The organism is Paenibacillus sp. GCM10027626, from assembly GCF_042676285.1.
In the GTDB taxonomy this organism is placed as follows: Bacteria; Bacillota; Bacilli; order Paenibacillales; family Paenibacillaceae; genus Paenibacillus_Z.
In genome coordinates, this window is record NZ_JBHTHC010000003.1 from 461,371 (window position 1) to 576,713 (window position 115,343).

68 protein-coding genes and 3 riboswitches (1 of these 71 running past the window's edge) are annotated in these 115,343 nt (G+C 50.1%); of the genes, 26 read left to right on the forward strand and 42 right to left on the reverse strand.

Annotation, left to right across the window (positions count from 1 at the left end; all coding sequences use genetic code 11):
• The 3 genes from ACFQ0N_RS38295 to ACFQ0N_RS09160 all read right to left on the reverse strand — a co-directional run.
• Positions 1-4,258 carry the 5' portion of an isopeptide-forming domain-containing fimbrial protein gene (locus ACFQ0N_RS38295; protein ID WP_483874985.1) on the reverse strand. 4,061 nt of this gene lie to the left of the window's left edge, so only the first 4,258 of its 8,319 coding nucleotides appear in the window; the start codon lies at positions 4,256-4,258; the stop codon falls past the left edge of the window.
• A 198-nt stretch (positions 4,259-4,456) separates the two neighbouring features.
• Positions 4,457-4,540: riboswitch (cyclic di-GMP riboswitch) on the reverse strand.
• Positions 4,541-5,484: 944 nt separating this feature from the next.
• The gene (locus ACFQ0N_RS09155) at positions 5,485-13,164 is read right to left on the reverse strand and encodes an isopeptide-forming domain-containing fimbrial protein (RefSeq protein WP_379325088.1); all 7,680 of its coding nucleotides are present in this window, start codon (positions 13,162-13,164) and stop codon (positions 5,485-5,487) included.
• A gap of 230 nt (positions 13,165-13,394) precedes the next feature.
• Positions 13,395-13,492, reverse strand: a riboswitch (cyclic di-GMP riboswitch).
• A gap of 382 nt (positions 13,493-13,874) precedes the next feature.
• A complete protein-coding gene (locus ACFQ0N_RS09160; protein WP_379325090.1) occupies positions 13,875-17,399 on the reverse strand; it encodes an Ig-like domain-containing protein in 3,525 nt (1,174 codons plus the stop codon).
• Positions 17,400-17,587: 188 nt separating this feature from the next.
• Positions 17,588-17,686: riboswitch (cyclic di-GMP riboswitch) on the reverse strand.
• A 342-nt stretch (positions 17,687-18,028) separates the two neighbouring features.
• Here ACFQ0N_RS09160 and ACFQ0N_RS09165 point away from each other — a divergent pair.
• The 6 genes from ACFQ0N_RS09165 to ACFQ0N_RS09190 all read left to right on the forward strand — a co-directional run bounded on the left by ACFQ0N_RS09165 (position 18,029) and on the right by ACFQ0N_RS09190 (position 27,036).
• Positions 18,029-19,666, forward strand: coding sequence for a response regulator transcription factor (locus ACFQ0N_RS09165; RefSeq protein WP_379325092.1), 1,638 nt, complete (start codon positions 18,029-18,031; stop codon positions 19,664-19,666).
• The gene (locus ACFQ0N_RS09170; RefSeq protein WP_379325094.1) at positions 19,650-21,440 is read left to right on the forward strand and encodes a cache domain-containing sensor histidine kinase; all 1,791 of its coding nucleotides are present in this window, start codon (positions 19,650-19,652) and stop codon (positions 21,438-21,440) included. Before ACFQ0N_RS09165 ends, ACFQ0N_RS09170 begins: the two co-directional genes overlap by 17 nt.
• A 180-nt stretch (positions 21,441-21,620) precedes the next feature.
• Complete coding sequence (locus ACFQ0N_RS09175) at positions 21,621-22,529, forward strand: ABC transporter permease (RefSeq protein ID WP_379325096.1); 909 nt, start codon at positions 21,621-21,623, stop codon at positions 22,527-22,529.
• 34 nt (positions 22,530-22,563) lie between these two features.
• Positions 22,564-23,451, forward strand: a complete 888-nt coding sequence (locus ACFQ0N_RS09180) for a carbohydrate ABC transporter permease (RefSeq protein WP_379325098.1) — start codon at positions 22,564-22,566, stop codon at positions 23,449-23,451.
• A 110-nt stretch (positions 23,452-23,561) separates the two neighbouring features.
• Positions 23,562-25,340: an extracellular solute-binding protein gene (locus ACFQ0N_RS09185; RefSeq protein ID WP_379325100.1), complete on the forward strand. Its 1,779-nt coding sequence runs from the start codon at positions 23,562-23,564 to the stop codon at positions 25,338-25,340.
• Between the two features lie 79 nt (positions 25,341-25,419).
• Positions 25,420-27,036: an alpha-L-fucosidase gene (locus ACFQ0N_RS09190; RefSeq protein ID WP_379325102.1), complete on the forward strand. Its 1,617-nt coding sequence runs from the start codon at positions 25,420-25,422 to the stop codon at positions 27,034-27,036.
• A gap of 350 nt (positions 27,037-27,386) precedes the next feature.
• Here ACFQ0N_RS09190 and ACFQ0N_RS09195 read toward each other — a convergent pair whose 3' ends face one another.
• Positions 27,387-31,238 (reverse strand): cadherin-like beta sandwich domain-containing protein, encoded by a 3,852-nt coding sequence (locus tag ACFQ0N_RS09195; protein WP_379325104.1) that lies wholly within the window; start codon positions 31,236-31,238, stop codon positions 27,387-27,389.
• Between the two features lie 337 nt (positions 31,239-31,575).
• Between ACFQ0N_RS09195 and ACFQ0N_RS09200 the strand changes: the two genes are divergently transcribed.
• Positions 31,576-33,927, forward strand: a complete 2,352-nt coding sequence (locus ACFQ0N_RS09200) for a TPM domain-containing protein (RefSeq protein WP_379325106.1) — start codon at positions 31,576-31,578, stop codon at positions 33,925-33,927.
• Positions 33,928-34,370: 443 nt separating this feature from the next.
• On the opposite strand, the gene ACFQ0N_RS09205 is transcribed toward ACFQ0N_RS09200, so the two are convergent.
• Complete coding sequence (locus tag ACFQ0N_RS09205) at positions 34,371-36,242, reverse strand: SLC13 family permease (protein ID WP_379325108.1); 1,872 nt, start codon at positions 36,240-36,242, stop codon at positions 34,371-34,373.
• Positions 36,243-36,399: 157 nt separating this feature from the next.
• Between ACFQ0N_RS09205 and ACFQ0N_RS09210 the strand changes: the two genes are divergently transcribed.
• Positions 36,400-36,921, forward strand: coding sequence for a DUF4386 domain-containing protein (locus tag ACFQ0N_RS09210; protein ID WP_379325110.1), 522 nt, complete (start codon positions 36,400-36,402; stop codon positions 36,919-36,921).
• On the opposite strand, the gene ACFQ0N_RS38300 is transcribed toward ACFQ0N_RS09210, so the two are convergent.
• Both ACFQ0N_RS38300 and ACFQ0N_RS09220 read right to left on the reverse strand, forming a co-directional pair.
• Positions 36,918-37,211: a cyclic nucleotide-binding domain-containing protein gene (locus ACFQ0N_RS38300; RefSeq protein ID WP_483874986.1), complete on the reverse strand. Its 294-nt coding sequence runs from the start codon at positions 37,209-37,211 to the stop codon at positions 36,918-36,920. The two genes, ACFQ0N_RS09210 and ACFQ0N_RS38300, sit on opposite strands and share 4 nt — an antisense overlap.
• 268 nt (positions 37,212-37,479) lie before the next feature.
• Positions 37,480-38,469, reverse strand: coding sequence for a zinc-binding dehydrogenase (locus tag ACFQ0N_RS09220; protein ID WP_379325112.1), 990 nt, complete (start codon positions 38,467-38,469; stop codon positions 37,480-37,482).
• Between the two features lie 129 nt (positions 38,470-38,598).
• On the opposite strand from ACFQ0N_RS09220, the gene ACFQ0N_RS09225 reads away from it, so the two are divergent.
• Positions 38,599-39,468, forward strand: coding sequence for a LysR family transcriptional regulator (locus ACFQ0N_RS09225; RefSeq protein ID WP_379325114.1), 870 nt, complete (start codon positions 38,599-38,601; stop codon positions 39,466-39,468).
• Between the two features lie 360 nt (positions 39,469-39,828).
• Here ACFQ0N_RS09225 and ACFQ0N_RS09230 read toward each other — a convergent pair whose 3' ends face one another.
• The 5 genes from ACFQ0N_RS09230 to ACFQ0N_RS09250 all read right to left on the reverse strand — a co-directional run bounded on the left by ACFQ0N_RS09230 (position 39,829) and on the right by ACFQ0N_RS09250 (position 47,945).
• A complete protein-coding gene (locus tag ACFQ0N_RS09230; RefSeq protein WP_379325116.1) occupies positions 39,829-40,305 on the reverse strand; it encodes an S-layer homology domain-containing protein in 477 nt (158 codons plus the stop codon).
• A 37-nt stretch (positions 40,306-40,342) separates the two neighbouring features.
• Positions 40,343-41,140 (reverse strand): hypothetical protein, encoded by a 798-nt coding sequence (locus tag ACFQ0N_RS09235; RefSeq protein ID WP_379325118.1) that lies wholly within the window; start codon positions 41,138-41,140, stop codon positions 40,343-40,345.
• A gap of 691 nt (positions 41,141-41,831) precedes the next feature.
• A complete protein-coding gene (cydD, locus tag ACFQ0N_RS09240; RefSeq protein ID WP_379325120.1) occupies positions 41,832-45,485 on the reverse strand; it encodes a thiol reductant ABC exporter subunit CydD in 3,654 nt (1,217 codons plus the stop codon).
• A gap of 19 nt (positions 45,486-45,504) precedes the next feature.
• Positions 45,505-46,515 carry a cytochrome d ubiquinol oxidase subunit II gene (gene cydB, locus ACFQ0N_RS09245; RefSeq protein ID WP_379325123.1) on the reverse strand — a complete coding sequence of 337 codons (1,011 nt, stop codon included), beginning with the start codon at positions 46,513-46,515 and terminating at the stop codon, positions 45,505-45,507.
• A gap of 38 nt (positions 46,516-46,553) precedes the next feature.
• Positions 46,554-47,945, reverse strand: coding sequence for a cytochrome ubiquinol oxidase subunit I (locus ACFQ0N_RS09250; protein WP_379325125.1), 1,392 nt, complete (start codon positions 47,943-47,945; stop codon positions 46,554-46,556).
• Between the two features lie 158 nt (positions 47,946-48,103).
• Between ACFQ0N_RS09250 and ACFQ0N_RS09255 the strand changes: the two genes are divergently transcribed.
• Both ACFQ0N_RS09255 and ACFQ0N_RS09260 read left to right on the forward strand, forming a co-directional pair.
• Entirely contained in the window at positions 48,104-49,429 is a 1,326-nt protein-coding gene (locus ACFQ0N_RS09255; RefSeq protein WP_379325127.1) for a WD40 repeat domain-containing protein, read from the forward strand.
• 629 nt (positions 49,430-50,058) lie between these two features.
• Positions 50,059-50,754 carry a bZIP transcription factor gene (locus ACFQ0N_RS09260; protein WP_379325129.1) on the forward strand — a complete coding sequence of 232 codons (696 nt, stop codon included), beginning with the start codon at positions 50,059-50,061 and terminating at the stop codon, positions 50,752-50,754.
• A gap of 175 nt (positions 50,755-50,929) precedes the next feature.
• Here the strand turns inward: ACFQ0N_RS09260 and ACFQ0N_RS09265 are convergent, their stop codons facing one another.
• The 4 genes from ACFQ0N_RS09265 to ACFQ0N_RS09280 all read right to left on the reverse strand — a co-directional run bounded on the left by ACFQ0N_RS09265 (position 50,930) and on the right by ACFQ0N_RS09280 (position 56,565).
• A complete protein-coding gene (locus ACFQ0N_RS09265) occupies positions 50,930-53,704 on the reverse strand; it encodes an ABC transporter permease (RefSeq protein WP_379325131.1) in 2,775 nt (924 codons plus the stop codon).
• A complete protein-coding gene (locus ACFQ0N_RS09270) occupies positions 53,701-54,384 on the reverse strand; it encodes an ABC transporter ATP-binding protein (protein ID WP_379325133.1) in 684 nt (227 codons plus the stop codon). The genes ACFQ0N_RS09265 and ACFQ0N_RS09270 overlap by 4 nt, the downstream gene beginning before the upstream one ends.
• Before the next feature lie 127 nt (positions 54,385-54,511).
• Positions 54,512-55,846 carry a sensor histidine kinase gene (locus ACFQ0N_RS09275; protein ID WP_379325135.1) on the reverse strand — a complete coding sequence of 445 codons (1,335 nt, stop codon included), beginning with the start codon at positions 55,844-55,846 and terminating at the stop codon, positions 54,512-54,514.
• A 14-nt stretch (positions 55,847-55,860) separates the two neighbouring features.
• Positions 55,861-56,565, reverse strand: a complete 705-nt coding sequence (locus ACFQ0N_RS09280; RefSeq protein ID WP_379325137.1) for a response regulator — start codon at positions 56,563-56,565, stop codon at positions 55,861-55,863.
• Positions 56,566-56,752: 187 nt separating this feature from the next.
• Between ACFQ0N_RS09280 and ACFQ0N_RS09285 the strand changes: the two genes are divergently transcribed.
• On the forward strand, positions 56,753-61,969 hold the full coding sequence (locus tag ACFQ0N_RS09285; RefSeq protein WP_379325139.1) for an S-layer homology domain-containing protein: 5,217 nt from the start codon (positions 56,753-56,755) through the stop codon (positions 61,967-61,969).
• Between the two features lie 177 nt (positions 61,970-62,146).
• Here the strand turns inward: ACFQ0N_RS09285 and ACFQ0N_RS09290 are convergent, their stop codons facing one another.
• From ACFQ0N_RS09290 to ACFQ0N_RS09370, 17 genes are all read right to left on the reverse strand, one after another.
• Positions 62,147-62,761: an SGNH/GDSL hydrolase family protein gene (locus tag ACFQ0N_RS09290; RefSeq protein WP_379325141.1), complete on the reverse strand. Its 615-nt coding sequence runs from the start codon at positions 62,759-62,761 to the stop codon at positions 62,147-62,149.
• A 503-nt stretch (positions 62,762-63,264) separates the two neighbouring features.
• Entirely contained in the window at positions 63,265-64,866 is a 1,602-nt protein-coding gene (locus ACFQ0N_RS09295; RefSeq protein ID WP_379325143.1) for an extracellular solute-binding protein, read from the reverse strand.
• A 56-nt stretch (positions 64,867-64,922) separates the two neighbouring features.
• A complete protein-coding gene (locus ACFQ0N_RS09300) occupies positions 64,923-65,798 on the reverse strand; it encodes a carbohydrate ABC transporter permease (RefSeq protein WP_379325145.1) in 876 nt (291 codons plus the stop codon).
• Between the two features lie 60 nt (positions 65,799-65,858).
• Positions 65,859-66,800 (reverse strand): ABC transporter permease, encoded by a 942-nt coding sequence (locus ACFQ0N_RS09305; RefSeq protein ID WP_379325147.1) that lies wholly within the window; start codon positions 66,798-66,800, stop codon positions 65,859-65,861.
• A gap of 23 nt (positions 66,801-66,823) precedes the next feature.
• A complete protein-coding gene (locus ACFQ0N_RS09310) occupies positions 66,824-68,599 on the reverse strand; it encodes a right-handed parallel beta-helix repeat-containing protein (protein ID WP_379325149.1) in 1,776 nt (591 codons plus the stop codon).
• A 160-nt stretch (positions 68,600-68,759) separates the two neighbouring features.
• Positions 68,760-70,265 (reverse strand): response regulator transcription factor, encoded by a 1,506-nt coding sequence (locus tag ACFQ0N_RS09315; protein WP_379325151.1) that lies wholly within the window; start codon positions 70,263-70,265, stop codon positions 68,760-68,762.
• Complete coding sequence (locus ACFQ0N_RS09320; protein ID WP_379325153.1) at positions 70,258-72,048, reverse strand: cache domain-containing sensor histidine kinase; 1,791 nt, start codon at positions 72,046-72,048, stop codon at positions 70,258-70,260. The genes ACFQ0N_RS09315 and ACFQ0N_RS09320 overlap by 8 nt, the downstream gene beginning before the upstream one ends.
• Positions 72,049-72,768: 720 nt before the next feature.
• Complete coding sequence (locus ACFQ0N_RS09325; protein WP_379325156.1) at positions 72,769-74,979, reverse strand: alpha-L-rhamnosidase C-terminal domain-containing protein; 2,211 nt, start codon at positions 74,977-74,979, stop codon at positions 72,769-72,771.
• 23 nt (positions 74,980-75,002) lie between these two features.
• Entirely contained in the window at positions 75,003-75,833 is an 831-nt protein-coding gene (locus ACFQ0N_RS09330; protein ID WP_379325158.1) for a carbohydrate ABC transporter permease, read from the reverse strand.
• 13 nt (positions 75,834-75,846) lie between these two features.
• Positions 75,847-77,757, reverse strand: coding sequence for an ABC transporter permease subunit (locus ACFQ0N_RS09335; RefSeq protein ID WP_379325160.1), 1,911 nt, complete (start codon positions 77,755-77,757; stop codon positions 75,847-75,849).
• Between the two features lie 98 nt (positions 77,758-77,855).
• Complete coding sequence (locus ACFQ0N_RS09340) at positions 77,856-79,523, reverse strand: ABC transporter substrate-binding protein (protein ID WP_379325163.1); 1,668 nt, start codon at positions 79,521-79,523, stop codon at positions 77,856-77,858.
• Between the two features lie 241 nt (positions 79,524-79,764).
• Positions 79,765-80,784, reverse strand: a complete 1,020-nt coding sequence (locus ACFQ0N_RS09345; protein ID WP_379325165.1) for a LacI family DNA-binding transcriptional regulator — start codon at positions 80,782-80,784, stop codon at positions 79,765-79,767.
• 677 nt (positions 80,785-81,461) lie between these two features.
• Positions 81,462-82,859 (reverse strand): N,N-dimethylformamidase beta subunit family domain-containing protein, encoded by a 1,398-nt coding sequence (locus tag ACFQ0N_RS09350; protein WP_379325167.1) that lies wholly within the window; start codon positions 82,857-82,859, stop codon positions 81,462-81,464.
• A gap of 252 nt (positions 82,860-83,111) precedes the next feature.
• Positions 83,112-84,251 (reverse strand): toxic anion resistance protein, encoded by a 1,140-nt coding sequence (locus tag ACFQ0N_RS09355; protein ID WP_379325169.1) that lies wholly within the window; start codon positions 84,249-84,251, stop codon positions 83,112-83,114.
• Between the two features lie 35 nt (positions 84,252-84,286).
• Complete coding sequence (locus ACFQ0N_RS09360) at positions 84,287-85,981, reverse strand: vWA domain-containing protein (protein ID WP_379325171.1); 1,695 nt, start codon at positions 85,979-85,981, stop codon at positions 84,287-84,289.
• Between the two features lie 12 nt (positions 85,982-85,993).
• Positions 85,994-86,737, reverse strand: coding sequence for a hypothetical protein (locus ACFQ0N_RS09365; protein WP_379325173.1), 744 nt, complete (start codon positions 86,735-86,737; stop codon positions 85,994-85,996).
• A gap of 897 nt (positions 86,738-87,634) precedes the next feature.
• Positions 87,635-88,354: a YebC/PmpR family DNA-binding transcriptional regulator gene (locus tag ACFQ0N_RS09370; protein ID WP_379325175.1), complete on the reverse strand. Its 720-nt coding sequence runs from the start codon at positions 88,352-88,354 to the stop codon at positions 87,635-87,637.
• Positions 88,355-88,544: 190 nt separating this feature from the next.
• On the opposite strand from ACFQ0N_RS09370, the gene ACFQ0N_RS09375 reads away from it, so the two are divergent.
• From ACFQ0N_RS09375 to ACFQ0N_RS09390, 4 genes are all read left to right on the forward strand, one after another.
• Positions 88,545-89,321 (forward strand): DeoR/GlpR family DNA-binding transcription regulator, encoded by a 777-nt coding sequence (locus ACFQ0N_RS09375; protein ID WP_379325177.1) that lies wholly within the window; start codon positions 88,545-88,547, stop codon positions 89,319-89,321.
• A 213-nt stretch (positions 89,322-89,534) separates the two neighbouring features.
• Positions 89,535-90,335 carry an EamA family transporter gene (locus tag ACFQ0N_RS09380; RefSeq protein ID WP_379325179.1) on the forward strand — a complete coding sequence of 267 codons (801 nt, stop codon included), beginning with the start codon at positions 89,535-89,537 and terminating at the stop codon, positions 90,333-90,335.
• Positions 90,336-90,355: 20 nt separating this feature from the next.
• Positions 90,356-91,198, forward strand: a complete 843-nt coding sequence (locus ACFQ0N_RS09385; RefSeq protein WP_379325181.1) for an alkaline phosphatase family protein — start codon at positions 90,356-90,358, stop codon at positions 91,196-91,198.
• Positions 91,195-92,124 carry a metallophosphoesterase family protein gene (locus ACFQ0N_RS09390; protein WP_379325183.1) on the forward strand — a complete coding sequence of 310 codons (930 nt, stop codon included), beginning with the start codon at positions 91,195-91,197 and terminating at the stop codon, positions 92,122-92,124. The genes ACFQ0N_RS09385 and ACFQ0N_RS09390 overlap by 4 nt, the downstream gene beginning before the upstream one ends.
• Positions 92,125-92,217: 93 nt before the next feature.
• On the opposite strand, the gene ACFQ0N_RS09395 is transcribed toward ACFQ0N_RS09390, so the two are convergent.
• From ACFQ0N_RS09395 to ACFQ0N_RS09410, 4 genes are all read right to left on the reverse strand, one after another.
• On the reverse strand, positions 92,218-92,943 hold the full coding sequence (locus ACFQ0N_RS09395; protein ID WP_379325185.1) for a Fic family protein: 726 nt from the start codon (positions 92,941-92,943) through the stop codon (positions 92,218-92,220).
• 125 nt (positions 92,944-93,068) lie between these two features.
• Positions 93,069-93,551 carry a hypothetical protein gene (locus ACFQ0N_RS09400; RefSeq protein ID WP_379325187.1) on the reverse strand — a complete coding sequence of 161 codons (483 nt, stop codon included), beginning with the start codon at positions 93,549-93,551 and terminating at the stop codon, positions 93,069-93,071.
• A gap of 147 nt (positions 93,552-93,698) precedes the next feature.
• Positions 93,699-94,766 (reverse strand): SWIM zinc finger family protein, encoded by a 1,068-nt coding sequence (locus ACFQ0N_RS09405; RefSeq protein WP_379325189.1) that lies wholly within the window; start codon positions 94,764-94,766, stop codon positions 93,699-93,701.
• 144 nt (positions 94,767-94,910) lie between these two features.
• Complete coding sequence (locus ACFQ0N_RS09410; RefSeq protein WP_379325191.1) at positions 94,911-96,170, reverse strand: right-handed parallel beta-helix repeat-containing protein; 1,260 nt, start codon at positions 96,168-96,170, stop codon at positions 94,911-94,913.
• Between the two features lie 257 nt (positions 96,171-96,427).
• On the opposite strand from ACFQ0N_RS09410, the gene ACFQ0N_RS09415 reads away from it, so the two are divergent.
• From ACFQ0N_RS09415 to ACFQ0N_RS09445, 7 genes are all read left to right on the forward strand, one after another.
• On the forward strand, positions 96,428-98,107 hold the full coding sequence (locus ACFQ0N_RS09415; RefSeq protein ID WP_379325193.1) for an extracellular solute-binding protein: 1,680 nt from the start codon (positions 96,428-96,430) through the stop codon (positions 98,105-98,107).
• Positions 98,108-98,177: 70 nt separating this feature from the next.
• The gene (locus tag ACFQ0N_RS09420; protein ID WP_379325195.1) at positions 98,178-99,074 is read left to right on the forward strand and encodes an ABC transporter permease; all 897 of its coding nucleotides are present in this window, start codon (positions 98,178-98,180) and stop codon (positions 99,072-99,074) included.
• A gap of 9 nt (positions 99,075-99,083) precedes the next feature.
• Positions 99,084-99,962, forward strand: coding sequence for a carbohydrate ABC transporter permease (locus tag ACFQ0N_RS09425; RefSeq protein ID WP_379325197.1), 879 nt, complete (start codon positions 99,084-99,086; stop codon positions 99,960-99,962).
• A gap of 24 nt (positions 99,963-99,986) precedes the next feature.
• Entirely contained in the window at positions 99,987-100,952 is a 966-nt protein-coding gene (locus tag ACFQ0N_RS09430; RefSeq protein WP_379325199.1) for a DUF4434 domain-containing protein, read from the forward strand.
• A gap of 56 nt (positions 100,953-101,008) precedes the next feature.
• The gene (locus tag ACFQ0N_RS09435; RefSeq protein ID WP_379325201.1) at positions 101,009-102,787 is read left to right on the forward strand and encodes a sensor histidine kinase; all 1,779 of its coding nucleotides are present in this window, start codon (positions 101,009-101,011) and stop codon (positions 102,785-102,787) included.
• An 11-nt stretch (positions 102,788-102,798) separates the two neighbouring features.
• Complete coding sequence (locus ACFQ0N_RS09440; RefSeq protein ID WP_379325203.1) at positions 102,799-104,430, forward strand: response regulator; 1,632 nt, start codon at positions 102,799-102,801, stop codon at positions 104,428-104,430.
• A 21-nt stretch (positions 104,431-104,451) separates the two neighbouring features.
• Complete coding sequence (locus ACFQ0N_RS09445; protein WP_379325205.1) at positions 104,452-107,469, forward strand: alpha-L-rhamnosidase-related protein; 3,018 nt, start codon at positions 104,452-104,454, stop codon at positions 107,467-107,469.
• 232 nt (positions 107,470-107,701) lie between these two features.
• On the opposite strand, the gene ACFQ0N_RS09450 is transcribed toward ACFQ0N_RS09445, so the two are convergent.
• The 3 genes from ACFQ0N_RS09450 to ACFQ0N_RS09460 form a co-directional block, all read right to left on the reverse strand.
• Positions 107,702-108,655 carry an alpha/beta fold hydrolase gene (locus ACFQ0N_RS09450; protein WP_379325207.1) on the reverse strand — a complete coding sequence of 318 codons (954 nt, stop codon included), beginning with the start codon at positions 108,653-108,655 and terminating at the stop codon, positions 107,702-107,704.
• A 117-nt stretch (positions 108,656-108,772) separates the two neighbouring features.
• Positions 108,773-109,621 carry a hypothetical protein gene (locus ACFQ0N_RS09455; RefSeq protein ID WP_379325209.1) on the reverse strand — a complete coding sequence of 283 codons (849 nt, stop codon included), beginning with the start codon at positions 109,619-109,621 and terminating at the stop codon, positions 108,773-108,775.
• Between the two features lie 129 nt (positions 109,622-109,750).
• A complete protein-coding gene (locus ACFQ0N_RS09460; RefSeq protein WP_379325211.1) occupies positions 109,751-110,503 on the reverse strand; it encodes an RQC-minor-1 family DNA-binding protein in 753 nt (250 codons plus the stop codon).
• 127 nt (positions 110,504-110,630) lie between these two features.
• Here ACFQ0N_RS09460 and ACFQ0N_RS09465 point away from each other — a divergent pair, with 127 nt between their 5' ends.
• Positions 110,631-111,755, forward strand: coding sequence for a DUF4261 domain-containing protein (locus ACFQ0N_RS09465; RefSeq protein WP_379325213.1), 1,125 nt, complete (start codon positions 110,631-110,633; stop codon positions 111,753-111,755).
• A gap of 133 nt (positions 111,756-111,888) precedes the next feature.
• Here ACFQ0N_RS09465 and ACFQ0N_RS09470 read toward each other — a convergent pair whose 3' ends face one another.
• Entirely contained in the window at positions 111,889-112,932 is a 1,044-nt protein-coding gene (locus tag ACFQ0N_RS09470) for a Gfo/Idh/MocA family protein (protein WP_379325215.1), read from the reverse strand.
• Positions 112,933-113,067: 135 nt separating this feature from the next.
• Between ACFQ0N_RS09470 and ACFQ0N_RS09475 the strand changes: the two genes are divergently transcribed.
• Positions 113,068-113,949, forward strand: a complete 882-nt coding sequence (locus ACFQ0N_RS09475; RefSeq protein WP_379325217.1) for a helix-turn-helix domain-containing protein — start codon at positions 113,068-113,070, stop codon at positions 113,947-113,949.
• 157 nt (positions 113,950-114,106) lie between these two features.
• A complete protein-coding gene (locus ACFQ0N_RS09480) occupies positions 114,107-114,736 on the forward strand; it encodes a YfbR-like 5'-deoxynucleotidase (RefSeq protein WP_379325219.1) in 630 nt (209 codons plus the stop codon).
• Between the two features lie 150 nt (positions 114,737-114,886).
• Here ACFQ0N_RS09480 and ACFQ0N_RS09485 read toward each other — a convergent pair whose 3' ends face one another.
• Positions 114,887-115,213 (reverse strand): hypothetical protein, encoded by a 327-nt coding sequence (locus ACFQ0N_RS09485; RefSeq protein ID WP_379325221.1) that lies wholly within the window; start codon positions 115,211-115,213, stop codon positions 114,887-114,889.
• Positions 115,214-115,343 lie beyond the last annotated feature (130 nt).

Below are 115,343 nucleotides of genomic sequence, written 5' to 3' on the forward strand. Positions count from 1 at the left end.
TTGTGATCAGGCTTTCCGACACTTTGTTGCGAGTCTTGATGGTGTAGACAATCGTATCGCCCACTTCGTATTTTTCTTTCCCTGTCACAGCGTTGATGGCTGTTTTCTCGGATTCGAGCTTAGGTACCCTTGGATAAACTTTTACTTCTTCTTCCGGCTTCTCCGGCTCGTCAATATTGTCTCCTTCAACGGCGGCTATATTTTTAATATCCGCACCAGCCTGGCCTGCTTTTACCTTCACTTCGAAAGTAACCGTATGCCAGTCCGTGTCTGTAATATCGCCAAATAGTCCAGCTACCTTGCCATCGACATAATGACCTTTGTCATCATTTTCGGCATCTGTGACAGATTCGCCATCCACTTGCAGGCTGCCTGCGACATACTCAAGGCCTTCCGGTAGTTCATCGGAAATCGCCAAGTTTTTCACAAGACTGTCTGCGATCGTGTTCTGGGTCTTAATGGTGTAGAGAAGTGTGTCACCCACTTCCGGATGATCCTTGTCCTTGTTACTCACAGCTTTTTCTTTAATCGCCGAGGATTTCTCCGATATCAGGACAGGATCTTTCGGATCAACCTTGACAATTTCCTCTGGTTTATCCGGGACATCGATGTTACCGCCATCAATAGTGGCAATATTTTTGAGTTCTTTGCCAGATTGACCGGACATAATTTTTGCTTCGAATGTAACTGTCCGCCATTGCGTATCCGTTACATCACCGAAATTCGCCGTGACCTTGCCATCTTTGAACTCGCCTGTGCCATTATTGCTTACTTTCAAGCTGTCTGCCACATATTCGAGTCCTGCTGGAAGTTCATCCGTAATCGTCAGGTTTTTCACTTCACTATCCGATACTTTGTTGCGCGTTTTGATTGTGTAGACAATCGTATCGCCAACTTCGTATTTTTCTTTCCCTGTCACAGCGTTGATGGCTGTTTTCTCGGATTCGAGCTTAGGTACCCTTGGATAAACTTTTACTTCTTCTTCCGGCTTCTCCGGCTCGTCAATATTGTCTCCTTCAACGGCGGCTATATTTTTAATATCCGCACCGGCCTGGCCTGCTTTTACCTTCACTTCGAAAGTAACCGTATGCCAGTTCGTGTCTGCGATATCGCCAAATAGTCCAACAACCTTGCCATCGACATAATGACCTTTGTCACCATCTTTATCATCTGTTACAGCTTGACCATCCACTTTCAGGCTGCCTGCGACATACTCGAGACCTGCCGGTATTTCATCGGAAATCACCAAGTTTTTCACAAGACTGTCTGCCATCGTGTTCTGAGTCTTAATTGTGTAGAGAAGGGTGTCGCCGACTTCCGGATTGTCCGTATCTGTATTGCCATCAGCCTTTTGTTGAATCGCTGCTGATTTTTCCGATTTCAGGACAGGATCTTTATATTTGATCGGTGTTTTTACTTCATTCGTTTCAGTTTGTTTTTCTTCATCTATTAGCAAGTCTTTAAATTTCACTAATGCCTTGTTCATTACATCTTTTCCTGCATAATTAGACAAAGCTTTTACTTTAAATTGAACAGTAATTCCATCAGGCAGGTCAGTGATATTCGGTAAAGTTCCGACATTAAAAGTTACTTTGCCGTCAGCATAATGACCTGCATCCTCATCTTTCTCATCTGTTACCGTTCCTTTTTTAGGACCGTTCAAAATTTTCATTGATCCAGGAACATACTCTGTACCTTGAGGTATCGCATCTTCGATGACTGTATTTTCGGCAATGTCGCCACCACCATTTTTCACGGTGACTTCATAGATTAATTCATCCCCAGCAAATACGTCACTTTTTGGACTAACCGTTTTTTCTGCTACGACACAAGGCCCTGTACCTAGAAAGATGTCGTCTAGATGATTACCATGTCCGATCGATCCAGTGGACGTAGATACAGCCTCAAATCCAAACCTTGTCACGGTTTGTCCTTCCGGAACGGTATAGGATCCCGTATAAGTTCCCCAGGCCGTATTGTCATCGGACATTTGTTGTATGATTGAGGTATCATAAGGATCGGCTGTTGCCGGTCCGATTCGGAGTTGCATCGTATCAACTCCGCTTAGCCCTATATGTGAAAGTCTCCAATAGATCGTCTGTCCGGGTGTAGTCTGGACATCTTGATATAACATGCCGTTTATAGCAGCATTTATTTCTGCAAATCGATTACCATCAACAGGAGGAACATGTTCTTGTACATAAGGAGCAGGGTAACCTGCAGCATAGTCCCATATTTCAATCCATGTATCAGTAGTCTCCCATCCTGGAACTTCATCTACAAAGTACCCAAATGAACCATTCATTGAACCTGTTCCAGGTGGTTCCTCAAAACTGCCATTTATCAGGGCTACCGGGATGCCACATCCGTCTGGTGGATCTGGCGGATTAAGTGGATAGACCACAACAGTATTCTTCGGCTCGTCAGGCTTGTCTAGATTGTCGCCAGTGACAGCCGCGGTATTTTCAATCGTCTTCCCAGCTTGTCCTGCTTTTACCTGTACTTCGAATGTAATCGTATACCATTCCGTGTCGGTTACATCCCCAAACTTTCCGGTTACTGTAAGATCGGCATAATGGCCTTGATCATCATCCTGATCATCACTGACTGCTTTACCGTCTACGGTCAGTGTACCCGGAACATATTCCAACCCTGCCGGAATTTTGTCGGAGATCACGAGATTGCTCACGAGAGTATCTGTTACCGTATTGCGCGTCTGTATTGTATACAGCAACGTGTCTCCCACTTCCGGATGAGCTGCATCTTTATTCCCATCCGCTTTTTGTTTGATTACTGCTGTTTTATTAGATTCGAGAGATGGAGAAGGATTTAGATTGATGTGAATCGTGATTGTTGCTTCTGCCGTTCCGCCATGCCCATCATCAACAATGACAGTAAACGAATCATCACCAACATAGTCTTTATCCGGCGTGTAAGTCCACGTTCCATCCTCATTCACTATAATCGTACCATGAATCGGCTGTTGACCCGCTTTATAGGTTAGACTGTCGCCATCTGGATCCGTCCCGTTTACTTGCCCCGAGACCGGCGTATTTACCGGCGTAGTCTTTGTATCATCCGGGGCGACTGGCGGCTGGTTAGTAGCCGGAATTGTGTCAGAATCACTGGCGCAACCGGCAGTAGCCGAAAGTGTAATGTCTTTTGAATGATCGGCATTGTTCAACACCGCATGAATCTTTCCGTCTGCATCTGCTACTAAAGCGGTTACAGGCTCTCCGTTTGGTCCGTTTAGGTCTCCTACTGTAGAAGTAAAAGTATCCAGCTGTGCATCGGGAACTGGATTACCTAGCGGATCTAGCAGAATTGCCGTAACATTGTATACCCCCGGTTCGCCAGCCGGCTCAGACGCTAATTTCACACTGCTAGGTGCTTGCCTGTACTCATTTGGCTGAGCAAGGGTATCAATAGGTGCGTAGTTATTGACAAAATACCAGCTATTGATATCATGAGTCTCGTTATTCGGGTATCCTGTCGAAGCGGTAAAACCGGCGTGAATAGGTTTTCCATCAAATATCGAACCAAGATCTATGTTATTTACTTCTAAAATTTTGTTAGCACTCGCTCTATCTGGTGAAGTTCCTAGACGTACCTGAACATTTTGGGCTAAACCATCATAGTCGATCCATGTGTAATACAGTGTTCCGTTTGATAAAACATAATTGGTGCCATTAGCCCCATTATACTGATCCAAATCGGTATACCAACCATCCTGATTTTCCACCGATCCATTTTGCGCAAGTCCAATGTAGTTTGAAGAAGGATCACGATAAACTGTGTTTAAAAAAGTATCATATTTAACAGCGAAGCTGGGTTTAATACCGTAATACCCTATACCGCCTCCCTCACTTAACTGACTGGATGTACCGGTCTGGATCGTAAAAGTCAAACCGTCACTAGCCTCTTCCGTATTTGGACTCATTTTAAACGAAAAGGCTGTACTGAATGAATAATTGTTTTTTGGGCAAATTGCATTTTTGTTAAAAACGCTGCCGCTTTTCATTGGCTCTGCCGGTGTCAGCCGTATAAAGTTTGTCCCACCGGGAACATTGGCAGTACCATCCGATTCAAACAATTGATTAAACGTATCATTAGAGAATCCATCCAATTTATAAGTCAGCCACTTATTATCTGCAGCCGCCTTTGCATTTTGAAATGGAAGAATCGGATTGTACGCAATAATGATGAGAAAAGCCATCAAAACTTTAAAAATCCGATTGATTAGTAATTTTGTTTTCAATGTATTCCCTCCTTATTTATTTTTTACTTTGAATGTGGGAGGATATGTTGGCGGATACGTTTTCATCTTCCTCTCCTTCTTAAATTAGTAGAAGCAACTCATTGCTGCAGTCATCAATGAACACCTCCTCCTCATGCCCAAAATAAAAAAACTCCATCGTAACCGAACATGCGCCAACAGATGGAGGTTTCCATCATATTCGGCAGCTGGCTGGCATTGGTTGACCCGTTAGCCCCTATAGCTTTGCGTCCCCGTCTTTCAACGAGTTTGCTATTATCGTACGATGTATTTAATTTTCTAAACAGAAATCACCATTAGTATATATTGAAATAAGTCTAAAGATCAGGTACGATAGCCCCAAGTTTGCTGTAATCTATAGTTATTTGTCTAATTTTAGGAAGAACGGACGCAACCAGCATAGTTCCTATACAAAGATCCGTTTCACGTTTTCTTGAGTAATTCCACGGCAGCGCTTTCTATGGAGCGTGCACAGCGCTTACTCTCGTCAGTTAATAGAAGCATTCATTCCTTACCAAGCCACTTCCATTATTTGCCATAATTTCACTATTGAGTAAGAACAAAATCAAACACACGAACAGTCAACGGGGTTGCCATTATCGTACGAGCTTGCATTTAGTATTTTCCGCATTAAACACTTGCTTAATTTGGATTATACTTGAATTAAAATTGATGGGTTAGGCCCGATAGTCCCAATTTGGTTAAAATTTCTTTTTATCTATAGCTTCCTGGGAATACAACATCACTATTTTATTAATGTTCGGGAGTGGTTTCCTTTCATATTTATAGTATCAACTACTCCTATACATTTTCTATACAACTTATGGCCGGTGACAGTTGATTCATTTAATGTTAGGAATCAATAAGACCTATTGTTTTCAGCAAGCGCTCCATCATTGCCGTTGCTCCCGGGCGTCATGCTTGCTTGCCTTCAATGACAGCACGCCCGTCCTGTAGCACTAGTTTTTATATAAATTTTTCCCAGACAATGTAGTTTAATAAAAACGCAGTTCCCTTTATGGTTATGGGCGAGATAGTAGCCAGTAACAATCGGTTTTCATCCAGAAAATGAAAAAGCAGCTCGTCCTGAGGGTCATCATTATAAACCCGATCCCATGCTTTCTAACGCTTAACCTTCAATGAAAACCGATACAAACACAAAAAGCAGCCCATCTCCCAAAAGAGAGGGGCCGCTTTTTTAGTTTTTTCTATGAGGCATTCTTTTTATCGCTCTTTTTTCTTCTTGCCAGCCACATGCCGGCAATCAGGAGCAGACCTCCTGCCAGCAAATACGTATACATATTGGTCGCTGTTTTTGGCAAGTAGTGCTGACCATTGTTCTTGCTGCCGCTTTCCGTGCCGTTCCCTCCACCTGTGGATACCCAAGGTTGCTCAGGTGTCGGAGTCGGTTTGGTTGGTTCTTTCTCTCCCGGCTTGACCGGTTTATCCGGTTGCCCTGGTTTGCCTGGTTTGCCTGGTTTGCCCGGTTGATGATTCCCGTTGTCGTTTCCGCCAACAATGATCTCCTCATAAGGCTCCTCCGGTGCACGTACATTGTCCCCAGCTACTTCGCCGACGTTTTTGATCTTTTTGCCGGCTTGGTCCACTTCGACCTGGACTTGGAACACAATCGTATGCCACTTCGTATCCGTGACATCGCCAATTTCTCCGACGACTCTGCCAGCCGCATAGTAGCCATTGTCACCATCTGCTTTATCCGTTACCTTATGACCATCCACTTTTAATGTGCCTGGCACATAAGCCAACCCTGCTGGCAATTCGTCGGCAATCACCAAATTATTGACCATGGTTCCCGGCACTGTATTCCGCGCTTTCACCGTGTACACTAGCTTGTCACCGGCTTTGATGCTGCCGCTGCCCAGCTTCTTCGATGCTTTTTGCGACTCTAGTATAGGAGCCTCTGGGTCAGGGACATTCTCTTTTGGAACAACCGTGATGGCTTCACGCGGTCTATCCGGCACTAATAGATTATCCCCGCTCACTTTAGCGATGTTTTCGATCTTCTGGCCGGCTTGCCCTGCTTTTACTTTCGCTTGGAACTCCAGCTTATGCCAGTTCAAATCGGTAATAAAGCTGAATTTCCCGGTTACTTTGCCATCCGCATATTCGCCGTTGTCATCATCTTTGGCATCGGTCACAGGCTTTCCGTCCACTTTCAAGCTGCCAGGGACGTACTCCAGTCCTTCCGGCAATTCGTCGGAAATGACCAGATTGCTTACGGTGCTGCCTGATACCGTATTGCGCGTCTGGATCGCATACTCTATCGTGTCGCCCTCTTCGACGTTACCGCCGTTCAGATCCTTTGAAGTTTTATGCGACTCCATGACAGGAGATTGATAAGGCGGATACGGCGGATAGATAATCGGCTCGTTGTCCACGAAGATCTCTTTCGTCGGTTTACCCGGTTCGCCAATGTTGCCGCCTGTGACTTCCGCGACGTTTTTGATCGTTTGACCGGCTTGTCCTGCTTTCACTTTGGTCCGGAACTCCAGCGTGTGCCAGTTGGTATCGGCGACGTCACCGACGATGGCGGTCATAACGCCGTCCTTATAGCTTCCGCTGTCGTCTCCTTCTGCATCTGTGACGGCTACGCCGTCTACCTTCATGCTTCCGGCGACGTACTCCAAGCCTGCCGGCAGAATATCCGAAATCTTCAGATCGGTCAGAACACTATCGCTTACTGTGTTTCTACCCCGGATCGTATAGATAACCATATCCCCGACTTCATACGTTTGCTTGTTTTCAGTCAAATTCGCTGCCGACTTCTCGGATTCGAGGGCCGGATAGCGCGGATAAATCTCGACTGTCGTTGTCGGTTCATCTGGTTCGCCGACATTGTCTCCCTTAACAACCGCTTTGTTCTGAATATCCTTACTTGCTTGGCCTGGCAGGACCTTCGCCTGGAAGGTTACCGTATGCCAGGAGGTATCGGTCACATTGCCGAATTGACCAGTAACTTGACCGTCCACATAATGGCCAGCATCGTCTCCTTCGGCATCGGTGACAGCTTTGCCGTCTACGCTTAGGGTTCCTGGAACGTATGCCAAGCCTGCCGGGATCACATCAGAGATCACCAGATTGGTGGCCAAACTATCGGCATTGGTGTTATGAGTCTGGATCGTGTATAGCAGCGTGTCACCTACTTCTGGATGATCCGCATCTTTATTGCCGTCCGCTTTGGTTTCCAGCTTCGCTGACTTTTCAGATTCCAAAACTGGACCCCGTGGATAAATTTCCACTGTCGTTGTCGGCTTGTCCGGCTCGCCAATATTGCCGCCCTCTACCAATGCTTCGTTGCGGATATCTTTGCCCGCTTGACCTGGCAGCACCTTCACCTGGAAGGTTACTGTATGCCACGACGTATCGGTCACATTGCCGATTTTGCCCGTCACTTCACCATCGGCATAATGGCCAGCATCGTCTCCTTCGGCATCGGTAACAACTTTGCCGTCTACGCTCAGCGTACCTGGAACGTATTCCAAGCCTGCCGGGATTTTATCCGTAATGACAAGATTGGTGACTACACTATCAGTTACAGTATTACGAGTCTCGATCGTATACAGCAGCGTGTCGCCCACTTCCGGATGATCCGCATCTGTATTGCCGTCTGCTTTGGTTTCCAGTTTCGCCGATTTCTGCGAGTCAAGCGCTGGATAACGCGGATAGATCTCGACTGTCGTCGTCGGTTCATCTGGCTCGCCGACATTGTCTGCTTTAACAAGCGCTTTATTTTGAATATCTTTGCTTGCTTGACCTGGCAGAACCTTTGCCTGGAAGGTTACCGTATGCCAAGATGTATCAGTTACATCGCCAAATTGGCCCGTCACTTGACCATCGGCATAATGGCCGCGGTCTCCATCCTCAGCATCACTCACCGCTGTTCCGTCGACGCTCAGCGTACCTGGAACGTATGCCAAACCTGCCGGAATTTTATCCGTAATGACAAGATTGGTGACCAGACTGTCCGCAATTGTGTTGCGGGTCTGGATCGTATACAGCAGTGTGTCGCCTACTTCTGGATGGTCGACATCTGTATTGCCATCCGCTTTAGCTTGCAAGCTGGATGTTTTTGTAGACTCCAAAACAGATCCGCGAGGATAGATCTCAACCGTCGTCGTCGGCTCATCTGGCTCGCCCACATTGTCTCCCTTGACAAGCGCTTTGTTTTCAATATCTTTATTTGCTTGACCTGGCAGAACCTTCGCTTGGAAAGTTACCGTGTGCCACGACGTATCGGTTACACTGCCAAACTGACCTGTCACTTGACCATTAACATAATGGCCGGCATCCCCGTCCTCAGTGTCACTTACCGCAATTCCATCTACACGCAACGTACCGGAGACATATTCCAGGCCTGCCGGAATTTTATCCGTAATGACAAGATTGGTGACTACACTATCGGTTACGGTGTTACGAGTCTGGATCGTATACAGCAGCGTATCACCTACTTCCGGATGATCAGCATCGGTATTGCCGTTTGCCTTTGTTTCCAGCTTCGCCGATTTCTGCGATTCAAGCGCTGGATTACGTGGATAAATCTCTACTGTCGTTGTCGGTTCATCTGGCTCGCCTATATTGTCACCTTTAACAACCGCTTTGTTCTGAATATCCTTGCTCGCTTGGCCTGGCAGTACCTTCGCTTGGAAAGTTACCGTGTGCCATTCGATATCCGTGACTTCACCAAACTGTCCAACCACTTGACCATCGGCATAATGACCGGCGTCGTCTCCCACATCATCGGTAACCGATTTGCCATCTACACTCAGCGTTCCCGGTACGTAGACCAAGCCTGCCGGGAGCATATCAAAGATGACAAGATTCGTTACCAGACTATCGGAAATCGTGTTGCGGGTCTGAATCGTATACAGCAGTGTATCGCCCACTTCCGGGTGACCCGCATCCGTATTGCCTGCCGCCTTTGTTTCCAGCTTCGCCGTCTTTGTCGATTCAAGAAGCGGATTCCGTGGCTCTACCTTCACCGTCGTTTCTGGCTCGTCAGGCGTGCCGGTATTATCGCCCTTCACAAAAGCTACGTTTCGAATCTCTTTGCTCGCTTGGCCGGCTTTAATGGTCGCCTTGAATGTCAGCGTGTGCCATTCATTATCTGCAATATTACCGAACTGTCCGACGACCTTGCCACTAACATAATGACCTTTGTCCTGGTCCTCTACATCGGTGACAGCTTCTCCGTCTACTTTCAAACTGTCAGACACATATTCTAGACCTTCCGGTATTACATCAGAGATGACAAGATTGGTGACCAGACTTTCTGTAACTGTGTTACGGGTCTGGATCGTGTACAACAACGTGTCGCCCACTTCAAACTCATCCGTCTTCGTGTTGCCTGTTGCCTTCGTATCCAACTTCGCCGACTTCGTTGATTCAAGCGCTGGATAACGCGGATAAATCTCTACTGTCGTTGTCGGTTCATCTGGCTCACCAACATTGTCACCTTTGACAAGCGCTTTGTTTTGAATATCTTTACTTGCTTGGCCTGGCAGTACCTTCGCTTGGAAAGTTACCGTGCGCCATTCATTATCCGTAACTTCACCGAACTGTCCAACCACTTGACCATCGGCATAATGGCCGACGTCGTCTCCCATATCATCGGTAACCGCTTTACCATCTACACTCAGCGTTCCCGGTACGTAGGCCAAGCCTGCTGGGATCATATCTGAGATGACAAGATTCGTTACCAGACTATCGGAAATCGTGTTGCGGGTCTGAATCGTATACAGCAGTGTATCGCCCACTTCCGGGTGACCCGCATCCGTATTGCCTCCCGCCTTTGTTTCCAGCTTCGCCGTCTTTGTCGATTCAAGAACCGGATTCCGTGGCTCTACCTTCACCGTCGTTTCCGGCTCGTCCGGTGTGCCAGTATTGTCGCCGCTTACTACAGCCACGTTTCGGATCTCTTTGCTCGCTTGGCCGGCTTTTATGGTCGCCTTGAATGTCAGCGTATGCCATTCATTATCCGAAATATTTCCGAACTCTCCGATCACTTCGCCATTCACATAATGACCTGCATCGTCTCCTTCGGCGTCAGTGACAGCTTTGCCATCTATGCTCAACGTACCCGGTTCGTATGCCAAGCCTGCCCGGATCAGGTCAGAAATGACCAGATTGGTGACCAGACTATCTCTAACTGTGTTGCGGGTCTCAATCGTATATAGCAGTGTGTCGCCCACTTCAAACTGATTCGCATTTGTGTTCCCAGTTGCCTTCGTATCTAGCTCCGCTATCTTTTTGGATTCAAGTGCTGGATTGCGCGGATAAATCTCGACGGTCGTCGTTGGTTCATCTGGATCGCCGACATTATCTCCTGTAACAACCGCTGTATTTTGAATATCTTTGCTCGCTTGGCCTGGCAGCACCTTCGCCTGGAACGTTACCGTGTGCCATGACGTATCCGTGACATCTCCGAATTTGCCCGTCACTTGATCACCGGCATAATGGCCTGAATCCCCATCCTCAACATCGCTCACTGGGGTTCCGTCTACGCACAATGTGCCCGGTTCGTATTCCAAGCCTGCCGGAATCTTGTCAGAGATCACAAGATTGGTGACCATACTGTCTGCTACTGTGTTCCGGGTCTGGATCGTATACAGCAGTGTGTCGCCCACTTCCGGATGTTCTGTATCTGTATTGCCGTCGGCTTTGGTTTGCAGACTGGCCACTTTCGTTGATTCTAAGACAGCTCCGCGCGGATACACTTCAACAGTCGTTGTTGGCTCTTCCGGCTCGCCGACATTGTCTGCCGTAACAAGCGCTGTATTTTGGATATTCTTGCCCGCTTGGCCAGGCAGAACCTTCACTTGGAAAGTTACCGTGTGCCATGACGTATCGGTCACATCGCCAAATTGACCCGTCACTTGACCATTAGCATAATGGCCGCGGTCGCCATCCTCAGCATCGCTCACCGCTGTTCCATCTACGTTTAACGTCTCCGAAACGTATTCCAAACCTGTCGGGATCATGTCGGAGATCACAAGATTGGTAACCAGACTGTCAGCAACTGTGTTACGAGTCTGAATGGTGTACAGCAGCGTATCTCCCACTTCCGGATGCTTAGCATCTGTGTTGCCGTCAGCTTTTGCGAGCAGGCTGGAGGTTTTTGCTGACTCCAAAGCGGATCCGCGCGGATACACTTCAACAGTCGTTGTTGGCTCTTCCGGCTCGCCGACATTGTCTCCCGTAACAAGTGCAGTATTTTGGATATTCTTGCCCGCTTGGCCAGGCAGAACCTTCACTTGGAAAGTTACCGTGTGCCATGATGTATCGGTTACATCGCCAAATTGGCCCGTCACTTGACCATTAGCATAATGGCCGCGGTCGCCATCCTCAGCATCGCTCACCGCTGTTCCATCTACGTTTAACGTCTCCGAAACGTATTCCAAACCTACCGGGATCATGTCGGAGATCACGAGATTGGTTACCAGACTGTCGGCAATCGTGTTGCGAGTCTGGATCGCATACAACAGTGTGTCGCCCACTTCCGGATGATCTGCATCTGTATTGCCGTCAGCTTTGGTGAGCAGGCTGGAGGTTTTTGTTGACTCCAAAACAGATCCTCGCGGATACACTTCAACAGTTGTTGTTGGCTTATTTGGAACGTCGATGTTGTCTCCTTTGACAAGCGCTGTATTCTGGATATCCTTGCCCGCTTGTCCAGGCAGAACCCTCACTTGGAAGGTTATCTTGTGCCATGATGTATCAGTCACATCGCCAAATTGACCCGTCACTTGACCATTAGCATAATGGCCGCGGTCGCCATCCTGAGCATCACTTACCGCTATTTCGTCTACTTTCAACGTACTCGGGATGTATTCAAGGCCTTCCGGAATTGCGTCAGAGATCACGAGATTGCTAACCAAACTGCCAGCAACTGTGTTACGAGTCTGAACGGTGTACAGCAGCGTATCTCCCACTTCCGGATGATCAGCATCTGTGTTGCCGTCAGCTTTTGCTTGCAGGCTGGCTGTTTTGTTGGATTCAATTACAGCGGGATTAGGTGCGAATCGTGGTGTGGCTCCTGATGCTAAGTCAAAAAATACAGGTCCCGTCATTGCCCCCAGATAAGTAGTGCTTAGCGTATCCGGGTCAAGTATATAGAATTTGGGACTAGTGTCTCCAGCAAGCAGGAACATCTTACCGTTAGGCAAGAAGCTGATTCCCCTAACACCAGCCTCTATAGCTATACCATCTGAGTTTGTTATAGGGAGAGTTCTTATAATGGTAGCATTTCTTGGGTCCAGTTGAAGCACAGCGTTACCTCTAAAAAACCATAAGTAGCCTTCACCATCGACGACCAGGTCACCGCCCAAATCAGCGCCGGCGGCACTAAGACCCTTAATTTCACTTAAACCCTTTTCCTTTGTGCCGGTATCATAGAAAGCTAAGTATGTTTTGCCATTACTGCCGTACGAATAGTAATACTTTCCTTCGGCGGAAATTGCGGCGTTACCGGCTGTTCCAGATAATGTTGTCTCTAGTGTGGCAGTTCCATCTGCACTAATTTTATAAAGTTTATAAGAACCAGATCCGTGAAAGGCTCCGTAAATAGCATCGCCGGTAACGGGCATAGCTAAACCGTTCATATAATCAGATGGACCCATGGTAAGACCTTTAACCGCAATGGTTGCCTTTGGTTGCGCTGCTGGGTTATTCCCATCAAACTGATAGAGCGTCTTGCCGTCGGCAGAGATACCATACGAATCAATCGCATTAAGCGTAAAGGGCTCTGCAGCATGGACTTGCACTGTTGAAACAGGGGGCAGCACCCCTGTAATGACGAGCAATAATACAGAAAATTTAATTAAATAATGCCTTAGTATGTTTCTTCTTGTTCCCGCTCGGGTGTTATTCAATTGTCTCCCTCCAAACTGTGGTTATTGAAGACCACCAGTACTGCTAATCGACAATGACCGCCTCCTTGATCCGGTGCCATTACTGTCGCTTCCTATACCGCCCTGTTCCTTGTGCCATTACTTCTTCCCTGTTCCTTGATTAATAGCAAACACCTCTCTTTCAGCTCGAAGAAAAAGAAAACCTCCGTCCAAAAGCGAAAATACGCTAACAGACGGAGGTTTCCGTCGTATTCGGCAGCTGGCTGGCATTGGAATTCGCATCTTAAGCGAATCTTCAGCCCCTTTAGCTTTGCGTCCCCGCTTTTCAACGGGTTTGCCATTATCGTACGAGCTTGTATGTAGAGTTTTAAAATAAAACACTTGCTTAATTAGGATTATACTTAGAAAAAAATTGGTCGGTTAGGCCCGATGGTCCCAATTTTGTTAAAATTTATTTCTATTTGTAGGTTTTGGGGCTTATTTTTTTGAGAGTATAAACATCACTATTATTAATATTTGGGAATGGCCTTATGAAGAATTATAATCATGCCGCTTTCTAACAAATATCTACATATTTCTTCCTTTGTTCATAGTATATCAGCTGCTCCTATACATTTCCTATACAACCATCTGGCATGCATCAATATGGCAAATCTACATTCCCCTATCCGCAACAAAAAGCAACTGCCACTAGCTTTAATGGCCGGTGACAGCTGCTTCATTTCATGCTATTAGTCAATCAGATTAGTTGTTTTGAGCAAACGCTCCATCATTGCTGTCGCTTCCGAGCGTGTCATGCTTGCTTGCGGATTCAGCAGGTTCGCGCCTTTGCCTTCAATGACACCGGCTGCTACCATTTGAGCGACAGATTCTTTCGCCCAGTTGGACACTTTGTCCGCATCACCAAAGCTTGCAAGCGTTGCGGCAATTTCTGCCTGACTCATCGCTTTCGGTATCGCTGCAAATCGGTAGGCACGAGCGATCATCGCTATGCCTTGCTCGCGAGTGATTTCCTGCTCGCCACGGAACAAGCCGTCGGAGTAGCCCAGTACAATGCCAAACTCATTGGCAATCGTCACCGCATTATGGTACCAATGCGCTTGCGACACATCGCTAAACATGTTTTGCGGCACTTCCTGACGCATGAAGCCCATCCCCAACGTCACGATCGAAGCAAACTCCGAGCGGTTGACATTGCGGTTCGGGGAGTACGTATTGTTGCCTGTTCCTTTCAATTGCAGTCTTGCTGCAATATTGTTCACATTGCTTTGCGCCCAATGCTTCTTCACATCATTGAAGTCCTGCGGATTCCAGATCACCGAGTAGGTGCCCGCGCTGCGCAGATCGTTGATTTGGGCAAAGTAACGATCATTGATTTTTGTTACGACTGTTGGCAGATGGAACGTTGTGCCATCCGGATTCACCACGACACCCGTCGTAATCCGGTTCGGATCAATATCCTTCGGCAGTGCGATATATTTCACCGCATACTTGTCCAGTTGGCCTGCGCGGACGGTTTTGCCATCCTTCGAGAACGTCAGATCCAGATCGACCGGATGCACGAGTAGTTCATAGCCTTTCGCTGCTGCTTCATTGCGGGCGCTGTCGGCCAGCTCTTGCGAAGCGTTTTTAATGGTGATGTCCAGCGCAATATCTTTCAGTTCCGCGCCATTCCATTGCTTCGCGATAGCGTCCAGATCCAGCTGCTGCGCCGGAACCGGATAGATCGCCAGCAGTTCATCCTCAATCGTCAGCGTCGAGCCTGTGTCAACCAGCTTCTTCACATCCGCTGCGGTCAAGCCTTTTACTTCGACTTCTCCTTGGCCTGGTACGCGGATTGACAACTGATGTGACTTGCCGTCTGCCAAAATCTCATTCAGCTTGCCGGTATCCACTTGAACGGTTGTGACTTCATTGTCGCCATCTTTTTTTGTTGTTCCAGTTGCGAAATTGTTGTTTGCTCCATCCACGCTAGTGATAATATTGGCTGTTGTTGATGGGCCTGGACCCGGTGCTGGTATCCACCAGTTTCCTCCATCTGTGTTTGCATTTTCGCGTGTTACTGTGACGACATATTCTTTCACTTTGCCATAACGATCGGTTACTTTGACGATTACTTTGTTGTCACCGACATTCAGCGGAAGCGCTCCGCTCTCAGAGCCGCTTGCTACCATGGCAAATGAACCGTCGTTGACTTTAATTTCAATTTTCGAGCCTGGATCAACTGCTACTGGCGTAAACTTCAGTTCATATACACTGTTGGTTACAGTCATCGTATATGAACCCTTAGCTGGATCAAAAGCAGGGCTTAAGCTTCCACTTGAAGGTGTTAAAGAAACCAGTGATGGCAGCTTTGTATCCACCGTTACATTCTTTTTCTCTTTGGTGGATTTCCCATCTTTCGTAGCGGTTACTTCAATGCTGTACTCGCCATCCGGCAAATCAATATCTGGCGAGAAGCTCCACGTTCCGTCCGAGTTGACTGTTACTTCCGGCTTGCCAACTACTTTGCCGTCTTTGTCTTTAATTTCAACGGTTACCGTCGCTCCTGGGGTTGTTTTTCCTTTGAACTCTGGTTTTGCTACCGTTACGGTATTACCACTTGGTTCGTTGATTTCCAATGCCGGCACTGTTGTGTCGACGGTTACGTCCTTCGTTTCCGTTCTCGACTTGCCACCTTTCTCGGCAGTCACTTCAACTGTGTACGCGCCGTCTTTCAAGTCATTCTCCGGCGTGAAGTTCCATGTTCCATCTTCCTTAACCGGAACTTCCTTGGTTTCAATCACCTTGCCGTCTTGATCTTTGAGCGTTACTGTCACCTTCGCTTCTGGATCCGCTTTTCCCCCAAACTCAGGATTAGGCACATACACTTTGTTGCCGCTTGGTTTATCAATTTCCAGTTTAGGTAACGTGGCGTCTACCGTTATATCCTTCGTTTGTGTTACCGAATTTCCATTTTTGTCTGCGGTTACTTCAATCGTGTAGTCACCATCCGGCAGCTCACTTCCTGGGAGGAAACTCCAGGTTCCGTCATCGTTTACATTCACCTGTGGTTCATCGATTATTTCACCGTTTTTGTTTTTTATTTTAGCAGTTACCTGCACGCCTGCTTCCGTCTTACCTGTAAATTCAGGTTTGTTCTCGAAAACTTTAGTATCGGCTGGCTTTTCGATCTCCAGTGTTGGCATTTTTATATCATCGTTTGTTAAAGTAATTTGTTTAAAACTGATGATATTACCATTCTCATCAACTTCATATATACCTACATACTTATTGGTATTTGCATCTACATCTGGAATGTCATCACCTAAGTTGTAATCAGAAGCTCCTGCCGGAACCTGCTCGCCTTGAAGCGGAAATGGGAGCAACTTATCCGAAACAAGCACCTTATAGGAGTTACTGCCGCTAGCAGGTGTTACCGATACTGTCGTTGTTCCAACTTCAGTGCCTTTGGCCGCTGTAGCTTTCAGAACCTCAGCTGGCGTGATTGCCCCATCCCAGAACTTGATGGAATACACTTTTCCGCCTGTTGTCTTCTCATCTCCACCAGATATATAATCATCATGGAAGAAACCGAAACGAATCTTGTTATTGACTACAATAGGCGTTGCGCCGTTACTTGAGTCATCAACTTCTATTTCCTTAAGAAATTCACCATCTACGATCATATAAGCAGTAAACATTTTCGTAGTTGCATCTCTTGTAGCTATAATATCGATAATTTGCTTTGGTTGCACTGATGTTTTCCCACTAGTACCAACATCAAAAAACTTCAACTTTTTGTCACTGTCAAAGTAAAACCCTTGATCCTTGGTCTTATCTTTATAATCAATAATTTTAGTCCAGCTGCTGTTGAGAGTGTCATAAGAAAAACGAACTCCAACCGAATAACTTTTATCAATACTTTTTCCTTTCGGGTCAATGTCTAGGGTAAAACCGCCGCCTCTTTGCTTATCGGAGGTCCACCTCCAGTAGTCCCCGGCACTGTCTGTACCATATTCAGTTGTCGTATTGCCATAAGTTTTACCGCCATAAACACCTTCAACCACTGTTAATGTAGAACCTTTTTTATTATCTGCCGGCAGTCCCCCATTTCCCGGATCAGAAAACTCATAGTCTACTATGAGTTCAGGAGCTGTGTCAGCAGCCATTGCTGTTTTTGGAGCAAATACTGAAGGTACTCCTCCAATTGCAACTACGAACGCAAGCAACATCGCCAATTGTTTTTTCCAAGTTTTTACTTTCGATAAATGCACGATCTATCCTTCCTCCTTCTCACTACAAATTCTAAATCATCTTTTTTCCTCTCTTTAACCGGTCAATGCGAGTGTGATACTGAGATTTCTGAAACTCCTAATCATCACCTCCATAAAAGATGCCAAGGCCTCCTTGGAAATAAAAACCTCCATCACAGCGCATACGCTAGACGGAGGTTTCCGTCGTATTCGACAGCTGGCTGGCATTGGCATTCGCGTCTTCAGCAAATCCATTAGCCCCTTAAGCTTTGCGTCCCCGCTTTTCAACGGGTTTGCTATTATCGCACGAGATTTTATGTAACATTTGGAATAAACTCTCTGTTGAAATTCCTTTTAAGGGATAATTAAAAATTAATTATATTCGACAAATCTATACATTTTCTAAACAAATTACTGACCTCTCTGCCCCCTCCTTCTATAGCAATCCGGCATCTTTTAGTATGTATCACTCACGACACAGTTCGCATTTTCCGAATATACTTCCAGTCTACCATCCCAACCTATACAAACCCTTGACATCCCTTTACATCCTTGTTCAGTCCATTTTGTTATGCTATTGACACACGCTGCTGGCATAACGAGAATAGAGTTAAATATTACCCATTACGAACGGAGGTGGACACACCCATATGTATAAAGTGCTGATTGCCGAGGATGAAATGCTTGTAAGAGTTGGTTTGAAGACAGCCATCGACTGGGCCAAATATGAGATGGCGGTAATTGCCGATGTCTCCAACGGTCAGGAAGCATGGGAGACGTATCAGCGGGAGGCACCTGATATTGTCATTACCGATATTAAAATGCCGGTGATGGACGGCATGGAGCTGATCGCACGTATACGCGAGCTTGAGCGGCCTGCCAAAATCATTATTCTTACCTGTCTGGAAGATTTCGACCTCGTACGCAAAGCGTTAGTGCACCAAGTCAGCGATTATATTCTCAAGCTGGAGATGACTACGGAGCAAATTGAAACTTTGCTGCACAGGCTTCAATCCGAGCTGAACGCTTCTGTAGGTCCGGCTGCAAAGCCCCAAGGAATCGAGCATGGCGTTGCCAAAGAAAATCTGTTCAAAGACTACTTGTTTCGCAATCGCTATACGGATCAAGAGTTTTTCTCCATTGCGGAGCGAATGGAGTTGCGCCTCAAACCGTCCCGCCTCATCGTCTGCGCCATGGAAATCGATCAATACACGCTCCTGCGAAACCGTTTTCAGGATTATAAAGGCGAATTGACTCGCATGTCGTTGCTCAACGTCCTGGATGAGGTGCTGAGCGGATATGCGCGCAGCGAAGTGTTTCACGACGAGGAAAGCCGCTATATGATTATGGCCAGCTTCCATGATCTGCCGAGTGAGCAGCAAACTTGGGAGACGCTTCACAAAATGCTGCAGCATATTCGCAAAGTGATGGATCTTTACTTTAACGCTACCGTTTCCTTCGGGATTAGTGGCATCGGCAGTAGCGAGAATGCGCTAAAGCAGCAATACCGGCTCAGCGTCCAGGCGCTGGCGCGGAAATATTTTCACGGCAATGGCGCCGATATTAGAGCGGACGGGAACATGCCGCTGCAGCTGGCTCCAGCGCTGCGGGAGCAGTTGCTCTACCTGCCGGAGAAATGGCAAGTAAGTGAACATTACAAAAGCAAGCTCACCGAAAAGATTAACCTATTCCTGCAAGCCGGCCTACTCACTTCCAAAGAAGAAGTGCAGAAGCAGTTTATGCAGTGGCTGCTGTGGCCGATTACCTCCATGCATCTGACCGATGTCAATGTTCCGGAAATTTTCACCGCTTATGCCGAGCAAATATCGAAAGCGGATACCTTGCAACAATCAATCGCCATTTATGAGCAATACTTGGCAGATCTTGCGAAGCATCACGCCAAACGAAGAGCTGTCAGCAGAGAAATAAACGAAGTACTCCAATATATCGAGATGCACTATGACCGCGATTTATCGCTGCCGGAGCTGGCAGAGCACGTCCAGATGAGCCCGAATTATATAAGCAGCCTGTTCAAAAAAGAAATGCGGCAAAACTATGCTGATTATTTAGTGCAATACCGTATCGAGAAGGCCAAGGAACTGCTGCTCAGTACGTATATGAAAACCTATGAAGTGGCCGACAGGATCGGCTTCGCCAACCAGAGTTATTTTAGCTGGGCGTTCAAGCGCTTTACCGGGATGAGCCCGCGGGAATTCCGCAGGCAGTGGGTCGCCGATTGGCCGAAAGACGGTGAACAGGATGATGCGAAAAATGATGAGCAGGCGTAACGGCAGCCTGCGGACAAGTTTAAGCTTGTCTTTTATGATCATGAGCATGGCCGTGCTTGTTGTCAGCGCAGTTATGATCTACTTTGGCGTGTTGGACATTTTGCAAAAGCGGTCGGAGCAATCGACCTTGCGGCTGTTTCAGCAGCTGGAGAATAGTGTTGAAGCGTCGCGTCAGGAAGTGGACAAAGTGTCCAAATTGTTTCTGCTCGATCCCGGCATTCAGGAGTATCTGGATGTCAGCACCTCTTCCCCTGCGGACAGCGTCAATTTGACCAATAAAGTGATGGAACGAACCTCGATTATTTTGAAAAACTATGAGCATATTTCATCCATTTATTTGTTCACGAATTTCGGCACCGTTGTCGGCGTCGATGCCCATGCCACCGTTTACTTGACAGACGCCGCCAAACAGCATTGGTTCTATGTTACATCCCTTTACAATCAGGCCCAGGAAGCCTTTCCCCGCTTGATCTGGCTGGGCGCAACCAAGGCGAAGGATTTTCAAAATTATGTTTATCGGCCCGAGGATGAGCTGCCTGTCCTCTTATCTTCCATGCGCGGGGTCAAATCGATCATGAAGAACGATCAGGCCGGTACGCTTGTCGTCAATATGAATCAGCAGGTGCTGGCCGCCACTTATAACAAGCTGAGCGGAGAGCCGGGAAGCGAAATGTATATTTACGATCAGAAGGGAATTATTATTTCCCACACCGATACGTCCCGTCTCGGCCAAAAGGTGCCGGACTCGCTGCTGGACCGGGTCGCCGGCTCCTTCGGCAGCTTTTCGGCTGAAGACATGCAAGCGGTCTACTACCGGCTGGGCGATACCGGCTGGACCGTCATCAAGCTTGTGCCTATAAGTGAATTTGTCAAAGATATTTGGACATTGCGTTATACGATGATCGGCATTATTACCGTTGCTCTCGCCGCGGCGCTGCTGATCTCGTATTATTGGATTCGCAAGCTGACCAAACCGCTCAAACAGCTGTCGCAAGGCATGCTGGAGATGGAGAAAGGCAATCTGGGGATCAAGCTGAACAGCACCGCTAACAATGAACTCGGCATGCTGGCAAGAGGCTTCAACCGCATGTCCGAAAGCATCAGCAATCTGATCGACGAGAATCGGCGGGCGGAAGAGCAAAAAGCAAAGCTGGAAATCCGGATGCTTCAGTCCCAAATCCAGCCGCATTTTTTGTACAACACCTTGAACACGATCAAATGGATGGCGGTTGTCATTAAAGCGGACAACATTGCGGGGAGCTTGACGACGCTGGCCAGCTTGCTGAAACCGATTTTTAACCGTTCGGATCTGATGTGGACCTTTCGCGAGGAAACCGGCTATATCGACAACTACGTCAAGCTGATGAATATGCGCTACGGCGGGGGCATCCAGATCGAGTGGCAGTTGAATGAAACGATTTTGCATTGTCAGGTGCTTCGCTTTATTTTGCAGCCTATCGTTGAAAATGCCATCATTCACGGCATAGAAGCAAAAAATTATACAGGCAGCATTCACATCGCGGCGGCGGAAAAAGAAGGCACAATCACGCTTGCCGTCTCCGATACGGGGGGCGGCATGACAGCGGAACGGCTGCATTTGCTGCGAAATGTTTTAGACGGTGCGGACAGTCCAACTTTTGGCATTGGTCTGCAAAATGTGAACAAGCGCATCCAACTGCACTTCGGCCCCCACTACCGCTTGGAGGCGGACAGCAGCCCGGGAGAAGGAACGACCATTACACTGAAATTCCCCAAAATCGAGCACGCGGAATAAAATCGTAAAAAAAGTACAGAAAAGATAGCCGGGAGTAGACACGAATCTATTCCCGCTTTCTATTTCTTCTTTCAATCATAAGAAAGTGCATCATTTTGTAGCTTATTTTATTTCTCCCGGCGGGTCTGCCCTCTATACTGATCCTAACGAACAGGAAAATAAACAATTTGGAGTTGGCCTATGCAAAAGAAACCGGTGATTACAAAGAGCAAGCTGTCCCTGCTTCTCATGGCGCTGCCGTTTATCGTGCTCGTTTTTTTGTTCAACTATTTACCGTTGTTTGGCTGGGTATATGTTTTTTTCGATTACAAGCCGGGAATCCCCCTCTCCCAGACACCATTTGTCGGCTTGAAATTTTTTGAGCTGACTTTGAACGACGGGGGCGAACTGCTTAATGTGCTTAAAAACACCTTGGCCATGAGCTTTCTCGGCCTTCTCACTTCGCCGCTGCCGCTCATCTTTGCCATCCTGCTGTCGGAAGTGAAAAATAAGACCTTCCAAAAAATTGTGCAGACAACAACGACACTGCCGAATTTTATTAGCTGGTTTATCGTCTTCTCGTTGTTTTTCTCTGTATTTTCAGTCGAGGGATTGTTCAACACATTGCTGATCAAGCTGCACATCATTAGCGAACCGACGAATATTCTCGGCAATGGCGAGGCTGTCTGGTACGTTCAGACTGCCGTTGCGGTCTGGAAAGGGCTCGGCTGGGGCGCGATTATTTATTTGGCCTCGATCGCCGGGATCGATCAGGAGCTTTTTGATGCCGCCAAGGTTGACGGCGCGGGGCGCTTTCAGACGATTATGAATGTAACCGTTCCCGGTCTGATGCCGACCTATATCGTCTTGCTGCTGCTCAGCATCAGCAACATGCTCTCCAACGGGTTCGACCAGTATTTTGTGTTCCATAATCCGCTCGTTGCCGAAAAAATCGAGGTGCTCGACTACTACGTTTACCGGATCGGCATTGCCACCAACGATTACGCCTATGCAACCGCAATCGGCATGTCCAAGACTGTGATCAGTGTCATCCTGCTTTTCACCGTCAACTTCATTTCCAAACGGGTCAGAGGCCAGTCGATTGTTTAAAGAATCATTTCGGAAAGGGGATCGGAATCAACTTATGACCAAACCAACCGGACTTTGGAATATCAGCTTCAACATCGCCAACTATCTGCTGCTTTCTCTTATCACCTTTGCTTGTGTCTATCCTTTCTATTATATATTTATCTACTCGATCAGCGATCCGCTCGAGGCGTCGCGCGGGCTCGTTTTCCTGCCCCGGGGCATCAACTTCGACAACTATAAAGCGATGCTAAAATTGCCCGATATATACAGCTCGTTCGTCATATCGGTGCTAAGAGCCGTCATCGGTACGATTGTTACCGTGTTCAGCTCCAGTCTGTTTGCTTATATCGTGACGAAGAACGAGCTCGTCTGGCGCAAATTCTTTTACCGTTTTGTCATTATCTCGCTCTACTTGAATGCCGGGCTTATTCCATGGTATTTAACGATGAAAAATTTGGGCCTGAAAAACAACTTTTTGCTTTACGTCCTGCCTGGGGCGATCGTTGGCTTCTATGTCATTTTGATCAAAACATTTATTGAACAGCTTCCGGCAGCGTTAGAGGAATCGGCAATGATTGACGGGGCGGGCTACTTCACCATTTACCGCAAAATCATTTTCCCTTTATCGCTTCCCATTATTGCGACCATAGCTGTCTTCGCTGCCGTCGGACAGTGGAATTCCTGGCAGGATAATTTCTTTCTCGTATCCGATCCAAAGCTGCAGACGATTCAGCTCATCCTTTACAACTATTTGAATCAGGTGCAGTCGCTGGCCAATATGTCAGTGCAAGAGCTGAACCGCGGAGCGGCAGCGCGCATACTTACCCCGCAATCCGTCCAGATGACGATTACGATGGTAGTCACGATTCCGATTTTATTCGTCTATCCTTTCATGCAAAAATATTTCGTTAAAGGCATTATGCTTGGCGCAGTTAAAGGTTAACCCGCGCCAGCCTGCTTGCCCGCTTGCCTGTCTGCCGATAGTTGATGTCATCCCACCTTGATGGCATTTCAATTATAAATAAGCACCAGACAGTAAAGGGAGGAAAAAAGATGAGGTTGGTCAAATCCAGTTTCACCCTGTTCAAACCGCTGATTGTTTTGCTTATTCTGGCTCTTGTCGCCATGCTGAGCGCATGTTCCGGCAATAGCAACGAGCCGAAGCCGGCTGCCGATCCGGAAACGAACCAAAAGACGGGCGATACGGGATCGGGAGATTCCGGGACTCCGGCGAAAGAACCTGTCAAGCTGACCATTTACGGGGCGGGCGCTGCCGACGTTCCAGGTGTCCAGACCGATCCCGTAGCCAAAGAAATCGAAAGAATTACCGGCATTACGATCGAAACCGCGGCAGCGGATGAAAACAAGCTGAAGCTGATGCTGGCCGACGGCGATTTGCCTGACATTCTGATGGTTGACCACAAATACGTCAAACAATTAATTGAGGGCAATCATGTCCTCGCGCTTGACGATCTGTTGAAAACGAACGGGCAAGAGATTGAGAAAGCGATGCCCCAGGCGCTCGAATATTTCAGACAAAATATGAGCGCAGGCCAAAACAAGCTCTATTTTCTCCCGATTCATACGGGAACAGACGCCGTCGTAGCTGCGCAAGCTCCACAATACGATTATTCGATCGGCTTCTTTGCCAGATGGGACTATTACAAAGATCTCGGTTATCCGGAAATTAAATCGACCGATGAATTTCTGGAAATGCTCGCAGAGATGCAGAAACGCCACCCAACGACGGAAGACGGCAAAAAAGTGTACGGCATCTCGGCATTCAATGACTTGGGCTTATGGCCGTTCATCATTCAAAATGCCTTTGGCGAAGGCTACTTCAACGGCCCGGGCATGTATGTGCAGGATGCCAGCGGCAATGCCTTCGAACTGTTGACGGATATGAACAGCGCGTTCTGGCACAGCATGCAGTATTACTTCAAAGCGAATCAGCTGGGCCTGCTCGATCCCGAAGCGTTCACGCAAAAGATGGATCAATACAGCGCAAAGCTGGATAATTTGCAATTGCTGTCCAGCATGGCTTCCTGGTGGATTGGCGGGGGCAACAAAAAGCTGGCCGAGCAAGGAAACCCTGATGCCGGTTATGCATTAATTCCGATTCAGGGAGCATATGTATACAAAGGCGCCTCGTCTCCTTCAGGCTGGGCAGGCAAATATTTGGCCATCTCCAAAAATTCCAAGCATCCGGACCGGGCGCTCGATCTGTTGAATTTCCTTTCCTCGCCTGACGGCTCAAGGCTGGCGGCAAGCGGCATCAAGGACAAAGACTGGACCCTTGTCAACGGTCAGCCTGAGTTGACGGATGAAACGATTCAAGCTTCAAAAACGATGGAAAAATTCGGAGACCAAACCGGTATTGGCAAATACGGCAATCTCCAGGGCATTGACGATTTTGTCGTCCATCCGGATGATAAAGGGCTGATTAATCTGTTCTATTCCCCAAAAGTGTTCCAAACGAAATTGACGCCATTCGAAAAGACTTACAGCGAATATTACGGGGCCACTTATCCAGGGGAGGCGCTTGAAAAGCTCGAAGCGGCCGGAAAAATCAAATGGGGCGCAATCGACTCCACCGTTCAGACCGGACTGGATACAGCACCTGATGATATTAAGCGGATCGACGCCAAAGTAGAGGAACTCGTGAAAACAACGATACCAAAGCTAATATTGGCTAAAAACGAGGGAGAATTTAATTCTGTTAAGGATCAATTCCTGGACAATTTGCAAAAGCTCAATTACGACCAATCCAAGCAATTCTGGGATCAAGCTTGGAAGACTGCTCTGGATAAAGGTGCTGTATTCAAGAAATAACGATGTGTTGGCGGATAGACGCGCGTTGCCTGTCCGATCCGCCTCACCCCAGTAATAACGACAGAAAAGAGGGATAAATTTGAGCAGGACTCTGGCGGTGCCTACACCGCAGCAAATTGAATGGCACAACATGGAAATTGGCATGTTTATTCATTGGGCGCCGAACGTTTATCAGGATCAGGAGTATGACGACCTCTCTACGCCGCCCGAGCAGATCAATCCTTCAGCGCTGGACACCGACCAATGGGTCTCCGTGGCCAAATCTCTTGGCGCGAAGTATATTGTCATGGTTGCCAAGCATGTCGGCGGCTACTGTTTATGGCAAACCGATACGACCGAATACAGCATTAAAAACTCGCCATGGCGGGACGGGAAAGGCGACGTGCTGCGCGATCTCTCAGAATCGTGCCGCAAACAAGGCTTGAAGATGGGCGTTTACTTAAGCCCGCAGGATGTATATAACGGCGCCCATATCGCCGGCCGCTGCGCTTCCCCGGAGGAGCAGGAAAAATATAATCAGATTTACCGGCAGCAGCTGGTTGAAGTGCTCTCCCGCTATGGCGAAATATTTGAGGTCTGGTTTGACGGCGGCCAGGAAATCGAGGTCGGAGACATTTTGGAGCAATACGCGCCTAATTCCGTCTTCTTCCAGAGCAAGCATGCTTCGATCCGCTGGGTCGGCAATGAGGAAGGCATCGCGACTTACCCGGCATGGAACGCAGTCGGCGCCGATTCGGATGCCGCCAAAGGGCTCGGCACGATTCAGCATGGAGACCCCGATGGAGAGCTATGGATTCCGCTGGAATGCGATACGACGATTCGCAAAAACTGGTTCTGGAATACGGCCAATGCCAGCAGCCTGAAAAGTCTCGAGCATCTGATGGAGCTGTATTACCGTTCGGTCGGCAATGGCGCTGTGCTGCTGCTTAATGCCAATCCGGACCGCAGCGGATTAATTCCCGCAGAAGATGCGCAGCGGGCCAAAGAGTTCGGCGACGAAATCAAGAAGCGCTTCTCCAACCTTGTCGGCACCGCCAGCGGAACAGGCAATGTATGCGAACTAAATTTCGCCGCTCCCGAACAAATCGACCATATTGTCATCTGCGAAGACATTCAATACGGCGAGCGAATCCGCGCTTATGAAGTAAGCGGCTTTGACGGCACAAATTGGATCAAGCTATGCAGCGGCACAGCTGTAGGCCATAAGCGCATTGAACGAGTCGAACCTGTCACTTTGCATAAATTGCGACTCCATGTCCTAAAAGCGGCTGCTGAACCGCAATTCGCCAGCTTCTCAGCCTATTATGCCGGTATAGCGACCGTGTATAATCAGTCCAAAATAGGAAGCGAGCTGCAAAAGATCGGCGAATGGGGTCCTGAGCTGTTCCAATACAAACCGAACCGTATCACGGTCGAAAAATACGAATTGACCGACCTCATCGGCGCTCCCGGACAATATAAGCTCTATCTTACTGACAGCAATACCGGCCCTTGCGAAATCCGCATCGCGAAGGCCAAGCTAATGCTGAATCATGCAGAATACCCGCAATTCGTATCCGGCAGCAGCGAAGCAAATGAATATATCATCAACATCACTGCGCTCGGCCAGTGCATCAGCATTGAGCTTGAGCTGCATGCAGAGAAGGATATTAAGAAGTTTGGAAATATATGGATAGAACGAGCGACACTCTCTTAAACAGGGCTTGCCACTAGGGCAGCGGGGCGAAGTGGCGGACCTACGCGAACGGCTCGGCTGTTTCGTGGACATCAGTTCCATTATCTGTGAACAAACGAGCCAAAACGGCGGGGGGGACGGACCGTAGATCCGCTATGGCCTCAAATCGCCGCGAATACCCGGCAAACTTCGCAAATAACGGATCCTACGTCCGCGTGACCTCCGAATCTTCCGGTTTTCGTACAAATAACGGATCGTGTGTCCGCATGAATTCGACAGCCCCCGTAAGTCCGCAACTTGACCAATACACGAGTACAAAAGCAAATGCCACCGGCCTTTGACGGCCGGTGGCATTTCTGCATTTAATGATATTAATCAATCAGATTCGTTGTTTTCAACAAACGCTCCATCATTGCTGTCGCTTCCGCGCGCGTCATGCTTGCTTGCGGATTCAACAGTTTCGCGCCTTTGCCTTCAATGATGCCGGCTGCTACCATTTGCGCGACAGACTCTTTTGCCCACTTGGATACTTTGTCTGCATCACCAAAGCCTGCGAGCGTTGCGGCAATTTCAGCCTCGCTCATCGCTTTTGGCGCTGCTGCCAATTGGTACGCGCGGGCGATCATGGCAATGCCTTGCTCTCTCGTAATTTCCCGCTCGCCGCGGAACAAGCCGTCAGAGTAGCCCAGTACAATGCCAAACTCATTGGCAATCGTCACCGCATTATGGTACCACTGCGCTTGCGAGACATCGCTAAACATGTTTTGCGGCACTTCCTGACGCATTAAGCCCATACCCAACATCACGATCGAAGCAAACTCCGAGCGGTTCACATTGCGGTTCGGGGAATACGTATTGTTGCCAGTTCCTTTCAATTGCAGTCTTGCTGCAATATTGTTCACATTGCTTTGCGCCCAATGCTTCTTCACATCATCGAAGTCCTGCGGATTCCAGATCACCGAGTAGGTGCCCGAGCTGCGCAGATCGTTGATTTGTGCAAAGTAACGGTTGTTGATCTTCGTTACGACTGTCGGCAGGTGAAACGTTGTGCCATCCGGATTTACTACTACACCCGTTGTAATACGGTTCGGGTCAATGCCTTCCGGCAGTGCAATATATTTCGTTGCATATCCTTCCAGTTGTCCTGCACGAACCGTTTTGCCGTCGTAAGTAAACGTCAAATCCAAATTAACTGGGTCTACGAGCAACTCATAGCCTTTGGCTTTTGCTTGGCTTCGTGCCAAATCGATCAGCTCTTGCGAAGAGCGCTCAATGTTAATTTTTAACGCGATGTCCTCGAGCTTTGCACCATTCCATTGTTTCGCAATGGCATCCAGGTCGAGTTGTTTGCCCGGCACCGGATAGATCGCCAGCAGATTTTCAATATTCAGTGTCGATCCTGTGTCAGCCAACTTCTTCGCCACTGCTGCCGTCAAGCCGTTTACTTCGACTTTTCCTTCACCTGGTACGCGGATTGCCAACTGATGCGCCTTGCCGTCTGCCAAAATATCATTCAGCTTGCCAGCATCCACCTGAACGGTTGTAACTTCGTTGTCGCCGTCTTTTTTCGTTGTTCCTGTGGCGAAGTTATTATTCGTTCCATCCACGCTAGTGGTAATATTGCCTGTTGTTGATGGTCCTGGACCCGGTGCCGGTATCCACCAGCCGCTATCGCTAGCACTTGCGCGGTTCACTTTAACTTTATACTCTTTCACTTTACCGTCACGATCTGTCACCTTGACGATTACTTCATTATCGCCGACATTCAGTGGCAGTGCCGTGCTTTCTTTACCGCTTCCGACTGTAACAAATTTGCCGCCGCCCACACTGATCTCGATTTTAGCTTCTGGATCCAGCGCAGTTGGCGTGAATTTCAATTCGTCAACACTGTTCGGCACGCTCATCGTATAAGCATCCTTCTCCGAATCAAATGCCGGATTCAGGCTGCTGGTCGACGGTTTCAGATCAATCAGCTTGTTTGTTGTGCGCATAATTTCCAGTGTATATGTCTTCGGCTCGCCGGTCGTTGGATCCGTTACTTCAACCTTGATAATATTCAAGCCTTCTTGAAGCGGCAGGTTATTCCAATCTTTCGGATCAACTTCCTTGCCGTTCAATGTTACTTTAACTTCGCCATCTGGATGAAGCGCTTTTGGATCAAGGCTAATCGCCGATACTTCATTTGGTACTACGGCTTTGTAGTCAAGCTCATTGCTGTTGAATTTTGGAGACATTTCGATATCTTTGCCAGTCTTTGGATCTTTTAATTTCACCCCCGAAAGAGCGCCGCCAGTTTTTTGCAATTTATCATAGGCTTGGTTTAAATTCGCCAAGGCCTTGGCAATTTGCTCAGGAGTAGCTGCTTGATCGTCCAGCACTTTTTGCGCCTCAGTCAGAGCATCCTGCAACTGTTTCCAGCTTTCAGGCGTATAATCTGCCTCTATTAGTTTCTTGCTGTCATCTACTCTTGCTTGCAGCTTGGATTTATCTACAACAAGCGCATCTTTGGCAGCTTTAAGATCGGCAAGCGCCTTATCAATTTCTTCTTGCGATTGCATCAAGCTTTGATTACTTAGCACCTCATTAGCTTTCTTCAGTGCTTCTTGCAATTTGTTCCAACTTTCCGGTGTATAGACGTCCTTATTCAGTTTGTCGATTTCGGCAACTTGCTCCCGCAGCGCCGTTTTATCTACTTTAGTGATGACAAAGGTGTATATGTTTTCTTCCCCATTGTCAAGTGTCACAGTCACTTCGATTACGTTCTCCCCGACTTCAAGCGGGATATTGTTCCGTTCATCCCCTACATACTCCTCGCCGCGGAGCTTCACTGTGATTGTTGCGCCGTCAACTGCGATCGGAATAATAGCTACGCTGTACACGTCATCCGTTACTGTTGCATTGTAATTCAGACGGTTCTTTCCATTGAATTGCTCTGGCGATAGTTGAATCTCTTTCCCAGCCAGTTCGCTTGGATTTTTATACGTTGCGTCGGCAACGGTTAAATTGAGATCTGTAAGTCTTGGTTCCCGCTTAACCAGATTTAGACGGGCTTCATTCAGTTTAGCTGTGGCCTCATCAACTTCTGCTTGAGTGGCATTTTTGTTATTAAACACCTTTTGTGCCTCGGCCAGTTCTCTCTCAAATGCTCCGAAGCTCTCAACTGTATATTTTTCCTTATTCGATTCTGCCTTATTACTTTCGTTTATTTCCTTTAAAAGTGCACTTTTGTCAACCTTAATGACAGCAACTGTTTTTTCAGCACTGATTTTAATATTTTTGTCACCTGGCATACCGCCATATTCTACTACGTAGCCGAAAACGCTGGCATTCGTTGGAGAGAAGTCATTCCATAGGCCAGCAGTGGTCCCCGGTCCAAAAATATGCGCTACATATTCTACTCCATCGTAGTTGTTTGGCTCGCCAGATTGCCAGTTATTATACCTTTTATTAAACGGTCCGGCCCCTGCTCCCTGGTAACCTTGGTAAAATTTCAATCCTTTACCGTTGTCCTCCAGACCTTCCGGTCCTGTCACCCAACGCCAGTCTCCCGTATTTTGAGGCTCTCCATTTTTGCGTTCAATATCTTGTGCGCCGATCCAGCCAAGACCTTGAGTTTTCTCTTTGACAAACGTGTTTTCCTCTTCACTCGTAATCGTCACAAGATATCCTTGCCGTCCGAAATAATTCAGATTCTCAGCTGCTACTTTTGCATTATCCCATGAAATCTTGGTACTAGTTTTAATATATTCATAGAAATGTCCGTTGCTGAAAGGCAAAGCGGTGCCAAGTGTAAACTGAATCACTCTGTCAGACAGATCGGCACCTGTTGTCGTTAATGTTACACTCCGCAATGCCGCCTCATATTCTTTAACCGTTGCCTCGCCTGTAAGTGTTAGGACACCATTAGTTTTATTGTAGTTTCCTGTTATTTTTGCAGTATTAATAAAGCCCAACAGATCATCGGATTTAAAATTTGCAATAACGACCGATGCACCTTTTAAATTTTCGTTATAATTAAGGGACAGATCGTTATCAATTGTTACCGCATCTCCGTTAACAACATATGTCGTCTTGCCTTCAGAAGCGGATATTGCTACACCATCATCGGCAGCCTGCACTTTATTTGCTGCAAAGCCGCCTAGAAAGCCGCCCGCGGCCATGACGAAGACAAGCAACAGCGAAAGTTGCTTCTTCCAATCATACTTGCTTCTTTGTACATGCATGTACTTGCTTCCTCCTCTTCTTCAATAATTACAGTCATTCTTTTCTGCTACCTCCCCCACACAGCCTCCTCTCACAGAACCTGGCATCACAGGAGCAATAGAACATGGCAACTCGCCAAATTCCAACATTTTTCTTCTACAATCGCCATTCTATCAATCGTCACTATACAAAAACTATACAAAGTGCAAGAATTCCGATTTCTTTACTTTTATACCCTGTACTTATTATGCATTCTCGCCTTTTGGACCAGATTGGTGGTGCCATAGGGAATGATTTCCGATATACTGGAATAAATGGACATAACCAGACAAAAAGCAATACGGGGAGGTATCATCATTGAAAAAAACGGTTGCTGCCCTTATGATCGTTCTGGCCTTTATGCTCACCGCAGGACAAATATTTGCGGCAGCTCTTCCTAAAAAAATGGGGCCTGTGCAGGATCGCGCCGCTTTATTGACGGCTGAGGAAAAAAAGCTGCTCAAGGAGCAGGCCTCCGGCAAGACGTTCCAATTCTATATCCTGACCGTTGCCAATCTGAACGGATTGGACGGAGAGAATTATGCGGCTGATGTTTTTGCCAGCTGGGAATTGACCGCGAAGGATGCGCTCATCGTCGTTTCCGACAAAGGAAGCAAAGCAAGCCTGCACCTTACTAATCGGCAATTGCAATCCGCATTAGGTACAAAAGAGAAACGGGAAGAACTTATAAATAAAAGCTATGTGCCGGCAGCCAAAGAGGGCAAATATGCGGACGCCCTTACCACTTTAATGGTCGCGATGAATGCAGCGGCCGATACGGGCAGCGCGGCAGCTGCAGCGAACGCCGCAGAAGAAAAACTCGAAGACAGCGGGGAACAATCATCTACTTACTTCGAGGTGCTGGGCATGCTCCTGAGCATGATTGCAATCGTACAGTTCCTGTTCTCTATAACGGCGCTGACCGTGCTTGGGCTGCGGCTGAAGAGCAAGCTGAGACGTGTCCAAAGCGATATCAGCGGACAAATGCTGCTCGTTCAACGGACATTGGAGAAGCTCGATCCGCTGACCGTCATGAGCCAGGGGAAAACGAACCGGCTCGCCGCGGAAGTAAGCCGCATGCTGCAGGAACTGCTCGTCGAAACCCAGAACCTATACAAAGAAAGCGGCCGTTCCAGATTTTTGCTTTACACGCCCGGACTGCAAAAGGCGCTCAAACATGCAATAGAAGCATCAGAGGAACTATTTGGGCGAGTGGCAACGCGAATTAGCCAAGCGGAAGCTCTAATGAAGGAAGAGTTTTCCGTCACCCAAATGGTCGAACAAATCCGGCTCGACCTGCCGAAAGTGGAAAGCAAGCTCAAGCAGCTCGCATCCAAGCTGAACAGCACGCTCGACCTGCAGCGGCGGCAACTTGAAGAGATTGAGCGCATCTTTAAAAACGCCGAGAAAGATAATACTTTCGATCCGCTTGTTGCATTAGAATCGGCGGAAAAAGCCCGCGAAGCGCTTGATCTGCTCTCCGGCGATCTGGATGAGCTGGCAGACTATGATCAGAAGATCGCCTCTTTCCCGGAGAAGGAGCATGCCAGCCGGCAAGCGGTGTGGAAGGTCGTCTCCGAGCATCATTTGACGGCGATACCCTATAATCCGTATTTACCGATTGAAGAGAGCAAAGAGGTTGTCGAGCGTATGCAGCATAACTTGAAGTCGGGCAACGTCTTTTCCTTGCGCTCCCAATGGGACCAGGCGGAGCGTCTGTTGCGGGAAGCGGTATCCACCGTCCAGCGTACAGCCGACATCAAGCTGAACAATCGCAGTAAAATTTCCAAAATGGATCAGCGGATCAACCGGCTGCATAATAGCTTCGATGCACTCAAACCTCAATTCGAACGCGTCGCTCTTCAGTATGACCGCTCGCTATGGCACACGCTGCACCAGGAGTACGAACAGACCGCGCGGCAGCTTTCCGGCTTGGGGGCGCAACTGGATGAAGCGGTACGCATGAATGACGATGCCGTCCAGCAATTTGATGATGCCAACGATCGGCTTGACCAGGCCGCGGAGCAAATGTCTGCTATAGAAGGCCGATTGCAGCACTATGAAAGCACAATCGAGCAGTGGGAGCAATCTTACCGCGCAACAACTGAACGCTTCGACAGCGATCAGCGGCAGTATAAGCAGTCCGTCGCTTTTCTCCAATCCGGGCAGCTTGTTATCCCGCATCAGAGGTTTCTGGAGGTCGATGAAATTGTCGCCGCCTTCGTCCAATACTACCGGGATGCCGCGAACAAGAAACCAACCGATCTGCTGCAATTAAGGAAGCATGAGCAGGATCATCATGAAGCGGTCATTGCTTTTGTCGATTTGATCCACAATCTGGACAATTATAGAGGCGAGGCCGAGCAGGTGTTTGCGCAGCTTCGGCAAGCATTCGAATATGAGTTTCGCCATACAAGCGGCATGAAATATAGAAGGGATCTGCAGCAGAACTACCGCTATCTCACGGACCAGGTGCAGGAGTGCCTCGCCAACGGCCAATATGATCAAGCGTTTGAGCTACTCGCCCAGATGCAGCAGCTGATCGGATCGCTGCAATCCGTTAATCTGGAGCGCAGAGTAACTGGCGGCGTTCATTATAATCTCACATACAGACAACAGGAGCTGTACAATCAGTTCAATTCTGCCATGAATCACCGCAACCGCCGCTGACGGGCGAGGGGGCAAGCTGTGAAGCGGTTTCGTTTTACGGAAGTCACAGACGTTATTTCACCAATAACCCCCCTTTTTGAAATCTAACAGATCTGGGCGACCTTAATTGGACGTTTTCTTGCGAAATCGTGCCAATTATCATCAAATAGCGGCGCACAGTTCCGTTACAATTTCAGATCGGGCGAATTTTCGAAAATAGCGGCCGTGATATCCGTTAGCGTTTGTTCATGCGTCAAGAGGCTGTCAGACCTCGGGGTAGTCATGAAGCTACAAGTTTAGGGCAGCCGAAGATAACGATATCCATTATTGAAGCCTCGCCCTTGCGCTCGCCACGACTCCAAAGCAAATGCAATGGCTGGGGTTGCTACAACAGATCGCCGTAAGGTAAAATTAATATTTCTCAAAAAAAGCATGCCGACCGCAAGGTGGCATGCCTCTTTATATTAGAAGGAAAAAAATAATGGCAGAACCGTAATCATCGCTACCCCTAGGATAAACTGGAGCGGTAATCCAACTTTTACATAGTGGCTGAACCGGTAACGTCCTGCCGACATGACGAGCGCATTCGGCGGCGTGGAGAACGGGGAGGCAAAGCACATGCTTGCCCCGATCGAGACCGCAAACAGAAACGGATAAGGGCTGACACCCAGCTGCGTCGCCGCCGTCAGGGCTATTGGCGCCAGCAGCACCGCACAGGCGGTATTACTAATAAATAAGGTCAGCAATGAGGTCGTAAAGTAAATGCCTGCCAACAGCACAAGCGGCCCATAGCTGCCGAGCGAGCTGACAAGCCCTTCGGAAAGCAGGGCAGCCGCTCCGGTCTTCTCAATCGCAGTCGACATCGGGATCATTCCGCCGATCAGCACTATGCTCTCCCAGTTGACCGTCTTGTAGGCCTCCTCCATATTGCGCACACAGCCGGTAATGACCATCAGCAGCGCCGCTATCATCACCGATACAACCGCCGGAATCCAGTTGGTGATCAGCAGCGCGACCATGAGCAGCATAATGCCTGCTGCAACCGGCGCCTTCATATCTGTCGTCACCTTCCTGGCCTCCTCGGCCGGCTGCCCCACGACGACGACGTCAGACTGCTCCGCGGCAAGCAGCGCAATATCCGCCCAAGTGCCCTGAACGAGCAGCGCGTCGCCAAAACGCATCTTTTCCTCCTTCAAATGATGCAGCAAATATTGCTCCTTGCGCTGGATGCCCAATATGTTAACCCGATATTTTTCCCGGAAGCCGGATTGCTTGACAAGACGTCCAATTAACCGCGAATTCGGCGTCAGCATCACTTCGGCAATGCCGACCTCGCTGGTTGCATATTGCTCCACATGCATAGGCGCCTGCGGCTGCCGCTCCGGCTTCTGACGGTCGAGCAGCGTCAGCCCATAATGCGCCGCGAATTGCTCCGTCTGCTCAAAAGCACCATTAATATACAAAATATCATTCTCTTGAATGACGGTTTCCGGCCCGGCGATCTCTTGGTTAATCGTTTTAAAAAACTGATTTTTCGCTGAGCTTTTGCGCCGGATTTCAATGACATTCAGTCCAAACTGGGACGGAATATCCAGTTCTTTCAGCGTTTTGCCGCGAATAGCCGAAGCTTCGCCGACCTGGACGCGAAACAGATTTTGCGTCAGCTGATATTGGCGCACGAGCTCCTTGAGCGTACGGCCGCCCTTCTTTTTCCCGCCATCTTCATCATTTTTGGGCAAAAAACGGCGTAAAAAAAGCAGTGCAAGTACACCGACAGCGAGACAGACAATGCCAACTGGCGTAAATGAAAAGAAGGTCAACCCTTCATAGCCCGCATTTACTAACGTCTCTTGAATGACAAGGTTGGGCGGGGTCCCGATTAAAGTCAGCATGCCGCCCATACTGCTGGCAAACGCCAGCGGCATAAGCACTCTGCCCGGATTCATATGAGCACTCATCGCCATACTAACGACAACCGGCAGCATGACCGCTACCGTTCCCGTATTGCTCACAAAAGCGCCGATCAATGCAGTTACCAGCATCACCATAATGAGCATGCGGGTCTCACTGCCTCCGGCCAGCAGCAGCAGCTTGCGGCTCGCTATCTTGGCCAGCCCGGTCTGAATAATGCCTCCCCCGACAACGAACAAACCAATCATCATGACGACGACCGAATTCGAAAATCCGGACAACGCCTCGCCTGGCGTCAATACCTCCGTTAACATCAGCACAATCAGCGCAGCAAGCGCCACCAGGTCCGAGCGGATTTTACCCGATATAAATAGAATGGATGCTATCGCAAGTGTGATTAGTGTAATCCACATCGGATCATTCATGATGTATGTATACCTCCTACCGTATCGCATTACTCTATTAAATTCGACATTTTGCGACGATAGTCCTGCCCAAATTAGTTCAGCTCTTGACTTAAGTTAATGCCGCGCCATAACCCTCCTAATATAATGAACATTAATATAACAAGGGGGTTAACTCATGACTGTCTCCACGCATGGCCGCATGCTTCAGCAGCGTACATCCGCTTTAATTGCCGGCATATCGCTTATCGTCATGGCAATTGCCGCATTTTTCTCCTATGGCTTTATCCACGAAAGCCTTGTCGTGCAGGGCGATGCTGCCGCCACATTTCACAATATCTCGTCATCCAGCCACCTTTTCACGGCCGAAATTTTCAGTTGGCTCATCATTGTCATTGCTGACATTTTGGTCTCCTGGGCGCTGTACCTGTTTCTGCAGCCGATCCATAAAAGTCTTTCCTTGCTCGGCGCATGGCTCCGGCTTGTTTATACGGCTATATTAGCGATTGCGATCCTGAATCTGCTCTTTGTGCTGCTGCTGGTGAAGCCTTCATTCGATCTATCCTCATTTACAATCGAACAAATTCAAGCGCTGATGATGCTATTTTTGCGGGCATTTGAATCGATTTGGTCGATCGGATTGGTCATTTTCGGCGGGCATTTAATGGCTAGTCCAGGTCTTTTTCGCAGGAGTGTCTAGTGGCGTTCTTCAGGTGAAGAAGCGATAAATGAAGCCCATTCATCCTGTACGTCACCCAGGCTTTCTTCGACCATCCGGCGGATCATCGTTTCCAACTGGGCGTATTTTTGCAACATGCTTTGTTCTGCCTGCAAGTCGCCAACAACCAGTATACAGTCTTCCACGCAGGTTAGAGTGTAGGGGGATACGCGGTTTTCTTTATGCTGATTGAAAATGGCGACTGCCTGCTCTTCCGTATAAAAGTTGGATGTGACTTCTTTGCCCGTTTCATCAATCGCATACTGTCTCACACATCCCTTCAAGACGAAATAACATTAGGCGGGGACATCCCCCTGTCTAAGGAGCGTTGTCCCTTTTATAAATTTTTGTACAGGTATGTCTGCAATGATTGCCTGCTGTTCTGCTTCGTTGAGCGTTGTATATTTGGCCAAATACTGTAGCAATATACTTTTCATTTGAAACCCTTTCCGTTTAATAATGAAATGAGAACCTGCCTCCGTAAGCTTATCATAAAGCCAATCAGGACATCCTGCCATAAGGATGCCCTGATTTAATGTATTAATCTATTTTTATCGCAATATTACCCAATTGTTCCCCTTGCTTCATGCCGTGAAAGGCTGTAAATGCATCCTGCAACGGATAAACTTGATCGATAATCGGGCGAAGCGAGTGGCTTTCCATGAATTGAAGCATCGCGGCAAACTCTTCACTGCTTCCCATCGAGGTGCCAATGATGCTGATTTGCGGGAAGAAAATATCCCGGATCGGCATCTCTATTCGATCTCCCGAGCTTGCTCCAAACGTGACAATCCGGCCATTCGGCTTTATAACATCAAAATAAAAAGGGAACGTCGCCGGCCCGATGCTGTCAAGAATAAGATCCACAGCGTCTCCATTCATGCTTTCCTTCCAATTGCTATGTGTGTCAAATGCATGGTTTGCTCCATAAGTGAGAGCAGCTTGTCTTTTCGCCTCATTTCGTGACGTAACGCTGACCCGCGCTCCCGCGGCTAAAGCCATAAGCATGGCATAGGTAGCCACCCCGCCGCCAATGCCGGGAATAAGCACATGTTCTCCGCGCTGTAAATGTCCTTTCGTGAAGAGAGCGCGGTAAGCCGTCAAGGCCGCCAAAGGCAGCACACCGGCCTCTTCCCATGACAAGTAAGCCGGCTTTTTGACAGCATTTAGGGCAGGAACGATGATGTATTCGGCGAACGTACCATCTGATGGTCCCCCTACAATGGCTGGAACTGCAGGCACATCGTTAGGGGATTCCCACCCGATACAAGGATTAATAATAACATCGGAACCCACGGCAAGGCCAGTGACCCCTTCCCCTGCTGCTTCAATCCTGCCTGCTCCGTCCGACCCGATGATCAGAGGACTATCTCCTTCCGTTCGACTTGCCATGATGAACAAGTCTCGGTGATTTAACCCTGCAGCTTTCAGCTTTATTTTAACTTCGCCATATCCCGGCTGTTTATCACTCATGTCTTTGTAAGACAAGCCATTCAAACCACTTTGCCCGGCATGCACGACTGCTTTCATCGCTCATTCCTCCCTCGAAATGTATTTTGTGTCTTTTGAAGAAATTGTACTCAGCGGCTAAAATTCTGTAAAATAATTAAAATCGAACGTCACTATCAGAAACGATCATGCCCGGCAGGTGAAATAGAGATGAACATCAGTGATTTGAAAATTTTTCAAGCTGTCGCGCGTGAGGGCAGCATAACAAAGGCCGCGCAAGTCTTGAACTATGTGCAGTCTAATGTGACCTCCCGGATACAAGAGCTTGAGGAGCAATTGAACGTACCGCTGTTTCGCCGCTCCAATCGGGGGATGACGTTAACGCCCGCAGGCGAAAATTTGCTGAAATATGCGGATCAAATACTGACCTTGTTGGATGAAGCCATCAAAACGACACAATTCTCGGAACATCCTTCCGGCCCCTTTCGCTTAGGCTCCATCGAGACGGCAGCGGCCACTCATTTGACTCCATTATTGACTGAGTATCACCTGCGTTATCCCGATGTGAACCTCTCGCTTGTAACCGGTGAGACGCACAGCCTTTTGCAAAAAGTGCTGAAATATGAACTTGACGGCGCTTTTGTCTATGGACCCGTTGACGCACCTGAAATTGAGCATATTGCCGCCTTCGAGGATGAACTGATGCTTGTTTCAGAGCCGGATGAACATGATATGTACGATTTGCTCACTAAGCCAATGTTATTTTTCGACGTTGGATGCTCCCACCGCGCAAGGGCCGAACAATTCCTGAATGAAAACGGATTAACTTCCGGGAAAATCATGGAGTTTGGAACTTTGGAAGTGATTTTAAACGGCGTATCATCCGGCCTCGGGGTCTCTTTGCTGCCACAATCGTCAATTGCCAAAGCGGAAAAGGCGGAGATGATCGCTTCCCATCGCCTGCCTGAAGGGTACCGCGATTTACAAATATGGTTTGTGTATAAAAAGGAAGCGGCATACTCAAGCGCATTAGTGAAATTCGTGCAATTGGTTGGAGAAGGCAAGGCTGACGAAGCGTAGGCGTTGGTGGATACCGTGGCTAGAGCATCATTTAAGCACTTGGGAACGATTATTTCAGGGACAGGAATTCAACTCGTGAGCAAGTCGACCTCTCGTTTTAAGAAAAACTTCTATCGAAGTCCTTCGAGGGTGTGCGACCGCGTTTAGCAGTTTCATCTAACCCTTCTCCACAATCGTTATTTTGAAAAACCGGTCAAAAAGAAGAAAAAAGAGGTAAAGCCAAGAAAAAACAAAGAAGACCTGTTAAAAAAAATGAATAACAGGCCCTTATTTAAGTGCGTAAAAAAACGGGGTGCAAACAGCGAGCTTGACCGTTTCGTTCATATCAACGGATCGTCTGTCCGCACAGCCCCTTAGTTCCTATTGAATAACTCGCATTATAATCGTCACCACTTCCACCCGAGCCGAAGTTTCGCCCGGAGCAAAGCGGTTGCCGCTCCGACCTTTGACAATGCCTCGAGCCGCCGCTTCAGCAACTAAAGATTTCGCCCAAACCGGAATGTCCGCATCGTACATGCAGCTTGTAACCGCCTTCTGGCTCATTGGGAGGTTAAGTGCCCGCGTAGCCATCGCAATCATTTCCGTGCGAGTAATTTGAGCATATGGCCGGAAGCTTCCATCCCCATAACCTTGAACAATGTTCGCTTTGAGCGCTTGCGCCACTGCCTGCGAAGCCCAAGCCGGAATTTGCTTGCTTAAATTGAATGCGGGACTTAACCTGCTCCACTCCGAATGCGGAGGAACATCAGACTCCTTAGCCTTGGAGATGGAAATACGCAGCACTTCGTCCATAGCTCCCGGCAGAACTTTTTGAGCAATGGCGGATAGTCGCATCATCGTTTTCATTCTCCTTTACTGGCGCCACGCGGAAACGTTACTTGGTTTTCGCTCCGGCCAGCTGCTGGACCGCGCTTTCCGCAAACTTGATCAGTTCTTCTTTCGTCAATGGATTTTCTGGATTCGTCGAAATGTTAAATTGATATTGTTTGTCTGTCCAGCTCAGTGTATTTTTAACGTATTGAGGGAATTTTTTCTTCGTCTCTTCATCCAATTCGTCGGCCGCCACAAAGTGGTAACCTTTCTTCTTGCTGTACTTCTTCGCGATCTCTGCGCTCATCAGGCTAAATTGGAGTTGCACGACATCTTTTCCGTTCTTGAATACGAGATCGACCTGGCCCGCTTCCGTCCATTTGATGAGCTTCAAGTAAGCGGCTTTGTCTTTGGCCTCCGCTTTCACTTCTTTCTGATACTTGTCGCCATAGGCCAGAATCGGCGGCTGGATGTTGGCTTTGGTGAACTTATACCCTTCCGGCAAGCCGTCCGGACGCTTCAATACGGGAGTCTTCAGCTTGGATGCTACTTTGATGTAATCTTCATAGCTTTTGAAATTGTACACATTCAGATAGTTGGAAAAATGCTCGCCGCCATTAAGCGACTTATCGCTTACATACAATATGTAATAGTCACCCGGATTTTTTTTCATTTTGGCATACTTCGCTTTTTCCGCTTCCACCGCCTTTTTCTTCTCCGCGGCGGAAGGCGCCTTCGCTGCGGCCAGCACCGTCACTTCCTTGGCCCTGTTGGCCGGCGCCGCCTCCGCGGCGATATGCATCGAATTGAACAGCAGCAGGCAGCTCGTCGCGGCAATCGCCGCTTTGGTCATGTTTTTCATGTTCTATTTCCCCTCTCCAGCATTTTGTTTTTGACAGATCTTCGGTTCAAGGCCAGACCGCAATGCATTGCTTTGGGATCCCTTAGGCGCAAGCCTCTTTGTTATAAACACAGCTAGGCGAGAATGGGTTCACTTTTTTGGTGCTTGTTCAAATCGGGTAGGACGCTACTCATTATTTGAGTAGCCGACCTCCCACACCACCGTACATACCGTTCGGTATACGGCGGTTCCTAGTTTACACAGTTCACCCGTGATCACCTCCTAAGGTTCGGCCCTTCCCTTCTGCTGTCAACGGCCGTTTCCCCGCCTTTTTTCCAGCAATAGCGTGTCTCAGGAGGCTCATTCGCCCACAAATCCAAGAAGAGGTGTCTCGCCATGCGAAGCCGATCCTTGGATGAGTGGAATAGGCGCTCAAATGTTGCAGTTTGTGCAATAAGTCGCTTGGAGGAAGGAGGTATGCTCCAAATTGTTGTATGAAATGCAACAAATCTCTCCTCCAGGGCGCTTAACTAGTGATGATTGTTGCACAACGTACAACATTTGCGGCTAAAACGGTAGAATGAGGGCTCGAATGTTGTATTTTCTACAACAAATTGTACCCCCACAGCGGACTTTCACCGCCTAGTTAGTCGCCATGCGTGGCGCACAAAGAAAAAGGACAACCGCGTTAGTTGTCCTTTTCCTGCCTTACTTATAATTGCCTTGTCTCCATCCGCTGCAGCTCCCAAAGCTGCCAATACATTCCTTTACGCTGCAGCAGCTCCGCATGTGTGCCGCGCTCATGCACCCTTCCCTGGCTCAGGACGATAATTTCGTCCATAGCTTCCAGACCGGCCAGCTTATGCGTAATCCACAATACGGCTTTATCGGCAAGCGCCTGCTCCAGATTGACCGTAAACGCCTGCTCTGTAATCGGATCAAGCCCAGTGCCCGGCTCATCGAACAGCATAGCCGGCGCATTGCGGATCAATGCCCTGGCCAGCGCCAGACGCTGACGCTCCCCGCCTGACAGCCTCGCTCCCCATTCGCCGATTACAGTATCATAGCCTTGCGGCAGCCGCTCGATCGTTTCCTCGATCATGGCTATACGCGCAGCGGCACGCACTTCCTCCATCGTCGCTTCCGGACGGCCAAGCCGCAAGTTTTCGGCGACTGTCGTATTAAAGAGCTGTACATTTTGCGATACGACAGCGAAATTGGCGCGCGCTTCCTCATCCGACAAATGCCGCAGCTCAACACCGTTCATCAAAGCCGAACCTTCTTCGTAAGGCCGCAGCTTCAGCAACAGGTGCAGCAGTGTACTTTTTCCCGAGCCGCTCTCTCCTACAAGAGCAACCCGTTTCCCTTTGGCCAGCGATAACGACAGGTCATGCAAAGCATATGGCTCCTGAGGCGCATAGCGGAACGACAAATGCTCGACAGCCATGTGCCAGCCGTCCGGTGAGACGGCGGCAGATGCAGCTGGAGCAGAGCTGCCCGGCCGTTCATTACTCTTCGGCGCGTACATAGCTGCTTCGAACTCATCCGCTAAGGCAAACAGTCTGTCCCCCGCTGCCATCGTTTGTCCGTAATGCTGAAAAGCAAGCGGCAGCGGCATCATCGCCTCGAAGCAGGCAAATGCTATCAGGATGATCGCCGGAATGAACACGCCGTCGATTTTCCCGCTCGTCACCATCGGAATAGCCGCTGCAAGCATCAGCCACATCGTCAAATGGGCCAGCCCGACCATCGAACCGCTTGTGACGGCGGCAAGGCGATTTTGCCGCTTCAGCTCGCTGTCCATGCGCTGTTGAATCTGACTGATTCGCGTTTCCATCTTAACTGCCTGGCCATATAACAGTAATGTCGGCAAGCCGGCAACGAGATCGGCCGTTTCCGTGTACATGCCCGCCCGCTCCTTCACAAGCTTGCTGCCGCTCTCCCGGCCCAGCCGATGGCATATCCACGGGATGACTAGACCCGCCAACAGCAGCATTGCTGCCAGCAGTGAAGCAAGGCCGCCATCGAAATTGGCCATAATGGCAAACCCTAGTATGAGCGTAAGTAAAGCAACAAGCGGCGGAGCGACGACGCGCAGAAAGAAGTTTTGCAGCTGCTCTACATCGCTTATAATTGAGCCGAGCAGGTCGCCGCTGCGCTTTTGCTCCAGCAGTGTTGCCCCTCTTGGCTCCAGCCGTTCATACAGCCATACCCTGAGGCGCTGCAAAATCCGAAAGGTAACATCGTGCGAGACAAGCCGCTCCACATAGCGGAATACTCCCCGGACAATGCCGAAGAAGCGTACGCCCACGATTGGCACATATAGCAGCAGCACCGTCTCCGGCCGCAAAGCGGCTTTGGCGATCAAATATCCGGATGTCCCCATCAAGCCGACGTTGGCGCCGACAGTCGCAAATCCGAGCAGCACAGCCAATATTGCCCTCCATTTGTAGAGCTTTAAAAACTGCAGCAAACGGACAAAAGTGCCGCTCCCGGCTTTCCGGGCTGCAGCAGCCGGCCGCTGCAACGGCAGCCCGGCTGGCCCGCAAGCCGCAGCGCGCTCACCAGCTTCACGCGTTTCACTCGTCTCGGCCTCCGCTGGTGCAGGAGATTCCCGCTCCTCCGCATACACAGCGGCCGCAGCCAACATATCCGCGTACAATCCGCCGCGTTCCAACAGCTCTGCCGGCGTTCCCAGCTCGGCAACGCGCCCTTCGTGAAGCACGACGATCCGGTCAGCCGCGCTTACCGTGTCCAGCCTATGCGCGACCGTCACCGACATCCGCTGCTGCATCAGCGGCTCCATCCCTTTCGCGACCGCCGCTTCGCTTGCCAAATCAAGCGCAGCTGTCGGTTCATCGAACAGCAGCAGCCGGGCATCGCGCCGCAATACGGCGCGGGCCAGCGCTATCCGCTGCGCCTGCCCGCCTGAAAGCCGCACCGCCTCGCCCAATTCCGTATCGTACCCGTGCGGCAGCGCTTCAATAAACGCCGCAGCATGAGCGATGCCGGCTGCCGCTGCAATGTCCGCCCCTGTCGCTTCTGGGCGGCTAATGCCGATATTGTCCGCTACTGTCCCGTGAAACAAATGCACCTTCTGTGTCATGACGGTCAACTGCTCGCGCCACCAGCCGATCGATAGCTCCGCCATATCAACCCCATCAATTACAATCCGACCCGATGTTGGCCTAATAAAGCCTTGCAGCAGATCGAGCAAGGTGCTTTTGCCCGCTCCGGTCGGCCCGACAACGGCGATCCGCTCGCCAGGCTCGAACGTTAGCGACACATCTGTTAATGCCGGCTGCTTCTCCCCTTCATAATGAACCGTCACATTTTCGAAGGCAATCCGGTACCCTGCGGGATGCGCAGAAGCCGGCAGCTTCTGCTTTGTCCCCCCCTTATCCTCTACCTGACCGGCAGGCTCCGTATTCAAAATATCGAAAATGCGGCCGGCAGCCGTCACTCCATTCATGCCTGCATGAAATTGAGTGCCGAGCGTTCTTACCGGCGTATAAAACTCCGGCGCCAGCAGCAGCACCAGAAAAGCATGCTCAAAGCCGATTTCGCCGTCAATAAGCCGCAAGCCGAGAAAGACGGCTACAATGGCTGTACTGAGCGCAGCAAACAATTCCATGACAAAAGCCGAAAGAAAAGCAAGACGCAGCGTCCCCATCGTCGAGCGGCGATGTTCCTCGCTAATGCGCGCGATCATCTCCAGCTGCGCCTTGCTGCGATTGAACATTTTCAGCGTCGGCAGCCCGCGCAGCATCTCGTGAAAATGTCCGCCCAATCGTCCAAGCAGTTCAAATTGACGATCCGTCTTGGCCTTCGCCGCCTTGCCGATCAGGATCATGAAGATGACCAACAGCGGCATCGTAATGCTGAACACCACCGCCGAGATCCAATCCGTGCCAGCGACGACGCAGAATACCGCGATCGGAATGAACGTGGAGAGCGCAACCTGCGGCAAATATTTGGCCAAATAATTTTCAAGCTGCTCGACACCCTCGTACAACGTTCCAACCAACTCGCCGCTTCGTTCCCCCTTGGCATAGTCCGGCCCGAGCTCAGCCAACTTGCGCACAAGGCGCATCCGCAGATCGCTCTTAATATGCTGGGCCATCTGCGCCGAAGCATACTCGCTTGCCGCATGCAGCGCCGCCCGCAGCAGCATAATGCCCAGCAGGACGCCAAGCGCGGGCAGCAGCAGCGACAAACTCATTTTGCCAAGAAATGCGTCGTCTGCAATTTTTGCCAAATAGATCGCCTGGCCGATGAGCAGCAAGCCGCCCGCCGACCCTGTCACGACGCTCACTGCAAACAGCTTGCGCGTGCCTTGAACTTGCTTGAACAATTTTTTTATCATCGTCTCTACCTTCTAGCAGCTAGTAGTCAAGATGGTCTGTCGCACGAATCCGCTTGCGGAACACCCAGTACGTCCAAGCCTGATAGGCGAGCACGAACGGCAGCACGGTCAAGGCAACAATCGTCATCACTTCCAGTGTGTACGTGTTCGAAGCCGCATTGTAAATCGTCAGCGACCATTCCGGATTGAGCGAAGAAATCATCACATTCGGGAACAGCAGCATGAAAACCGTAACCGTCGACAGCACAATCGTCGCTCCTGTCATAATAAACGCCCAGCCGTCGCGGCCAGCTTTAATGAAGAAGTGAACGGACAGCAGCGCCATCCCCGCCAAAATCGGCACCATGCCTGGGCTTAGTCCGTTGGCAGTAAACATATCAGTCTCAAAATAGCTCAGCACGACGAACAACAGCAGCACCGCACTCGTCCATTTGCCGATTTTTAGCGCTACTGCGCGCGCACGGTCACGCAGTACGCCTTCTGTCTTGAGCGACAGGAATAAGGCGCCATGCAATACAAAGAGCAAAACAATACTGACCCCTGCCGTGACCGAGTAAAGCGAAATCAAATCCCAGAATGAACCGACATAGTTCATATTTTCGTCAATCGGCACGCCCTTCATCAGATTGGCCAGCGCCACGCCCCACAGCAGCGCAGGCAGCAAGCTGCCGAAGAAAATAACCCAATCCCACGTGGAACGCCATTTCGTATTCGCAAGCTTACTGCGGAATTCGAAGGCGACTCCGCGGCCGATCAATGCCAGCAGCATTAAAAATAAAGCCATATAAAACCCGCTAAACAACGTTGCATACCAGTTCGGGAAAGCGGCAAACATCGCCCCGCCTGCCGTAATGAGCCACACTTCATTGCCATCCCAGACCGGGCCGATCGTGTTGATCAACACTCTGCGTTCCGTATCGGTCTTGCCGATCAGCGGCGTGAGCATCCCGACTCCGAAGTCAAAGCCCTCCAGAAAGAAAAATCCGACGAACAGCACTGTTATTAAAATAAACCATAGCGTCTCCAGCATCCGCTTTTTTCCGCCTCACTTTCGCTTTCGTATTCGTTCTATAAAGTCGCAACAGGGGAACCATCCGCCGGTTGTTCATGACCGCTCTGCTCGCCGGTATCTGCACCTTTGCGTACAGTCAGCACGACCAAATAAACGAACACCGCAGCCAAAATACCGTACACGAGCGTAAATCCGATTAACGATGTAGCAACCATACCGGAAGATACGAGCGGCGACACGCCCTGCTCAGTCTTTTGCAGCCCGAATACGATCCATGGCTGGCGGCCGACCTCAGTCATAATCCATCCCGCGGAATTCCCGATAAACGGAAGGGCAATAGCCGGAAGCATTAGTCTCAAGTATTTGCGCGATTTTTCCAGCTTGTTGCGGATAACCGCCCATGTGCCGAACATGCCAAGGAAAATCATCGCCATGCCCGCCGCGACCATAATCCGGAAGCTCCAGAACGTTGTCTTCACCGGCGGGATATAGTTGCCCGGGCCATATTTCTGTTCATACTCGGCTTGCAGCTCCTGAATGCCAGGCACGCTGCCAGTCAGCTTATTGTACGAAAGAATACTGAGCGCATAAGGGATATCGATCTTGAAGCCATTTTCCTGCTTCTCTGTATTGATCGTGGCAAACAGCGTCCACGGCGCGCTCTCGCCGCTCGTTTCCCACAACGCTTCGGAAGCAGCCATTTTCATCGGCTGCGATTGCATCAGATGCTGCGCCTGGCTATGTCCGGCGAATGCAGTCAGCAGGCTGGCAACAAGCGCCACGACAATACCGATTGTAAACGATGGCTTAAACACATCCAGCTGCTGCTTGCGCAGCATTTTGTACGCACTGATCCCGGTAATAAACAAAGCGCTGGTAGCAAGTGCTCCGTAAATAACGTGCGGAAACTCTACCCATAGCTGTTTGTTGCCCAGCAAAGCGAAGAAATTCGTCATCTCTGCGCGGCCATTGGCAATCTCAAAGCCGACCGGCTCCTGCATGAACGAGTTGGCGCTCAAAATCCACAGCGCCGACAAAGTCGCGGCAATGGCAACCAGCCAGATGCAAGCCAAGTGAACTTTCTTGGAAAGCCGGTCCCAGCCGAAAATCCAGATGCCGAGGAACGTCGACTCCATAAAAAATGACACCAGCGCTTCAACTGCCAGCGGCCCGCCAAATACGGCCCCGACAAAACGCGAGTAGTCCGACCAGTTCATCCCGAACTGGAACTCCTGAATAATGCCTGTCACGACGCCGACGGCAAAGTTCAGTAAAAAGATTTTCCCCCAAAATTTTGTCATTTGCTTGTATTTGTCGTCTTTTCTGACGACGTACAGCGTCTGCATAAAAGCGATCAAATACGCCAGTCCAATGGACAACGGCACGAACAAAAAGTGATACACCGTCGTAATGCCGAATTGCCATCTGGCCAGATCCAATGCTTCCACATTAACAGCCCCTTTCAACTAATCCTCATTATAGAACCGCGCCCAGTGCTGTTATGTGATTTTAATCACAATCTATGGATACAATTTTGAATTTTTTGTTCACAACGTCAAATCGTGTACAATTAGAGCATTACCCGACAGAGGAGGACATAATAACGATGGAACGTGAAGAACTGTCTGCGCTCTGGCGCCAGGAAGGCCGCAAATATGCCGCGGATATAAATGAGTTTGTGCGAATTGGCATGGCGAGCAATTGGCAGCAAAAGCAGCAGGAGCCCGAAGAGGACAAGCGTCACCGGCTGGCCGGCCAAGTGCTGAAGCAAATTAAAGCAGCCAACCAGACTGGAAGCATCGCAGAGCTGCGCGAGCAATTCCCGCCCGCAACCTGGCCTTTTACTAATTCATTCAGTGATAAGATGCAAGCTGTGGAGCCGATTGCTGTTATGGATAATGGCGGCATTCTCGTTCAAATCAGCAATTCTGCCAAGCCGCAAATTTATATCGCCGATGCGAACAGTATAGAAGTATTCACCAACATATACAGCGCAGGCGTCTCCCCTGACGGAAACTATATCGCACTGGCCGACGATAAGGAGATTCGTGTGATCGCGCAGCCGGACCGCAAGCTGCAAGGAACTGTAGCCGCCCGTTATGAGTGGACCGCACTGCAGCGGCGAATGAAGGAAATATTGCCGGAATACGAGTCGCTCGCCGATCAGGATAAGCCAGCAAGCCACCTTACAAAAATCGTTCCTTTTTCCGGCGGCCAGTCCCTATTGCTCGTATCAAGTGCGGGAACCTTTCTCGTAGAGCAGGAGCAGGTTACACTCCTCCATCCTGACCCAGCCATTTATGGGGCGGCTCACGAGGACGAGGATGAGGAAGACCGCTATATCGGTGACGCCATGGTGCACGGGGCGGTGTCGCCCGATAACCGCTGGATCGCCTACGGCGGCCAGTGCAGCGAGCATCTGCTGCTGGACGTGGAGAAACGGGAGGCTTATCGAATTGAGCCCTTATCCAGCTACCCTCACTATTGCTCCTTCTCGCCTGACAGCAAGGAGGTTTGGTTCAATGCTTGCCATTTCTACAATGGAGAAACGATTAAAGTTACGATCAGCGAGCTGACTGATGATCCGGCGGACGCCGCCGCGGACAAGGAATGGCCGAGCGTGAATGACGAGATGCGGGTCTATGCCGCGGCCCCGACATCGCAGGGGCAAATTCTCGGCGACGCTTACGGTTACTTGCGGTTGATCAGCAGCGAGGGCGAGGAGCTGTGGCGGCATTTTGTCGGCAGCACGATTTCCGGCCTAGCTGTGTCGGCCGATGAAGCGCTGCTTGCCGTAGGAACCTATGGCGGCATGCTGCATTTGATTGATTTGCAAAGCGGAGAAAAGGATGCGTTTACGATCGGCACCGCACCGATCAAGGAAATTGCCCGCTGGATTCTGTGGAAGGATGAGCCGCCGCTGCGCTGGTAGCCACCCCACCCCACAGCCAGCCGGAAATGTTGCACAAAAGAGTTCGGACGAGCATAACTTCACTGGTTCCGTTGTTTGCCCGCAAGCGCCGCGAAAATCGGGTAAAAAGCGTAAATAACGGGTCGGCCGACTAAATGGATTTTCTACAGTTCGTTTTTTGTTTTGCTCGCTAATTAGTCGGACTAGATGGAAAATCTACAGTTAGAATGGGAGATATAGATTAGAAGGCTCGATTTGGCCCGAACTAGCTGGATGATTTCCAGTTAGATTGAAAAAAATCATCTTTTCTGGGTATTTACCTACATAAAATCCAATTAGTTTTTGGAGGAAAGGAAGACAAGCACAGATTTTAGTTTTGAAAGCCGTTTTTTCAACACATATTCGGACTGCTCCCCCCGTCCCCCCAAAAATATTGCACCCGAAGCAGTATTGATACTGTTTCGGGTCTTGTTGCTGGCGCCTTGACTATACCGCACTGGTTGCTGGTGTTCCCAAATACTTCTATAAAAGATTCAAAGATCGCAACAGGATATACCTGCATAATTTTCCCTGAATTTTGAAACAATTTGTCGCATTTCAGGGAGTTTTGTCTTATAATAGTAGGAAAATTATACTATTTGAGGTGTCAAATGAAATCATTTCCCACGAAATCCTTCCTATCTCTAGCATTGTTTGCATCTGTTCTATCAGGCTGCTCATCCGGTAGCGGCGCCTCTGCAGACGAGATCGAACAATTAAAGAAAGAGATCGCTACGCTTAAAGCGGAAAATGAGCAGTTGAAAAAAGACAACAAAGCCTCCGGACAAAAGCAGGACGAAGCCGGAAAATCTGACGCAGAAGCGCCTGAAACCAAGCAGAAACCGGAGGAGCCCAAAGGAGATGCTCCGCTGATTCTGGAGGCCAAAAAGCCATTAACGCTCGAAAACTTCGCCGAATTAACTGTTGCCAGTACAAAGTTTGCCAAGAAGATTATCCCGTCCAATCCGGGAACGTTTTATACTTATTATGAGTCCAAAGAAGCCGATATGACCTATTTGGCGCTTACACTGAAAATCAAAAGTCTGCTGGAATCAGGAAAATCGGCAGATGATTTCGCGGATGTAACCATCAAATACGACGACAAATATGAATATCGCACGTTCTCAACGATCGAGAAATCAGGCGGAGAAGATTTTACCTATACCAATATCACTAGCATCGAGCCGTTAAAAACAGGCACGCTGGTATTTTTGGCCGAAGTGCCGAAGGAAGTGGAGAAAAGCAAGCAACCGCTGGTCGCATTCATTACCATAAACGGGAAAGAGTATGAGTACAAAATCCGCTAAGTTATAAGTTATCAAAAGCAGGGCCAGACATTCTGCACACGAATGTTTGGCCCTGCTGCTTGTTTTCTTGACAAGCAGCAGGAGTACCCCGTACCCCTGCATCGCCCGTCAAATAGTTGACGATCGGGCTTGGCTGCCGGGTCAACATCGCCCCGTATTGCCAGGCCAAGATTGCTCAGCTTTCCGTCTCGCGCAGCGCATCGGCAGGAGATAGCCGGAGCGCCGCGCGGGCCGGCCCAATATTGATGAGCACAGCTGTAATAACCAGCCCGATCAGCAGAGGCACAAGCAGCTCAAATGGATAATCGATTGAGAGCGGCTGCTCATGAGGCTTTACGCTCTGCTTCGCCATCCTGAAAAATACAGCCGCCCCGCTCGATCCGATCCCCCACCCGATCAACAGGCCGGCAATCGCCATCATCGAACCTTCCAGCACGAACATCCGGCTCATCTGCTTGGCGGACAAGCCGATACAGCGCATCATCGCAATTGCTTTTCCCCGCTCATGTACAGCGCGGAACTGCACGATCGCCAGACCGAACAGGCCGATCAGGGCAGATAACGCGGTAAAGCCGATAAAACCGCGCGATAATTGGCGGTTGACCATCTGCTCCCCCAATTGCTCCGCATAGGGCGCCTTGAATGTCAAAATACCGTTCATAATTAAGCGATCCTTCAGCTGCTGCATCACCTCTACATTCCGGTAATCAAATTGCAGCAGCACAAAGCCCATTCCGTGTTGATTAGGCCACTTGAATCCGTAAGGACGCAAGTCCTGATGTACAGATTGATGGACATATGTCGCATCATATACTTCTAAATTCTCATCCTTCGCTGAGTTTGAATCTGCAAAGCCAGCGACGGTAAAGGCGCGTTCGGTCAAAGGCTGCCACTGCTCATTCGTAGCCCTCAGCTTGTCTGCGTAAACCGGAAGCACAATTTTGTCCCCGACGCGAACAGCAGCACGAGAATTGTCATCCTGGTCCCACCGCTTGGATATGGGAAGAACGATATAGCCGGGATCGCTCATCACCTTCGCCCAAGCCTCATCGTCGCTCTTGAACTGCGGGTCCCGCTCAATAAGCCTCAGCTCTCCGCCTTGCAGCAGTTCCTTCGTCACCGGCACGAACGCTTGCGAGAATCCCCCTTCATCTGTCAGGAGCATATAAGGCTCAACAGCCGCAATCGAGCTCACATTCGCTGTTATCCATTCATCCTCGTTTGCCAAACGAAGAATAGCATCCTTCTGGGCTGCATGGTCATAGATGATATATCCCCCGTACCCCAGCATCGTCATATTATTACGCTCAACATCGTTGGCACTGAGCATCACCGCGGTTATATTTGCAGTAAAGGTCAATGTCATCATAACAAAGGCAAATAATAATGCGACGGTTACCGTCCTGCCTCTGTTGACGCTCAAATACTTGATCGCCAGTCCGACGGAGACAAGGGGAAACCCGGTCCATTTCAGGACATTGCCAATCCATGAGGAGCAGCGCTCTATCAGCCACAGGGCCAGGATAACCGCCCCGATACAGCCGCCGATCCACAGCAGCAAAATCGTCCCAATCTTATCGCCGCTGGGTACGGAGTTGGTCAGAAGGGCCGTATACAAATGCGCTGCAACGACAGCCAGACTGCACCAGATCACGAGGCTGATTCTCTTCCGCTTCCGGACAGCACGAGCGGGGACTGCGCCTCGCAGCATCTCCACGATCGAGACACGGCCGGCCTGACGTACCGCGCCTAGCGTCACCAAGCCAAAATAAATTAGCGCCGAAACAAACAGCAGCACAAAGCCGCCAAGCGCAATATGAGGCTCTATCGGAATGTTCGCCCCGCTCATCTGCGACAATTGCTCGGCATATTGGCCATAGAATAGCTTGATTAAACCATAGCCGCCGGCTGTTCCCAGCACGGTGCCGATCGTAGCGCTGAACAGCGAAAGCAGCAGCGCTTCCGCGGCAAATATGCCGCGTACCTGTCTCTGCGAAAGACCGATTGCCCGTAAAACGCCAAACAAATTTTTCCGGGATTCGGCAATCATAATAAGCACCTGGCGTACCATAAGCGCGCTGGAGACTACAGCGACACTGCTGATCATCGCAATGATAAGCCCAAAGTTCAGCTTTTTCGTCCTGCTGGTCGCTTCGGATTTCAACATGCGGACATCGAATTTCGAGGCGTCCTTTCCGCCGATGAAAAAGGGAAAGATGTTAACCGGGACGCTCGGGTCGGTGCTTCCTGCAAGCAGGGTATGGTACCCTTCCTTCAGGCCGCTTAATTTGCGGGCAGCCTGCTCACTGACGATAACTGTACCGCTTGCAGCGCCATTGGCGCCGCGAAACCCGATAAGACCGGCTTGCTCATGCGTCGCCGCCATTCGAATCTGGAACAGTACCGGGTTGCCGGCATAATCGGTTAGCTTGATGGCGTCGCCTTCCGTAAGCCCGAGCGTTCGCGCGGTCTCATCATCGATGATCACCTCATCATCACGCAGGCTGCCGAGCTGCAATGCCTGCAGCTTGGCATCGAAATTCGCCCCCTGGCTGTCCGCAAAGCCCAGCATCAACAATCCACTTTTGCTTTGACGTCTTCGCTCGTCCTGATCGCCCGTCTGAGCTATGGCAACTGTTTCACCTTTAATAATCGGTAAAATACGTACCGGATCGCTGTTTGCGGCATATGGCGCAATAATCTTCTCCGCCTCTTCAGCGGTAAACACGGCCGAAGATTTCTGCTGCAGCGGCGCCAACTCCCAGTCGACAGGGCCGAAGCGCTTGTCTACCCATCGTTGCCCGCTTTCCTTGACCGATTCATAGTTGATAAAGGAGACGGAGAGCAGCATCGTCCCGATCGCTCCGGCCAATGCGGTCAGCAGCGTCTGCTTCCAATGGCGCTTCATGTTCTGCCAGGCCATCTTCCATACTAGCCGCGAGCCGATCATGACTGCATCCCTCCGTCATGAACGATACGGCCATTCTCCATGCGAATGATCCGCTGCGCCCGCGCCGCCACATTCCGGTCGTGCGTGACGATGACAATCGTCGTTCCGTAGTGGCGGTTCAGCATCTCCAGCAAGCCGATCACTTGATCAGAGGTCTCGCTATCCAGCGCTCCTGTCGGCTCATCCGCCCACAGCACAACAGGTTGCCCGATGATCGCCCTGGCGATCGCTACCCGCTGGTTTTGGCCGCCGGACAGCTCCGACGGATAATGGCCGGCGCGATCTTTTAAACCTACTTGAGCCAGCGCCTCGAAAGCGCGCGCTTTCGCCTCCTTATGCCCGACGCCCTGAGCTACCAGCGGCAGAGCGGCATTCTCCCAAGCGGTCAGCACCGGAATAAGATGATAGGACTGAAAAATAAAGCCCATCTTCTCCAGACGCAGACGCGACAATTCCGCCTCGTCCAGTAAGTGAAGCGCAGTATCGCCAAGCCAAATCTCCCCCTGATCCAGCCGCTCAATCCCTGCAAGCACATGCAGCAGCGTCGTCTTCCCGCAGCCCGAAGGCCCGGTAATCGCCACCGTCTCTCCCCTGTTTATGACAAAGCCGGCCCGCTTCAGCGCCCTTGTTGCCGCCTCACCTTTGCCATATGTCTTCGTTAAATTACTGGCACGTATCATTTCGGTGATCACCTCAATCCAATTTTCAATCGCCTATACTGTAACAAATCTTTGTGCAGCGATTATGGATCAAATGTGCAGAACTTATGGAGATAAGATCGGTAATGTCAAGTAACACTTGGTATCATTACTCCAGCATGACCGGCAAAATAAGCGTAAAAGAAGCGCCCTGTCCCCAACTGCTCTCCACTTCAATCAGGCCGCCATGCGCCCGGGCGTATTGTTCTGCAATCGCCAGGCCGAGACCCAGTCCCGCTCCCTTGGACTGCCCGCGATAAAAGCGCTCAAACAGATGCGGCAGCTCCTCCTCCTCAATGCCCCAGCCGTCATCGGTAATGACGACGCCCGCCTGGCCGTCCTCCCTGAGACCGGTCTCGATCACAACCTGACTGCGGGCATGGCGGAGCGCATTGCCTATCAGATTGATAAGCGTCTGCCTGATCCGGCCTTGATCGGCGTATAGCCTCACATCATCATTTGCGCGCCAAAACAATGTTAATCCGCGGTCTTCCGCTTCGACAGCCAGCATGTCGGCAACCGATGCGGCCAGCTCAGTCAAGGAGAACCAGCGCTTGTCCAGCGGCAAATGTCCGGTCTCCGCCAGCGCCAGCTCCTGCAGATCGTGAACAAGCTTCGACATGCGGAGCGTTTCCTCGTAGAGCGCGGCCGTTTTGACTGCAGTCAGCTCGCCTCCCGCCTGCAGCGAATTGTCCAGTTGGGTGCGCATGACCGCCAGCGGCGTCCGCAGCTCATGGGCAATATCTGCGACCATGCTGCGCCGGACGGTCTCCAGCTTCTGCACACGCTGGCGAATGCGCTCCAGCGCGGCATATGCCGCCGCGAGCGGCGAGTCGACGCCCGTCTCCGGGTCATCCGGCAGGCGGGGCGGCCATTCTGCAGGCGGCTGCTCATAGCTGCCTGTATCCGCCAACTCCCGCACCCGCTCCGCCAGCCCGTTCATTTGCCGCTGCCATTTGCGCCTGCTGAGAGCGTGCCATATAAGCAGCACGCCATACGTTACGGCGGCGATTATCGCAGCTCTCCACCATACGCGCGCCTCCGGGACGCCGCGCGCTTTGGTCTCAACCGCTGTATAACCGACGATCTCACCCTGTACCATGACCGGCTTTGCTTTGCCGCCGTTCACCCGCTTTGTGCCGCTAACTGTCCCGGATTGCACATCCGCGACTTGAACGCCTTTCGTATCTGTCACCGTCAGGTGAAAGGCCGTCCGCCCCGGATAACGCGCCACATCCGCGCGCAACGGCTCAGACAGGTCTGCCCATTCCCCTTTAATTTCGTAATAAGATGTTGCATACCGCAGCCAGTAGAGCGATAGCCGCTCCCCTTCCTCGTGCATCGACCTAGCATAATCGCTCCAGCCGGCCGCCAATACGGTCAATGCCGCGGCTAGGGAGACGATAGGCGCAAGCCAGGCCGAAGTCCTTTTTGCCAATCGCATCGATATATCCCTCATCATAGCTTGTCATTAAAAGCGTAGCCGACCCCGTATACGGTCAGTACATAGCGCGGCTCAACCGGATTCGGCTCAAGCTTGCGCCGCAAATTGCGAATATGAGAATCCATCGTCCGTTCAAAGCCGACATAGGCGTCGCCAAGCGCCTCATCCATTAGCTGCATGCGGGTAAATACCCGACCGGGATGCACCGCAAGCTTGTGCAGCAGCATGAACTCGGTGCGTGTCAGTTCCAGCTTCTCTCCGGCCCGTGACACGGTATACTTATCCGGCTCGATCAGCAAATCCCCCCGCAGCAGCGCCCTTTCCGCCTCTTCGGCAACGGCCGGCCCGCTTCCGCCCCGCTTGGTGCGCCGCATGACCGCCTTGATTCGGGCGGACAGCTCGCGCAGACCGAACGGCTTGCACACATAATCGTCAGCGCCCAGCTCCAGCGCCAGCACCTTATCAAACTCATCGCCCTTGGCAGTAACCATAATGATCGGCAGCTTCCATTCACGCTCATTCCGTTTGCACAGCTCAAGCCCGTCGCCATCTCCCGGCAGCAGCCAGTCGACGATCAGCAAGTCCGGGCGTGCCGCTTCAACTTGGGCCACCGCCTCCTCATACGTGCGCGCGCCATATACTTGATGTCCCTCCTGCTGGAAGAAGACGGTGCATTCGGCCAGCAGCTTGTCCTCGTCCTCCACCCATACAATATTCATCGCAGCCACCTCTTAACGCTTCATACTAAATTCCTTTCCTTCAGTATAACAAAGGAAACCGTTAAGAGGGGATGCCTCCCCATAAAACTACATGCCAGATCACTTGCTTAACACATGTTCATGTTAGCGCTCACAGTGTAGAGTGGTGTTGGAACCAATAAACAACATGAACGGAGGGGCAAGCATAATGAGGAAATTGGTCTACCGCCGTATATTTCTGCCGGCTATAGCGCTCATTCTACTGACGATGAGCGTTCCTTTGACACTGCAGGTTTCCGCGGCCGGGGATACGGAAGAGACATTGTTTCAAGACGATTTTGAAGGGGCGGTGAGCGGGGCATGGAATCCCGCCAGCGGCGACTGGCGCATTACTGCGGGAGAAAGCAGTGAGCTGTTCTCGGATGATTTCGTCAATGAAAGCGCTGCCGGATGGACAAACAATAGCGGAGCATGGTCATTTGTCCAAAGCGGCGGATCAAACGCCTACAAACAAAGCAACAGCAACGGCGCTTCCGAGCTGCTAGCCGGCGACGACTCGTGGACGGACTATACCTTTGAGGCCGACATCAAGCTGCTAAGCGGCGCTGGCGCCATGATGGATTTTCGCTATCAGGACAATCAGCATTTCTACTACTTGTACATGGGCGAAAACTATATTCGTCTAATGAAGCAAAACGGCAGCAACCAGAAGTGGCTAAAAGCATACGACGGGCCTGCATTGGACACTGCCGATTTTGTTACGATTAAAGTCGAGGCTATAGGCAATCAGTTCAACATCTATCGCAATGGAGAATTGGTCCTAACCGTTATTGATGACAACAGCTACTATGCACATGGCGAAATTGGATTGGCAACATGGGCTACTGCAGCAGAGTTCAAAAACGTAACTGTACAGGACGCTTTGGCAAATCAGGTTTATCTGCAGAACGATCCGAATGGCGGCATTACATATGCCGGCGAGTCCGCTTGGACGAACTACGCTTTGCAAGCCGATATTCGGCCGATCGCTACGGAGCAATCAGCTACAATCGGCATCAGCTTGCGCCAGCAGGACGACGGCAGCCGCTACAGCATGCAATACATCGCAGCCGACGCAAGCTCGGGCACGGTGCAAATCAGTAAAACTGCAGGCGGCGAGACCACTATTCTTGCTGAAGCGCCTTACAGTATGAAATCCGGAAGCTTTTACAAGTGGAAAGGGATAGCGGCAGGACAAGCTTTGGAGCTCCATATAAATGGCGTCAAGCTGTTGTCAGCAGAGGACAGTTCGCTGGCTGCCGGGAAAATTGCCCTGCACACAAACAAAGCGACTGCAAGCTTCGATAATGTCATTGTTACCAAAGCAGTCGCTCCCGTCATCTCGGACGGCAATACGACTTATTATGTAAGCGCCAGCTCGGGCAGCGATACGAATGACGGGCTTAGCGAAACGACAGCATGGAAAACGTTGAACAAAGTCAACGCTTCTACCTTCGGGGCCGGTGACAGCATTTTGCTAAAAGCAGGCGACCGCTGGAATGAGCCGCTTAATCTGAAAGGCTCCGGCACAGAAGAACTGCCGATCAAAGTTGCTTCCTACGGCACAGGCAGCAAACCAGTTATCGCCTGGAATGCTCCTGGTGGAGGCGTCGTTTCCGGGGATAATCTCAGCCACTGGATCATTCAAAATTTGGCGGTAGAAATCATTCCGTCATCGAAACAGTCCTGGAGCAATATTACGGCCGGTATTCTCATCCGCTACGACAATTCGAAGCTGCATCAAAATGTGCGGATCGACGGCAATGAAGTGTACAGCTCCACTTATGACAGCAATACGAACGGAATTGTGATCTCCGCTCTAGTACCGGGCACGGACTACCGCGAGGTCGTACGTGATCTGGTCATTTCGGGCAATACAGTGCATGATGCCGGCTGGTACGGCATTACGACGACGGGCTGGGACATCGCCAAAAATGAAGAGCTGCGCTCGCAGCTGCTCTACGGCAATGTACGCGTTGCCGGCAACCATGTCTACAATATGGCCAGCCAGGGCATTGTCATCCAGAACGCTCACAATTCTTCGATCGACCGCAACGTCGTACACGATGGCGGTCTTGGGGATGACACATGGGGACCCGGCGGTTTATGGTTTATCGCTTCGCGCGACTCTGTCATCAAGTTTAATGAGATCTACAACATGAAGGATGCCAACTCCGGCTTCGACGGGGCGGGGCTTAATATCGACTGGTATTGCGATAACATTACGGTTCAGTACAACTATTCGCACCATAATAAAGGCAACGGCATTACCACGATGAGCAACCGCGGGGCCAAAATCCTGAACAATAAGGTGCAGGGCAATAAGGGGGAGCAAACGAATGGCCGCGGCCAAATCGCCCTCGGCAACTTCACTGGACGCCCTGATCTGTCTACCGGTCTTCATGATGTAGAGGTCGCTCATAATACCATTATCGTCGATGTCAACAATACGGCGGCAGTCAATAGTGCTGCCAATCCATACGGTACATGGACAGGCAATGCTATTCACAGCAATCATATTGTAATGACGCCTGGTCGGCAAAATACATCGGTATTCAGCGTCGGCAACGATACGCATATCGATCGCATCGATCAAAATATCGTATACAGCGAGCAAGCGGCATTTCGCGGAACGTTCAAAGGCGCGGCCTACAGCTCCCTGACGGATTGGCAAGCCGGAACCGGCTACGACCAAGGCACGCAGGTTCGCCTTTTGCCGCAAAACCCGGCCTTGCCTGCAAAAGTACAGAACGTTGCCGCTATCTCGGCTGGCGAGGTGCAGCTATCCTGGACGGCCGCCCAGGATCCAAATAACGAAATCGCCCATTACAACATTTACCGCAGCACAACTGCGGACTTCACTCCGGCTTATGCCAACATGGTCGGCGAAGCTGTCTCGGCTTCCTTTGTTGACCGGGAAGACCTGCAGCCAAATACGACTTACTACTACAAAGTTGAAGCTGAAAGCATTGATGGAAATACAGGCGCCGCCTCCGAGTCGGCACAAGTTATGACCGGCGCAGAGGTTCCGGCAACGGAGAAGCCAAAGACGGTAGACTTCTTTTCTTTGCGCGACGGCTATGAGCTCACCTTGTCCGCTTTGACCGTTACGCCGTACATTACCGGAATACCGGACATTGCCAAAGTCCAGCTCTACGTCGATGAGCAACTGGTGCAGGAGCTGACCACACCGCCTTACAGCTACACAGTTACTGGTCTGAGCAATGGCGAGCATCATTTGCAGTACCGGGTTCACGATACGTCCGGCGCTGTTACGTCTTCCAAGGAAGTCAAGATCAATAAGCAAACCACGGCATTGCGCAGCCTGTTCGCCCCTGAAAAGCCGGCAATCGACGGCAAGCTCAACGAATGGGGCGCTCCTGACTTTCACATGAATCAGACTGATCAGGTGAAGAGCATTGAGCCAGGCTTCAAGGAGCGCTGGTCGAAGAAAATGCTGACTGCCTCAGGCTATACAAAGTGGGATGAGGAAAACCTGTATCTTGCGTTAGAGGTCGCGGAGGATCAACACAGTCTGGCGATATCTGATGCCGCCGATCTATGGAAAGGCTCCAGCATTCAGATCGCCATTGATCCGGACAGAGGAAATGCGCCGGGCAAAAAAGGCTATTCCGAATTCGCCTTCGGGCTGACCGATGACGGCAAGGCGCTCGCTTACCGCTACAATGCCATTTCCGGCCGCGCTCCCGGCTTGTTTACTGCCGGTAAGATCGTCATTGACCGGGATGAGGCCACCAAAAAGACGACCTATGAAATCGCCATTCCTTGGCATGAGCTGCTGCCTGCAGATGTCGCTGTCAAGGACGGCTCGGCGCTTGGCATATCTGTGCTAGCCAATTATAGCGACGGCAGCTTTGTTAATCCGGAGCACGGGGACGCCAGAAACGGCTGGATCGAGTACAACAGCGGAATTGGCGCCGGCAAAGCGCCGGAGCAGTTCGGATATTTCATTTTGCACAGGCAGCCTTTTGCCGTGCCTGTAATTAGCGGCACAGCTGCGGACCGGAAAATCGACTTGCATTGGCCTGCTGTGACCGGAGCAGCCGGCTATATTATCAAATACGGCACCGCCAGCGGCACGTATACGCAAACCATTCAAGCCGGAAATACGAGCAAGCTTGCGCTGACCGGACTGACAAGCGGTGCAACCTACTATATCGCGTCCGCCGCTTACGATTCCTACGGGGAAAGCAGCTTGTCGAACGAGCTCGCTATAACCGTCCCATCGGACAGCAGCGGTTCAGGCTCCGGCTGGCCAGGCGGCATCGGCACAGTTGTTAGCCCTCAAACTTCAACTGTCAAGCTTAAAGATGGAGCAGCTTATGTAGAAATGGAAGAGAATCAGGCAGCAGTAACCGTCTCTCTTGCCGATCTGTCGAAAATCGGTCCTTATCCGCTGCATGTTCAGCAAGGCAACCGTTCCATTACCATTAGCCAGGAAGCATTAGACGCATTGAAAAAGCAGGCCGGAATAAATGCTCAGGCTGATGCTGTGGTGGAAATAACGATCGCTTCTGCGGCAGATGCTGTAATGGATAGCAGCAAAGCCCAACTGACAGCTGCCGGAGATGCCGGCCAATTCAGCGTCTCTTTGCATACAGCCGGCAAAGGCAAATTTACTGCCGAACAGCTTCCAGAAGGCGTAACCATTTCCTTTCCGTTTGACGATGCCAAAGTTGACTCCGAGCTAATTGGGATCTATATCTACAACGCCGCGACTAAGCAATGGGAATACGCAGGCGGGAATATCGATCAGGAGGCGAAGCAAGTCCGGCTGGCGATCAAGCAGACAGGAATTTATTCCGTGCTTGAGTATAAAAAATCTTTTACGGATGTACCGTCTGGACATTGGGCCGCACGCACCTTGCAAATTTTGGCCGCCAAGCATATTATCCAGGGGGCTACAGACTCTACCTTCCGCCCTGCAGGTCAAACGTCACGCGCCGAATTTGTCACGATGCTGGCCAATGTACTGCGTTTGCCTGCTGGGGGTGATGTGACTTTTAAGGATATTAACAAAGGGGCATGGTACGCCGATGCAGTAGCTGCCGCTGTCCAAGCCGGCATCGTAACAGGACGTACGTCCGCGCAGTTCGCACCGGAAGAACCGATTACACGGGCTGAAATGGCGGTGATGATCGTGCGCGCCCTGAAGATGGATGCTGGCGATCATTCTGCTCTTAGCCAGTATAAGGATGCTGATGCAATTCCAGCCTGGGCATCATCTGCTGTGGCCGCCGCGACTGAAGCGTCGCTGATGCAAGGAAGAGGACAGCAGTTGTTTGCTCCGCAGCAGCATGCTATGCGGGCGGAAGCCGCGCAGCTGATCTTCAACTTGCTTCGGCAGTTGGAGACCACGAAGTAAGTGAAGCACAGCCCCATAATCAACAAAAAGGTTGAGCCTCAGCGCATCTTCGCCTGGGCTCAACCTTTTATTTATATATTATATAAGCTTAGTGAAGTCCCTCTTAGTGTCGACCTTCTCAGAAAGCCTCGACCTTAAATCTGCAAAAACTTCCTCATGCGAAAATCTTTTGTCACCTCACGACGACTTTACAACATAGCCACATGCCTTTAGCCAATTTAACGCCATTAATAATTGACCGGTTGAATTCATATGCACTTGATCATAGGTGAGTACTTTCCCCTTCTGAGACATCAAATATTGTGTAAAGAGCTGATTCTGACGCACAAGTACAGCCCCAAACTCCGCTGCCACTTCCGCTATGATCCGGTTATAAGGGAGCAGCCGCTCGTTTTTCCCATCATGCGGATCCTCGGAGATGATCGTCGTCTCCATCAAGATAAGCGAAGCTTTCGTTGAACGCTTCGTCTCGGTCAGCAGTTCCCGGTAAGTCTCCCTGTATTGTTCCAGGGACACCTGTTTCCACTCGTCATTAATACCGATCGATACCGTTAGCCAGTCCGGCTGTAATCCGATTGCATCCTCCTGCCAGCGCGTTTTCAGATCCAATATCGTCTCGCCGCTTACGCCCCGGTTGTATATCTGCAGCGTGGTCTCCGGCAGCGCAAGCGCCAAATAATCCCTGACAATCCGCACATAGCCGTTGCCAATGCCTTCGGTATCCTCCGTTCTGCCGCAATCTGTTATACTGTCGCCAATGAATACTAGGTTTTGTCCCTCTTGAAAAAGCATCGTTAATTCTCCTTTACTCATAATTAATAGTGGAAAGACGCCGTCATGCGTCTTTGGTCCAGCAACAAATGGAAGGAAACGTATTCCCCATGCAAATGTTGCACTTCATACAACAACTCCATGCTCAAAAGCTGACCATAGTCCGATTTGTTGCACAATATGCATAATTCCCATCTCTCAGCTGGCTTAAATGGGCAGAATGTTGTAAAACGTGCAGCATTTTCGCAAATTTCGCTGAAGGGGGAAGCTGCAAAGCGAGTTCGACGGAAGCCACAGACCTTATTTTGCTGATAATCCCTATTTTTGAAATCTAACGGATCTGAGCGATCTTAATTCGACGTTTTCTTGCCAAATCGGGCTCAATATCATCAAATAGCAGCTCACAGTTCCGTTACAATTTCAAATCGGTCGATTTTTCGGAAATAGCGGCCATGACATCCGTTAGAGTAGGCCACACTATAATGTTTAAAAAAGGCCGTTCCCGAAGGAACAGCCCTCTTCACTTAACGACCTTCGGCAGCAGCCTGCTTGTTCGTTTCTTCAATGACTTGCGTGCCGCCCTTGGACAGCCATGCTTCTTTAAACTTGGCAAAGCCTGCGACAACATCTTTGCTTGGACCAACAATCAGTTTGACGACTTCTTCATTGACAAAATCGTTCAGCTGATTCGAAATGCTCGGATCGAGCACATCTTCACTAATATTCAAATATGCAAGCGGGTTAGGAACGGCATAGTCGCCGGTCGATTTGGTCAGAGCGATAATATCATCCCGATTCGGCATGCTGTCTGGCAAATAATCGGTATTCCACGATACCAGCGCTTTTAGCTTGAAGGCCTTTTCCTTCTCCCGCTCCTCATCGGAAACCAACGGCACGTTTTTGTCGCCTTCTTTTTTGTAATGAACGCCTTCAATGCCATTAATCATCAAATCTTGGCCTTCATCGGAAAGCAGGTAGTCCAGCAGCTCCAGCGCTTTCTTCTGCTTTTCTTCCGAAATGCCGGCATTGATCGAGGTTTCCGCCCAAAAGTTGTTAAAACCGTCCATCCGCTGCTGCCCTGTCTTGCCCTTCAATGTGCCTACCCAAGTAAATATCGATTTGGGATCTGTACCTGGATAAGCCTTTTCAAACTTTTTATAAATATCGTTGTAAAACCCTGCGTTCGCATTATGAATGATCATGCCGACTTTGCCGGTTACGAACTTTTCAATCTTCTTCTCATCCGTATTCAGCATAAACTCCGGATCCATAATTTTCTCATTGTACATTTGATTCAGGAAGCCGATCGCCTCTCCCGTTTCATCCGAGATCACTTCAGGCAGCCATTTGCCGTCCTTTTTCTCCCAGCGCTCTGTGCTTGCATCAAACGCATTGAAGAGAGGATATTGCCACCATACACCGCCGGAGCTGGAGGTATAGCCATACGTGTCTCTCTTTCCGTTGCCGTCCGGATCATTCTCTGCAAAAGCTTTCGCTACCGCATAAAACTCGTCGATTGTCGTCGGCACCTGCAAGCCCAGCTTATCCAGCCAATCCTTGCGGATAAGAATGTTATGGCCGCTCACTGCATCTTTGCCGCTGCCCGCCTCATTATAAATCGGAAGCGCATAATGCTTGCCGTCCGTCGCCTTGGCGAGCATCTCAAAATTAGCCAACGATTTTCCGATGTTCGGGTATTGATCGGTGTAATCCGAGATCGGCAAGATCATCCCTTCCCGAATCCATTGCCGGTACTGCACCGGACGATCGATCCCGTAGGAGATGAAGACATCAGGCATTTCGCCGGAAGCGATCATGACGTTCAGCTTCTCTTCCCAGTCATTCCAGGAAGCCGAAAGCGGCTTGAGGCGAATGTTCAATTTTTCCTGCAGCTTTTTATAAACCTCCGAATCGGGTGCATCCACCTCTTCAAACATCCAGCTGAATACCGATAGCTCCACCGGTTTCTCCGACTGAGCCGCCGGTTTGTTCGTGCCGCCTTCAGCGCCCGTTTCCGGCGGATTGGAGACCTTATTGTCGCCATTGCTACCACAGCCGGCCAGTACACCGCTAATCCCCACTGCAGCCGTAAGTGCCAAGGCCAGCTTGCTTCTTTTTCTGAACATATCGATCCAACTCCCCTGATTAGTAATAAGATGAAGCCTTTGCATTGCAGCCAAAATCAGCTTTTTATCGAGCCGATCATCACCCCTTTGACAAAGTGCTTCTGAATAAACGGGTACACAAGAATGATCGGAACGACGGAGACGACTACAACTGCGTTCTTAATCGTATCGGCCAGCATAAATTCCTCACTGATAAAGCTGCCGGCACGCGTCAATTCCATATTGTTGTTAATTAGAATATCTCTCAGCACCATCGCCAGCGGCCACAGCTCCTTGTCATTCAGAAACAGCATCGGCGTATACCAGTTGTTCCACTGCCCGACGGCAATGAACAAACCAATGGTCGCCAGCGCCGGAATGGAAAGCGGCAATATAATGCGGAAAAAGATTTTCATATAGCCCGCGCCGTCTATTTTGGCCGACTCTTCAAGTTCAACCGGGATGTTCTGAAAAAAGGTTTTCAGCACAATCATGTTATACGTACTGATTGCTGCCGGAATAATCATAACGGAAAGACTGTTGACCATGCCCAGATTTTTAATCAACAAATAATAGGGAATCAATCCGCCGCCGAAAAACATCGTGAAAATAATGAATAGAAAGATCGCCGATCTGCCCGGCAAGTCCTGTTTAATCAGCGGGTAAGCCGTAATAGCTGTAATAAACAGCTGGTAGACCGTGCCGGCCACAGTGACGAATACAGAAACGAACAGCGACTGCATAATTGTACTTTTCGAAAAAACATACTCGAAGGCTTCGAAGCTCATCTTTTTCGGGAACAGATGGAAGCCCGACTGGATCGATTCCTCATAAGGCAGCACAGAGCCAACGAGTACATGCCAAAACGGATATAACGTAATTAATGCCATAAAGATTAAGAACAATGCATTCAAGCCATCAAATATTTTGCCGGACAGGCTGTATGATTTCATAAGGCCGGTTCACCGCCTCTGTAGTTATATTTTCAAAAAGACGACTTTTGAACGACCTCTTTAGTAGATCCCTTGTCCGCTCATCTTTTTGGAAGCATAGTTCACAACAATCAGCAAAGCGAAATTAATAACATTAAGGAACAAGCCGATTGCCGTTGCTACACTGTACTTTCCTTGCGTCAGCCCGATCCGGTACACGTAAGTATCAATTACATCGCCACTTTCGTATACCATCGTATTGTACAGGTTGAACACCTGATCGAATCCGCCGTTCATCATGCTGCCGAAGTTTAAGATCAGCAAAATAGAGATGATCGGCAGCATGCCAGGCAGCGTAATATAGAGCACCTGCTTGAATCTGTTGGCGCCATCGACAGTAGCCGCTTCATACAAATCGGGGTTAATCCCCGACAAGGCCGCCAAGTAGATAATAGTTCCCCAGCCGACCTCTTTCCAGATCCCTGATAATACGAGCAGCGGGCGGAACATGCTGTTGCTGGTCAGAAAGTTGACCGGATCGCCGCCGAACGCCACAATAATCTGATTGACCAGGCCTTCGCTGGACAATAACGAGAACATAATACCTGCGATCGTCACCCAGGAGATAAAATGCGGTAAATAAATGATGGTCTGGATCGAGCGTTTAAAAAACTTCTGCCGCACCTCATTCAATAAAATAGCCAATATAATCGGGGCCGGAAAGCCAAACACCAGCCTTAAAAAGTTAATTTCAATCGTATTGCGGAATACTTGCCAAAACTTATCTGTCTGAAACAGCTTTGTAAAGTGGTCAAAGCCGACCCAGGGGCTGCCCAGAATGCCTTTTGTAATCCAAAACTCTTTGAAGGCAATCGTCGCGCCGTACATCGGAATATAGTTGAAAATAATTAAGAAGACGATTGCCGGCAGCAGCATAAGATAGAGCATTTTATAGCCGTAGATCCGCTTTAGCAGTTCCCGCCGCGCATCGGTTCTCACCTTCGTCACAACACTCGCTTCCATCTCTTCCTCACCCCCTGCTTGTATCACTCAAATCCAACGTTGTTCATCGTTTCAATATTCGTGCTCGTCGCCCCATCGACATAAATCTGCTTGCTCGCCGCCGGAACGGTTGCCAGCAGCTGGTTGCCTGATATCTGAATGTCCTGTCCATGGCTGACCATCAGACTTCCCTGATAAAACTCCCGGTTACGGACGCAATTTTCGTCACCGTCCCGCTCTGTCTTGACCGGCCCGGAATTGGGATTCAGGATGGCATTGCCGCGGATCGCAACCTGGCTGCAGGATGAAACGTAGATGGCCTGCTGCGGGCAATTGACGATCGTATTATGCTCGATGGCGATATTTTGAAAGATCGGATACTGCGTCCTGCCCTGCTTCAAATAGACGCCCATATAGATGACCGCCATATTCCAATGATTCACATCGCAGCTCTCGATCAAATTGTGGCGGATCGTGAGATCCTCTACGCCGAACCCTTCCGCCCAGCGCGCTTCTGCTCCGCATTCAATCTGGATCGCCGATCCCTGATTCATCAGAAAATGATTATGCTCCACTACCCCATAGCTCGAATGCAGCAGAATGCCCCGCGCTCGGTTTTGGTGGAAAAAGTTGCAGCGCACAATATAATGACCGGAGTTATACCGCCGATTGAATAAAATCGTATTGTCCGGCAGCCCTTCCGGCAGCGGCTCTTCAAAAGCAATCGTGCAGCGCTGCTGCTGCTCCTCCCATTCTACGGAGCTGATTATCCCGCTAAATCCCGCAGGCGATAAATCCGCCAAACGAAACTCGACGAGATCGCCCTGGCCAAACGGATTGCGCCAGTCTTGCACGCGGCCCAGTTGAATCGTTCGCTCATTGATACGAACAAAGCCCTGAACCGAATTATCATGGATATTCAAGCAGTCATCGCCATTGTAGCTGAAGTCGCAATGCTCGATGATGAAATAGCCTTGCGAATTGCTGATATGGCAGCCGTCCGCCGTTGCCGAGATGCAGCGCGTCGTTCCTGGACGCCTGACGATTCTGCAATGCTCCAATGTCCAGTGATGCTGATCGCCTGTTGTAACGAACGCATGACCGGGCGCCGAATATACCGTTACATTTCGCATCCGCAAATGCTGGTTGCCATGCAGCTCAAAGGCATTCGCATCATAGATGTAATGGCGCACGATGTAGGTTTGGCCACGCCGCAAAAAGTGAAAGTCCGGCACTTCCTCCTTCGGCACTGTAATTCGCAACGTATTGCGGTCTTTGCGCGCAATCTCTCCAAACCGTTCTCCGCCAAACTCGCGCCCAAGCTCGCAGCCCGGCGTCAGAGTTCGCGGATGCATAGCATTCAGCGTACGAATAGCCAGTTTCTCCGGCACCTGCTCATACTCAGGAAATTGGAGATCAAAATACGATCCGTCGGCGGCGACCTCCCGCACTAGCCCGATGCTGGCAAGCTGCTCGCATGACCAATCCCAGTCCACCGTAAAATTTTGAAACACTGCCCGCTTACAATGCCGAATCTTCACATAGGCTGCCACTGTGGAAAAAATAAGTTCCGACCCGCCGCCATCGAAGCGAAAATCTTGCATGCCCTCAAACAGCGGATGCCGGCCCTCATAAAAATGGTATACGCCGGCAGGGACTGTCAGCTCGGCGATTCCCTTCTGCTTGCAATAATCAATGGCCTGCTGAAAGGCTGCCCCATTGCAGTAGCCCTTCTCCGCCCGCGCTCCAAAATCCGCTACGCTTATTTTGCTGTATGCAGGCCAGACCGGCTCTTCAATTGTGATGTCCAACTGTTCCATCTCCCGCACCTCTTCTCTCTGCTCATTGTCATTTTCCCATAGCTGCGAGCGAGGATACATGTGCTTAGGTTGGAAGCTCGGTTGTCGTTTATTACGATGTTTGCATAGAAGGTTAAAAAAGGATGAAGCAGCACTTGCCGGTCTGCTTCATCCTTTATCTCTAATATTCACTCGCCTGCGGCTTCGTCGTCCCCTTTTGCTGTTTGTAATCCAGCGGCGACATTCCGATATGCTTTTTGAACAGCTTGCTGAAATGCGCATAATCGTCATATCCGACCAGCCGGCCTACCTCATAAAGCGAAATGTCCTTTTCCAACAGTTCAATAGCGGCTTCAAGCCTTTTTTGAATCAAGTAATTGATAAAGCTTTTGCCCTTTTCCTGTTTGAACAAATGACTCAAATAGTTCGGGCTGATGTAATACTTCTGCGCCATCTCCTTCAGTGACACCCGGTGCGCGAACATCCGGTCCAAATCCCGGGTAATTTCCTCCACGATTGGCAGCGCATTAATTTCCCCCGGCTTCTTCTTCTGCTCCTCGATCCGTTGCGCCATTTCTTCCAGCAAATCATGGGGGTTGCCATAATGCAGCACAAGCTCCTGCACTGTAAGCGAATCCGGACGGTCGGCATGCCCGCCAGGCGCAGCCAGCTGAGCTAGCGAGAGCATAAAGAGGTTGTACAGCTCAACAAGCCCGTTCAAATGAATGCGGCCTTTGGCAATGCCTTTATGCACGTCGAATAAAGCAGCCTCCAAATGCTCGATTCTGGCCGCTTTGCCAATCTGCTCCCGCAATGCAGGCACTGCTGCATTCACATCTTTTTTATGCCGGTATACACCGGTTATATTGTTCAAGGCGGACGTATCCGCCATCATATTCGCTTGATGATACAGCTTTCCTGCCCGGTCGGCAGGTAATCCGTGCGAGCTGATCCCTACATCCCAGCTGCACTGCGCCGCCAGCTGTCGCAATTCGCGGAACATCTTGCCGGTGCGGACGACAGACAAGTCCGGCAGCCACAATATATAGGCCCACTTATACGGGCTCACTCTGCCGCGAAAAAAAGTGATGCCAAATCGCGCCAGTATCCGATCCGTGGCTAGCAGCTCTTCTTCTGCCAGCGGCGCTTGACTTTTGACAACAGCAAACGCATATTGCTGCTCCTGCTGCCGCGATCCATCTGCGAGCTTCAACTGATCAATGACCTGCCGCAGCGCCACATCCCGCTCAATCCACTCCAGCAGCAGCATGGAGCGGTCATAAGCTTGACGCAGGCTCTGCTCTTCCTTCTGCTGAGACAAGCGTTCTTTGCATTTTTCCAACGTCTGCAGCAGTTCCTCCATGTTGACCGGCTTCAGCAAATAATTGAAGCAGCCCTGCTCAATCGCTTGTTTGGCATAAGTAAATTCGCTGTACGCACTCATGAACACGACCAAGGTGTGCGGTGAAACCCGATTGACAAACGTCAGTAAATCAAGACCGGTTTTGCCTGGCATGCGAATATCACTAATCACGACATCGATCTGCTGCCTTCGCAATATGCTTTCTGCAAGCTGTACGTCGCCAACCTTGGCCGCAATATGAAAGCCCGCTTCCTCCCAGTCGATAATTTGCTCCATATCCTTCAGAATCCAAGGCTCATCGTCCACAAGAAGCAACTTATACATTGCTGTCATCCTCCTTGATCCTAAGCGGAACCGTTACTGTAACTAATGTCCCTCTGCCTGCCCAGCTCTTAATCGACAATCCGTAAGACTCGCCATGATAAATTTGAATCCGTTTATGAATATTGACTAAGCCGATCCCCTGCCCCCATGATTCTTCACTTGCGGAAGAGGCATCCGCACCCTCAAGCTCCGCTTCCAGGCTCGCGATTTTTTCATTGCTCATGCCCGACCCATTGTCCAGCACCTTGATCAGCAAGCGGTCGTCCTGAACGGCAACCTTGATCTTAATGATCCAACGCCCGCTTTTCCCCTCAAAACCGTGAACGAGGCAATTTTCAACGAGCGGCTGCAGCAGCAGCTTGACGATTAATTGACCTTGCAGCGCCGGGTCGTTTACAACTTGGAATTGCAGCCGGTCGCCAAAACGGATTTTTTGAATCGCAATGTATCTTTCAAGATGCTCTAGCTCCTTGTACAGCAGCACATACTCATCCGTCTTCGTAATATAGCGAAAATAGTAGACCAAATTGTCAATCGCCATCGCGACTTCCCTTTTCGCATTCGTCAGTGACATTCCGCGGATGGAATGCAGCACATTATACAAAAAATGAGCATTAATTTGGCTCTGCAGCCCATTCAATTGGAAGAGCTGCTTATCCATCTCGGTCTGGTGCAGCTGCTGCTGCGATTCAAGCAAATTGTCCGTCAGCTTTTTGATCTGATCGAGCATATTGTTGTAGTGATCCTGAATGACGGTAATCTCATTTCTATAGCCGAACTTCAATTTCGCATCCAGATTGCCGCTAGCCGCACGATCGAAAGCATCCGCCATCTTCGTGATCGGGTGGGTCAGGCGCAGATTAAAAGACGCCGCCACCAGCACGACAATCAATATCATGACAATGACACCAGCAACTACGGACAATTGGATGACCGCCGCTTTGTCCAACAGCTTGTCTTCATTAATTAGTGCAATAAATTTCCAATCCATAGTTTTAAGTGGAAACGCTTGATAGATATAATTGACTTCATCGATGCGGACATTCACGGCTTGCCGGTCGGACTGCTCCTGCATCAACCGCTGAATATGCTGAAAACCCAGCTGGCGGCTCGAGGAGCCGACCAGATCGCCCTTCTCATTGACAAGATACAAATTAGCCTTGTTGTCCAAATTGCCCGTATACAAAATTTGTTGAATCCACTTTGTGTCGAGCAGCAAGACGCCGATATAAAGGTTCTGCAAATAGTTGTTTTGCTGGATGGATTTGACGGCCCGAAAAGCAAGCAGCCCCTTTTCCTTTTTCTGACCGTCCAGTGGAGGGGAGATTTGCATTTTGCTGCTCACCACCCGCTGCGAGCGAATGTAGTCCATCTCCTGTGTCAGCAGCTGGCCGGTCGAGACGAGGCGGAAATCCTCGCTGTTGATCATGCCTATCGCTTTAATGGTTGGATCAAGTGACATGTACGAGTTTAAATTGCGCAGCAGTGCATCCGACTCCTGCCATGACTTATTCACAATCATCATCTGCTGAACGTTCCGGTTATAGAAGATCGCCTTGGACAGCTGGTCCACCCGGTTGAAATATTCCTCCAGCCGGTTGTTGGTCTGCGCGACAAACTGATTCATATTATCCAGCGCATTTTCCTTCATAATGTGAATATACGAAAAATAGCCCACTGATCCTAACAGGAGAATGGGCAATACCGCAATGCATATATTAGTAACAATCATCCGATAACTCAGTCTGTATTTCTGGGTGTAAGCAATAAGTTGTTTATACATGTGAGCCTCCACAGATAACCGTGACAACGGTTACAACGCTGTAGTCCTCATCTTAACATAAGCTTTTCGGCGGCGCACATGTATTTTTCAACCAGCATCCATGTCGTTTTTTGTGTTTTATCGAGGGGGAGCGGCTGAGGAGGGGATCACGAGGCTACTTGAGCAGACTTTCCAGGCATGTTGGCGACCTGAGCGGACATACGATCCGTTATTTGCTCGAAAAGCAAGGGAAATTGGGGGGCGCGGACACACGATCCCTTATTTGCGGTTTTTGCTTGACTTTTGCGGGGATGGGAGGCAAATAACGGAACCACGGTCCGCGGACCGGCCATTTTGACCGATTTGTTCACAGATAGAGGATCTACGGTCCGGCAAACTGCCCGCATCTGCCTTAGCGCCATCGCCCCCGTTCAACGATCGAACAAACGAGCTGAAATGTTGCAGTCTGTGCAATAAATCTACGAGCTCAAAGCCGGCATACCCGAATTGTTGTACGAAATACAACAATCTGCTCCTCCACGGGCTTAAACGGCGATGATTGTTGCAAAACGTACAACATTTCCGGTCAATACAGCCGAATCCTGATTGGAATGTTGTAATCTGTGCAATAATTGTGCCGCAGCACCAGCACCGGCACCAGCGCCACTGCCACTGCCACCGTCTCCCCTCCCAACAAGCTGGAAGGGGAGAGCACGAGCCCAACCCCAATCCCCTGCAGCCTCAGCGCTGCTGCAGTGGCAGCGGACTCGCGTCCAGCGGCTGTTCCCCGATACGCGCCGATTTGATCATCTGCCCGTTCTCCAGCCGCCATTCCACCTGGATCGCGCCCAGCGGACTTTGCACCGTACCGCTGCAAGCGGTCAAGCCGGCAATCGCATTCGGCTCGAATGCGATGCTTTTGTAACCCGGCTCCAGCGCTCTAATGCCCAGCACATATTTCGCAATCCACACAACCGGTGTGCTGGACCAGCTGTGGCATAAACTCATGCGATAGGAATTATACGCTGTATAGGTCGTAAGCGAATGATGAAAATCGCTGCCAAGGTTCAGCCTGACGCCTTCCCAGAATGTAGTCGCGCCAGCATGCAGCATTGTTCCCCACACTTCGGCAATTACGGCCCAGGCCTGGTCATGCAGTCCAAACTCGGAGCAGCATTCCGCCAGCCAATAGGCCGACAGCGGAGTTAGCGGATCCTGCAGCTTGTAGCTTTGCAGAAAAGAGAGCGCCCGCTCACGGCTGACATAGCCGCTCTTGATGCCGAGCAATGCCGCCAGCAGCGAGCCAGACGAGCCAGACGAGCCGGAGCCGGACGAGCCGGACGAGCCAGAGCCGGAGCCGCCGATAAAGCAGTCCTCCGCCAGCTCCGCCCGTGGTTCATCCCAGTCGATGCCCAGCTCAGGCAGATAGCCGGCAAGCCGGTTCATCTGCCGCTGCACCAGACTGTATATCGCATTAAGACAATACCAGGACTCGGACTCGCTCATCGGCGACCATTCGATGAAGCTCAGCTCTTTGCGGGCCTGCGGCATGAACAGACCAGTTGCAGCATCTGCATTGGCGCGTACCCATGCAATATGCTTCAACAGATCTTCTTTGATTTCCAGTACAAATTCCCCGTCCCCGGTCTCAAAATAATAGTCCCATATACTGCTCAGCCACCACAACGTATATGAGGGCAGGCTGTTCATCCAATAGCCGTACGGCGTCTGCCCCAGCTCGCGCAAAGAGCGGCGCAGCACCTCATAATCGTCCCACAGCGGGTAATCGGTTTTGGCTGCCAAATAAATATCGTAAGCCCAGTTGAGGCGGTCCCGTTTAATGCCGTCCCACAGGCCGATTTGGTGACATACCTCGCTCGTATGGACCGATACATCATAAATCTGCTGCAGCAGGCTGTGATCGGCCTGCAACCCGCCAACCTGGTTCATGGCAACGCCAGCAGCTTCGAATCGAACGTCCAATTGAAAAGCAGCTCCTTCGTCGCCGCTAATATACAGGCGGATAAACCTCATGCCCTGAGGATTCGCTACAGCCGTGCAGCCGGCCGGTACGATCAGCCACTCCGTCATGCAGCCTTCATAATGGTGCAGCTCCTCCAGCGATTCGGCGCCATTCCACAAAATGCCGATATCGGCAGCTCCATTGTTCGCTACACGCAATCTGGCATTCAGCTCCTTCGGCAATTGCAGCAGCAGCTCAGGCACTCCGCTTAAGTCCAGCTGCTCTTGCTGCGCCCGCCGTTCCTTCCATTCGTTTTGTTTTAGAACATGATAAAAAATATGACGTTCATGGCGGGCCGTTCCCTCAGAAAGCACAATCTGTCCACCCGCGTCGCCCGACAGCCTAATCCCTTCCTCCACGGCAGCAGCCTCCAGATGCGCAGCCGATAGCACGGCCACATCGGAAATCGGCCGCACAGCAATATCCCCGTAGCCTCCGGCAATAAACCATTCCGGCGCATCGTCAAGATCGCCGAAAGGCTCCTCGCCCCATACACAGACAATCGCTGCAGGCAAATCATCGGAAGTGCGCCAAGTGTCGTCGCTTGCAATCCAGAACTGATGGCTGCCGCGCAAAAAGGCGATACAGCCGACAGACCGTTCATGCAGATGAATATTGATCGGATAAATCGGCATCGGCTCCGCCACGCTAATCGCCAGGCGGATTGTATGCAGGCCCGGCTCCAGCCGCTCAGGCAGCCCGCCCACCCGCATAAAGGAAGAAGCATTGCTCGCCAGTTCCGGAAAATTGTCAATTGCATTGCCGTTCAAAAAAACTTCTGCCGCCCCCGTACAAGCCAGCTTCATTTCCGGCAGCTCAACCGCATCATCGAGCTGAAACGATTTCTCCAGCACGATCTGCCGCTGGCGCGCACGTTCCGGATGCCAAATCCAGCACGGAATCTGTTCCATTTTTTGTTGTATGATCATCTGCTCTCACCCGGATTCATCTATTATATTTTTAATGCGCCTTGCGTAATGCCTTGGATGTAATATTTCATGCCAAAGCTGAACAGCAGCACTAGCGGCGCTGCCGATATCATATAAGCGGCAAATTCCACACCCATGTTGGAGATGCCAAATTGATTCGTAAACTGCGTCAGCCCTACGCCGATCATCTGAATACTGTTCGATTTAATAGTCAGCAGCGGCCAAATATAATCGTTGTAAATGCCGACAGATTGCATGATGAGCAAGGTCATCAGCACTGGAACCGATAATGGCAGCACCATGCGCATAAAGACGACCACTTCGCCGGCCCCGTCTATTTTGGCGGAGTCGAACAGTTCATTCGAAATGCCAGCCATAAAGCTCCTGCACAGAAATGTGCCGAAAATTTGCCCGCCGGCAGCGGCGCTAACGATAATGACCCAAGGCGTATTGACCAAGCCCAGATTCGCATACAGCACATAGGACGGAATAAGTGTCATGACACCCGGAATCATCATAATCGCCAGCATCATCATAAACAGCACCTCTTTGCCCAAAAAATCCTTTTTGGCAAAGGTGTAGCCCGCAACGGCCGATAAAGTGACGACAAGCAAGCTTCCGACCGCTGCATAGCCGATCGTATTCAGCGTATACCTCCAAATGGCATGAAAAGCCTCTTCATAGTTGCCGAATTGCGCCGGAACCGGCAGCGTCCAGATGCCGCCCAAAATTTGAGCATTATTTTTCAAGGAGGAAATCAAGGTGAAGGCGATCGGCGCCAGCGTCAAGCCGACAATGATAATGAGCAGCGCATACAGCCACGACTGCCGGACAAGCTTCCGTTTCTCTGTCATCTACGCCACCCTCCTAATCTGTATTCGTTTTAATAAATTTCATATTAATGATGGTAATGATCAGGATGATAACGAACATACTGACACCAAGTGCCGAGGCATAGCCCATATCGTTAAACTTCGTCGCCGCAAAATACATCTGTAGTGCAGGCACATAGGTGGAATCGGCAGGCCCGCCGCCGGTCACGATCAAAATGGAACCGAAATCTTGAATGATGCCGATCAGGCTGAGCACAATAAGCAGCTTGAACTGCCCTGCCAGCAGCGGCAGATGAATCGAACGGATAATGCGCCATGACCTTGCGCCGTCGATGCGCGCTGCCTCGATCACTTCTTCCGGAATCGCAATCAGACCGGAATACATGACCAAGAGCTGCAAAATCCCGACAAACGGGAAGCCAATCAGGATAAGGGCCCATAGCGCTGTTTTCGGGTCGCCCAGCCATGCATGGCCAAATGAACCAAGGCCGATCGTATGCAGCAATTGATTGATCAGACCGATATTTGGATCGAACATATCCTGCCAGATCAACAGCATGCCTACTGACGGAATTACCATTGAGATGACGAAGGCTGTGCGGAAAATATATTGCGACTTTTTGCTTCGCAGATGATAGATCAGCTCAGCAACAATAAGAGGCGGAATAAGCGCCTTGAACAAGCCAGTTACGATCAAAATAAGCAGATTGCCTGCCCCTTTGGTTACATAAGGATCGCTCAGCATCCGTTTAAAATTGGCAAGCCCGATAAATTCGCTTCTTGCTCCCGGCTTCCAGTCATATAAGGAATGAAAAAGTCCGGAGAAGGATGGAATGTACAGAAAAATGATAATCAGTGTAAAGCTCGGCAGCAGCATCAGGTAAGCCGTCTTACTTTTCCAAAGCCGCTGCAAAATATGAGGCTTCTTTTTCCGCAGCCAAATATACAAGCCTGCCAGCAGCAATATAACAGCTGCAATAGCAGAAACAAGCAATGCCTTCTGCGCAAATTCCGCCTGCTTCCCTTTTTCCAGCACCGCGCCTACCGCATATTGAAAGACAGCTCCTTTATCCGAAGCGGCGTACAGGCGATTGCCGTCATGACTGAAACGAATTTGCTGTCCGGCTCCCGTTTCCTTCGTCGTCCATAATGGTTTGCCGTCTGTATTTGCTACGTAATAGTTGCCGGAATAATCGGCTACGGCGATAAATTGGCCATCCTTGGTGATATCCACAGAGGTAACTTTATCCTTGGTAGTGAGCGTCCCCTTCAAGGCTCCTTCACTTGTGTAGAGAAAGGCTTTATTATTCGACGTTCCGATGACGATCGTCCCGTTGTCGGCGGCCGCAATTGATACAATATCGCCGCTTAGCGGAACTTTGTATTGCTGATCGCTGGCCTGATTGAACAGATAACCATACTGGTTGGCCGCTCCTGCCGCCAGCCATTCACCGTTCGGCGACAAAGCGGCATTTTTCACGGTAATTTCCAGCGGCAGCTCCTGCACAACCTCTCCAGCCCCATCCAGCAAGTAAATGACATTCGTATTGTATAGGGTTATGACTGCCAATTGGCCATCGGCTGTTGCTGACAGCGTTTTGATCATTTTTTTGAAATCCTTGTTCCATACCTCTTTTCCGCCTGCATCAATCCGGTACAAATGGCGATCGTCCGAGGAGACCAGCAGCTGGCCATCACTTAAAAGCGCTACCCCTGTTACAACGTTTTTCGCTAAAAATTCGAACTTTTGCGTACCGTCCTGACCTAGCAATATGGCGCTGGCGTTCTGGGTGCCAACTGCTACAGCTTCGCCATCCTCCGAGATGGATAGCGATTTGATCGTCAGCTTCTGCTCCATCTCCCAAATTGGCTGGGAGGCATGCGCAGCTTGCGCGAAGAGGAGCAGCAGCGTTACAGCAAGCAAATAGGATGTCATTCTTCTCATGCGCTATTGATCACTCCATTCCAATCAAGAAGAGCTAGAGCCGCAAGCACTCCCGGATGAGAGCCCTGCGGCGCCAGTACACTTGCCTTGCTAATCGGCTATTCGCGGGTCGGCGGCTGGCGCTCCGGATTATCAAGGTCGGAAAGCTCCTTTTTGCGCTCCTTCAGCATCGCCTCGAATTTGGCATCAATATCAGTCTGATACTGCTTCAACAGCTGGTCGACATCGATTTCATCGTTAAAATATTTGGAGATCAGGCCGATATAGCTTTGTACGGACGGCTGATAATCATAAAGGCCGCGAGCCAGGGTGTTGCCAGGGCTGGGAAGGCCCTCTGTGTTGCCGATCGCATCAAAGGATTCGAATGTTTTCTTCATGCTTTCCGGAAGCTCAATATCGTTCAGCAGCGGAGCACCGTTCAGCGAAGCATCCTTCGAGTTCTGGATGGCCTCCAGATAGACTTTATATCCTTCCGGACTGGTCAAATACATCATAAAATCGACGTTAAGCGCCGTTTGCTCGGCATTTTTCTTCACAAAGCCATAGAAGCCTGTGTAAATATGAATCGTTCTGGCCGGTGCTTGCACATGCTCGCCTTCCATGGAAGGCATATTGAAGTAGCCGAAGTCGAACGATTTTACGCCGCCGGTTTCGCCTGTCAGCTCGGCATCGGCAAAATCTTTAGGCAACTGCCAATAGGAAGAAGGAAGCGCTACCATTGTTGCCGCTTTGCCTGTCAAAAACAGCTTGTAAGCCTGCTCCTCGGACATCCCCATAAAGCCGTTCGGCGCATAGCTGAACAATTTTTTCAAATTAATCATCACTTCGCGCCATGCCGGATTGCCCTCAACCTTGTAAGGACCGGTTTTGTCCTTGATTGCTTTCAGCACCCGCAGCTCATTGGTCGATACTTTTGAATTTGCATCATTGTATGGATCATTAATATCAAACTTCCATGATTCATCGATGTTAGCCATATAGGTGTAGTCATCGGGCTGGGATTTGACCAGCTCGATATAATCGCGAAAATATTGATCCGGGTAAATGCGCATGAGCCAGCCGGCCTGGCCGCTCCATAAGGAAAGCGCGTTGCCGCCAATCGTAAATGGTGTTACACCGGACTGTTTCAGCTTATCGAAGGCAGCGGTCAGCTCGTTGAAAGTTTTGGGCGCGCTTTCGATCCCGGCCTTCGCGAACAGCTCTTTGTTATACATCCATAAAATTTGCACCGATTCAAAGTTAAGCGATTGCAAAGTAACCAGATTAGGATCATCCAGATTGACGCCCATTCCGCTCAAATTAAAGCTTTCCTTCCACTGCTTGCCGGTATACGGATTCACCGTCTCCATCCATGGCTTGAAGTCCATAAATTTTTGATCGGAATTCAGATCGCTGTTTTCATTTGTATTGACAAAATCGGCCTCCGGCTCGCCTGCGGCAAATTGGGCCTGCAGCCACTCGCGATAGCCCTCTGCCGGCTTTATATCGACTTCGACCTTTACGCCCGGATGCTTCGCCATGTACGCTTCCGCTACCTTGCCCCATACTTCTGACGATGAACCGCGCAGCGAGATCCGCAGCGTTCCGCTTTTAGGCTCTTCTTGCTTGTCAGGCTCCTTTTTCGGTTCAGGCTCCGGCGCAGGCTCCGCGGGCGGCGGCGTGTTCGTCGATGATGTACCCGGACTGTTATTCGAACATGCGGCAAAGACGGCAATCATAAGTGAAGCAATTAATAGCAGGCTAAGTTTTTTTCTAATTCTGACCATGCCTTTCACTCCCCTGTAATTTTTGGTACTCGCTGTCATTTGCATGAAAGATGTTGGATAACCCGCATCACTCCCTTCAATGTACAGTTGTCGAAAGAGGTACAAAAACGTTTTTGCATTGTCGAAAAAAAAAGAGGCATATTGCGATAAAGATGCCTCATGCGGGCAAAAAGCCGAATCAGGCGGCCCCTGTTTTCAGGCTGGCTCCCTGCACAATACGATTTTTTGCCTCCTGCGTCGTTTAGGCCGATCCCCGCTCACATATTGTGCAGGGCAGCACTACTGTCTGGATATCGTCGAAGTTGATTTCGCCATCAATAATCTTCATCAGCAGCTGTGCAGCTTCGAAACCCATCTCTCTCATCGGCAGCTCAATGGAGGTAATCGGCGGGCTCGCCAATTGAGATACCATTGTATTGTCAAAGCCGATGACCGCTATATCGTCAGGCACCTTATAGCCCAGTTCCTGAATCTTCTCTACGGCTCTTGCCGCAATAACGTCACGCCCGGCAATGATGGCAGTCGGACGATCTTTCGCCGCCAAAGCAAGCAGCTTCTCTGTCTCTACGTAGCCGCTGTCCGGATTAAAGGAGCCGATCTCGACCAGGCGCTCGTCAAAGCCGCCGCCCAGTTCCTCCATCGCTTGCTTGTAGCCGTTATACCGGTCTAGCGATGCGTCTACTTCCAGTGTACATGGTGTAATTAACGCGATGCGGCGATGGCCTTTACCCAGCAAATATTTGACCGCATCGTATGCGCCTTGCTCGTTATCTGCATTCACACTGTGGCATAAGTTCGGAATCGCAGGCCGGCCCAGCAGCACGAAAGGGAAACGATTTCTGGTAAGCTCCTCATACGGCTGACTTACCGCCGCACCCATCAAAATCAAACCATCGGCAGATTGCTTGCGGTAAACATCGAGCAGATGATCCATAATTTTATTCGTCTGCGGCTTCTGAAAAGAAAGGAGCAAATCATAATTATTAGTTGACGATGCTTGACCCAGCCCCCTGATCACATCAAGGAGAATGCCGTTCTCCAGCCCTTCTGCCGTGTCTTCAACAACCAGGCCAATGTTGTTCGTCTTCTTCGTCACTAAGCCCCGTGCAGATTGATTAGGCCTGTAATTAAGCTTCTCAATCGCATCGAATATCCGTTTCTTCGTCGCCTCCGCCACATGCGCCGAGCCATTGACTGCAAAAGAGACTGTGCATACTGCAACTCCTGCCTCGCGAGCGACATCCTTTATTGTAACAGCCATTTATACCACCTATCCAAAACGTTTTTGCAAAAACGGTTTTGATATAAATTTACATCCAATTGCAAGCGCTGTCAATACTGCAATTTTAACTTTCTCTGGCGGACTTGTCAGCGCGGACACAAATAGGCGGACCTTCGGGGCTGGCGCTTTAATCCGGGATGGCGATTTTTTGCCGCAGGTGCAGGCAACGGTGAGTCATTGCGGACATACGATCCGTTATTTGTACGAAAACCAGCTCATTCAGAGGCTTCACGGACAAAGGATCCGTTATTCGTGGATTTTACCGGGGTATTGGGGCAATTTGAGGCAAATAACGGAACCACGGTCCGCGAGCCAGCCGTTTGGGCACATTTGTTCACAGATAACGGATCCACGGTCCGCTCATGACCTGTCGGGTCCGCTTCGCCCCCACTTACCCGACGTCTAACTGGATTTTCTACAGGTAGATTCAAGCGAATAGGAGAATTCGGCTAACCTAGCTGGAAAAACTGCATTTAAAATGGTTGATTTTCGCCCATGCCGCTCTTTTGGCACAAACTAAATGGAATTTTTCCCTTTAGCTACCATTTTTTCGCCTTCAAGCAGCAAATTAGCTGCATAAAATCCATTTAGTCATAATTTCTCCCTCACGCGGCCAGAAAAAAAGCAGGCTCGCCACAAAGCCTGCTTTCGATTCATTATCGCGTACTTAAGCATTTATCCAGTAAGTTGCGGGTGATCATCTGTACTCGGGCATCGACGCCCTGCGGCCGCCCGAATGTCCCCATTGCTGGTATATGCCCCGGCGGACAGCTAAGCCCTTCCGCCCACCATATTGTTCCGGCATTAAACACCCAGTTTCCCTTCGGCCCCGGATAAATAACGGCGCTATGGCGCCCCGGCTCATGCTTCGTTGCCTCCGCTTCTTCAAAAGGCGGCCATACAGCAAGCTCGCTTTCAGCGACAATCTCCAGACCGTCGACTTCCTTAAACGGAGTCCCATGATATTCCCAACCGACCAGTCCCGGTATACGGTCGCCCTGCTTCATGCCAGTACCTTCGAACAGCCAGTGATCTGGCTTGGTCACTGTCCAATCGCCGTAACCCGGACCGAAGGTCGAGGACCCCATCAATTCATGTTCATCTGTAAACCGTCTATCTCTGGCAAATGAGCGGAAGCGGCCGCCATACGTCTTTATCTCATGGTACATAGCATTACCGGAAAGAAAAAGCAGGCTTACTCCAGCATCCCTGGCGCCGGACGCATGGTTATACATTTGCCGCGTCCAGTACTCATCGTGACCAATGGAGATAAAAACCCGGCACTTCTCTGCCAAATCTGCATCTGTATGCAAATCCAGGTTAGAGTAATAGGCCACATCATAGCCTTCACTCTCCAGCCAGTAGGCTAGCGGATACTCCCATAACAGAAACTCGCCTGAGCCGCAGGATAAAGGCGCATCAACAACCTGCGGATATTTGGCATATGGCCGGTCGAAGCCTACTCGCACATTTGGCCCCTGATACCAAAGGTACGGCGAGCCATCGTCATAAAGTGAATTAACGCCAGGCCATTTATTATAAGCCTGCCATGTCAAATCGCTAACCTGCACAATAATGTCTGCCGGCCCTCGTCTTTTCACAACAAATATAATATAACTTTGCGCCGGCTGCGGCAGCTCTCTGGAAAGCTTGGCCAAATATACGCCGCTTGGCCAGTCCTCAGGGATAACATAGGAGACAGCCGTCTCCCACTGGCATTCTCGCAAACGTTCAACCGATTCCCGCGGCAATGGCTGGGGCTTGCCTTCCAGCGCGTCAAATTCGGCATAATGCCGTCCGCCTTTGCCCCCATAGAAGCCCATCCGGTAAATATCGATCGTATAAGATCCTGCAGGATTCATGCTTACTTTGAAATCAATGCTTTCGCCGGGGTACACGCTTGTCGCCGAGGCAAAGCCTTCTATCGCCGGGGAGCGCAAGCCTCTTGTTAGCGGCAATCCCATCGTCGATTCCGGATATTCAAACAAAAAACGAGTAATTTGCCAATCCAATGTACCTTCAAGCTGATTCTCCGCCACAATTGCATTTGCCACTAAGCTCGCCCCCCATTATCATACGACACCTGTATTGAACATGTATTCCAATTGTGTTCTATCACCAATATATCCTAGGATAACGAAAGGTGTAAATACAAAAAAAGATACAAGTAAAGACAAAAACTAAGTACTTAAAATACCACATCTCCCTGAAAAATTCAGCTTTCCTAGCAAGTAATCCCATTTTAATAAAAATAAAAGTCTGCCCATGGTCAGCCTCAGCTCACCTATGGACAGACTTTTTTCACTTTAGAAGCCGAGCTCTTTGCGCTTTTCCATCCGCTCGATATGCTTCTCGCCTTCGTTAGCCAGCTCCCGGAATGTGGTGATCGTATCGCGCATCTTCGGCAGGGCGTCCTGCTTATACTTGCTGATCGCATCAAGGGCTGCCAGCACATCGGAGAAAGATTTTTTCAGCGTTTCTGCGGAAATATTGGCCTCCAGCGACTGCTTATGAATCGCCGCACCTTGGTTTTTCAGCATGGAAGAAGTAGCGCTAATCAGTTGATCCGTCGTTTGGTTCAGCATCTCGATCTTTTTAAGTACAATTTTTTGGTTGTACAGCGCACCCGCTACTGTAACCGAGATTTTCAAGGCGGAGATCGTCACATTGCGCGCCCGGTCAACGCCGCGGATCAATTCTTTGTTATTGCGCATGACGACTTCCATTGCCATAATCCCTTGCTGATTGACCACCATCATCTGCTGCAAATCCATTAAACGCTGACGCAGCGGGAACAAGATTTCTTCCGTCACGAAGCGAATTTTTTCTTCGTCGCCGCCGCGCGCCTTTTCTACCTCAATACGCGTTTCAATCTCTTGATCCATTAAAGAGCCGAGCTGAATTTCCTTTTCCAGCTTTTTCGTAAGCTCTCTCAAGGAGTCCTGTTCCAGCTGCAGCGTCGTGTTGTCATTGCGCAGCACGGTCTTCCCTTTTTCCAATGAAGTTATAATATCCGAAATGACAATATCCGCCTTTTCATATTTGGCAAAATAGGCCCGCAATGGATTGAATAGCTTGCCGAGGAAGCCCGTCTTGGCAAAGTCAATCATGCTTGGATCCAGGTCCTTCAGCTGCAGGTGCAGCTCGGTCAAGCCTTTGGCCACTACCCCGCCTTCGTCGCCGGTCTTCGACAGATTGTTGATCGTCACTTGCATTAGCGAATTTTTTTCGGAGGAAGAGCGCATTGTCCCCATGCCGAAGCTATCGATCGATTGCAGAATGTCCCGCCGTTTGTCCGACGCGTCCATATCAAGCTCAAGAATTGCCGTCACATTGGCATCAGCAAGCTGCTTCAGCTTCGCAAGCTCCTCAGGTACCGGCTTTACCTCTTCCTCAATCACTTGCTTGATTTCTTCCGGATTGACGACTTCCATTGAAAATGACATTGCATCCCATCCCTTCATAAAATATAACGGTATAATTACATTTGAACATTGAACAGGTTGCCGATTTTATACACAACATCATCATTATCGGCATCGATGCTTGCGGCTTCGTTGATGCTGGAGATGCTTTGCAGCGCCTTAATGTTGGCATTGTAGCCGATTGTATAGATCGGGACCTTATAAGCCTCAATCAAGCCTCTGATGTCATCTAGCGAATGGCCCTCGTTCGTATCTCCGTCGCTAAGCACAAAAATCAGCGGCTTCGTATCCGGATTGACGGCCATTTCATCCTTCAGCATCTTCATGGCGACTGCAATCGCGTCAAAGGTCGCTGTGCCGCCTCCAGCCTGCAGACTGTCCACCGCGCCGACAAACATCGATTGCTGATTTGTATCATATTTGCCAATCGGCAAATTGATCGTGACGTCGCTGGAATAGGACACAAAGCCAATCTTGTTGTCCTTGCCCAGATACTTTTGACCCTTCAATAACGATTCCTTTAACCGATTAAGCGGCTCGCCGTCCATGCTGCCCGAGACATCCGCTACAAACACGGCGGTAATCGGCTTATTGCCGCTCTTCTTCTCTTTCCACAGCTTTTGCGCCGCGGGCAGCAAATTGCCATCGACCGCATCAAATTCCGCTTTGTAATCATTCATGCCATTAAAGCCTTTATCCTCGCCCAGCTTCTGATACTTCTCCTGTTCGGCAAATGCGGCGAATTGCTTCAATATCTCCTGCTTCTCTGCCGACACTTTGCCTAAAGCATACAGTGGGCTATCATGACGGACACCAAATGGGGTAAATACATACCCGCCCTTCAGATCCGAGACATTCACATACGTTTGATACTCCAGCACGAACGCATCCAGCGCACCCGACTTGGCTGCGTCACGCATTTGGATCGTAGTAGAGGCAATGAACGGCACATTGGTCTGGAACTTCTCAAATCCCTCTACCGCCTTCGCGCTCAGCATATCAGAGCTGTCGAAGGTGCGCAGTGCCGTCACCAAAAAGTTCAGTCCTGTCGAGCTGGCGAAAGGATCCGTATAGCCCATCGACAACTCATTCTTGGCGATAGCTGTAGTGATGGCAGCAATGTTAAGCGAGCCGTACTTCTCCACCAGCTCATCATACTTGGCTTTAGTAGAAACTACGCCTGTGACATTGCCGATCAGGCGCTTGGAGATCATTTTTGTCGCCACACCGTTCGCTTTGATCATCTCGCCCCACAGTTCATTCGAAGGCGTGATCGCATCCGGCACATATTTGCCTGAACGAATAAAATCAGTGGCCGTTCCTGAGGCAATATTGCGGATTTTCACCGATACCGGCTTGCCGCCTACGGTCGGCTTCGAGTTATTAAAGGCCTCAGCCACCTCATTCAGCCAGCCATCGGTGCCGGTTCCCGCCTTCTCGGGCGAAGAGAAAATTTCCACAAAATTGTTGGTCGTATTTTCGACAGATACCGGAAATTTGGAAATGTCCGGCAGCGACGAGCCGATATCGACCGGATCGAGATCAATCAATCCTTTGCGCTGCTCCGCCGTTTTTACATTAATATTTTTATAGATCTTTTCAAGCTTTTTATCTGCGCTGTCCTTACTTACTTCGCCTTGGGACTTCCCGAGATCGGAGGTAAGATTAACGCCATAATATACGATTGCGAATACAACGATTGCTATAATGCCAAGTACGACAACGGGTCTCCCTTTCCCTTTTTTCGCCATGCCCATCTCCCCTTACTGCTTGTAGTATTTGGTATGCTTGATCAGATCATCGATCTCCTTCATGCCAGGCATATCTTCAATATCATTATAATCCGCCGTTCCCAACTGGGAAATTTCCAGCATCAGCTTATCCAGCTTGAGCAAAATCTCCTCATTCGCCCCCAAATAACCTGCTATGTCGGCCAGATACTCATTGAACAGACTCATTTTTTCCTCAATAAGCCGGCTGGAGAACTTGCTCTTATTTTGCTGACTGGCAAATAACGTAAACTCGGATGCATCGAACACGTTCAACTTTACGAGCATCCCTTTTATATTTTGATAGAACAGCTGCTCAACCTCATGAATGACAGCGCGAAACTTCATATAGCTCAGCTCTGTCGTCTCAAAGCGCTGACCCAGCACCTCAAGCAGCGCTTTGCTCTTTTTCTCAATACGATCCAGCTGCTCCTCGGCAAGCATAATGTCGCTCTTCAGCACCTTTACATTCCGGTACTGCTCCAATGCCGGTCTGTAATCTTCCTGCGATTTGATCTCTCTTACCGTAATGACTAACGGAGGTCTAAAAAGCAACGAATAGCTGCTGTAAAGCAAAACGATACAGCTAACAACCAGCAAAGTGGCTCCAAATGCGGTTCCAAGCGCACTGTCTCCGCCAATCTCTACGCCAAGCAGCCCCGGCGACAATACGACTACATTCACAATAACGATAATGGCAATAATTAGCAGCAGCTTCCCTATGCTTGAGCTGTTCAAGCCCACACCCCCTTAACTTCCGCTTTATTTCGACGATTTCCTAAATTTCGACAAAAAGCTAAGCAATTCCTTTATTACTATACGTCATACCGGGCAAAACGTAGCATTCTTTTTTGAGTGCCCTGCACGCCGCGGCATATGTCACATACCTCATCATACCAGAGGGGCTCCTTTTTTTTAAAGCTCTTTTTGCATCAATTTGGCAGAGCATACAAGACCGCTCTCTAATGTGCCGCGGCGCCCGACGCCCTCGTTGCGGACTTATGATCCTTTATTTGGTCGAAAACCGGCTAATTCGTAGGTTTCGCGGACACACGATCCTTTATTTGCGGCTTTTGCGTGATTTTTGTGGGGATTTGAGGCCAATAACGGAACCAGGGTCCGCCGCCCTGCCGTTTTGGCACGTTTGTTCACAGATAAGGGATCTACGGTCCGCGTGCAGCCCACTTCAACCGCGCTTACAGATGTCCACAATGAATCGACAGCCTCCAAGGGTCCGGCAAACAGGAATTATTGCGCATCAGCCCCATTGCCAATGACCGGCAACAGGGAAATGCGCTCATATGTTGCAGATTGTGCAACAAATCCTTGGCGCAAAATAAGCATGTCCCCGAATTATTGTACGAAATGCAACAATCTGCTCCTCCAATGGGGTGAAATGGCGATGATTGTTGCAGAACGTACAACATTTCCCCGAAAAGTGCTACAATCCCGGTTGAAATGTTGTATGCTGTGCAACATTGGGCCCTGGTGCTGGGCCCCAACTCCCCAGTGCCCGGCCCACGGTGCCCCGGCGCCCCGCTAACGCCCCGCCACACAACAAAAAAGAGCGCCATATTCGGCGCTCCCGGCTTTTTTCCCTGCTTGGGCCTGTTCAGGCCCGGATTCTTTATATCATTAATCGTCCAGCTCAACATTATGATACACTTGCTGCACATCGTCCAGATCCTCAAGCACATCAAGCATCTTCTCGAATTGCGCTTGCGCATCGCCTTCAAGTGTAATGTAGTTTTGCGGCAGCATCGTGATCTCCGCTACTGTAAATTCCGCGATCCCTGCATTGCGGCAAGCCTCCTGCACCGCATGAAACTGATCCGGCTCCGCATAGATGATGATCGTCTCGTCCTCTTCCAAAATATCGCGCACTTCAAGATCGGCATTCAGCAAAATTTCCAGCATATCGTCAGCCGTCTTGCCATCGACCCCGATTACTGCCGTCTGATCGAACATATACGTGGCAGAACCGCTCACGCCAAGGCTGCCGCCGTTTTTATTAAACGCCGCGCGCACCTCAGACGCTGTCCGATTCACATTGTTCGTCAGCGCGTCTACGATAACCATCGACCCGTTCGGCCCGAAGCCTTCGTAGCGCAGCTCGTCGAAGTTTTCATCTGATCCGCCCTTCGCCTTCTCCACCGCACGGTCAATAATTGCCCTCGGAACATTGTAGGTCTTCGCCCGCTCGATAACGAATTTCAAAGCCTGATTCGATTCCGGATTGGGCTCCCCTTGCTTGGCCACAACATAGATCTCCCGGCCAAACCGGGCATATATACGGCTTGTATTTGCATCCTTGGATGCTTTCTTTTCCTTAATATTGTTCCATTTACGACCCATACTGCGCTCGCTCTCTTTCCGTAGTAAATATAAGTCCTGTCCCTAATTATATCGCTACAATGGGGCGGGAGCAAATGAATACAATGACACATATATCCATTTTGTCCTATGGCAAATCTGGAAAATTGACAACACCCGCACTAACAGGAATAATGGATGTAAGCCTGGCTGCAGCCGGGAGCAAGAAGGAGTGACGCAATTGTTTGCACAGCAGCGGCATGAGCTTATTATCCAGAAATTAAATGAAGATAAGTCGATCCGCGCCTCTGAGCTTATGGAGCTATTCGGCGTTTCCTTTGAAACGATCAGGCGCGATTTGGAATATTTGGAGAGCGAAGGCTTCCTTAAGCGGGTGCACGGCGGAGCCATCCCAAAAGAGCCCGATTACAGCAAAGAAATCCCGCTCCCGCTCCGCGAAGCCATCTATATAGAAGAAAAAACCGAGCTGGCCGGAATCGCCACCCGTTTTGTCAGTGAAGGCATGTCCATCGCCCTTGATGTAAGTACGACAAATTTACAGATCGTCAAGGCGCTGAAGGCTAAGTTCGAACGGCTGACGATTATTACTAATTCACTACCTATCATGAATGAACTTATCGATATCCCTGGCTACACACTCATCATGATCGGCGGCATCATCCGCCAGGCCGAGCAAAGCATCATCGGCGACCTTGCCGAAGAATTCGCCTCCCGCTTTCATGCCGATCTTTTCTTTATGAGCTTGAGCGGCGTTACGCTCGAAGAAGGCATCACCGATAACGCCATTGGCGAGGTACAGGTCAAAAAGATTATGCATGCCAATGCCAAGCGTACAATCGCATTGACGGACAGCAGCAAGTTCGAGCAGCTTTCGCTGCTGAAGGTATGCAGCTGCAGCGAGGTGGAATGCTTTGTCACCGATTCTAAAATCTCCCGCCGCATTGTGGAGAAATACAGGGCACAAGGCATTGAAATTGTTTTTGAATAACAAAGCTTAATACGATTTTCAGTTCACCGGCGACTGAAGGTCGTTTTTTTGTGTTTATGTGCGTTTTGCTGCACTACAAAGTTCAGCTTATACTTTATGTTGCATTTATGTGTGTTTGCGTGTTAATATGTTGAAGTCATTGAAAGGAGCGGATGCCCGATTATTCAAGTTATTCTCGTTTTATGCTCTGGTTTAGCTCATGCAGTCTGGAATATGCTGGCGAAGAAAAGCACGGATAAAGCTGTATTTCTGTGGGCAATTTACGCACCTACCACAGTCCTGCTGCTGCCGACCTTAATCATCGAACTGACTGGCGCCGCTTTTTCTGTACGCGAGTGGTCTATGCTGGCCTTGTCACTGCTCCTGCAAGCGCTCTATTCTTCACTTCTTGCCTACACCTACAAAGCGGGGGAATTGTCGCAAGTGTATCCGATATTGCGCGGAACACCGACACTGCTCATCCCTCTTATCGGCGTATTGGTATTGGGAGAAGTCCTTCCCTTGTGGGGTTGGATCGGCATCGGCTTTATGTTGGCCGGCTTTATTATTATGGTCAAAAACAGCGCGAGCGCTTCTCACCCTAGCCCGGCATCATCCAGTAAACCCGTCCTGCTTGCACTTGCTGTCGGACTATGCATTACAACATATACATTAATTGATAAAGTAAATTTGCAATATTTATCGCCCGTCGCCCTGCTTGAGGTGACCAATATCGGGTTTATGCTGGGACTGACCCCCTCCGTCTTGCAGGCTGACCGTTTGAAGCAGGTTATTCGCCATCATAAGCATATCATCTGGATCGGAGCCATCTTGTCTCCCGGATCGTACCTGCTATTTTTATTCGCGGCCAGAAGCGCCAATGTATCCGCCATCGCCCCGATGCGTGAGATCGGCATCGTCTTCGGTACATTGCTCGGCTTGTTCGTTCTTAAAGAATCGCAGGGCTTACGCAGAATTGTAGCTTCTATCGTCGTTGTCTCGGGGATTATTATTATCGCCACATCCAGTCATTAATTATCAAGGAGAGATGCAGGATGCCAACAGCAGCATTTCAACGCGTTTTCATTCTAGGTATGGATGGCGCAGGCAATTTCGTTCAACAAGCGCATACGCCTCATTTGGATGCCTGGCTTGCCCGCGGCGCTTATACATTCTCAGCCCAAGCGGAGCTGCCGACAATTAGCGCCGAATGCTGGGGATCGGTGCTGCATGGGGTCCGTCCCGGGAAACATGGCTTAACGAATGAGAAAGCGGAGAACCAGCCTTATCCCGGCGACTCCCCCTACCCTTCTCTGTTCCGGCTAATGAGAGAGCAGCAGCCTGAAGCAAAGCTGGCCTCTTTTACCGGCTGGCAGCCGATTAACGATGGTATTATCGAAGATGATCCGCATATCTATAAGACATCTCTGCCGGATGCTAGGCTTGTTCCCGCCCTTTGCAAATATGTGGAACAGCATCCCGATGTTAAATTGCTTTTCCTGCAATTAGATGAGCCCGATGCCTCCGGGCACCGTTATGGCTACGGCGCAGATTCGCCGGCCTATCTGGATGCTATTACCCAATGTGATAACCGAATCGGCACAATTTTGGCGGCGCTGGAACAGCAAGGTCTCGTTGAAGACAGTCTCATCATTTTACTTACCGATCATGGCGGAGGCGGGGCGGACAAATACAGCCATGGCAGCGATCATCCGATGGATCGCCATGTCTTTTGGGCTTGCATCGGTTCCGGCATTCCAAGGGGCGAGCTGAGCCAGTCCCTCTCGATTACCGATACAGCGGCGGTTGCTGCGTACGCGCTCGGTCTAAGCGTGCCTGCGGAATGGGACGCGCAGCTGCCGCAGCAATTATTTTCAAAAAAGGAGCTGCTCTCATGACATCACTTCGTTTTCGGAATGACGGCACATTCAAAATTGTGCAATTTACTGATTTGCATTGGCAAAACGGCGAGCCCGAGGATCTGCGCACTGCTGAACTGATGAAAAATATTGTGACCGCCGAACAACCGGATCTCATCGTGCTCACCGGCGATGTGATCTATAGCCCGGATTGTGCCGATCCAATCGCTGCTTATCAAAGCGTGGCCCGGATCGTCGAGGAGTTCCGAATCCCTTGGGCAACCATCCTCGGAAACCATGACGCCGAAAAAAACTGCACGAAAGCGCAATTAATTTCCCTGCAGCAAGAGTTTCCGCATTGCTTGACTACGCCTGGCACTGAGCTTGGAGACCGGGTGGGGAATTATACGCTTTCTATTCACTCTCAGGCGGCAAATAAGCCAAGCGCGGCACTGTACATGATGGATTCCGGAGATTACGCAACAATCTCCCATGTCGGAGGATATGCCTGGGTTTCCTCCGAACAGATCGAATGGTATAAAGCGCGCTCCCGGCAATTTAAAGCGGACAATGGCGGCAACCCTTTATTTTCACTCGCTTTTCTTCATATTCCGCTGCCAGAGTATAAAGAAGTATGGGCAAAGAACATCTGCTATGGACATCGCTTCGAGGAAGTGTGCAGCCCAAAAGTGAACTCCGGCCTGTTCTCCGCATTTGTAGAGATGGAAGACGTCAAAGGCGTCTTTGCCGGACATGATCATATTAACGACTACTGGGGTGAACTGTACGGTATCCGTCTATGCTACGGGCGGGCGACAGGCTATAACACCTATGGCCGGGAGGGTTTTCCGCGCGGCGCTCGCGTCATCCAGCTGCAAGAAGGAAGCGATGCGTTCAGCTCCTGGCTCGCGCTTGAGGATGGCACAACAATCGTCGAGCAGACGGAGCATCATCCTGAAGGTTGATTGTAGACTGCAAAAAAATAAGCGGCTGCCCCGGGGGTTATCGGCGATAACTTCCGGGCAGTCGCTTTTTCTCTACTTCACACGCGGCTCCAATTACACAAGCCGCAAATACAGATCGAATGTATCGTCTACAAGATCAGCCGCCAGATCAATGAACGGCGAGTAATCTCCGCTTGTATGCGCATGATCCAAGGCCGTATAATACTGACTGCGATTTTCTTGTTGAATGACAATTGGCGGGTAGCCATTTTTCATCAGTTCAAAATTAAGCAGCAAGCGAGCCGTTCGTCCGTTACCATCGATAAACGGGTGAATACCGACGAAATCTGCGTGAACAATAGCCGCCCGCTCAATTGGGTGAAGCCTCTGCCCTTCATCCTTATACCATTGAATAAATCGCTCCATTTGAGAAGGTACCTGAATCGCATCGGGCGGTATATGACGCGCGCCGCTTATGAGCATATTTTCTTTACGGTACACCCCTGCATGCTCGTCTGCAATCCCCTTCAAAATAAGCCGATGAATGCTTTTAATTTGCCATTCCGTCAACTCTTCCTGATTTCCAACGATCTCTTCCACATAAACGATCGCATCCCTATGATTGATCGCTTCCAGATGCTCCTTAATCGTCTTGCCGCCAACCGTGATGCCTTCAAGCACTACTTTGGTTTCCGATAACGTCAGTGTATTGCCTTCTATTGCGTTGGAATGATAGGTCCAATTTATAATCAAATGTTCCCGAATGCTTTTTAGCGTATGAACAGGCAGTGGCCTTTTTTGATCAAGCAGTCTTTTTTTTTCGTCAATTTGTTCGTACATCGCTCCGCCCCCAACGTAAAAACCATGTTTGGAAATGATCTCTACTATACCATAATAGTGTATAGCCGCGGACGGACGATAGCCGTAGCCTGGACCAATTTCTACATATGGCCGGGGGCTGTCCGTTACGATGTGATCTGCCGCAATTCTTCCATAAATGCAGGCCGCCTTGAATAGGCTAAGCGCAATTTCTGCATAATCTGTAACGCCTGCTCTTTCCCTCCTATTTCTTTAAGTCTCATAATTAGCTCGCACACTTTTATATATGCGCTGCGCGTCGAAGACATTTGTGCACTTACCATAATATAATCGGAAAAGATCACAAAAACCTTATCGGCATACTCTTCTATCAAGTGGGGATAATACTTTACTATCTCGCTCTTATTTTCCTGTATGTACTGTAACAGCTTTGCGCTCTCCTTCTCCTCAACAAGCACAGCAAGATACAGCTCGCATATTCTCCAATTGCCCCGGTACCTGTCCTCAACCTGTTCAAGCAACCGCTGATATACTTGCTTCCATTCCTCTCCGTCATACAATGTTTTCAGGCGCAAATAATAACTAAAATCGCCATCGTGAACAAATTCCTCCGCCAGCTGCTTCTGCAATTCAATCTGTGATGTATGCCCGTAAATATCATAGCGGTAATTTTTCCAAAGGGTAACTAGCCCCCTCGCCCCTTTTTCTCGTCTTGCTCTTCCCCCTCCTCAGCCAATTGCAACGCATAGTCAAACTGAAAATTGTTCATCGCCTCTTCAATAGCCATTTCGCGAAATTCCGGCAAATGAAGGCGGCTCTGCATATATTCCTTCGCCTGCTTCTCCCCTCCGTCTTGTTGAATCTTTATGCCTGAGCATGGCAGCCCGTTCAACAAAATAAGAATGATACGGCGAACGGGCGACAATCTCTTCCTCCATCCGATCAAGGACATCATTCCATTGCTTTCTCATTTCATGGCTATCTATATAGGAGGAAGCGGTCTCAAAAAAAGCCAAACGCCATTCTTCCCCTCCCTCTAAGTCCGGGTATGCGGCCTCTTCCAACAGCCGCTGAAAAACAGCAGTCCGCAGCAGCTCCTCCGTCTCCGGAATTTGCTCTTCTATGCGAATAATAACATGCAGGCTTTCCTCAATAAGTACATGAATATCGCCCTCCGGATCATCACTCTCTTGCTGAAAACCGATCATCTCATGAAACACGATCAGCCCGGTTTCCAGCGCCCGGGAAATCTCTTGCCGCCCCAACGCTTCCTCTGCCAGCGTCAGTACCTTCTGAGCTCCTTTAAGTGCAGCGGAAACCTGCCAATAAGGAGCATCATTATTCATATACCTGTTGATAGACGAGCGGATCATACTGCGGCATTGCTCATAAAACTGCGCATCATTTGTTGTCGACAGCTTCAGTAACAGCTCCTTCCGCACCTCTCGATGTTCCTTGGAAAACTCAACAAGCAGTTCTACTAGGTCCTCCTTGCTCATTAAAGCCAATTGTTCGGCAATGGTCAGCTTGCTGGCCGAACTGCTGGCAGCCGCCGCTGTCATTTCCCCCTTGTGAAAATATTCATTCCGAATTTCCAAAAGCACTGCCACGATATGCTTGCATATCGGACCGTAATCGTATGGACAATCGCATGAGGTAGCAAGCACCTTTCCGCTGGCATCAATCCTCACATCAACATCATAGAGCTCGCTTCCCTCCACCTCGGCATGGAAGCAGAGCGGCTCCTCCTCGGTCAGAAGGTTGACGTAGCCCTCCTCCCAATAATCGATGCCCCGCTCCAAAATAACAGCATTCACACTCTGTTCCAGTTGCTGCAGCTTCATTTCTCGTTTCCCCTGCTTTCTTTAATCGCGTTAATTTTAATAGTACTTGAATATTTACACGATTAGCAACTTCAATGAGCATGCAGAAAACCGGAATCGAAAATGCGGGCTTAGTCGCCCGCCAATAGCCTTCCTCCCCTTCCATTAAGTAATGTTATTCGCAACGACGTTGGCGGAACCGACGGTTGAGATACCACCGCTTAAATTACCTTTGACGATATTGCCAGTAATCAACAGCTCGTTGCTCAAGTCAATGCTTTGAATGCCGTAGCGCTGCGTCTGGACCGTCTGATTATCGAAGCAACGGTTGCCGGTAATCGTGATCAGCGAGCTTTGTCCCAAAATGCTGATGCCGTCGTCCTGGCCCGTCGCCGGCGCTTTGCCGTTGTTTTTACAGACGTTGCCGACGATTTGCGAGTTCGTTACGCTCGCATACATGATGCCTGCGGAGTGATTGCCCGAGCACCAGTTGCCTTCGGATATAATTTCAGTTGCGTCAATAATATCGATGCCGTTGCCGTCATTCCCCTCAATCAGGTTGTTGCTAATGACGATGCCGTATTTGCCGTTGACATATACTCCGCCGGCCGTATTATCGGGAACGAGGCCATTGTTGCGGATAATGTTGTCTGCGATGACGCCGCGATTCGTATTATAGATAATGCCGTCCAGGTAGCCGTTTTCGATCAAATTGTCGAGCACCCAGTTGTTGCCGTCCGCATAGGCCGGATCGTCGTTGCTGAACGAGATAACTGTACTGCCAATCGTCCCATTCAGATGGCAGCGGGAAATAACCGATTCCATCACGTTGGACATGTTCAAGGCTATAACATGGGAACGGATCACCTTAACATTTTCGATGCGAATCCTTTTGCACTTCCAGAAAATAACGGTGCTGCCCGTCGTCTGCTGCGGCGCGTTGCCGTCGAGCGTCATGTCGGCTACGCGAATGTTCTCCGCCAGAGTTCCGAGCACGAGCGCATCGTTGACGCCGCTTTTCAGCCTCAGCACCGTCGCGTCCTGCCCGACGCCCCGTAGCTCCGTATTGGCACTCACCTGAACGGTTCCCGTCAAATATGTACCCGCCGGGAAGTAAATGATACCGCCTCCCCCCGCCGTACAAGCAGCAATCGCCGCCGCGATGGCTGTCGAGTCGTCGGTCGTGCCGTTGCCGGTCGCTCCATAGTCCGCGACGTTGTACCCGCAAATGCCGCCGCTCGCGTGAACGGTCTTGGGCTTGTCCGGCTGCTTGTCTTTCGGTTCCTTTTTCATCGCATGCGCAAGCAGCGAATTCCCGAGCAACCCCTCCGCCGCGAGCAGCGCGCCTGCTCCGCCCATCGTCGCCAGCAGCTTCCTTCTGCTGATTTTCGTGCCCGCCAAATCAACGCTTTGTTCTTTCTCCATTACATCTCCTCCGGTTTTAAGTTGGTATTAAACTTCTGGAAAAGCGCTTTCAAAACCAGCATAATAGAAGAGCAAAGGGTCGGCACCGGTAATTTTTTGCGAATTCTTATACTTTTTTATGCAGTTTTGAAGCGTTTGCAAAAAGTAGAAATAGTAGAAGCAATCATAATTTTTTACCGTTGTTTCGCCAAAAACGGCTAAAGTATAATTTCGGTGTGATCACGGTTCCAACACTCTAATACAGAAAGGAAAGCATCATGCGCAAAAAAAGACTGTCATTCCTATTTCTGGCGATCGCCATGATCGCCGCCGCTTGTAGCAGCAACGGAGGTAAAGACACCTCTTCCAACCCGCTGGAAGGCGCTTCCGGGTCCGCACCGCCTACCTCGTCGGCCAGCGAGGAGGGGCCTGCGATCGACCCGCTCGCCAAATATGAGACGCCGATCCAAATCACGACAGTACGAGCCACGAACGATACGTTCAAGTTTATTCCTGGCGAATCGCTGGAGGATAACATTATCTATGATTTATATGAAAAGGACATGGGCATCGTCTGGAAAAACAAATGGTCGGTCAGCGGTGACAACAGTAAATACGTAGAAAAGCTGAACCTGTCCATCGCATCCAAAGATCTCCCGGACGTATTCATGGTTGATGCCGGACAGCTCAAAGAGCTCGTAGACGGCGGGCTCATCGAGGATATGACCGAATACTTCGATAAGTATGCGACGGACCAGGTCAAGCAAGCATTCGGTTACGCGGACGGGCTCGGTCTGCACATGGGATCGCTCGATGGCAAGCTGTACGGCCTGCCGAATACCCGCGACGCGGCAGGCAACCTGAACTTGCTCTGGGTGCGCCAGGATTGGCTCGACAATCTGGGCCTTAAAGCGCCGACGACGATCGAAGAAGTCATCGCTGTCGCCGAAGCATTCGCCAAGCAGGATCCGGACGGGAACAAGAAGAACGATACGTACGGCATTATGGCGTCTTTCCTCATGTTCGACGGTTACGGTCTGGGTTCCTTGGATGCGCTTGCAGCGGCGTACGGAGCTTACCCGGGCAAGTGGATCGAGAAGGACGGCAAGCTTGTTTACGGCAGCGTTCAGCCTGAGACGAAGCTGGCGCTTGAGGTTGGCCGCAACCTGTACGCTATGGGCGCGCTTGACAAGGAGTTTGCGATCAAGGGCGGCGGAGAAACGACCGCGGACGTCGTCGCCGGGAAGATCGGCATGTACTATGCGCCGTTCTGGACGCCCGCTTGGCCGCTTAATCAGCTTATGGAGAAAGAACCGAACGCGAAATGGACCGCTTTGCTCGCTCCTCCCGGACCGGCGGGCGAGATGAAGGTGCCCGCGGGCCACTTTACAATGAACTGGATGGTCGTGCGCAAAGGCTTCGAACACCCGGAAGCGCTCGTGAAGGCGATCAATTATTGGTACGATCTGAGCATGCCGGGCGGCTCCCGTATTGAGCAGTATTCCGATCTTCGCAACGGCAAGTACAAGGACGTGGACACGAACAACTACAGCCCGGTATATTCCGAATCGCCAAACAAAAACGAGGAGTTCGCCATCAAATTCAATAAAGCGCTTCAGAACGGCGATACGTCCGAGCTGGACGCCGCAGGCAAAAAAACGTACGAGAAGGTCAAAGCCGGCGGAATCGAAGGCTGGATCGAAGAAGAAATTTGGACCAAAGCGGCACCACTCATTTCGCAATACCAAGGCATCCTGACGGATGCATTCTACGGCGCCCCCACCGAGACGATGAGCCTGACCAAGGCGGCACTCGACAAGCTGACCAACGAGACGTTCACCAAAATCATCATGGGCGACAAGCCGCTGGACGAGTTCGATTCCTACGTCGAGCAGTGGCACAAAATCGGTGGCGAACAAATCACGGCGGAAGTAAACGAATGGGCCGCTTCGAAATAATCACACGCCCGTTAAAGAGGATCGGACTGCCTAAAACAGGCATTCAGATTTCACAGAAAGGTGAACGCCCATGCTGCGGAATATCGTACTGAATAAATCGCTGCACCTGATGGTATGGCTCGGCATGATTTTCGTTCTCGTATTCTCTTATGTGCCGATGCTCGGAGTCGTTATTTCCTTTAAACACTACAGACCGGTGCTCGGCTTTTTAAAATCCAAGTGGGTCGGCTGGGACAATTTTTCACTGATGTTCAATCTCCCCGACTTTTACCAAGTCGTCACGAACACGCTTGTCATCGCGGGACTTAAGCTCGCAATCGGCTTTTTCGTCCCGATTTTCTTCGCCCTGCTGCTGAACGAAATCCGGCATTTATGGTTTAAGAAGACGATCCAGACGTTCGTCTATCTCCCGCACTTCATGTCGTGGGTCATTCTGGGCGGCATTCTCACGAACATTCTGTCCATCAACGGAGGCATCGTGAATGAGGCGCTCGGCTTGTTCGGCATCGATCCGATTATGTTTCTCGGCAGCAACGCTTGGTTCCGTCCCGTGCTGATTATCAGCGACATCTGGAAGGAATTCGGCTTTTCAATGATTGTGTATTTGGCCGCGCTGGCGGGCATCAATCCGGCGCTCTATGAAGCGGCTGTCATCGACGGAGCCGGCCGCTGGAGGCAGACGCTTTACGTCACGCTGCCCGGTCTCGCGCCGATTATGGCGCTAGTCGCCACGCTCAGCCTTGGCGGCATTCTGAACGCCGGCTTCGATCAAGTGTTTAACCTGTACAATCCGATCGTCTACGAGACGGGCGATATTATCGACACGTATGTGTACCGAATGGGACTGCAGCAAACGCAATACAGCTTCGCAACTGCCGTCGGTCTGAGCAAATCGCTGGTCAGCCTGATCTTGATGGCGATCGCCTACCGGCTTGCCTACAAATACGCAAACTACAGGATTTTCTAGGAGGCGGTCATGAAGGAATATACTTCGCCTCTCCGGAGGCTGTTTCTCGGCTTCAACTATACGTTTCTGCTTCTGACGGGTTTGCTGTGCCTGCTTCCTTTTGTGCATGTGCTCGCCCAATCGTTTAGCTCCGCGGTCAGCATCGCTGCGAACGAAGTGACGTTCTGGCCGGTCGATTTTACGACGGCTTCCTATAATCTCATCTTTCAGGAGTCCAAGCTGCTTACGGCCATGGGCATATCCGTTCAGCGCGTTGTCTTAGGGGTAGCCGTCAACATGCTGCTGACCGTGCTGCTCGCCTTTCCGCTTGCGAAGGAAGATCACCGGTTTCGGGGAAGAACGATTTATGCCTGGATGCTTGTGTTCGCGATGATTTTCAGCGGCGGCTTGATTCCGCTCTACCTGACCGTCAACAACCTGGGGCTAATGGACACGATTTGGGCTCTGATTTTGCCGGGAGCGGTACCGATCTACAACGTCGTGCTCATGCTTAACTTTTTCCGGTCGCTGCCCAAGGAGCTTGCCGAATCGGCGTACATCGACGGGGCAAGCCACTGGGGCACGCTATTTCGGATCTACGTTCCGCTCAGCTTACCGTCCATCGCGACGCTGACCCTCTTCTCCATCGTCGCGCACTGGAACTCTTGGTTCGACGGCATTATTTTCATGAACGATCCGGTCAACTACCCGTTGTCCAGCTATTTGCAAACTGTCATCATTCCGGTCGACATCACTGCGATCAACAGTATTGAGGACCTTCACTTTGTCTCGGACCGCAGCCTCAAGGACGCACAAATCATCGTCGGAGCGCTGCCTATTTTGGCGATCTACCCGTTCCTGCAGCGGTTTTTCGTGAAAGGCATCATACTTGGCGCAGTAAAAGAATAGCAGAAAATGAAGAGGGTGCTACCCATGAAAAAAATTAGAGGATCATTGTATTTCCTAGATGAAACGTTCGGCCGCGAGCGAATCCGCCGGGAGCTGGATGCACAACAAGACGCCGGCTTCGATCTTGTATGGGTGAACGGGCCGCCTTTCCGGCTGGAAGCGCTGGAGGCGCTACAAGCGAACGTCGGAGCGTTCGATCCGATTGCCTGCTTGATGGATGAAGCAGAGGCGCGCGGTATGCGCGTTATTCTGGAAATCATGGCGCGGGAAGATTGGTACGTACATTGGAACTTGAGTGGAGATTTGGAGACAAGCCGCAAGCTGACGGTCATTCTGGCACAAAAATACGGCTGTCATCCCGCGTTCTTCGGCTATTACCTGGGCAACGAAATTTACATCGTGCACGGGGAGCAGCGAACGTACTGCTACACGCTGTGGAAATCTGTCGCGAAGTGGTGCAAACAGGAAACCCCCGGCTGTAAAATCGTCCTCTCCCCTTTTTTTGTCTCGGACACCGGCGAAGAATTAGGCTATACTTATGAGAAACCAGAAGCTTACGCTTCCTTCTGGCGCGAGCTGCTTGCAGATACGAGAATCGATATCTTGATGCTGCAAGACTCCGGTGCGGAGCACGCCGCCTTCTTTGGCCTTGCGGAGCGCGAGCCGTACTTTGCGGCTGTCGCTCGCGCCTGTTCGGATACCGGCGTTGAGCTGTGGGGCAACGTCGAGCTGGCGGAAATCGATGTCCGCGACTATACGGAATTGAAAGCATTCCGCGCGGATTACGGTGTGAACGGTGCCGGATTTGACGACCCGCATTGGATACAGGTCCCCATTTCGAAGCTGCAAAATAAAGCGGAGCTGGCGTCACGCTACTGCGCGCATCTCATTAGCTGGGGATTTCAACAATTCGTCAGCCCTGAATCCGGTAAGGTCGGCTCCGGCACGTACTTTGAAGCTTTTCAAACATGGAACCGGGCGGAAACATGATAAAATAGCCTTTTCACAGACATGCACACACCATTCTAGACTGGAGTCGTGATCGGATGAACGAAGGATCGAAAAAAGGCTTTCACGGCGTGTTGACCAAACTTCTTCTTTCCTTACTGCTGCTCACGATTCCCGTCTATTTAATCGCGCTGTCTGTACTGGGCTCCGCGATTACAAACGTTAAAAACCGAATCACAAGCTCCGTCTTCTCCGACCTCGATCGATTTACGGCCGGCCTGGAGACGGACTTGGAACGCGTGAAGCTGTTCCAGCTCATGCTCAAAAACGACGAGAACGTCCAGTTTCTCTCCACCGCGCAAGGCGTCATATCGGATTACGACAAAATCGCCTTATACAAGGAATTGCAATCCAAATTCGATCTGATCATTTCCAACAGCAGCTTCATCGACGATCTTGCGATCGATTTTCTGGACTTCGACTTACGGCTGTCCTACGTGACGGGGAGAACGGCCATTCCCCCAAAAGATTTGAAGATTTACGCCGAGGAAGATTTCAGCGACGGCTGGCTGAAAACCTCCTACGGCCAAGCGGAGCTGGACCGGCGGGTCAGTGACGTACTGAGCTATACGCTGTATATGAAGACGGTGCGGGCGGGCAAAACCAAAATTCACTACGTGCTTCGGATGAATATCGCGTTAAACAAGTTTCACAAGCTGCTGCAGGACTTCAAGATCGGCCAATCCGGCAGCGCTTTGATTCTCGACCGTGCGCACGGCTTCCTCATCGATCCCTCCAGCGGAGGGGAACTCGCCGGCCTCGTCTCGCAACGAATTCAGGAGCATCCGGACCCCGCCGGCGATTTTTCAGATGGTCAGTTTAATTTGACTTACAACAATCAGCAGTTCGCGGTCATGTATAAAACGTCCGAGGCGCTGAACTGGACGGTTGCCGTCTTCGTGCCGGAGAAGGAAATTATGGGCGAAGTTCAAGGCCAGCGCAGAATGCTGTACGCGCTTATCGTGGTAACGATCGTGAGCATAATCGGCTTTTCCTATGTCATCTACCGGCAAATTCATAAACCGATCCGCGTGCTCTTCAATGCCATGCGCCAAGTGGAGCGCGACCGTTACGATACCCGAATCCCAAGCCGCCGCAACGACGAGTTCGATTATATTTACATACGGTTCAATCAGATGATCCAGCGAATCGAGTCCTTGATCCAGAAAGACTATTTGCAGCAAATCCGCATCAAGCAGTCGGAGCTGAACCAGCTTCAAGCTCAGATCAATCCCCATTTCCTATACAACTGCTTCTATATTATTTATCGGATGTCCAAGGAGCGGGATTACGATTCGATCGCCGAGATGACGGATTATTTGGGACGGTACTATCAATTCCTCACTTACAATAGCGGGAGCGACGAAGTATTGCTGGAAGAGGAAATCGGCCACTCGGCCGCCTATTTAAAAATCCAGCAAATTCGTTTCGAGAGCCAGCTTGCCTTCGAGATCGACGTCGATTCCGCGCTTGGGGGCATCCCCGTTCCAAGGCTCATTCTTCAACCGCTCGTAGAAAATGTAATCGTACACGCGCTGGAGAAAAGTGCGCGGGACATGTTCGTCCTCATCCGGGCAGAGCGGGTCGGCGATGCGCTTGAGCTGTCGGTCGAAGACGACGGTCCTGGCCTGCACGAAGAGCGGCGACGCAAGCTGATCAAGGAACTGGAGATTGAGCGTGAGCATCCGGAAACCAGCTTCGCGCTGTGGAACATTCACTGGAGAATCCGGTACAAATATGGTCTGGATTACGGCATTGCCATCGGCCACCGGGAGCATGACGGTTTTCTCATAACGATTCGGCTTCCGGCCGAATGACGGAGGTGACGATGAATATGTACCGCTTAATGATCGTCGACGACGAAAGAAGGATCGTACGAGGGCTGACCTCTGCGGTTCAAAGCAGCGGGCTTCCGCTTTCCGACGTCCGTGGATTCCATTCCGCGAACGAAGCGCTTGAGGCGATGCGTGCACAGCCGTGCGACATTTTGCTGTCGGACATCCGCATGCCGGAGCGCGACGGGCTGGAGTTGATCGGAATCGTAAAAAGTGTGTATCCCTCCTGCCGGGTCGTCTTTCTGACCGGCTACGGCCAGTTCGAATACGCCCAACAGGCCGTCAAGCTGGGCGCTTTCGACTTTCTGGTCAAGCCCGTGACGGACGAAATTTTGTTCCAATGCCTGGAGCGCGCGATCCTCAGCCTCGACGAGGAACGGGAAACGAAGCAGTCCATCGATAACTTGAAAAGCCAGTATGAAGAAACCGTTCCCGTATTGCGGAGCGGCTTTATCAAGCAGCTTCTCGCCGGAGACTTGCCGCGGCTGCAGCGGGAGGAGACGTTGGAAAGAAGCCGCTCGCTGAATGTCCCGCTCGACTTGGCGCAAGAAGCCGTTTTACTGCTCGTTCGTCTGAATAATCGCCATAAAGCCCGGGTGACCTATAGTGATGCGGAAATCGACGGTTTTCTATTTGCTGAACTGGCCGAAACGCTTTCGCCGGATTTTCGCTTTAGTGAGCATTGGGACGAACACGGCTTTCTTGTATGCGTCTTGCAAAGCGCGGAGTCTCCATCGCTACGCGGGGAGCGGCTGCGCTCGCAGCTGCGGCAGGCCGCGAATACGATACGGGAGAAGCTGCTTGAGCGGCGGGGAATCGAAATCTCGGTGCTGCTTTCCGGCCGGACCGCCGATTATACGAAATGGCCGGACCGGTATAAGGATGCCGTTCAGACGCTAAAACAGCATATCAGCCCGGGACCCGGCGCCGTTCTGGACGTCGAATATGACGCCGAGCTGACCGACCGCAACATGTCGGGCTTCGAGGGGCTCGCGGCCATCGGTTCATTGGACCTGCTGCTGGAATCGGGCAACGAGCAGGAATATTATGAGCGGCTGTCAGCCGTATTCGCAGAAGCGAAACAGTTGCCCGGCATGCCATATCGCGTGTTCGCGGAAATTTGCCAAATCATTTCGTTGTCCTTGATCAAAGCGCTGAACAGGCTGAGCTTGACCGAAAAAGACCAGGCAAGCTTGGCCATGGACGAATGGGCCAACGTGAACCGGTTTTCCTCCGTCGATGAAATGTCGGAGCGGTTCATCGAGGCTTCACGTAAAGTGTTCGTTATGCTTAAACGCCAGCGTGAAGACAACAAGGACGCCGTAAGCCGACTGAAATGGCACATTTCCCAAAATCTCGCCGAAGACCTCTCGCTTACGCAGCTGGCGAAAGCTGGCCACATGAGCTCCGCTTATTTGTCCCGTATTTTCAAAGAGCAGACGGGGGAAGGAATCAACCATTATATTACGCGATTGCGCATCGAGCGGGCGACGGAGCTGCTGCGGGATCCGGCTTTGAAAATCGCCGATGTCGCCGTACGCACCGGCTATGATAACATCCCTTATTTTACGAAGGTGTTCAAGAAGGTCGTCGGTATCACGCCGCAAGAGTTCAAAAAATTATAGATGGCAAGGAGGACGTTTTGTATGGATCACCTTCGGTCAGCCGCCCGAGATTTGGCTGATGCCCGGTGGATCGGCTATCGCGATGAACGCGATGGCCGTGTGCGTCCGAACGAATTGATTTGTTTTCGCCAAACGTTCGATTGGGAGGAACTTCCCGAGGAAGCGCTGCTGCATATTACGGCGGACTACCGCTACACCGTGTGGATCAACGGCATCTGGATCGGCCAGGGGCCAGTCCGGGGGTGGCCGCAGCGGCTTTTTTACGATACGTACGATGTGACCGCTACGCTCAGGAAAGGCCATAATGCGATTGCCGTGCTGCTGAATGCGCTTAATCTTGCAACTTTTCAGTATATTCCTTCTGGAAATCCGGGCTTAATGGCGCGACTTATCGGCGATACGGCGCAAGGGGAACTGGAAGTCGTCACGGATGCCTCCTGGCGCTGCATCGCCCATCCGTCACTCCAGGACAATACGCCGCGCATTTCGACGCAGCAGGCGTTCGTGGAGCATTTCGATGCGCGGCTGGAGCCCCCAGATTGGAAGCTTGCGGATTGGCCGGATAGCACGGACGTTGCCGGCGGGTTGCGCTGGGCGCAGGCTTTAGAGGCTGGAGTTCCGCTGCTCCTGGCACCGCGGGACATTCCTCATCTTACCGGTGAAGAAATGTATCCGATCCGCATTTGCGACAGATCGGTAGTGCGGCTCCCGATGCCGGCTTGGAGCATCGATTTGGGAAACCTGCTGCTGCCAGACGTGCGGGACGCCAACCCCCATGCCGTTCGCGGGATGCTCGCTACAACAGTCATGCTGGATCGGCCTATGCGCATTCGGTTTCATTTTCAGGACAGAACGTCCGGATTGTACACACGGCTATCCGTCAATGGGGCGGCTTTACAGCCCATTGACGATTCAGGAAGCCACTGGAGCGGACTGTTCCACTATGACGCCGAGCTTTGCTGGGGCGAAAATCTGCTGCTGTTCTGGTTCGACGGCGTCGCGCATGAGTTTACTTTTCAGGCGGCGATGGAAGTAGTCGACGCAAGCGGCGATGCAGTAGTTATGGCCCCTGGCTTGCACGGCACGAATGTGCTGGCGCCCGCATTGCCCGGCACGGCCGAAGGGCGCTTTGCTTTCTTCGGCAGGTTTGGGCCGGATGAAACGGAGTTGTTTGAGAAGCTGAAGCGGGTGGTAAGCTGGGATGCTTGGCGAGCCGTAGCGGACGGCAGATTTGCCGTGATTCCGCGGTCTTCGGAGCATACTGATAACGTTTTTCTGCGAATGCGGCATTCCGTCACAGCGGAAAGCAGCGTTTCGGCTACACCCGACCATCACTGCTGCAGCGGTAACGGCGACTATACTGCTATTTCCGCCCCGCCTGCAGGCGAAGCCGTTCAGCTTATTCTGGAATTCGAGAAAATGACGGCCGGCTTGATCGAAATCGAAATTTTCGGCCAGGACGGTGCGGTTGTCGACTTCTACGGCTTCGAGGCTTACCGCGGTGAACAACCGGTTCATATGGACTCCATGCACAACACAATGCGTTACATATGCAAGCAAGGCTGGCAAACCTACCGGTCGCTGACGCAGCGGAGCTTCAGATATCTGACTGTTCAGTTATCTGGTTTTCAAGGGCACCTAAAGCTGAGATTTATCCGCTGCCTGCTTAGAACTTATCCTTCCCCCTCAGTCGGCCAATTTCGTTGCAATGACGAACGGTTGAACCGCATTTTCGAGATGAGCCGCTGGACCGCCCGCTTGTGCAGCGACGATGTGTTCGTCGATTGCCCAACGTACGAGCAAGCTTTCTGGGTAGGGGACGCCTATGTCATGTCACGCGCGACATCATCGCTGTTTGGCTCCAAACCGCTCATTGAAAGATGTCTCCTGCTTGCCACGCATTCTTTATCCCGCTCCCCCATCGTGGAGTCCCAAGTGCCGAGCGGCTGGGAAAATATTTTGTCTACCTGGAGCCTGCTCTGGGCGTTGGCCTGCACGGATCATGCGCGAAGAAGCATTTTCGGAGAATTTGCCAAGCGGATCTATCCTTCGTTGCGAAAACAAGCGCTCTATTTGCACGAACATCTGACGGACGAGGCAACCGGATTAATCCGCTCTCCTTATTGGAACCTGTTGGACTGGGCTGCCATCGATGCCCCTTCACCGGCGATCGTTACACACGTGAACGCATGGTATGCCGAATGCTGCCGCCAAACGGGACAATTGGCCACCCGACTTGGATTAGATTGCGATGCCGAAACATTCACACGTATCGCGGAGACCATCACGGAAGGCATTAACGCGCACCTGTGGGATGCCTCCAGACAGGCGTTCGCTGATTGCCTGTACGATAGCGGAGCGCTGAGCGGGACGGCTAGCGAGCAAACCCAGCTCATATGCTTTATAAATGACATAGCATGGCCGCATCGCCGAAGCGCCCTGCTGCGGTACGTACGCGGTGAAGTAACGGATACGGTGCGATCGGCTACGCCGTTCATGCGATTTTTTAAGCTTCAAGCACTGGAAAAAGCCGGTTTGACTGATGAAATGCTGCAGGAGATCCGGGTGGTATGGGGACATATGACGGATGCGGACAGCACGACCTGCTGGGAGGATATGCCGGGCAGATGGGCGCCCGGTTATCCGACGCGAAGCTATTGCCACGGTTGGAGTATCGCGCCGGCTTATTTTCTGCCACACAGCATTGTTGGCATCGGGGAGATCAATCTTCACACGCAGAGCGTTGAGATATCACCCCGACCGGGGGATTTGCGTTGGGCCGACGGCAGAGTCATGACCGCAAAAGGTGAAATCGCCGTCCGCTTCGAAGCTGCCGATCAGGAGTTTCGGGCAAGCATACGATTGCCAGAGGGCATATCCGGATGGCTTAAGCTGCCCATGGAGGCTTGCCGCGTCGGAGCAATCTTGGTCAACGGCCAGCCGGCCGTCGATGCCCGCGTTCAGAACGGCTTCTGGCTGGTTCCGGTACCCGGAGGCCAGACGACGACCATCCGCGCAACCGCAGCGGAAGGCTACTGATTCGCGGTGATCAGTCTGCAGCAGCTTGAGAAAATCGGCGTAACACGATCGCTTGTTCACCAATCATTACTTTCCCGTTGCCTACGTTCGCTGATTAAAGATTAATGAGCAACAGGATGGGGAGGCTAACTCCCCATCCTGCTTGAATGAGCCGATCCCGGATCCCGTAGGCGTCATTGGCCAAAAGAGATGAAGTGAATGTCGGAATTCATCAATTCTCCCCCTTCAACGGTCAGAAACCCTCTATATACTTCACACTCTCTTCAGCAATAATCTCAGGCTCATAATCATGAATATAATGACCGCTATCCAAAATCATATACTTCCCATTCTCCACTGCGTCAGCATACTGAATCAAGAGATCTTTCCAATCGTCCAGCGGCAATTCTTTTCCGTTTGATATGAAGAAGTATGTTGGTATATTTGGGATACCGCCCTCTGACACCTTTGCGGCATTGTTTCTAATCATCCTCACTTCTTCATTCATATTTGATGTTTGTGTTTTCTTATAGAATATCGCTCGGTAAATCTTCTTTTCCTGTTCAGTTAAATGGTTTTCTGTAATGGCAGCCGAAGAGTTAACAATATCCGCAAAAAAACGAGTAACACCGATACGCGCGGCAAAAGTTGTCAGCCCCATTGTAAAAGCCGACGGCAACGGATATTTTTCGTATACGGTTGGCACAGCAGGGTCAAGCCCTATAATGGCAGCAACTTCTTGCGGATACTTTTGCGCCCAATATATGGCCTCAATGCCTGACATTGAATGTGGAAATAGAACATAAGGCGGCTTTTCGCCTGCTAAAGATAAAGCAGTTCTAGTCTCTTCCAATATAGTATCTATTTCGCGAGAGACGTCTGCAGTTTCGCTATAACCATAGCCCGCCTTTTCTACGACTGCAATTCTATATCGGTCGGACAGTTTAGAATACAATCCTTTGAAATCCAGCACTGGAGAGGACGTTCCGCCACCCGACATAAAAACCAGAGTCTTAGCACCGCTTCCTTCCGTATATACGTGCATTTGATGATTGTTCACCTTCACCATCTTACCTACAGGAGAAAGGAGTACCGACTCTTTATTCAATCGAATTGTATGGTTGATATAACTGATTGCCATGAATACGAGTAATAAACAGATAACAATTATGACACCAGTTCCAACCTTTCCCAGTGCTTTTTTCATTTGGCTCCTCCAAAGACAGTCAACCTACCTAAGTATTAATAGCATTAAATTTTAATATAACTGAGTTATATCAGTCCACTTGGTCTGCCAAGGTTTTCAATACTCCTAAATAAAAAGTTAACGCCTTAAACAAACATAAACTTTGTTGGAAAGCTTATCTCCCATATATTTAGCCAACATTATCCTTTCTTCTCTTGACACTTGATTTTGATCTAAGAAACTCACAAACGTTTCGTAATCCTTCATTTCAACTTTTAACAGTTGCTTCCCGCCCATCTGTAATTTATATAGCTTTTCAAGCTTGTTCCAAAGCTTTTGCGCAACTTCTTTTTCAGCTTCTATTCTTTCACGAGCTTCTGTTCTTTCACGAGCTTCTTTTATTTTTAGCCTTTTAGTTTCATACCTCTTCATAGCTTCGTTTCTACCACGAAGAATCATTAACTCGAAGTTGCATAACTTAATACGATCAAGAATTTCATAATGATACCAGAAGGGCTCATCAAATAGCTCGTAATCTGTTACAGTTTGAATGATATCATTCTTTTCCGCTTCTGAAACTTCATAACCATGCTCCAGTAGGAGTTCAATAAGGGTTGTATCATCTATGCCAGCTAAAACCTCAACAATACACCCATAAACAAATTCCCTGATCTGCTCTTCATATTTCTCTTCAAATGTATCGTAAAAAAAGCCGCATCCGCTCATGTAGCTAGCTCTAGATTGTCCCGTATATTCCTCGAAAAAATCTTCTACACAAGAGTAATCTTCCAGCGAAAACTTCTCATTTATTTGCAGCAGCATACCTGAATGATCCCAAGGAGGATCATAGTCGTGAGTAACTATGTACTTAGGTGAAAACAAGAAATCATATGCTAACTCTTCTGCAATAGACGAAAATAATATTTGAAACTTTTCTTCAACTCTGCTTCTTATTTGTTCGGAGATGCTTTCCACTGTATATCTCATTATTATCCCCCCCATAGATACAAAAAAACCATGCCTAAAAATCATTAAGCACGGTTCTTCCGTCAAGTTTATTTAGAATAGTATAACAGAATAGTGGGGCTCATTCAAAGCCATAACCGCCGCAAAACGCTAACGTTTTAAACGAGCTTTCTCCATACAGTCCGGACACAATTCCGGAAGCCGCAAGCCTTCACTTGTGTAATAATCCGGATTTGCCGACTCTGGTATGAAGGTTCTGGGACATTTCCGGCACGCTAAAAAAACAGGTTCTTCTGAGTGAAGGAGTAGCGATTTGGCCCTTTCCCTTTTTAACCGCTCCCATTCCTGATCATCCATTGTCTCGCGCTGGTTCAATGCTTTGATAACATGACGAATCTCAACCTGAACTTTTTTGTAGGCATTTTGTTCCCATAAATTCAGATACGGCAGGTATTTCTTGTTCCCGGTGCATAAAATTCTATACAGAAACAATAAAATCAAGCCCCGGTTTCTTTCCTTCAAATATTCCATTATCGGGGATATGTTATGCTCGATCCAGAAATCCCATTCTTGCAAAAATTCCTGGGCGCGTCTGTCTCTTTCAATCATCCATCCGAGCGGAGTGAATACAATTAGCGGGAGCTTGCCGGACCATTCGATATCCAAATAACCGGTGCGTAACATTTGGTCGATCTTCTCTACGATCTGTTCCAGTGTAAGCTCTTTATAGAATCCGTATGAAGGATTTCGATTCAGTTCCAGTTCGATCACCTTGCGTTCTTTCGAGCCTTTTAAAATTTTTGAGAGCAGCGTCCGTCCGCCACTGGCTATAATATCGTCGGCTGCCCGCAAAATAGCCAGCAGTTCGGGCTCCGGCAATGGTTGTTCTCTTCGTTTTTTCATCGTACATTCTCCCTCCCACTCTTTCCTCACCTATCTCCTATTATACCCCATCATTCCATCAGGTTGCTTTCCCTCATAGAGATTGGATACAATTAGAAGATATTTGCTATGACGAGGAGAGAGATTTATGACAGTCCAACAACAAGCGGCAATGCAGTCCATGATAGATTGGCTGGCGCATGAAAATGAGCTCGGCAAGGAACCAAGCAAAATGGAATGTGCTGGAGAATTTGATTTGCACGGCATGCATTACTACATATTCAAATATAAAAAATCAATGCTCGGGAAATGGCTCCTTGGCGTCTGCGGCGGTTACGAAAGCCCCTCGGATACGGAGCATTGCGGCCATATCTTTAGTGAGATGCAGCCTTACGATCCAGCAACTGCAGAGCAGGATGCGATAGCGATGGTGGAAATGATCCGCGAATACTGGATGCAGCAAGCGGCCGCTTATGAGGGTGCCCAAACGCAAAATGAAGCTCCAGAGCCGCAAGAGGAGTCATCCGGCATTTTTAACGGATTCGTCCTGCTGAACTCTCATGAGTGTGATCTCGAGCAGGTAAAGGCGAATCTCCTGCAGGACTGGAACATCTCCTGTTCACAGGCAGAAGAAGAAGAAGAAGAGGGAGGAACGCTCGTCTTTGACGCGGCTGGGTTTACGCTGGCCGTGAGCTTTGTCGATGCTCCCATACCGGACGGGGAAGCCGAGCATTATGCACAAGGAAACTACCTGTGGCGGGAGGCTGCAGAGGTTACCAAAACGCATGTCGCCCAAATCATACTGGCGGTATTTACCAGGTCCAACTCCCCGCTGGACAGCGGCGCAATGTATACCAAACTGGCGGCCAGCTGCTTGAAGCTTCCCAATGCGATCGGACTCTACTCCTCCGGCACCGTATTTCAACCTGAAATGTTTATCGATATGGCCGAAATTATGAAATCGGAAGATAGCTTTCCTTTACTGAATCTTGTTTACTTTGGCCTCGTCGGATCTGAAACAGGGATGAACGCATATACGTACGGCTTGAAATCATTTGGCAAGGACGAAATAGAAATCATTGATAGTCAGGCGACGCCCGCTGAGCTGCGCGACTTCTTGATTGACATTTCCGCTTATGTTGTAGAGCAAAACGTGATTTTAAGGGATGGCGAAACGATCGGCTTCACAGCAGAGCAAAAGCTGCCGATCACCCGTTCCGCGGGCGTATATGTGGACGGAGAGACCCTGAAAATCAAATACCAGTGCGGCTAAGAAGAAACGCCTGATTCCTCGGACAAACATGTCCGGAGCAATGTGTGCGTATCTGCCGAAACTAAAAAGCAAGCCCCATCTTCTCCGATTTGGTCCGGGGAGGACAGGGCTTGCTTTTTAGTCAGCCGTTCATTTATTCCAACGATACCCAGCGCTCTTGCTCGAACGATTGAATGATTGCGTCAAGCGTCTGCTGATTCACATAACCATCCGCGATCGTAGCATCCAGGCCGTCACCCTTGCCCAGCAGCAAATTAAAAAACGACTGCATCTGCTCCGCCCGGCATTGCTCTGGAATATCTGCAGCTCGGAAGCCTCCCTCTTCTTCCGACAAATTAACCATAAGTGTATCCGTCTCTTCCAGATGGTAAACCAGTGCGCCTTTGGAGCCGTAAACCTCAATCTGCTGATGGTTCCCCCGCCCGTAGGCAAAGCGGGAAATTTGCATTGAGGACGAGATACCTCCCTCCATCCTGCCCAGCACATGGCAGAAATCGTCGACATCCACCTCGCCCTTGCCTTTGCCGTCCAGCCGCTCGCGCTCCTGAATAATCGTGCCGGCATGGGCGACGACGCTCTTCATCTCGCCAATGAGAAACCGGTGCAGATCCAAAATATGCGAGCCCAGATCGCCCAGCGCGCCGGAGCCGGACATTTCCTTGCTAAAGCGCCACAAGAGCGGCACCTTTTCATCGATTGCCCAGCCCTGCAAATATTGGCTGTATACATGATGGATTCGTCCCAGCTTTCCTTCCCGGATCAATTGCCGCGCGTAACGCGCTGCCGCCTTGTAGCGGTACGTGAAGCAAACCATATGCGGAATCGGCGCTTTCGCCAGCTGCTCGCGCAAAATGGCGGCTTCCTTCACGTTGAGCGCAATCGGCTTTTCCAAAGCAAAGGGCTTGCCAAATTTTATCGCATCATAGGCGGCCTGAAAATGATTCAAATTCGGCGTACCGATCGTCACCGCATCAAGCTCTTCATTTTGCAGCATGTCCTCATGGCGCGAATACCGGCGATTTTCTGGGATATGGAGCTCCTCTCCTTTTGCCGCAAGCGCTTTCTCGTTAACGTCGCAGATCGCCCACAACTCGGCATCCGGACTTTCCTGTATGCCCCAAATATGATAATTTGCAATGCCGCCCAAGCCAATGACACCGATTTTCAGCCTTTTCATACGCACCATCCATTTCTCAATCGGATTTTTTCTTCCGTTCAACATCAGTATAGAATGTGCTAGAATAATCGGAAATGCGAAATGGTGACCCTTTTTGTACAATACCGACTTTTGAAAATAAGGATGTGCTTGCGCATGCTGAAGATGAATGTCGAACTGGTTCCGAAAATTACGCTGATGGGCTTCATATCTTACACATCACCGTGGGTTCATTTTTACCGCAATACAGATGAATATCTGCTGTACATTGTCAAAAACGGGGAGATGCATCTCAAAGAAAACGGCACCGAGTACGTCCTTAAACGCGGAGATACACTGCTGCTGGAGCCCGGGCTTGATCATGAGGGTACCCAAAAAGCAGCATGCGATTACTATTTTTTTCATTTTAAGCATCCCTACATGGAAACTGCCTCTGTCCTCAATCCGGCCGAGCTCGCTAAAAGCTTGCTGCTGGAAGATCAGACACAGCAGGACGCCGAGATGAGCTGCTATTTTCCGAAGCGCCATACGCTTTCCGACAACAACAGCTTTCATCAAATCATGCATGCCGTCGGCGAGCTCCTGCTCTTGTACCGGCGCAAGCATTATAACCGCGGCCTTACCGCTTTAAGGTTTTCCGAGCTGCTGCTTGAGCTTTCAAACGATTATTTTATGCAGCTGCTGCACAATAAAGGGGACAAGGGCTCCAAGACTACGGGCAAGGTCCATGACTTGCTTGACTATATCCATTTGCATTACACGGACAAAATCGGCAGCGAGCTCATTGAGCGGGAATTCGATGCGAACTACGATTATTTGAACCGCGTCTTCAAAAAAATGACGGGCTTTACCATTATGAAGTACATCAACAAAGTCCGCATCCAGCATGCGCAGGAGCTAATTCAGGCCACGCATATGAGCTTCGGTGAAATCGGCTACTTGACAGGGCTGAACGATCCTTATTATTTCAGCAAGGTGTTCAAGCAGTTTACAGGCCTTTCGCCGGCGCAATATTACAAGAAGGTGCGGGAAACATAATAAGCTCCACTCTGCTATTTTGGGCGAGTGAATATTTTCCTGCTGTAAAATCTAAAATAAACCTATGCCCAAAATGGAAATCGGCATTTCTGTTAATCATCCATTAACAATTGGCGTATATACTTTGATATATCAACCAATGAAAGGAGTACAACATATGGGTATTCATTCGTATTTTCAATCTCTAACCGACCTAGAGCGTATTATTCGATGCCCAGGCAAATTCAAATTTCAGGAGCATAGTGTCTCCGCCCATTCCTGGAAGGTGGTGCAATACGCCAAAACATTAGCCGATATTGAAGAAAGCCACGGAGTCACAGTGGATTGGAAAAAGTTATACGAAATTACTAGCAGCCATGATTATGGCGAAATTTTTATCGGCGACATTAAAACGCCTGTGAAGCACTATTCCTTGGAACTGCGGGCCATGCTGCAACAAGTAGAAGAAGGAATGGTCGCTCATTTCATCGAGGAGCATATTCCGGAGGAATTCAAATCGATCTTCTGCAGACAATTGCGTGAGGGCAAAGACGACTCGGTGGAAGGGCTAATTTTAGAAGTTGCCGATAAAATGGATCAAATCTATGAAGCCTTTACAGAGCTGCAGCTAGGCAATACAGAAAAAGAATTTATCGTGATGTACCGCAATGCGCTGATCAAAATTAAACAAATCAAACTTCACTGTGTCGATTATTTTTTGGAGCATATTTTGCCCGATATGGTTAGTGAAGGATCACGCTCTCCTATCGATATTGAGAAGATTACGAATGAAGCGTTGGCCTATTAGCCGCGGCAGCTCTTCATCGCCGAGTTTCACCCGCAAAACCATGCTCCCCCTCAATGCCGCCTCGGCAAGCGTATCTCCCACACTTTTCTCAAATGAAATAAACAAAGGGCTCTGCCATCACTTTGATAGAGCCCTTACATACACCATGATCTAGTTTTGCTTCGGGTAAACTCTTACTCTGCCCACGTTTTCGCCTTTGGGAATACTTATCTCAATCGAGAATGGTTCAATTCCTTCAAATGTGTCGCTGTCAATATAAGCATAATCCGTTCCAATAATTTCTCCAGACGGATTGTAGACACTAACAATCACACTAAGATCGTAGTCCAGTCTGCTGCTAACTACCTCGCTAATGACTTTGACAGAATCATTATCCTCATCATCTTCGTCCCGCTCCAGGTAGGCAGTAGCGCTGATTTCGACCCTATGCTTGCGCTCAAGCGCTTCCATTTTCTCGACTGATAGACGGCATGCCATATAGACTCTCCCCTCCCTCCTGCATATGGTTATTGTAACAAAATTATGGAAGGAAGAGAAGGCATTGGAGTTTTATGAGTGGGACGATATAACTAACCTCTACTTTGTTTGATAGAACACCCCGTAACTG

Excerpts from the sequence above, each read along its gene's own strand:
- ACFQ0N_RS09165 (WP_379325092.1), top strand. The coding sequence starts at position 18,029 with ATGTATAAAGTGCTGATTGCCGAGGATGAAATGCTTGTAAGAGTTGGT.
- ACFQ0N_RS09170 (WP_379325094.1), top strand. The coding sequence starts at position 19,650 with ATGATGAGCAGGCGTAACGGCAGCCTGCGGACAAGTTTAAGCTTGTCT.
- ACFQ0N_RS09175 (WP_379325096.1), top strand. The coding sequence starts at position 21,621 with ATGCAAAAGAAACCGGTGATTACAAAGAGCAAGCTGTCCCTGCTTCTC.
- ACFQ0N_RS09180 (WP_379325098.1), top strand. The coding sequence starts at position 22,564 with ATGACCAAACCAACCGGACTTTGGAATATCAGCTTCAACATCGCCAAC.
- ACFQ0N_RS09185 (WP_379325100.1), top strand. The coding sequence starts at position 23,562 with ATGAGGTTGGTCAAATCCAGTTTCACCCTGTTCAAACCGCTGATTGTT.
- ACFQ0N_RS09195 (WP_379325104.1), bottom strand. The coding sequence starts at position 31,238 with ATGCATGTACAAAGAAGCAAGTATGATTGGAAGAAGCAACTTTCGCTG.
- ACFQ0N_RS09205 (WP_379325108.1), bottom strand. The coding sequence starts at position 36,242 with ATGAATGATCCGATGTGGATTACACTAATCACACTTGCGATAGCATCC.
- ACFQ0N_RS09210 (WP_379325110.1), top strand. The coding sequence starts at position 36,400 with ATGACTGTCTCCACGCATGGCCGCATGCTTCAGCAGCGTACATCCGCT.
- ACFQ0N_RS09220 (WP_379325112.1), bottom strand. The coding sequence starts at position 38,469 with ATGAAAGCAGTCGTGCATGCCGGGCAAAGTGGTTTGAATGGCTTGTCT.
- ACFQ0N_RS09225 (WP_379325114.1), top strand. The coding sequence starts at position 38,599 with ATGAACATCAGTGATTTGAAAATTTTTCAAGCTGTCGCGCGTGAGGGC.
- ACFQ0N_RS09230 (WP_379325116.1), bottom strand. The coding sequence starts at position 40,305 with ATGATGCGACTATCCGCCATTGCTCAAAAAGTTCTGCCGGGAGCTATG.
- ACFQ0N_RS09235 (WP_379325118.1), bottom strand. The coding sequence starts at position 41,140 with ATGAAAAACATGACCAAAGCGGCGATTGCCGCGACGAGCTGCCTGCTG.
- cydD (WP_379325120.1), bottom strand. The coding sequence starts at position 45,485 with ATGATAAAAAAATTGTTCAAGCAAGTTCAAGGCACGCGCAAGCTGTTT.
- cydB (WP_379325123.1), bottom strand. The coding sequence starts at position 46,515 with ATGCTGGAGACGCTATGGTTTATTTTAATAACAGTGCTGTTCGTCGGA.
- ACFQ0N_RS09255 (WP_379325127.1), top strand. The coding sequence starts at position 48,104 with ATGGAACGTGAAGAACTGTCTGCGCTCTGGCGCCAGGAAGGCCGCAAA.
- ACFQ0N_RS09260 (WP_379325129.1), top strand. The coding sequence starts at position 50,059 with ATGAAATCATTTCCCACGAAATCCTTCCTATCTCTAGCATTGTTTGCA.
- ACFQ0N_RS09265 (WP_379325131.1), bottom strand. The coding sequence starts at position 53,704 with ATGATCGGCTCGCGGCTAGTATGGAAGATGGCCTGGCAGAACATGAAG.
- ACFQ0N_RS09270 (WP_379325133.1), bottom strand. The coding sequence starts at position 54,384 with ATGATACGTGCCAGTAATTTAACGAAGACATATGGCAAAGGTGAGGCG.
- ACFQ0N_RS09275 (WP_379325135.1), bottom strand. The coding sequence starts at position 55,846 with ATGCGATTGGCAAAAAGGACTTCGGCCTGGCTTGCGCCTATCGTCTCC.
- ACFQ0N_RS09280 (WP_379325137.1), bottom strand. The coding sequence starts at position 56,565 with ATGAATATTGTATGGGTGGAGGACGAGGACAAGCTGCTGGCCGAATGC.
- ACFQ0N_RS09285 (WP_379325139.1), top strand. The coding sequence starts at position 56,753 with ATGAGGAAATTGGTCTACCGCCGTATATTTCTGCCGGCTATAGCGCTC.
- ACFQ0N_RS09290 (WP_379325141.1), bottom strand. The coding sequence starts at position 62,761 with ATGCTTTTTCAAGAGGGACAAAACCTAGTATTCATTGGCGACAGTATA.
- ACFQ0N_RS09295 (WP_379325143.1), bottom strand. The coding sequence starts at position 64,866 with ATGTTCAGAAAAAGAAGCAAGCTGGCCTTGGCACTTACGGCTGCAGTG.
- ACFQ0N_RS09300 (WP_379325145.1), bottom strand. The coding sequence starts at position 65,798 with ATGAAATCATACAGCCTGTCCGGCAAAATATTTGATGGCTTGAATGCA.
- ACFQ0N_RS09305 (WP_379325147.1), bottom strand. The coding sequence starts at position 66,800 with ATGGAAGCGAGTGTTGTGACGAAGGTGAGAACCGATGCGCGGCGGGAA.
- ACFQ0N_RS09310 (WP_379325149.1), bottom strand. The coding sequence starts at position 68,599 with ATGGAACAGTTGGACATCACAATTGAAGAGCCGGTCTGGCCTGCATAC.
- ACFQ0N_RS09315 (WP_379325151.1), bottom strand. The coding sequence starts at position 70,265 with ATGTATAAGTTGCTTCTTGTGGACGATGAGCCTTGGATTCTGAAGGAT.
- ACFQ0N_RS09320 (WP_379325153.1), bottom strand. The coding sequence starts at position 72,048 with ATGTATAAACAACTTATTGCTTACACCCAGAAATACAGACTGAGTTAT.
- ACFQ0N_RS09325 (WP_379325156.1), bottom strand. The coding sequence starts at position 74,979 with ATGATCATACAACAAAAAATGGAACAGATTCCGTGCTGGATTTGGCAT.
- ACFQ0N_RS09330 (WP_379325158.1), bottom strand. The coding sequence starts at position 75,833 with ATGACAGAGAAACGGAAGCTTGTCCGGCAGTCGTGGCTGTATGCGCTG.
- ACFQ0N_RS09335 (WP_379325160.1), bottom strand. The coding sequence starts at position 77,757 with ATGAGAAGAATGACATCCTATTTGCTTGCTGTAACGCTGCTGCTCCTC.
- ACFQ0N_RS09340 (WP_379325163.1), bottom strand. The coding sequence starts at position 79,523 with ATGGTCAGAATTAGAAAAAAACTTAGCCTGCTATTAATTGCTTCACTT.
- ACFQ0N_RS09345 (WP_379325165.1), bottom strand. The coding sequence starts at position 80,784 with ATGGCTGTTACAATAAAGGATGTCGCTCGCGAGGCAGGAGTTGCAGTA.
- ACFQ0N_RS09355 (WP_379325169.1), bottom strand. The coding sequence starts at position 84,251 with ATGTCATTTTCAATGGAAGTCGTCAATCCGGAAGAAATCAAGCAAGTG.
- ACFQ0N_RS09360 (WP_379325171.1), bottom strand. The coding sequence starts at position 85,981 with ATGGCGAAAAAAGGGAAAGGGAGACCCGTTGTCGTACTTGGCATTATA.
- ACFQ0N_RS09370 (WP_379325175.1), bottom strand. The coding sequence starts at position 88,354 with ATGGGTCGTAAATGGAACAATATTAAGGAAAAGAAAGCATCCAAGGAT.
- ACFQ0N_RS09380 (WP_379325179.1), top strand. The coding sequence starts at position 89,535 with ATGCTGGCGAAGAAAAGCACGGATAAAGCTGTATTTCTGTGGGCAATT.
- ACFQ0N_RS09385 (WP_379325181.1), top strand. The coding sequence starts at position 90,356 with ATGCCAACAGCAGCATTTCAACGCGTTTTCATTCTAGGTATGGATGGC.
- ACFQ0N_RS09390 (WP_379325183.1), top strand. The coding sequence starts at position 91,195 with ATGACATCACTTCGTTTTCGGAATGACGGCACATTCAAAATTGTGCAA.
- ACFQ0N_RS09395 (WP_379325185.1), bottom strand. The coding sequence starts at position 92,943 with ATGTACGAACAAATTGACGAAAAAAAAAGACTGCTTGATCAAAAAAGG.
- ACFQ0N_RS09405 (WP_379325189.1), bottom strand. The coding sequence starts at position 94,766 with ATGAAGCTGCAGCAACTGGAACAGAGTGTGAATGCTGTTATTTTGGAG.
- ACFQ0N_RS09410 (WP_379325191.1), bottom strand. The coding sequence starts at position 96,170 with ATGGAGAAAGAACAAAGCGTTGATTTGGCGGGCACGAAAATCAGCAGA.
- ACFQ0N_RS09415 (WP_379325193.1), top strand. The coding sequence starts at position 96,428 with ATGCGCAAAAAAAGACTGTCATTCCTATTTCTGGCGATCGCCATGATC.
- ACFQ0N_RS09420 (WP_379325195.1), top strand. The coding sequence starts at position 98,178 with ATGCTGCGGAATATCGTACTGAATAAATCGCTGCACCTGATGGTATGG.
- ACFQ0N_RS09425 (WP_379325197.1), top strand. The coding sequence starts at position 99,084 with ATGAAGGAATATACTTCGCCTCTCCGGAGGCTGTTTCTCGGCTTCAAC.
- ACFQ0N_RS09430 (WP_379325199.1), top strand. The coding sequence starts at position 99,987 with ATGAAAAAAATTAGAGGATCATTGTATTTCCTAGATGAAACGTTCGGC.
- ACFQ0N_RS09435 (WP_379325201.1), top strand. The coding sequence starts at position 101,009 with ATGAACGAAGGATCGAAAAAAGGCTTTCACGGCGTGTTGACCAAACTT.
- ACFQ0N_RS09440 (WP_379325203.1), top strand. The coding sequence starts at position 102,799 with ATGAATATGTACCGCTTAATGATCGTCGACGACGAAAGAAGGATCGTA.
- ACFQ0N_RS09445 (WP_379325205.1), top strand. The coding sequence starts at position 104,452 with ATGGATCACCTTCGGTCAGCCGCCCGAGATTTGGCTGATGCCCGGTGG.
- ACFQ0N_RS09450 (WP_379325207.1), bottom strand. The coding sequence starts at position 108,655 with ATGAAAAAAGCACTGGGAAAGGTTGGAACTGGTGTCATAATTGTTATC.
- ACFQ0N_RS09455 (WP_379325209.1), bottom strand. The coding sequence starts at position 109,621 with ATGAGATATACAGTGGAAAGCATCTCCGAACAAATAAGAAGCAGAGTT.
- ACFQ0N_RS09460 (WP_379325211.1), bottom strand. The coding sequence starts at position 110,503 with ATGAAAAAACGAAGAGAACAACCATTGCCGGAGCCCGAACTGCTGGCT.
- ACFQ0N_RS09465 (WP_379325213.1), top strand. The coding sequence starts at position 110,631 with ATGACAGTCCAACAACAAGCGGCAATGCAGTCCATGATAGATTGGCTG.
- ACFQ0N_RS09470 (WP_379325215.1), bottom strand. The coding sequence starts at position 112,932 with ATGAAAAGGCTGAAAATCGGTGTCATTGGCTTGGGCGGCATTGCAAAT.
- ACFQ0N_RS09475 (WP_379325217.1), top strand. The coding sequence starts at position 113,068 with ATGCTGAAGATGAATGTCGAACTGGTTCCGAAAATTACGCTGATGGGC.
- ACFQ0N_RS09480 (WP_379325219.1), top strand. The coding sequence starts at position 114,107 with ATGGGTATTCATTCGTATTTTCAATCTCTAACCGACCTAGAGCGTATT.
- ACFQ0N_RS09485 (WP_379325221.1), bottom strand. The coding sequence starts at position 115,213 with ATGGCATGCCGTCTATCAGTCGAGAAAATGGAAGCGCTTGAGCGCAAG.